General features: G+C 41.7%; 61 protein-coding genes, 2 pseudogenes, 1 CRISPR repeat array and 1 riboswitch (1 of these 65 only partly in view). Of the genes and pseudogenes, 27 read left to right on the forward strand and 36 right to left on the reverse strand.

The genetic code is table 11. The features are described from left to right. A protein-coding gene (locus H6G96_RS12460) for an NAD(P)H-quinone oxidoreductase subunit F (protein ID WP_190911742.1) crosses the window boundary here: on the reverse strand, positions 1-1,788 show its 5' portion. Its footprint begins 72 nt before the window's first position; only the first 1,788 of its 1,860 coding nucleotides appear in the window; its start codon is at positions 1,786-1,788; the stop codon falls past the left edge of the window. Positions 1,789-2,135: 347 nt separating this feature from the next. Further along, a complete protein-coding gene (locus H6G96_RS12465; RefSeq protein WP_190911743.1) occupies positions 2,136-2,321 on the reverse strand; it encodes a hypothetical protein in 186 nt (61 codons plus the stop codon). A 551-nt stretch (positions 2,322-2,872) separates the two neighbouring features. Between H6G96_RS12465 and H6G96_RS12470 the strand changes: the two genes are divergently transcribed. Continuing rightward, the gene (locus tag H6G96_RS12470) at positions 2,873-4,384 is read left to right on the forward strand and encodes a hypothetical protein (RefSeq protein WP_190911744.1); all 1,512 of its coding nucleotides are present in this window, start codon (positions 2,873-2,875) and stop codon (positions 4,382-4,384) included. A gap of 73 nt (positions 4,385-4,457) precedes the next feature. Here H6G96_RS12470 and H6G96_RS12475 read toward each other — a convergent pair whose 3' ends face one another. From H6G96_RS12475 to H6G96_RS12490, 4 genes are all read right to left on the reverse strand, one after another. Further along, complete coding sequence (locus tag H6G96_RS12475; RefSeq protein WP_190911745.1) at positions 4,458-5,558, reverse strand: ABC transporter ATP-binding protein; 1,101 nt, start codon at positions 5,556-5,558, stop codon at positions 4,458-4,460. A 4-nt stretch (positions 5,559-5,562) separates the two neighbouring features. Continuing rightward, on the reverse strand, positions 5,563-6,426 hold the full coding sequence (locus tag H6G96_RS12480) for a carbohydrate ABC transporter permease (RefSeq protein ID WP_190911746.1): 864 nt from the start codon (positions 6,424-6,426) through the stop codon (positions 5,563-5,565). A gap of 2 nt (positions 6,427-6,428) precedes the next feature. Then, positions 6,429-7,340 carry a sugar ABC transporter permease gene (locus tag H6G96_RS12485; protein WP_190911747.1) on the reverse strand — a complete coding sequence of 304 codons (912 nt, stop codon included), beginning with the start codon at positions 7,338-7,340 and terminating at the stop codon, positions 6,429-6,431. 80 nt (positions 7,341-7,420) lie between these two features. Continuing rightward, complete coding sequence (locus H6G96_RS12490; RefSeq protein WP_190911748.1) at positions 7,421-8,740, reverse strand: ABC transporter substrate-binding protein; 1,320 nt, start codon at positions 8,738-8,740, stop codon at positions 7,421-7,423. A 384-nt stretch (positions 8,741-9,124) separates the two neighbouring features. Between H6G96_RS12490 and H6G96_RS12495 the strand changes: the two genes are divergently transcribed. After that, positions 9,125-10,459 carry an NAD(P)/FAD-dependent oxidoreductase gene (locus tag H6G96_RS12495; RefSeq protein WP_190911749.1) on the forward strand — a complete coding sequence of 445 codons (1,335 nt, stop codon included), beginning with the start codon at positions 9,125-9,127 and terminating at the stop codon, positions 10,457-10,459. A 1,413-nt stretch (positions 10,460-11,872) separates the two neighbouring features. Further along, positions 11,873-12,415, forward strand: a complete 543-nt coding sequence (locus tag H6G96_RS12500) for an Hsp20/alpha crystallin family protein (RefSeq protein WP_190911750.1) — start codon at positions 11,873-11,875, stop codon at positions 12,413-12,415. Between the two features lie 344 nt (positions 12,416-12,759). Here H6G96_RS12500 and H6G96_RS12505 read toward each other — a convergent pair whose 3' ends face one another. Continuing rightward, entirely contained in the window at positions 12,760-13,119 is a 360-nt protein-coding gene (locus H6G96_RS12505; RefSeq protein ID WP_190911751.1) for a Rieske (2Fe-2S) protein, read from the reverse strand. A 265-nt stretch (positions 13,120-13,384) separates the two neighbouring features. Between H6G96_RS12505 and H6G96_RS12510 the strand changes: the two genes are divergently transcribed. Next, complete coding sequence (locus tag H6G96_RS12510; RefSeq protein ID WP_190911752.1) at positions 13,385-15,373, forward strand: S8 family serine peptidase; 1,989 nt, start codon at positions 13,385-13,387, stop codon at positions 15,371-15,373. Between the two features lie 90 nt (positions 15,374-15,463). Here H6G96_RS12510 and H6G96_RS12515 read toward each other — a convergent pair whose 3' ends face one another. The 7 genes from H6G96_RS12515 to H6G96_RS12540 form a co-directional block, all read right to left on the reverse strand. Continuing rightward, positions 15,464-17,098, reverse strand: a complete 1,635-nt coding sequence (locus tag H6G96_RS12515; protein WP_206757668.1) for a glycosyltransferase family 39 protein — start codon at positions 17,096-17,098, stop codon at positions 15,464-15,466. A gap of 244 nt (positions 17,099-17,342) precedes the next feature. Further along, the gene (gene thiC / locus H6G96_RS12520) at positions 17,343-18,716 is read right to left on the reverse strand and encodes a phosphomethylpyrimidine synthase (protein WP_190911754.1); all 1,374 of its coding nucleotides are present in this window, start codon (positions 18,714-18,716) and stop codon (positions 17,343-17,345) included. Positions 18,717-18,723: 7 nt separating this feature from the next. Continuing rightward, a riboswitch (TPP riboswitch) is annotated at positions 18,724-18,820 on the reverse strand. A 75-nt stretch (positions 18,821-18,895) separates the two neighbouring features. Continuing rightward, positions 18,896-19,111, reverse strand: a complete 216-nt coding sequence (locus tag H6G96_RS12525) for a hypothetical protein (RefSeq protein WP_190911755.1) — start codon at positions 19,109-19,111, stop codon at positions 18,896-18,898. After that, on the reverse strand, positions 19,108-19,233 hold the full coding sequence (locus H6G96_RS42345) for a hypothetical protein (RefSeq protein WP_277932912.1): 126 nt from the start codon (positions 19,231-19,233) through the stop codon (positions 19,108-19,110). Before H6G96_RS42345 ends, H6G96_RS12525 begins: the two co-directional genes overlap by 4 nt. Positions 19,234-19,430: 197 nt before the next feature. Continuing rightward, positions 19,431-19,907, reverse strand: coding sequence for a DUF2726 domain-containing protein (locus H6G96_RS12530; RefSeq protein WP_190911756.1), 477 nt, complete (start codon positions 19,905-19,907; stop codon positions 19,431-19,433). Further along, entirely contained in the window at positions 19,907-20,671 is a 765-nt protein-coding gene (locus H6G96_RS12535) for a hypothetical protein (protein ID WP_190911757.1), read from the reverse strand. Before H6G96_RS12535 ends, H6G96_RS12530 begins: the two co-directional genes overlap by 1 nt. 397 nt (positions 20,672-21,068) lie before the next feature. Then, positions 21,069-21,548 (reverse strand): sulfur transferase domain-containing protein, encoded by a 480-nt coding sequence (locus H6G96_RS12540; protein WP_190911758.1) that lies wholly within the window; start codon positions 21,546-21,548, stop codon positions 21,069-21,071. Between the two features lie 321 nt (positions 21,549-21,869). On the opposite strand from H6G96_RS12540, the gene H6G96_RS12545 reads away from it, so the two are divergent. The 3 genes from H6G96_RS12545 to H6G96_RS12555 all read left to right on the forward strand — a co-directional run bounded on the left by H6G96_RS12545 (position 21,870) and on the right by H6G96_RS12555 (position 24,076). Further along, positions 21,870-22,568 (forward strand): DJ-1/PfpI family protein, encoded by a 699-nt coding sequence (locus H6G96_RS12545; protein ID WP_190911759.1) that lies wholly within the window; start codon positions 21,870-21,872, stop codon positions 22,566-22,568. 161 nt (positions 22,569-22,729) lie between these two features. Continuing rightward, positions 22,730-23,227 carry a GNAT family N-acetyltransferase gene (locus H6G96_RS12550; RefSeq protein ID WP_190911760.1) on the forward strand — a complete coding sequence of 166 codons (498 nt, stop codon included), beginning with the start codon at positions 22,730-22,732 and terminating at the stop codon, positions 23,225-23,227. Positions 23,228-23,467: 240 nt separating this feature from the next. Continuing rightward, entirely contained in the window at positions 23,468-24,076 is a 609-nt protein-coding gene (locus tag H6G96_RS12555; RefSeq protein ID WP_190911761.1) for a TetR/AcrR family transcriptional regulator, read from the forward strand. A gap of 58 nt (positions 24,077-24,134) precedes the next feature. Here the strand turns inward: H6G96_RS12555 and H6G96_RS12560 are convergent, their stop codons facing one another. Then, positions 24,135-25,685: a phenylacetate--CoA ligase family protein gene (locus tag H6G96_RS12560; RefSeq protein ID WP_190911762.1), complete on the reverse strand. Its 1,551-nt coding sequence runs from the start codon at positions 25,683-25,685 to the stop codon at positions 24,135-24,137. Positions 25,686-25,922: 237 nt separating this feature from the next. Between H6G96_RS12560 and H6G96_RS12565 the strand changes: the two genes are divergently transcribed. The 5 genes from H6G96_RS12565 to H6G96_RS12585 all read left to right on the forward strand — a co-directional run bounded on the left by H6G96_RS12565 (position 25,923) and on the right by H6G96_RS12585 (position 34,243). Then, complete coding sequence (locus tag H6G96_RS12565; RefSeq protein WP_190911763.1) at positions 25,923-27,611, forward strand: serine/threonine-protein kinase; 1,689 nt, start codon at positions 25,923-25,925, stop codon at positions 27,609-27,611. A 204-nt stretch (positions 27,612-27,815) separates the two neighbouring features. Next, positions 27,816-29,975, forward strand: a complete 2,160-nt coding sequence (locus tag H6G96_RS12570; RefSeq protein WP_190911764.1) for a serine/threonine-protein kinase — start codon at positions 27,816-27,818, stop codon at positions 29,973-29,975. A gap of 113 nt (positions 29,976-30,088) precedes the next feature. After that, on the forward strand, positions 30,089-31,213 hold the full coding sequence (locus H6G96_RS12575; protein ID WP_190911765.1) for an exostosin family protein: 1,125 nt from the start codon (positions 30,089-30,091) through the stop codon (positions 31,211-31,213). Positions 31,214-31,864: 651 nt separating this feature from the next. Next, entirely contained in the window at positions 31,865-33,655 is a 1,791-nt protein-coding gene (locus H6G96_RS12580; RefSeq protein WP_190911766.1) for a pre-peptidase C-terminal domain-containing protein, read from the forward strand. 375 nt (positions 33,656-34,030) lie between these two features. Continuing rightward, complete coding sequence (locus tag H6G96_RS12585) at positions 34,031-34,243, forward strand: hypothetical protein (RefSeq protein WP_190911767.1); 213 nt, start codon at positions 34,031-34,033, stop codon at positions 34,241-34,243. 407 nt (positions 34,244-34,650) lie between these two features. Here H6G96_RS12585 and psaB read toward each other — a convergent pair whose 3' ends face one another. Further along, positions 34,651-36,879, reverse strand: a complete 2,229-nt coding sequence (gene psaB / locus H6G96_RS12590; RefSeq protein ID WP_190911768.1) for a photosystem I core protein PsaB — start codon at positions 36,877-36,879, stop codon at positions 34,651-34,653. 468 nt (positions 36,880-37,347) lie between these two features. Here psaB and H6G96_RS12595 point away from each other — a divergent pair, with 468 nt between their 5' ends. Next, a complete protein-coding gene (locus tag H6G96_RS12595; protein WP_190911769.1) occupies positions 37,348-38,058 on the forward strand; it encodes a response regulator transcription factor in 711 nt (236 codons plus the stop codon). 5 nt (positions 38,059-38,063) lie between these two features. After that, the gene (locus H6G96_RS12600; protein ID WP_190911770.1) at positions 38,064-39,152 is read left to right on the forward strand and encodes a HAMP domain-containing sensor histidine kinase; all 1,089 of its coding nucleotides are present in this window, start codon (positions 38,064-38,066) and stop codon (positions 39,150-39,152) included. A 283-nt stretch (positions 39,153-39,435) separates the two neighbouring features. Here H6G96_RS12600 and H6G96_RS12605 read toward each other — a convergent pair whose 3' ends face one another. The 3 genes from H6G96_RS12605 to H6G96_RS12615 all read right to left on the reverse strand — a co-directional run bounded on the left by H6G96_RS12605 (position 39,436) and on the right by H6G96_RS12615 (position 42,674). Further along, entirely contained in the window at positions 39,436-40,104 is a 669-nt protein-coding gene (locus H6G96_RS12605) for an O-methyltransferase (RefSeq protein WP_190911771.1), read from the reverse strand. A gap of 98 nt (positions 40,105-40,202) precedes the next feature. Continuing rightward, a CRISPR array of direct repeats spans positions 40,203-40,821; the repeat unit is 37 nt; unit sequence GTTTCAATCCCTAATAGGGATTTTAGGTAATTGCAAT. Between the two features lie 315 nt (positions 40,822-41,136). Then, positions 41,137-41,460, reverse strand: coding sequence for a hypothetical protein (locus H6G96_RS12610; protein ID WP_190911772.1), 324 nt, complete (start codon positions 41,458-41,460; stop codon positions 41,137-41,139). A 407-nt stretch (positions 41,461-41,867) separates the two neighbouring features. After that, a complete protein-coding gene (locus H6G96_RS12615) occupies positions 41,868-42,674 on the reverse strand; it encodes an AraC family transcriptional regulator (protein ID WP_242063261.1) in 807 nt (268 codons plus the stop codon). Here H6G96_RS12615 and H6G96_RS12620 point away from each other — a divergent pair. After that, complete coding sequence (locus H6G96_RS12620) at positions 42,673-42,927, forward strand: hypothetical protein (RefSeq protein ID WP_242063262.1); 255 nt, start codon at positions 42,673-42,675, stop codon at positions 42,925-42,927. The genes H6G96_RS12615 and H6G96_RS12620 overlap by 2 nt on opposite strands. 152 nt (positions 42,928-43,079) lie before the next feature. Here the strand turns inward: H6G96_RS12620 and H6G96_RS12625 are convergent, their stop codons facing one another. The 5 genes from H6G96_RS12625 to aroA form a co-directional block, all read right to left on the reverse strand. After that, a complete protein-coding gene (locus H6G96_RS12625; protein WP_190911773.1) occupies positions 43,080-43,259 on the reverse strand; it encodes a high light inducible protein in 180 nt (59 codons plus the stop codon). A gap of 579 nt (positions 43,260-43,838) precedes the next feature. Beyond that, on the reverse strand, positions 43,839-45,428 hold the full coding sequence (locus H6G96_RS12630) for an alkaline phosphatase (protein ID WP_190911774.1): 1,590 nt from the start codon (positions 45,426-45,428) through the stop codon (positions 43,839-43,841). Between the two features lie 216 nt (positions 45,429-45,644). Then, positions 45,645-46,205, reverse strand: a complete 561-nt coding sequence (locus tag H6G96_RS12635; RefSeq protein WP_190911775.1) for a PEP-CTERM sorting domain-containing protein — start codon at positions 46,203-46,205, stop codon at positions 45,645-45,647. Positions 46,206-46,696: 491 nt separating this feature from the next. Beyond that, positions 46,697-47,794: a fatty acid desaturase gene (locus H6G96_RS12640; protein WP_190911776.1), complete on the reverse strand. Its 1,098-nt coding sequence runs from the start codon at positions 47,792-47,794 to the stop codon at positions 46,697-46,699. A gap of 429 nt (positions 47,795-48,223) precedes the next feature. Next, a complete protein-coding gene (aroA, locus tag H6G96_RS12645) occupies positions 48,224-49,504 on the reverse strand; it encodes a 3-phosphoshikimate 1-carboxyvinyltransferase (RefSeq protein ID WP_190911777.1) in 1,281 nt (426 codons plus the stop codon). A 196-nt stretch (positions 49,505-49,700) separates the two neighbouring features. Here aroA and H6G96_RS12650 point away from each other — a divergent pair. The 6 genes and pseudogenes from H6G96_RS12650 to H6G96_RS42350 all read left to right on the forward strand — a co-directional run. Next, positions 49,701-49,985, forward strand: a pseudogene (locus H6G96_RS12650) (adenylate/guanylate cyclase domain-containing protein); the annotation flags it as partial. A 24-nt stretch (positions 49,986-50,009) separates the two neighbouring features. Further along, entirely contained in the window at positions 50,010-50,333 is a 324-nt protein-coding gene (locus H6G96_RS12655; RefSeq protein WP_190911778.1) for a hypothetical protein, read from the forward strand. Positions 50,334-50,709: 376 nt separating this feature from the next. After that, the gene (locus tag H6G96_RS12660; RefSeq protein WP_190911779.1) at positions 50,710-51,015 is read left to right on the forward strand and encodes a hypothetical protein; all 306 of its coding nucleotides are present in this window, start codon (positions 50,710-50,712) and stop codon (positions 51,013-51,015) included. A 746-nt stretch (positions 51,016-51,761) separates the two neighbouring features. Next, a complete protein-coding gene (locus H6G96_RS12665; protein ID WP_190911780.1) occupies positions 51,762-53,984 on the forward strand; it encodes an FdhF/YdeP family oxidoreductase in 2,223 nt (740 codons plus the stop codon). 307 nt (positions 53,985-54,291) lie between these two features. Beyond that, on the forward strand, positions 54,292-58,032 hold the full coding sequence (locus tag H6G96_RS12670; protein ID WP_190911781.1) for a type II toxin-antitoxin system ParD family antitoxin: 3,741 nt from the start codon (positions 54,292-54,294) through the stop codon (positions 58,030-58,032). Positions 58,033-58,782: 750 nt separating this feature from the next. Further along, positions 58,783-61,737, forward strand: coding sequence for an FG-GAP repeat protein (locus H6G96_RS42350; RefSeq protein ID WP_190911782.1), 2,955 nt, complete (start codon positions 58,783-58,785; stop codon positions 61,735-61,737). Between the two features lie 921 nt (positions 61,738-62,658). Here the strand turns inward: H6G96_RS42350 and H6G96_RS12680 are convergent. Next, a complete protein-coding gene (locus H6G96_RS12680; RefSeq protein WP_190911783.1) occupies positions 62,659-63,648 on the reverse strand; it encodes a helix-turn-helix domain-containing protein in 990 nt (329 codons plus the stop codon). Between the two features lie 350 nt (positions 63,649-63,998). On the opposite strand from H6G96_RS12680, the gene H6G96_RS12685 reads away from it, so the two are divergent. Then, positions 63,999-64,238, forward strand: a complete 240-nt coding sequence (locus H6G96_RS12685; RefSeq protein WP_190911784.1) for a hypothetical protein — start codon at positions 63,999-64,001, stop codon at positions 64,236-64,238. A gap of 175 nt (positions 64,239-64,413) precedes the next feature. Here H6G96_RS12685 and H6G96_RS12690 read toward each other — a convergent pair whose 3' ends face one another. Continuing rightward, a complete protein-coding gene (locus H6G96_RS12690) occupies positions 64,414-65,640 on the reverse strand; it encodes a sorbosone dehydrogenase family protein (protein ID WP_190911785.1) in 1,227 nt (408 codons plus the stop codon). Positions 65,641-66,400: 760 nt separating this feature from the next. On the opposite strand from H6G96_RS12690, the gene H6G96_RS12695 reads away from it, so the two are divergent. Together H6G96_RS12695 and H6G96_RS12700 are read left to right on the forward strand one after the other, a co-directional pair. After that, positions 66,401-67,084: a TIM barrel protein gene (locus H6G96_RS12695; RefSeq protein ID WP_190911786.1), complete on the forward strand. Its 684-nt coding sequence runs from the start codon at positions 66,401-66,403 to the stop codon at positions 67,082-67,084. Between the two features lie 260 nt (positions 67,085-67,344). Further along, complete coding sequence (locus H6G96_RS12700; RefSeq protein WP_190911787.1) at positions 67,345-67,926, forward strand: TIGR00730 family Rossman fold protein; 582 nt, start codon at positions 67,345-67,347, stop codon at positions 67,924-67,926. A 118-nt stretch (positions 67,927-68,044) separates the two neighbouring features. Here H6G96_RS12700 and H6G96_RS12705 read toward each other — a convergent pair whose 3' ends face one another. Then, the gene (locus H6G96_RS12705) at positions 68,045-68,200 is read right to left on the reverse strand and encodes a hypothetical protein (RefSeq protein ID WP_190911812.1); all 156 of its coding nucleotides are present in this window, start codon (positions 68,198-68,200) and stop codon (positions 68,045-68,047) included. Between the two features lie 433 nt (positions 68,201-68,633). On the opposite strand from H6G96_RS12705, the gene rsgA reads away from it, so the two are divergent. Next, positions 68,634-69,692, forward strand: a complete 1,059-nt coding sequence (gene rsgA, locus H6G96_RS12710; RefSeq protein ID WP_190911788.1) for a ribosome small subunit-dependent GTPase A — start codon at positions 68,634-68,636, stop codon at positions 69,690-69,692. A gap of 301 nt (positions 69,693-69,993) precedes the next feature. On the opposite strand, the gene H6G96_RS41300 is transcribed toward rsgA, so the two are convergent. Both H6G96_RS41300 and H6G96_RS12720 read right to left on the reverse strand, forming a co-directional pair. Next, a complete protein-coding gene (locus H6G96_RS41300; protein WP_242063263.1) occupies positions 69,994-70,137 on the reverse strand; it encodes a hypothetical protein in 144 nt (47 codons plus the stop codon). Positions 70,138-70,830: 693 nt separating this feature from the next. Beyond that, positions 70,831-71,532 carry a serine/threonine protein kinase gene (locus H6G96_RS12720; protein ID WP_190911789.1) on the reverse strand — a complete coding sequence of 234 codons (702 nt, stop codon included), beginning with the start codon at positions 71,530-71,532 and terminating at the stop codon, positions 70,831-70,833. 129 nt (positions 71,533-71,661) lie between these two features. On the opposite strand from H6G96_RS12720, the gene H6G96_RS12725 reads away from it, so the two are divergent. Continuing rightward, positions 71,662-71,853 carry a hypothetical protein gene (locus H6G96_RS12725; protein WP_190911790.1) on the forward strand — a complete coding sequence of 64 codons (192 nt, stop codon included), beginning with the start codon at positions 71,662-71,664 and terminating at the stop codon, positions 71,851-71,853. Positions 71,854-71,998: 145 nt separating this feature from the next. Here the strand turns inward: H6G96_RS12725 and H6G96_RS12730 are convergent, their stop codons facing one another. Continuing rightward, positions 71,999-72,304, reverse strand: a complete 306-nt coding sequence (locus H6G96_RS12730) for a hypothetical protein (RefSeq protein WP_242063264.1) — start codon at positions 72,302-72,304, stop codon at positions 71,999-72,001. Positions 72,305-72,779: 475 nt separating this feature from the next. Here H6G96_RS12730 and H6G96_RS12735 point away from each other — a divergent pair, with 475 nt between their 5' ends. Beyond that, positions 72,780-73,682 carry a phytanoyl-CoA dioxygenase family protein gene (locus H6G96_RS12735; protein ID WP_190911791.1) on the forward strand — a complete coding sequence of 301 codons (903 nt, stop codon included), beginning with the start codon at positions 72,780-72,782 and terminating at the stop codon, positions 73,680-73,682. Positions 73,683-73,869: 187 nt separating this feature from the next. Here H6G96_RS12735 and H6G96_RS12740 read toward each other — a convergent pair. The 6 genes and pseudogenes from H6G96_RS12740 to H6G96_RS12765 form a co-directional block, all read right to left on the reverse strand. After that, a pseudogene (locus H6G96_RS12740) lies at positions 73,870-74,166 on the reverse strand (DUF1392 family protein); the annotation flags it as partial. Between the two features lie 400 nt (positions 74,167-74,566). Next, positions 74,567-75,886 carry a calcium-binding protein gene (locus tag H6G96_RS42355; protein WP_190911792.1) on the reverse strand — a complete coding sequence of 440 codons (1,320 nt, stop codon included), beginning with the start codon at positions 75,884-75,886 and terminating at the stop codon, positions 74,567-74,569. 125 nt (positions 75,887-76,011) lie between these two features. Further along, positions 76,012-78,666, reverse strand: a complete 2,655-nt coding sequence (locus H6G96_RS12750; RefSeq protein WP_190911793.1) for a filamentous hemagglutinin N-terminal domain-containing protein — start codon at positions 78,664-78,666, stop codon at positions 76,012-76,014. Between the two features lie 229 nt (positions 78,667-78,895). Further along, positions 78,896-80,188 (reverse strand): calcium-binding protein, encoded by a 1,293-nt coding sequence (locus tag H6G96_RS12755; protein WP_190911794.1) that lies wholly within the window; start codon positions 80,186-80,188, stop codon positions 78,896-78,898. Positions 80,189-80,365: 177 nt separating this feature from the next. Then, positions 80,366-81,679, reverse strand: coding sequence for a calcium-binding protein (locus tag H6G96_RS42360; protein ID WP_190911795.1), 1,314 nt, complete (start codon positions 81,677-81,679; stop codon positions 80,366-80,368). Positions 81,680-81,816: 137 nt separating this feature from the next. Continuing rightward, a partial coding sequence (locus H6G96_RS12765) for a transposase (RefSeq protein ID WP_190911796.1) occupies positions 81,817-82,425 on the reverse strand: 609 nt, incomplete at its 5' end.

Genomic DNA, 82,425 nt, shown 5'->3' on the forward strand with positions numbered 1-82,425 from the left:
TAAAAGAACAGTTAAAGCATAAAATTGGGTTTGTCCAGAGGTGCTGTATTTAAGACCTTCGCCGCCTAATAGCGAAAATAAACCAACAAAATTAACGATACCATCAACTACAAAGCGGTCAATCATATCGGCAAGTTGGGAAATTTTGGCAACTCCAAAAATAATGGTCATTTTATAGAGTTTGGGGGTGTAAAAGTCATATGCGAAGAAATTCTGCAAACCTTGCCAAGGGAGGCGAATCGGTTTAGGAATATTGCCTAAATAAACCACAGCAGTAATGCCGCAACTGGAAATACTCGACCAAATTAAAAGTAGTGCGACATCTTTATTGAGAGTTGCCCAATCGGGTAAAATTGATAAGCTTTGCAACACTAAAGGAAGATGTAGACTGAAGCCAAGTAAAATCACCATTGGCAGAACCATTGGCCAGTGAGCTTCAGGCGATCGCTGACTCATTTGTGTAGCTTTACCGCCAAAGATTAAAGCGAATTCTCTGGTTAAACTGACTGCTGTCAAAGCATTTACCGTTATCACTACTCCCACTAACCAAGGTTGCGTTTCCCACAACCCATCTGCTAGTTTCACCAAGGCCCAAAAGCTACCCAGTGGTGGAAAAGCAATTAATCCCAAAGTCCCGACGATAAAGGCTATTGCTGAAATTGGGCGGCGTGTCCACAATCCGCCTAATTGAGTTACGTCTTGGGTAATGCTATTCCAGATAATTCCCCCAGTACTCATCACCAACAGGGCTGCGGATATGGCATGGGTAAGTACTAACAACAGCGCCGTTTCGTATTGTTGCACTCCCACAGCAATGAATACTAAACCCATGTATGCGCTGACAGAATAGGATTGGCAGCGTTTAAGATCAATTTGCGCGATCGCAATCAAAGAAGCACCCACCGACGTCACTACCCCAATGGCTACCATAGCCGAGGAAACTATGGGTGACAGACTTAACACAGGTTGCAGTTTAATCAGCACCCACGCACCACTAGCAACTACTACCGAGTTCCGCAAAATCGTACTAGGAACTGGGCCTTCCATTGCTTCATCCAACCACAGATGCAGGGGGAACTGGGCACATTTACCCATCGGCCCGGCAATTAAGGCTAAACCTACGAGTGCGATGGCTGTTGGGTTAACATTTGCAGTAGTCGCCCATTGGGCTAGTTCTGTATAATTCCAAGTTCCGGCGAGGGGCCATAGTGCCAACACGCCCATCAGCAAGAATAAGTCTCCCACCCGCTTGGTTAAGAAAGCATCTCTCGCACCTGAAACCACCAACGGCTGACTAAACCATAAGCCTACTAGCAGGTAGGTTCCCAGCGTGAGGATTTCCAAAATTACATAGCTGAAGAACAAGCTATTACACAGAACCAGGGCGCATAGTCCCGCTTCAAATAATCCTAATAAGGAATAGAAGCGTCCCCAACCCCAATCCATTTCCATGTAACCGACCGCATAAATCTGCGCCAGCAAATTCAAGCCAGTAATCACAACCAAAGCGCTGACGCTAACTGAGGATATTTCTAAAGCAATGGTGAGGTCTAAACCAGCTGTAGACAACCAAGGAATAAATACTTCTTCGGGTAGATGATTCCAAGTTGCTTGTAAGGCGATCGCACTATGCAAAAACGCCAAAAATGTCATCACTAAGTTTATATAACCCGCCGGTCTTGGCCCCGTTTTCCGAATGATCCCCGGCGACCAAGGTACGGCTAACAAGCCACCTATTAAGGCATAGCACGGAACTAGCCAAACAGTCTCAAGTAGAAACTGAGCCATCAACTTACCTCTATATTGTCATGAAAAATTTGGGGTTTTGAATCAACTTGCGTTGATCCCAGTTAGCCAAGCAATGTAGATAAGATAAATTTATTTTTATTTAATCTTATTAAAAATAGCTTACCGTTATATCTGCCCAAATGGAATTATTTGACCTAAATAAATCTGAGATATTTGCTCTAAATAAAACTTATATAATTGACTATTGAAGTTACCAATAATAACTATTGCTTTTTATCTATGGATTAACCGTTGGCTTAATCAAGAGTTATTATGAGTTTTTACTTATTGACATCAACGACAAGAGACGCAATCGATTGCGCCTCTACAAGTCAGCTAAATGTAATCTACATTTCAGTAATTTTGTCAATCTGCGAAAAAACAGAAATAATTGCAGGCGCTTGGTCAAATTGGCTGATGGGGGCGGGTTTCATGTCTCGGTAGTCCAGCAGTTGGACTAAGATGAGGTAAGCGATCGCTAAAATGATCGAAATCACGCCTGTAATAATGGCAACTAATTTTGAACGATCCATTAGTATTTCCTTTAGTGCAAGTTATTGTGCTGTGTCTATATCCACATTAATACTTGAGACACACTTACTGATATACGCGCAGTTGATCAAAGCAACTGTTTAGAGGTTCCGCGAGTGCTTGTCTTTAAGTCATCTCGGTAAATATATTTGATTTATTTATCTTTATATAGTTTAGTTTTTTCGTGCCTACCTACTTATTGAAGCAATATATGAATATGCAGTTTTGCTTAAACTGCCAATATTTGCAAACTTTAAAAAGTATGGAAAAACATAGCAAAGTTAAGATTAGAGTTAACTACTAAGAGGCTTATAGCCATTTACCATTACAGTTTCTTTACAGTTTCTAAACATTATTAGTGACCAACAAGCTACATAATTACTCTTATAGCAGTCCTAAATGATTGGTAAATTTATTTCCTTTTCCTCTTAGCAATCTTCTCTAACGAGAGGCTGCGTGTCTACGATAATTTTTATAATTCAAATAGGATTGTTATATCTGGTTAGTAGATGAACTACTGCGGAATAATCATTTAAATCCAATTAAAACTTTCATGAGTACTATTACTAAATTAAATAAAATTGACTTTCTAGTTTTGATTTTTATTATTCTAATTGGTCTTGTACATTTACCTTTCCCATTTGATGGAGATCAAGCATTTTTTAGGCTAGGTGCTTTGGAGATGCAACAAGGAAAGGTACTCTATCGTGATTTTTGGGATATTAAGCAACCGGGGATTTTCTGCTTTTATTTTTTGGCAGGAAGTTTATTTGGTTTTAATGAGATTGGTATCCATGCCTTTGAACTTATTTACATGGTATTTTTTTCGATAATATTGCTGCTAACTCTAAAAAGCTATTTTCGGCATCAGATAATCGCAAGTCTAGTACCTTTGTTAACTGTTGGCGTTTACTATGTTGTTTCAGGCGCTTGGCACCTTACTCAAGTTGAAGCGCTGGTTGGCTTTCCTTTATTCCTTTGTCTTTGGCTAACTTTTCAATCTTTTAAAAACGAAGGAAAGCAAAGATTTATCCTGCTTTTACTATCAGGCTTTATTGGTGGAATTGTCCTGCTATTTAAATTAATATTTCTACTGATATTGCTTTCGTTTTGGCTAGCTATCTTAATGTATTCTGTATTAATAAAACGGCAGAGTATTCAAAAAATATTTATTGAAATTTGTTTGCCAATTTTTATCGGAGTTATTTTTCCTCTTTTAATCGTTGCCAGCTATTTTGTTTGGTGTAATAGTTTTTCAATATTGTATCAGACATTTTTTATATATCCACCTCTGATTATTGCTAATTCTGCATTAGCTCAAAACGACTTTATTTCGGGAATAAAATGGTTTTTACAAAATTTTTATTCTTTAGTCTTAATAGCTATTATTGCAGTAAATGCTTCATTGCGTAAGTCTAAGAATACATTGACTTTGTTACTTGTCGTTTGGTGTGTTTTTGCTTTGAGTGTTATTGCTCTACAATATAAAGCATTATGGGAATACCACTTTTTACTATTGTTTGTACCCATAGGTATTTTAGCAACTAAAGGATTAGATGTGTTATGGGGCTATTTAAAAGAATTGAGTTCCCCAATTCCAACAATTTTGCTCATATTTTTATTGTTCTTACCTTTATCATCCACCCTAACAAAAAAGAGTGCCACTCTAGTTAATAATAACTTTGCTTTAACTGAAGATACACGATTAAAATATCAGACTGTCTTTAGAAAAAAATATCCATCCCTTCATTCAGAAGGTAAGTTTATCTCTCAAGCAGGAACCCTTGCTGGTGAAATTTACGTAGCTGGTGATCCATCTATTTACTACTTTTCTGGTCGGACTCAAGCAACAATACTACGTGGTTGGGCACTTGAATATTTTCTGCCTGAGCAATGGTCAAGGCTTATAGAACAGTTAGATTCATCAAAGCCTCCTTATATCTTTATTGATTATGAACCCCAAGCTATAATCAAAAAATATTTCCCCAAAATGCTCGAATTTGTTGAGCAAAGATACCAAGTTTTACGCCAAAGTAATAACGGTATTTGGTATATCATTAAATGACATTTATGGAAGTCGGCGGGAAACTTCATCTCCTTATGGGTGGACAGGGATAGCTGCCCTCCGCCTTGCGCTACTAGCCTCTGACACTTGACATTTGTCTTCTCACAAGAGTATGTCCAGATTGAACATCAAACCAGTGAATATCTTCAGGGGGCAATGTCAGTGTGATATTTTCAGTACTCCAATTTTGGTCTGTTGGCAACAAAGCACGTACTATAATGGCTCCAGTTTGTGAACCCTCAACCTTGACACTGACTAAATAGTGCATACCTAAGTTTTCTACTAGATACACTTGCCCTTGGATAGTTTGGGTATCACCTGGTTGGGCAATGCGAACGTTTTCTGGGCGGATACCTAGCACAATCTGGGGTGGTACAGTTGGGATATCTGGCAGAGGTACTTGAAAGTTCCCTAGTATTGCATAGCGTCCCTTACAAGGGAGAGTAAGCAAATTCATCTGAGGACTACCAACAAATCCAGCCACAAATAAATTAGCTGGATGGTTATAAATCAGTTCGGGTGGGTCAAGTTGCTGAACATAGCCATCGTTGAGCAAAGCTACTTTTGTGGAGAGTGTCATTGCTTCTGTTTGGTCATGGGTAACATAGACCACAGGGACTTTTTGGACTGCAAAAATTTGTTTGAGGTCGGCTCGGACTCGTTCCCGTAACAGCGCATCCAAATTACTTAACGGTTCATCTAGCAGATACACATCGGCATTACGCACCAAAGCACGACCAACCGCAACTCGCTGCCGTTGACCTCCAGACATTTGACCAGGTTTGCGGTTCATTAACTCTGCTAATCCTAAAATTTCTGCGACTTCAGCCACTCGCTGTTTAATTTCTGTAGGTGGTACTTTTTTCAGCTTGAGTCCAGAAGCGAGGTTGTCGTACACTGTCATGTGCGGATACAGGGCATAACTTTGAAATACCATTGCGATGTTGCGATCGCCTGCTGACTTATAGGTGACATCCAGCTCGTTAATCTTAATCTGACCGCGAGTAGGTTCTTCAAGACCTGCAATCATCCGTAAAACAGTGGATTTACCACAGCCAGAAGGGCCAAGTAAAGTGAGAAACTCATTGTTATCTACTGTTAAGCTAACGTCTTTGACAGGGACGACTTTGGAAGTATAAGTTTTATTCAAATTTTTGAGTTCGAGTTTAGCCATTTTTTTATCCTTTAACAGCACCAGCAGTCAGACCTTGGACAATCCGGCGCTGGAAAAACAAAACCATTAAAACCAGGGGTAACGTCCCTACAACAGTAGCAGCAGCGATCCCACCATAGGGAATTTCAAATACTGTCGCACCACCCAACTGAGCAGCAGCAACGGGAATCGTCTTCATCTCTTCACGAGTCATAAATGTTAGAGCGAAAATAAACTCATTCCAGGCAAAAATAAAGGTGAGTATTCCAGTAGTCACTAAGGCGGGAAGGGTCATAGGCAACACGATTTGCCAGAGTAGTTGAAAAGTGTTGTAACCATCGACCCTAGCAGAATCTTCTAAATCTTTAGGTAATTGTTGGAAAAAGCTTCTGAGTACTAGAATTGTCAGAGGTAAATTTATGGCAGTGTATGGTATAATCAGCGCTAAATAATTGTTGCCCAATCTGAGGGCTTGGATAATTTCTAACAGTCCCAGGAACAACAGAATTCCAGGAAATAAAGTCACCATCAGAACGCTAGCGAGGATAGCTCGTTCACCCCAAGGGCGTAACCGTGCCAGCGCATAAGCAGCAGGTGCGCCAATCGCTAAAGCTAAAGCTGTAGAAGTAATGGACACAAAGGCGCTGTTGAAGATGTAGCGCCAAAATGGACGACGAGTGAATAATTCAATGTAATGACTAAAAGTGAATCGCGTGGGGAAATAAACAGTGGGAACGGCAGCAATATCTTCGTTAACTTTAAATGAGGTCAGCAATTGCCATAAGGCTGGTGCTAGGCTGAATAACATTACGAATGTAACTGCTATTAGCAGCAAGATTTTTTTCAGAGAAAACCTGCTTTTTGCTATCGGTTGTGGAGTTGAACTCATGGTTAAATAACTCCTGATGTTTTAGCACGGGATTTATTAAGCAAGAAACTAGCGATCGCCACCGCAGCAATTAATATTAAAAATGTCACTACTACTAGCGCTGCGCCATAACCAAAATCTAAGTAGCGCATCACCGTGGAATAGATGTATAGCGACACAACTTCAGTTGCCCCACCAGGGCCACCCCCGGTCATCACAGCAATCAAGTCGAAAATCCCAAAAGCTTGAGCAAATCGAAATAAGACTGCAATTAAGATTTGTGGCAGCAGCAATGGCAGGGTAATATTGCGAAAGCTTTGCCAAGGATTTGCCCCATCGACAGAGTAGGCTTCGTAGAGGTCTGCTGATATCGATTGCAAGCCAGCCAACAGCAAAATACTGATAAAGGGTGTAGTTTTCCAAACATCAGCAAAGATTGCTGCACCCATCGCCAGAGTTGGATCTCCTAACCAGTTAATTCCAGTTGTAATTAGCCCTAACCGCCGCAGAATATCGTTTACAACCCCAAATTGGTCGTTAAAAATCCAAGCCCATGCCAGACCAATCAGAGCGGTAGGCAAAGCCCAAGGTAGAATGGCAGTTGTCCGCACTATGCCCCTTCCAATAAACACCTGATTGAGAACTAGAGCAATCAAGAGTCCTAGCAGTAGTTCTGAAAGCACGGATGCTGTTGTGAACACAGCCGTCGCCGAGAAACTCTGCCAGAAACGACCATCCCCTGCCATCCGCACATAATTTTCTAAACCAGAGAATACGGGTTGTAGTTCCGTTCCCAAATTCCTAGTAAATACACTTAACCAGAATGCTCGTAAAATCGGGTAGGCAAATACAAACAACAACAGCAATAATGCTGGTGTTAGTAAAATCCAAGCAGTCCGTTGTTCTCGGCTTCGGAGTGTATGCATATTAGTCATTAGTCATTTGTCATTTGCCATTAATCAATAATTCTTCCTCTGCTCCCCCTGCTCCCTCATCTCCCCCTGCTCTCTGCTCCCTATACCCTGCCCCCTGCCCCCAACAGTCGGCGTGTTTCATTAGCAGCAGCTTGCATTGCTCTTTCTGGATTTATCCGACCGGATAGCGCAGCACTGAGATAACGCTGTAAAATATCTGATGTTTGGGCATATTGCGCGACTGGCGAACGTAAAACTGCATTGTCCACAACCTCCAGTAATTGCGGATAGTGGGGATATTTGGCAACAATCTCTGGGTCTGTAAATAAATCCCGGCGGCTTGGCACATAGCCTGCACTCAAAATGAATCGGCGCTGTGCCTCCCGACTGGTAAAGTACTGAATTGCTTTCCAAGCTTCTTCAGGATGTTTAGAAGATTTAGAAATCCCTATACCCCAGCCTCCTAAACAAGCTGCACTAGTTTTACCAGGAGCATGAACCATCGGTTTAATTGCAATTTTGCCTCGGATTGGCGAATTCTTTTCTTGGGCTAAAGGCCATGCATAGGGCCAGCTACGTAAAAAGGCTACTTGACCACTTTGGAATAAACGCCGGGTGTCTTCTTCCTGGTAGGTTGTTACCCCAGGAGGAGAAATGCCTTGGCTGACGGTACTACGCAAAAACTCAATTGCTTGTAATGTTTCTGGTCTATCCAGCCCAACCTCCAACGTTTCGGGATTAACCCAGAAGCCACCAAAGCCATTAAGGACTTCCACAAACATTGCCACAAGTCCTTCATATTGCCGCCCTTGCCAAACATAGCCCCAATTCACCTCGTCTTTCTTCTGCAAGACTTGGGAAATTCGCATCAAATCCTCAAAGGTTTCTGGCGGTTTCAAGCCTGCTTCTTTGATTAAATCTTCCCGGTAGTAAAGCATTCCCACGTCGGAACGTACGGGAATGCGGTATAACTTGTTCTGGTAACGTCCGCCTTCTACATCCTTGGGTGAAAATGCTGCCAACTCCTGCTTAGAAATGCGATCGTCTAGGGGTAGCAACCATCCAGCAGCAGCAAACTTGGGCGTCCAGATAACGTCCATATTTACCAAGTCATAAGGGGATTCACCTAAGATAAAAGATGAGGTATAGAGGTCTTCGAGCAAATTTGTGGCATTCGGCCCCTCAACTAAGTTAATGCGAATGCCTGGGTTTTCAGCCTCAAAGTCTCTAATCAAACCCTGCTTCCAAGGTTGAGCATCAGGAGCAGTAATTAACATACTGAGGGTAACTGGTCGCTGCGAGAGTGCTACCCAATTGAACAATATGATTCCTAACAGAATTGTCAGAAAAATCCCTATATGCAAAAAACTTTGTTTTTGGATGAATTTTTGCAGCTTTTTTATTGGATTTTGATACAACATTATCAATGTAGCGATCGCTAATGGTGATAATTATATAGTTATTTATGAAGACAATTATGTTTATTGCCTGTCTGCAATGTGTAACTATACTTACTACTGATTGTTTCCGATTTCTTCCTAGTTTATACTCTCCTGGTATTAACAAAGAAAGATAAGGCAATAGTTTATGCTTCTATACTGAAAATTTTACAGATTGTAATAAATCCATTAGGATTTTTATAGGCTTTGTTGATGAAACAAAAAAGACAGATAATCACTCATTACTAACTTTGACTACTTTTATTATTTTTTCAATTGTTATAAATAAACAGCAACCCATATCATAATGCTGTTACATCTTTGTTAAGAATAGTTACAACCTCTTAACACAAGGAAATATTGATTATGGCAGTCTCACTGGAGAATAATGCACCACATCAGGTTGTTATTGTTGGTGGTGGTTTTGGTGGATTGTATGCAGCAAAGGCTTTGAATGCAGCGAATGTAAATGTTACTCTCATTGATAAACGTAACTTTCACCTATTTCAGCCGCTTTTATATCAAGTTGCCACAGGTACGCTATCACCTTCTGATATTTCTGCACCATTGCGCTCTGTATTTAAGAAAAGCAAGAATACAAAGGTGTTGTTGGGAGAAGTAAGTGGTATTGATCCAAAAGCCCAACAAGTTATTTTGGGTGATGAAGTAGTACCTTATGATACATTAATTGTCGCTACAGGTGCGAACCATTCCTATTTTGGTAAAGATAATTGGGAAAAAGTTGCTCCTGGCTTGAAAACTGTGGAAGATGCCATAGAAATGCGTCGCCGGATATTTGGTGCATTTGAAGCAGCAGAAAAAGAAACAGATCCCGAAAAACGCCGTGCTTTCTTGACTTTTGTGATTGTAGGGGGTGGCCCAACTGGTGTAGAATTAGCAGGTGCGATCGCAGAATTGGCATACAAAACTCTCAAAGAAGATTTCCGCAGCATCGACACCTCAGAAACGAAAATTTTACTATTACAAGGGGGCCCTCGCATCCTCCCACACATGGTGCCAGAGTTATCGGCATCAGCAGCAGTATCTTTGCAAAAGTTGGGTGTAGAACTCCACACTCACACCAGGGTGACAAATATTGAAGGTGGTATCGTTACTTTCAAGCAAGACAATAAATTTACAGAAATTGCCTCAAACACTATATTGTGGGCAGCAGGTGTTCAAGGTTCCCCAATGGGGAAAGTCTTAGCAGAAACTACAGGTGTAGAGCGCGATTACTCTGGGCGTGTAATTGTAGAACCTGACTTGTCTATCGAGGGTTATGACAACATTTTCGTAATTGGAGATTTAGCCAACTTCTCCCATCAAGATGCTAAACCTTTACCTGGTGTTGCACCCGTAGCTAAACAACAAGGAGAGTATGTAGGTAAACTAATTCGACGACGGCTTCAAGGTAAGACTTTGCCACAATTTCATTACAACGATGTGGGTAGTTTGGCGATGATTGGGCAAAATTTAGCTGTTGTAGATTTAAGCTTAATCAAACTCACAGGTTTCATTGCTTGGGCATTTTGGCTATTAGTTCACATCTACTTCTTAATCGAGTTTGACACTAAATTACTAGTAGTATTTCAGTGGGCGTGGAATTATATTACTCGTAATCGTCGCTCTAGATTGATTACAGGCCGAGAAACTTTTGTAGAAACAGTAGAAACAAAAGAGGTTCCAGTTACTAGTACCTAACAGAATATAAATCTAATCTAGTGCTGGTTGATTGAATGAATGCTTGAGTATCCAAATTAGAGATTGAGAGACAAGAAGGCTCTTGTAGAATTGATGGTGTAATTCGCTTAGAAGCCAGTAGAGATTTAATTAATAGTAGTGTTGTGCTTTGGTTGCTTTAACAAGACTTGAGTCAAAAAAGTAGACCTTTATAAAGAATCAAGTCCACAAATGTATAAGTTACTTGCTCTGCAAAAGACTTATCCTTATTCATGAGCTAGATTACGCGCACCAGTAGCAATGGAGCAGGAATAGTCTCAACAATTGGCTTTTTAGCTCCTCCTGTAACATTTGTTACTACGCTGTACACAATTCTTTTTGAACCTAATGTAAGGTTACGTTTCAAAGCCACTGAGATACCTCATCCTAGTAAAACCTCACCTTTTCCAATCGGACAGGGTGAGGTATTGAGGACTTTTGGGTAATCGGATAAAGCGTAGGCAAGCCGGGGAGGCAGGGTGGTTTCATACAAGCAGAGAAAAACTAAAACTGCGTTTCAAAGCCTCTCCCCCACGGGGGCTACGGTGTACACACAAGTACTTTCGTTCAGAACACAAGTGCTTTCGTTCAGAACACAAGTGCTTTCGTCCAGAACACAAGTGCTTTCGTCCAGAACACAAGTGCTTTCGTCCAGAACACAAGTGCTTTCGTTCAGAACACAAGTGCTTTCGTTCAGAACACAAGTGCTTTCGTTCAGAACACAAGTGCTTTCGTCCAGAACACAAGTGCTTTCGTCCAGAACACAAGTGCTTTCGTCCAGAACACAAGTGCTTTCGTCCAGAACACAAGTGCTTTCGTCCAGAACACAAGTGCTTTCGTTCACAACACAAGTGCTTTCGTTCACAACACAAGTCTTTTTTGAGCTTTTGAGGGAATGAAACAACTTTGCTTTTCAAGAGAAAGGGGTTGCGGGGATAAAAAGGCTGTGGGGCAACTTTTCAAGACTTGTGTGTACACCGTAGCCCACGGAGGGAGAGGTTTGGAGAGGGGTAAAAAGCTATGCCACAAAACGAGAAATCAAGACTTATGTATTTTTCTTTTTTCGTATGAAACCACCTTGGCGTAGGCAAGCCGGGGAGGGGAGACAAAGTGTAGCCTTTGCGGGGTAGGGTTCTCCAGGTTTAATGAGTGAAGCTTTTCATTGCTTTTTTGTTTAATACGGTAAATCCAACTTATGTCTGTACGGTTTACCCAACTTTTTTTAGATTTTTATTTTATTAAATTAGTTACTAGAGAGAGGAAAGAAAGCAAATAAAACTTCTCTCTAAAAAGTAGAGGTTCGATAATCGATTAAATATCTGAAACCTCTAGATACCTCTAAAACTTTGTTTGATTAATCAAAAGTGAATTATAAAGTTAAGGAGAGATTACGATATGGCACTCATTCGTTGGGAACCATTCCGTGAAATGGAAATTCTGCGTCGGCAAATGGATCAACTCTTCTCTGAGCTTACAGCAGCCGAGCGCGGCAACTCTGATATTTCTACATCACCGAGAACAGCCTGGGTTCCTGCTGTTGAATTATCTGATAATGGTTCAGAGTTCGTATTAAGAGTTGAGATTCCAGGTGTGGAAGCTAAAAACCTGGATGTTCAAGTTACTCAAGATGCAGTTTCGATTTCTGGTGAGCATCGTTACGAAAAACATTCTGAATCTAACGCTAAAGTTCATTCTGAATTCCGGTATGGCAACTTCACTAGAATAGTTCCTCTACCAAGCAAAGTTCAGAATCAACAAGTTAAGGCAGATATGAAAGATGGGATTTTAATTCTGACCTTACCTAAACTCGAACAAGAACAAACCAAGGTATTCAAAGTCAATTTAGGCAACGCTCAAAGTGCTACAGCTTCTATAGAAGCTGGTAATGGTAACGCACAACCCAACATTACATCACAACAAAGTGTTCAAACTGCTTGAGGAAATGTTCTATTTTCCCATTTAATAGTTCCTATATCTTGGGAATAGGTACATTTTGAGATAAACCCCAGCTAAACATATCGGCTGGGGTTTTGTCGCTTAACTCCTAAAAAATAGATAGACTAGTACCGCAAGGCGGAAGTCAAAAGGAGCCAGTGCGTTGGGCGGGTTTCCCGACTTGTACCCCTACGGGGAAGCAAGCTACGCTCTTAGCGTTCCCGCAGGGTAGCAACTGGCGTTCAAAAGTCGAAAGTTTTGTATATCAAGGCTTTTGCTGTTTCAGATGGTAGCTTGATTGATGCCACGCTGTACTAGTATATTGCAAGAAATTCAGGGGGATGGCGCTATTGCTCTTGCACATCAACCCAGATACTGCCTTCTTCTACACGAATCGGAAATACTGGCAATACTTTTTGTGGCGAAACCATCGAAAGTACTTTACCTACACCAGGTGGCCAGGAACACCAGCCTTTTACCTCACCAGTCTTTAGGTCAAAAGCACTACGATGGAACGTACAAACGATCGCTCCATCTTCAGTGATTTTCCCACTTTTCAACGGTAATTTTAAGTGGGGACAGTTGTTATCTACAGCATAAAGCTGATTTTCGTGATTCAAAACCAGAATTTTCCGGTTGCCTACTTTCACCACTTGTCGCGTACCTGGGGAAAGTGCTTCAACTGCAAGAACTTTAGTCCAACTCATTAGGTTCTCCTTTCCTAATTAATCTGCTTTTAGTTTCCCGCAATTTTGACCAGTACGATCGCCTTTCAATCCTGGGCAGTGCAAAAGGATAAAACTTAAACATTTTTTTAAGGGAACTCCAAAAAATAAATTATCCAATTTCTGGACTTCACTATGACTTTCCCTCCCCTTGCCTCCTGCCTCTATAGCAATGGTATATTTTTTTATTTGGAAGTCCCTAAGATAGTGTCACTTTAATATTCCAAATATCCCAGGAGATAAAATTATGGTTCAAGTTCGCTATGGTGGGCAGAACGGTCAACAATATGAACTTGCTATCAGTGACGAACATCTTGTAGTGCGTACCGAAAACCGCAGCGCGCTTATTGGTGCAAGACCCTTTGAAGTTGCACCGATATCACCTACAGTTCGCAGCATTCTTAACCAATTCGAGTTAGCAACACGGTTTCGGCAAGCGGGTGTAGAAATTTTGCGAACGAAAGTTCCGACTGAAGGTGTGGCTTTGCGCGATCGCGCTCGTGAAATTCTCAACCAAGAGCCTCAAGTCCAATTTGCCGGACGTGTTCTTGTCGATCCAGTATCCCAACAACCTGTAATTTACACCGAAAACCTCTTCCTTAAATTCCATAACGAAGAAGAGTTAACGGTTTGTCAAGAGGTCTTAAGACGTTATGATTTAACAATCAAACGCCAACTGGAATATGCTTCAAATGCTTACTTTGTCAGTGCATCTGCAAATACTGGTATAGCCATCTTTGACATCGCCGAAAGACTTTTAAATGAAGAATCAGTTGAGCTGTGCCATCCTGAACTAGTGCGTGAATCACGCCAACGTCAGATTTCTCCGCAGCAGTGGCACTTAAAGCAAACAACAATTAATGGTAAGGTAATCAATGCCCATGCCAACGTTGAGGCAGCTTGGAAGTTGAGCGATGGCACAGGAACAATTATTGCAATTATTGACGACGGCGTGGATCTGGATCATGAAGAGTTCCGTTCCTCTGGAAAAATTGTTGCCCCACGTGATGTCACACGTAAAACTGACAATCCCAGACCGGGAAACGATAATAACCACGGGACAGGTTGTGCAGGAGTAGCTTGTGCAAATGGCAACTTTGGTGCATCTGGTGTGGCACCGGGTGCAAAGCTGATGCCGATTCGTTTAGCCTCGGCACTCGGATCGCAGGATGAAGCAGATGCTTTTGTTTGGGCGGCTCAAAATGGTGCTGATATCATTTCTTGTAGCTGGGGGCCAGCAGACGGTGCTTGGTTTGAACCAAACGATCCTGTACATAACCAAAAAGTGCCTTTGCCTGACTCCACACGGCTTGCTATGGATTTTGCAATCAATAAGGGACGCAATGGCAAAGGCTGTGTAATTTTATTTGCGGCTGGCAATGGTAACGAAAGCGTGGATAATGATGGCTACGCCAGCTACCAAAAAGTGATTGCTGTGGCAGCTTGTAACGACTACGGCACGAGAAGCTCTTATAGTGATTTTGGTCAGGCCGTCTGGTGCGCTTTCCCCAGCAACAATGGCAACAGTTCTCAAACTCCAGGAGTTTGGACAACCGATCGCTGTGGTATGGTTGGTTATAATTCGGGTAATCGAAATCTGGGTGACAATGGAGGCAATTACACGAACGAATTCGGCGGAACTTCCAGTTCTTGTCCAGGTGCAGCTGGTGTAGCAGCTTTGATTATTGCCAGAAATCCAAATCTGCGTTGGGACGAAGTACGAGATATTATTAAACGCTCCTGCGATCGTATTGATCAAGCTGGAGGTAAATATGATGCTAATGGTCGTAGTCCCTTTTACGGTTACGGTCGAATCAATGCTCTCAAAGCTGTAGAATTGGCCAAACCGGCGCAAACATTGCCCATCAGCGTTTTTAAGGCAGTACAAGATATCCCAATTAACGACTTACAAACATCAACATTGTCGTTGGCGATCGCTAGTACTAGCCTGATAAAATCTATCAAAGTTAATGTAGACATCGAGCATACTTTTATTGGTGACCTTGTAGTTACTCTCTTTCCCCCAGTGCAAACAGGCGTACTTCCTGTAATTCTGCATGATCGCCAGGGCGGAGCTACAGATAATATTAAAACAACCTATAACGAGGTAAATACCCTTAAACTTGCTGCCTTTAAAGGTAAAAGTCCCCAAGGAACCTGGACTCTGGAAGTTGCAGATAAAGCTGACGCAGATACAGGAAAGATTCGCAGCTTGATCATTGAAATTGAATTTTAATGAAAGCGACGGGCATTGGTAACTTCTTCCCCATGACCCATTCCCCGTTCCCCATGCCCAAAAACTTCACCCACAAGGGGATGGAGTTTTTCATTTTTTTAATTTCCATAGAGATAGATTCTGCTTGAAAACTAAACCTATGTTCAAGCCGTGTTCCTTTTTCAAAGTATCTTGTAATTTTTCAGAAGCATTGAGGAAAAACACATCAGTAAAGGTATCAGGAATTTCTTTAATATTTGTTTCAGGAAATAATTGAAATTTTGTTTCTGGTTCTAAAAGATAACTTAGAGATAATACATTTCCCCAACCCCAATCTCTCCCACAGTTTAAACAAATAATTAAAGGGTTTGAAGATTGCTTAATAATATTTACTATAGGAATATTGTCGGAATTATAAGCTTTATTCCACCAAGTTTTTTTCGGTAAAATAATCAAACATGATACGATTTGTAAAGAAATTAACCCAACGAGTAATAATCTCCATAAATGCTTACGCATATTTGTATTTGGAGATAAGATAGCTTTCTGAGCTAATAAATAAGCCACAGCTAAATGGCATCCTAAATAAACAGGGATTGAGTATCTAATAATAATCGAACGAATCCCACCAAAAACTAGATCGGGTATGGCTTGAGCTAATGCTGTCAATAAAATTAATATTAGAATAAAAGACCAAGTTGACTTGGGCGTTTTACGACAGAGAAAGTAAACTGCATAAAATAATAAAATTACTAACAGTCTAATAATTAAAAACCATAGATTGTTTTGTAACTGATCTGAGTAACTAGATTTCGATGTTATATCAAAAAAAATACGCGCCCAATTAATTTGCCATAAATCTACTAAATCATTTAGCGGCACAATAAGCTTCGACCATTTTATTGTTTCTTGAACTTTATCTGATTGAGTAATTATTAAAAATAACCAAGGAAGAAAAGCTAATACTCCAGCTAATAATGCGCTCAGATAAGCAATCAATATTTTTCTGCTTCGGAGTCTTTTATTGACAGCTACATAAAGGCCTTGCCCAATCGCTACCAGACTAAACAGTAAATTTGTATATAATCCTATCAATAAAGTAACAGAATAAATACTCCAACTTGATTTTGTATGTAACCTGATTGCTCTGAGCAATGCAGCACTAGATAACAAGATATTTAGTGTAGAAAAACTATACATTCTTGCTTCTTGGGCATACACAAGATAAAATGGTGATACAGCTATAATGGCAATTGCTACTAAACCGACGATTTTTGATTGAAATAATTCCTGGCATAGCCAATAAAGAGCAGGAAAAACTAATAAACTTATAAAGGCAGAAAAACTTCTTGTGGCTGCGACTGTACTTCCAAAGCATTGCACCCACAAATTTGTCATCACAAAATATAGAGGTGGATGTTTTGGATCTTCTAACGCTAAACCTTTAACAGTATCAATGATACTTTTTCCAACTCCAGGGCTTTGATATTTTTCTAATAATGTTCCAGCAGTTAATATTTGGCTATTAACTACTTCTTGCATTAAATCTGATTTGGTGTAACCATAAATTCTTAAATAAGTAAATGTTTCATCTGCCCAAGTTATTTTTTCATCAAGATTGATAAATCTTATCAATATCCCCATGACTATTAAAACAACAGTTAGTTGTTTGAAACTATTAAAGAATAAATCATCATATTTTTTTTGAATTGTTTTAGATGAGTCAGGCATAAAAGCAGATATCATCAATAATAATTTTTAATTTATCAGTTTATTTGACTTTGGATACAAAAATTTAAGACTTACGCATCATATATCTGAGTTTTTACGGTATCTGGAAAACCTCTCTCCATAGACGTGGTAGACGCTTCTCCTTCCATACTCTCTCACATATGAACTAATGGGGGCACACAGCTAGCTGTGCGCCCTCTATCCTATATCTCATCCATGTGAGCCATAGGGATTCAACTGGACTCGATCTAATAATCTGTTAGCTTTGAGTCACAGTTTCTTTCGCCAAGAACTTCTCTAATTCTGTCAGCGCATCAGCATCAACCTTAGTTTGCATTGGGCAGAACTTAGGCCCACACATCGAACAAAACTCAGCAGTTTTATAGATATCTGCGGGCAGAGTTTCATCATGATATTCCTTAGCTCTTTCTGGATCGAGTGATAATTCAAACTGACGGTTCCAATCAAAGTTGTAACGCGCCTTGGAAAGTTCATCATCTCTATCTCTTGCACCAGGGCGATGTCTAGCAATATCAGCCGCATGGGCCGCTATTTTATAGGCAATCAACCCATTGCGCACATCTTCGGCATCTGGTAGACCCAAATGTTCTTTAGGTGTTACATAGCACAGCATTGCAGTACCGTACCATCCAGCCATTGCCGCTCCAATGGCTGAAGTGATGTGGTCATAACCGGGAGCAATATCTGTCACCAATGGCCCCAAAACATAGAAAGGTGCTTCAGAACACTCTTCCATTTGCTTACGGACGTTAAATTCAATTTGATCCATTGGGACGTGTCCAGGCCCTTCCACCATAACCTGTACATCATCTTCCCAGGCTTTGCGAGTTAGCTGTCCAAGGGTTTTCAATTCAGCTAATTGTGCTTCATCTGAGGCATCATGGGTACAGCCAGGACGCAGGGAATCTCCTAAACTGAAGGAGACATCATATTTTTTGAAAATCTCAATAATATCTTGGAAGTGGGTATAAAGCGGGTTTTGTTTGTGGTGATGTAGCATCCACCGCGCCAGAATACCGCCGCCGCGAGAGACAATACCAGTGATGCGGTTTCTTACCAAAGGCAAATGCTCAATCAAAATCCCTGCGTGGATAGTTTGATAGTCTACCCCCTGCTGGGCGTGCTTTTCGATGATATGGAGAAAATCATCAGCAGTCAGGTTTTCGATTGTGCCGTGGACACTTTCTAAAGCTTGATAAACTGGCACTGTACCAATGGGAACAGGTGAAGCCTTAATGATGGCGGTACGAATTTCATCCAAGTTACCGCCGCCTGTGGATAAATCCATCACGGTATCAGCACCGTACTTCACCGCCAGATTCAGCTTATCAACTTCTTCTTGAAGATTAGAAGAGTTGGGGGAAGCGCCAATATTAGCATTTACTTTACATTTGGAGGCGATGCCAATAGCCATCGGCTCTAGGTTGGTGTGATTTATATTAGCGGGGATAATCATTCGTCCCCGCGCCACTTCCTCACGAATGAGATCAGCCGGGAGGTTTTCCCGTTGGGCGACGTAGTGCATTTCTTCGGTGATAACACCTTGGCGGGCGTAGTGCATTTGAGATACATTAACCTGCCCACGTCGTTTAGCAACCCATTCTGTCCGCATATTGTAATTCCTCAATAAACAGCTTCCCTCCGCTGGTATTACCCAGACTCAGGTGTTAAGGGTGTGATCTCAGCCTCGTTATATAGGCACCCCTAGCATGGATGTAGTGTATCACCTTCGTTCTATCTGGGAGCAAGAGTGTTAACAATTTATGCTGTTTTTTCGGAGTTTGGCGATGTCTATGACGGGCTGCGCCTACGCTGTTTCTGTTGAATAATGTCTAATACTGCCTTGTGGATTTCCTCTGGAGTCATTGATCCGGGATAAGTCGCAGAGGGAGGTTTTGCCGTCAAACGATCCGCAAGTGCGTAAAAAGCCTCTTGATCATCTTGGTGTGCAATGACGTAGGCGCGTAATTCTGCCTTGCTCATAGCATCAAAGTTTAGTTTACTCATGGATATTCCCAGTTGCCATCAAGACTAATCAGAATTTCTATATCTTCTCCAGCCAAGATGAATATTTTTCCAGTGCGCTCATCTAGACGCACCATGTAAATTAGTTTGTAGGCAGTCGTCAATAATTGACATAGGTAGACACATTTAAGGGCTTGTGCTGCTGTTGGAAGGATAACCGCTCCTTTGATATAAAAGCTTATTTATATTTTATAGTAATTTAATGGAGCCGACCCTGTACCATAGTTTGTTAATTTTGCATAGTTTACAGCCGAAGATATCGCTGATATTTATGGCTATGACCGTGCAAACATCTTATAGTTTAACAAGCTGTAACTCGAACATCAGAAGAAAAAGATTGTTCGCAATACTTTCTAATTAGAGCTTGGGCATTTTCGCGTCGCTTTCCTGTAAATAAATTACATACTACTTCTTCAGATTGAGAGTAAAGATGTAGTAATCCAAAGTCTTTCACCCGTGAATAAAGTAAGGGAACCTCTGCAAGAGCGAGTAAAGTTGCTTTTTTGCGATCGCGCTCCTTTGCTTCATCGGAGTCATGATATGAAGACTGAAAATCTACGACCAAACAAGGTTTATAATCATAGTCTGTTATTAAGGCATCCACATTAGAGCTAAAGAAAAATTTTTTGAGTTCCCAATCAATGCTGTTATCTAGTTCGCAAAATTGGCATAAGCTAACCTGTGTATGAATTTTATAACTATCATCTACACAAGTTTGCAAAAACTCTAGCATCCTTTCTTCGTATGCATTAACTAGCCTTTTGATTTTGAGAGGCATTATTGTTGCTCCATGAGTATTTTTGCAAAATAAATAATAAATTCTTCTAACACTTCTTTTGAATTTATTGCAACTTGATATGCATAGTTAAAAAGCTTGTCTTTACCTATGTCGCCTTTACCAATGTTTAAGCAACAGTCACTATTATCCAAAGAATTTGAAAGTGGATGCTTATTTATATATTTGTTTTGTATTATGTCAACGAGTTGCATATCATTAATATTCTGAATTTTAGAATCAGAATAAGCATTTTTTGCTTCTTTATAAGCTATCCCATCAAAATTCAATTCAAAATCTCCTATAATTTGTCCTTTAAAAGTTTCTCTATATTCTTTGCTTAAATCAAAAAAAATGTTTTTCTTACTAGGTATTATCCAATAAAATTTTGATATTTCATGAAACATTGTTACTACGTTTTCCAATTCGGGCATTTTTGTAAAAAAATTGATTGAAAAGTTTAGCTTTAGTAAATATGGCTCTAATATCTCTTGAGGAATAGAAATGGATAAACCTTCTTTTCTTTGAGCAAAAACAAGCTGATAACGTTTAGCTCCTTTTCCAGGATTTTTCAATTTATATCCTATGTATTGAGATGTACGTTTTTCCTGAAACTTGTTATAAAAGCCAAGTTTATCCAGCAGACTGGTAGCTAAAGACATTAAATCTTCCCCGCCTTCAATCACCTGGATGTTTGTTGAAATCAAACGGGGAACGCCGTTTTCTACCTCAAAACGCTGGATAACATCGTATATAATTTTTGACATAAGTTAATTTCCAAAAACCTTAGCTTAGGTTCATGGAAACAGTGTAACGCTTATTCTGAAATAATCCAATAGTCTTAGATAAGATTTTTAGATTTGATTGTAAGTGCTAATTCTCTCCATAGCTTGATGGCTATACTAAAGGCGATCGCACCCTCACGCCCTTCACCCACCTGGCTAAAAGAAACCTCTCCCTGGTTTTACTACGCAAAACCGTCCCTCTCCGACTCGGAGAGGGACAGACTTGAACGAAATTTCAAGGCAGGGCGAGGTTTCTAAATTGTATAAACACTCTTTACGGTTGTTAACTGTTGACGTTAACAGTCATTAGTCATCAGTCATCAGCCTTCATGTAAATGTTCAAGTTAAATGCGTAACACCTTACCTAAGTACATCTGTTTCAGCAAGTAGCCGCGACTACTTTCGCATATTTGCTAACGTAGTCCACAAATAATTGCTTCAGTCGAGGACTAACGCCAGCGTGTTCAAAGAATCCAAAACCCAGATTCTTAGCTCTTGCTAAGGTTTCCTCTGGTGTTAATCCTTCCTGGATAGCAATACTTAAAAGCGCAATTCCAGTCGATCGCATCCCGGCTGCACAATGCACAACTACTGGTTTAGGAATTTGTTCTAGTGTCGTGAGGATTTTGGTAATTGCCTCTTCATTCAAATTTTTTAAATCTACCTTGAGTGGGACATTTGTGTAATGCAACCCCAATGCTTCCGCTACTTTTTGCTCATCCTGGGAAAATCCTACCTCATCAGGCGATCGCAGATTTAAAACAGACTTAAAACCTTCTTGGATAGCTTGCTCAAGCTGTTTTGGTATAACTTGTCCTGTTGTTGTCAAGTTTTCGTTAATCTGTATGGCGTTGATCACATTCACTCCTTTTAACTCTCTAATGGGTTCCAGCTTGGTAAATACTTGAATTAGCAAGCTTTAAAAAGATATTTAAATAAAAAACACAAAATTAGCTAAATATCACAATATATTGCTTGATTAATTCAAAATATGCCTTTTTAAGTAGGTTATTTTATTGCTTTATTTATAATATACGGTTTGTCGATAGATTTAAGGTAAATTATAATTTGTTATAGATTCAGATGATGTTATTGCTGTAACTTATAACTCAGAGGTTATACTATTGGGCAAGTTAAGGGAGCAATAAAATCAGGATTTTCGTTAACAAGGACATAAATAATGATTGCAACAGAGCAAGTTTCTTCTCTATCTATTGGGATAGTGTTGTTTCCAAATGTGACGCAGTTGGATTTCACGGGGCCCTATGAAGTCTTTGCAAAATTGCCAAACGTGCAATTATACCTGCTGGCGGAAACACTCGAACCGATTCGGAGCGATTGCGGACTTACCTTTCTACCTGACACAACCTTTGCTCAAGCCCCAGCCTTAGATGTGTTATTTGTGCCAGGAGGCCCAGGTATCAATGCCAAAATGGAAGATGGAAAGTTTCTCGACTTCTTAAAAACTCAAGGGAAACAAGCCCGCTACGTTACAGCTGTCTGCACTGGCTCTTTGTTACTGGCGGGGGCGGGGTTACTTCAGGGCTATCGCGCCACTACTCACTGGCTATCATTAGATTTACTTGAGATACTGGGAGTTGAGACAGTTGCACAAAGAGTTGTCGTTGATCGCAATCGAATTACAGGCGGCGGTGTGACAGCAGGCATTGATTTTGGGCTAACTTTAGCTGCTGAGTTATTCGGGGAAGCGATCGCCCAAGAAATTCAACTAAAAATCGAATACAATCCCCAACCCCCTTTTAATAGTGGTTCTCCTCATACTGCCCCTGCGGCTGTACTTGCTCATGTTACAAATGCGAGCCAAAATTTTCAAGAAATTAGACGGCAAATTGTCCAGCGAGTTGTGACACAATTGTAAACTGATAAGATCGGCAAAGCAGTTGAGAATTTGGCTAGTTGATGTGTTGCGATGTCTACAATGGGTTACACCTATGCAACTAAAACCTCTTATAACCAAAGTTGATATCTTTGTATAAGAAAGTCAAACAGGCATATAATCTGAATGCCAGTCCTGAACTTATGAGTGCTAACGAAATATTTCTTCGGCCTGCCCAGGAAACAGATGCGTGGGTACTGAGTGCAATTCATATTGCCGCTATTAAAGCTTTACCTGCAACTTTCTATACCCAAAAAGAACTTTTAGCTTGGCGTAATTACCGCAACAAACCTGATGGTTCAAATATCTTGAAGAGTATGAAAGTAGAAACTTGCAGGGTTGCCATCAAGGGAAATGTTATTATAGGTTTTGCTAGTTTTATTGTTGATGAACTAATCGGTCTATATGTTCATCCTAAATATCAAGGTCAAGGGTTCGGGCGTATCTTAGTTCAACATTTTTGCGATGAAGCGATTGATCAAGGTATAGATAAGGTAATTACAACTGCTAGCCTTTATGCCGAAGGTTTTTATTTACGACTAGGATTTACTGCTATCCAAAGAGAGCCTCATTATTTAAGAAGTGGGGTAGTTGTTCCAGTTACTAAAATGAGCAAAATATTAGCTATTGCACCGACATAAATTTGAGCATATATAAGACTCATATTTGATTTTTGAAAAAACTCCGTACAACTCAAAAAGGCTGATTTCTTATTCTATACTCCCTAATTTCTGCCTATGCAAATAAGTTTTGAAATCAAAATTGATTCCTATACAAAATTTTGAATAAGTTTAAGAATGCTGGTATCAAGATTAATTTCTCCAAGTTGCAACAACTTTTTCCGTATAACCTATGATGTAAGTAAGTACTTGCCATCATAAATGAATAAAACCATCCGTTCATCAACTCTCACCCGTACACGTTTGATAGAAGCCGCCTCGCAAGTATTTGCCAGTTTAGGTGTTCAAGGAGCAACTACCCGTGAAATAGCTCGTGTTGCTGGTGTGAATGAGGTAACTTTATTTCGCCACTTTGCTAGCAAAGAACAACTTTTGGGAGCAGTAATTGAAAATGCCTTAGCGCTTCAGACAGAAGCTCTTGCACACCCCGAAGCCTGGACACAGGATCTAAAAATTGATTTAAAACAGTATGCCATTCTTTACAATACTATGCTTGAGGCACAGGAAGACTTAATTCGTACCTTCATTGGAGAAGCCAAACGTCATCCGGAGGCAGCCAAACAAGTGATTCAAGAAGCTGCCAAGCCTTTAGAGGAAAAACTGGTAGCTTATCTGCAATCGAGTCAGAAACGAGGCATTGTTAAAGCAAACCTTGATCCATTTCCAGCAGTCGATATGTTTACAGGAATGCTGTTAGCTGGAATGCTATGCCGCAGTGCAAAATTCAATCAAGGCAACTATAGCTGTGATGACTATATTGAAACCTGTGTAGATATTTTTGTATGCGGTATCAGTGCTACTGTTCTCTAAATTGTTAATAAATAATTACCTATACTGCAAACCATTGCACATGGAAGAGAGGGAAAAACTACCTCTGACGGGTATAACGATGCTTCACTCCAATGGGAAAATATTCAGAATCACCCATTGGGGCTAATGTAACTTGTGGTGTTTGATATTCTGGGGGAACATAATTAGCAAACTCGCTATTTAGGCGTAGCAGTTGTGAAAGAATGGAAAATGCGATCGCTTGTTTTTGAGCTTCACTACCCTCTACCCCTGGTGCTAACTCTACAACCACAGATAAAAATCGGTTTTTATCAGCATCTTCTTTTACCTGCAATACAAATTTACCCGTCACCCATTCTTGAATTACTGGTTGCTCTAATCCCACCGTTACATTTTCTGGATATATATTTGCGCCAAAGTAGGAAACTGTAAAGTTAGAACGGCCGAAGACATAAACAAAAGGTAGTTGATGAATACCTCTAGGGGAGTGGGGAGTGCTGTTAGTGATAGCCGGGCGTTGAGGCAGTGCTGAGTTCTCTAACGCTGCAACAGGGTTAAATTCCCATTCTGCTAAAAATTGCAGCATGGCATCATAGCTAATTATTCCGCCAGTATCCAAGATGTCATAACGCACTAAGGGAATACCGTTATCTCCAGAAAACAACAATCCGCCATCTTGAACTTCAAAAAAGCGAGTGAAGGGATCATATTGTACTAGTGTAGGTAAGCGCGATTCCCCAAATAAAGCTCTAGCTGCATCAGGATTTTGTGCCAAAAAACGGCGAATGCAGATACTTAAGGGGGTTTCATTACCCAAAACTCCTGCATCCGCAGTACCGTAAAGTGATGCAAAATCATAGCAAGGATTTTGTGAACCAATTCTTTCGCCAACTAAACTCCGCCATTCTTCACTAAATACTTCTCCCGCCATCACTAACTTAATCTGATATTGTTGCCACTCCACGCCACGAGCGATACCAGTATCAATCACATCTTTTAAAAATGGCGGGTATCCCAATAACACTACTTGTTTAAATGCTGAACCTAGTTCTTGGACAACTCGCAAGATTTCTTCTTTGTTGTTACCAGGAGTAATTACAGTGATGGGATAACCTTTGCTAGCAAGATAACGACAGCAATTAGTGGTGAACATTCCACCTACCCAAGTGCCCAAACTGAAACAAATCACAGCTAAAGTACGTCTAGTATCTGTATGGAAACTATCGTGAAAAATCTGTTCAAAGCGTGTGGTGATTTGGAGTTCATCTGTGAAAAAACGGGGCCAAAATGTCGGTTTCCCACTAGAACCTGATGAAGCAGCTATCATGTCGCACGCTTCTAATTGTCCGTTGCGGCACAAGTCAGCTAAAGGGTAACGCAGTATATAATTTTGTTTAGCGATCGCTGGTAATTTTTGAAACTCCTCTAAGGTTTGAATAGTTGCGGGATTAATTTCCCTCTCTGCTAAAAAAGCTTTGTAGGCAGGTACATTAGCCGCCACATCGTGAAATAAAGCTAAAGCTGCCGAACTTTGAGTGTTGAGATGTCGTTGCAGTACTGTTTCTAGGGGGGTAGACAAAAAATCTTCAAATGCTTTAATTGTTTGCTGTTGTCGTGGCTTGCGGTTCATAACGCTTGTTTTTATCCTGAAGTAGAACCAACACCGTTAAAATAATTCGTAATGACGCTCTCTGCAAGACGCTAGGCATAACTTGCTTCTTTGCAGGAGTACGCAGACTCGCTACCGCTACGCTTAAAGCGTAGCTATGCCGCAGGCTTTACGTAATTCGTAATTCGTAGGATATCCGAAAATAAGGGTATGCGCGTTGTAGTTAATCAATAAAACCTTAATCTATCCTTGGGCACCATGCAGCTCTATTGCAGTAAACAACACACAAATAATGGTAATAACCGCTTTTGTACCCATTGTGGTGAGCCATTACCTCTTGCTGTGGGACAGGTGGTGGATAATCGCTATCAAATTATTCGTCATTTAGGGCAAGGCGGCTTTGGACGCACCTATTTGGCGGAGGATATAAATAAATCCCATCAAACCTGTGTGTTGAAGGAATTTGCACCCCAAGTACAAGAACATCAAGATTTACAAAAAGCTAAAGAGTTATTTGAGCGAGAAGCAAATGTTCTGAAAAAACTTCAGCATCCACAAATTCCGTGTTTTCATACCTCGCTACAAGTGAAGATAGGCGCTAAAGATTTTTTCTTTCTAGTGCAAGATTATGTGGATGGTGATAATTACTACCAACTATTAGAACAACGCGAGAGTCAAGGAAAGACTTTCAGTGAAGAGGAAGTAATCACCCTCCTGCAACAGATTTTACCTGTGTTATCTTACATCCACTCACGAGATGTAGTTCACCGTGATATCTCTCCCGACAATTTGATTTGGCGGCGTTCTGATAATTTACCAGTGCTGATTGATTTTGGTGGTGTCAAGCAATTGCCAGCTTCTCAAGGTTTTTGGCGGACTAAGCTAGCTGAAAATAATACTTTGCTGGGTAAAAAAGGCTACGCTCCAGAAGAACAGTTACGGCAGGGGAAAGCATTTTTTAGTAGTGATTTATATTCTTTAGCGGTGACATCACTGGTGTTACTTACAGGGCAAGAACCGCAAAAATTATACGATAGCTACCAGGGGATTTGGAGATGGGGAAAGGAAATTCGAGTTAGTCCCCAACTCGAAGCGGTGTTAAAAAGAATGCTGGCTTATAAACCGAGCGATCGCTACCAACGAGCCGAGCAAATCCTCAAAGATTTACCATCGCCAACTGCAACTAAATCTAAATCCACAGGTAATTATATTACTACCAAGCTCAAGACGATGGTAGTTGCTCCGGGAAAACAACGTGCCAGTGGTATTGTGAGTAGATTCCAGAGCAAAACGCAAGCGATTGCTAAACCGATATCTTGGCCTGTTTGGATTCGCCCTTTTGTGATCAGTTTAGGGGGAACGGCTTTAGTTGGATTAACTTTAGCGGCGGGAAATGCAGTCATTCGTACTGTAACTTCAATCACTATTCCAACAATTTCCTTACCGGAAATTCCCCAGTTTCCTAATCCGATTGGTAAACCAGTCAGTGACAAAGGAAAAAATAGTGATCTCCAGGAAATTGTCAGTCGTCGCCAACAGCTAGAAATTACTGAAGGATTTTTTATTCCTTTCGTAGATAATTTATTTTATACAAAAAAACCAGAACTCAAGGGACGTAGCCTCACATCTAAATCTGAAGACGCTGGTTTACGAGATGAATGGTCTGGTATTGCTGACGATTTGTTGAATAAAATAGAACAGGCTAACCTCAGTACAGCAGCTCGTCGGAAATTGGGTAAATACAGCCAAAAAGATTACGAAACATGGAGACGACAAGCACGATCGGGGCAGTTAGGGAACTATACAATTGATCAGCTGAACAAATATACAAATGAAAAATTTGATCGATTGTTTCCTGATCAGCAGCGTTGGAAACTCAATCAACAGACTTTTGGTCAAATTTGGTATGCGATCGCAGCTGATCAAGTCAGTAAAGTACAAAAATAGAGTTAGGAGTGAGGAGTTAAGAGTGAGGAGTCAGGAGTTATGAATTACGGTAATTTTCTTTATAGACTACGGTTTAAGACACAGAGTACTGTAGTTTAATAAATTGAAAAACGCTACTCTCTACTCTCTACTCCCTGTTGACTGTTGACTATTAACTCCTAACTATTAACTCCTAACTCCTAACTCGTAACTCCTCACTTTCCAATGAATAAAATATATTGTTCTCAAGGACATGAAAATTCCCCAGGTAGTCGCTTTTGTCTCCAATGTGGTGAGAAGTTGTTGGATACGCCCATGAGTTCTAGTATCCAACCGGGACTCACTTTAAGCGATCGTTATGTGATTGTGCGTCAAATTGGCCAGGGTGGCTTTGGACGCACTTATTTAGCTGAAGATGTCAACCGTTTTCGGGAACTTTGTGTTTTAAAGGAATTTTCCCCCCAAGTTCAAACCGCCTACGTTGTCCAAAAAGCTGAAGAACTGTTTGAGAGAGAAGCAAGTGTTCTTTATAAACTGCAACATCCCCAAATTCCCCGCTTCCGGGAACTGCTTCGCATGAACTTAGGGGGCAAAGAATATTTGTTTTTGGTGCAAGATTATGTAGAAGGGGAAACTTACAATTCTTTGTTAAATGCCCGGTTACAGCAGGGTTTGCGTTTTACAGAGACGGAAATACGCCAATTGTTGCAGCAAATTTTACCAGTCTTAGAGTATATCCATTCCATAGGCGTTATTCATCGAGATATATCTCCCGATAACTTAATGCTTCGCACTGTTGACAAACTGCCAATGTTAATTGATTTTGGTGGTGTCAAACAAGTAGTAGCAACCGTTGCTTCCCAATATTATCAACCCGGCGTAGTTGCATCTTCCCCATCACCAACCCTATTGGGTAAGATAGGATTTGCTCCTCCAGAACAAATGCAAACTGGGTTGGTATCTCCCCACAGCGATTTGTATGCAATGGCTGCAACAATGTTGGTTTTGCTGACAGGGAAACAGCCCCAAGAATTAATTGATACCTATAATCTTACCTGGCAGTGGCGACGGGAAGTAAGCCTGAGTCCAATTTTGGCACAGGTATTAGATAAAATGCTATCTGTCAGACCAAGCGATCGCTATCAATCAGCCCGTCAAGTACTCGAAGTTCTGAACCCGCCTCCAGCTAACTTTCCCCCAACTCAATATCCCACCCCACCACAACCCACATCCGCCACCGTCGCCGTCTCTCCACCTCCGCCATCCCCCTCATTTCCGACATCTTCCCCATCCCTTCAGCCCACAAGCTGGTGGACACCAACAAAAACCTTTCTAGTGGCGGCAATAGTAGCTGGTACTGTTGGATTAATCTGGTGGGGAGTGAATAGCAACCGAGATGTGGGGGAAGTCCAACCTAATCCTACAGGTAGCCCAGTTCCAACGAATGATCAACCAACCGATCCTTTAGCGCAATATTCACCAGCAGAAAGGCAGCGTAAAGAAAAATTAAGCGATCGCCGTCAACAATTGGGTATTGATGAGAGATTTTACATTAACTTGGTGAATCAAGTTTTTTGGGACAGAAATCCCAGTTTACGGGGACGCACTCTCAGTGATGGCCCTGAAGATGAAGGTTTGCGGGCAGAATGGGATAAAACAGCCTCAGAATTGTTAGAAAAACTAGCGCCACTAAGTGCCAATACACGCCGACAGCTTGGAACTTACACAAATGCTGAACGCGATCGCTGGAAAGTGGAAGTCAACAAAATCAACGTTGGTAGCCGTTCTTTGTATGATTTGGGAGATGCCGCCTTCTTAAGTGTATTCCCTGAACAGCGTGGTAAAGATTTTCTGGGCCAGCCCATTGGACAAGTTTGGTACGGATTTGTTAACGATAAACTCAGTGCTATCCTCGCCGGTAGCGCTTTCCAGAAACTTGTCTTTGATCCGGGCGCTACTAGCAAAACAGTCAGTGGTACTCTCCAACCTGGTGGTGGAAAAGTATTCATTGCTGGACTTGCCAAAGACCAATCTTTAGAATTGAAGCTACAAGCAAATTCCCAAGTATTGTTATCAGTCTATTCACCTTCTGGCAAAATTCGATTTTTGGAAGATTCTACCCAGCGTAGTTTGTCAACTAAATTACCCGAAAACGGATTTTACGAGTTTTCCGTGGTTTCTACAGCATCGAAACCAGTGGATTATCAACTCACCATTACAGCAGAAAATCCTACCCCAACTTCCACTCCTACACCAACTCCCATAGAAACAGTTACTCCTACACCAATCACCCCTACACCGACTCCCACAGAAACAGTCACTCCTACACCAATCACCCCTACACCAACTCCCACAGAAGCAGTCACTCCTACACCGACAGAGTAAATATAAGCCTTATAAGCTTTTTTATAATAGCTCCCACTTTTAAAACATCCTTTAAGCGCGTCTATGATACACTAACCTCTAAATGTTTGAAATAATCAAACTCATATAAAAAGATGAAATTAAATATTTATTCTGATAAGAATTATCTTTCTAATGGAATAAAATCAGTTCCAATGCTTTATCCCTTTTGGAAAGAATTTATTCCTAATCAAAAATACCCTTGGAATAGAATTCATGACAATTATATAGAGGTCGGTAATTCCCTTTTTAACATGACTTCTTTAAAGGAAGCTGACTTAGCAATTATGCCTGCAAACTGGAGGGCCATCAGAGGAGAAAGCTGGAGAGATAAAGTTAACAAACAAGCACAAGATATATCTATGCAATTTGCCGAAAAAGTAGCTAATAGCGGCAAAGAAATAGTTGTTTTTTTCGCAGGCGATTGTTGTGCCGAAAAAGTACCTATAAAGAATGCAACAATAATCCGACCTGCGGTATATCGCTCCCAAAAGAGGCAAAAGGATATTATTATTCCGGCTTTAGTGGAAGATTATGTTAAAGAATATTTGGGAGGTCTAATTTCTATCAGGCAGAAATCTGCTAAACCTGTTGTTGGATTTTGTGGTTTAGCACAGCCAGATTCTTGGGATCTTAAACTGAAAGCATTTACATATCACGGATTGATGTTAAGTAAATCATTAAAGCTTGGAGTTTCGCCTTACAAAGGAAAAATTCTGCGTAATCAGGCTATGAGAATACTTGCAGAAAGCCCATCTTTAGTGAATACAAACTTTATTATCACAGAAGGATCACAATCAGTATATCTAACTACACAAGACCCAGATAAAAGACAAAAGACTCGTGCTGAATTTGTGAAAAATATGGTTGAGAGCGACTACAATTTGTGTTGTCGCGGCTCTGCAAACTATTCCATTCGATTATATGAAACCCTCAGTTGTGGTCGGATTCCAGTTTTTATCGATACAGACTGCGTTTTACCTTACGATTCTGTTATTGACTGGAAAAAGTATTGCGTCTGGATAGATGAGAAAGAAATACCATATATTGCAGAGAAAGTAGCTGAATTTCATAGCAATATCTCAGATAAAGAATTCGTAGATTTGCAGCATGAATGCCGCAAGCTCTGGAAGAATTGGCTTTCTTCTGAGGGATTTTTTACTAATTTTCATCTTCATTTTCAGGCAAATAAGACTAGTATCGCTACGCATAATTTGTAATTCGTAATTCCTTACCTTGGTCTTTTTACTCTAGCGATCGCTGGCTGTTAAACATGGATTTCTAGCCATTTACAGGTTGTGAACTGCTTTTACTGGATAAAAATAACAAAATACTAATTCACATTAACTTGAGAGATAAAAACAAATCCATTACCAGATCAATACGGTTCGGATAAGATCCCCCCGCCTGTGGCGACCCCCTTAAAAAGGGGGTAATAAGAATGAAAAGCCCCCCCTTAAAAAGGGGGGTTGGGGGGATGTTCGACGAATAAACACGTTAACCGAACTGTATTGGGTACCAGATGCCTATCTCCGTAATGCAGAGGCATTTAATCAAAGCCTGTTGGGAAATCTGGTTTACGGTAATGTTGAAAAACTTGATAAATCTGAAATTAGCGCTTCTTTAAATAAGAAACTACTTTTTTACCAAACAATTTGATATTGAAATCTAACTTAATAAAAGTACCACCTGATCTGAAAAATATCGCAACATTTACCAAAAAGTTAATATTTTGAAAAAAATATCAAAATTCAACCATACAAACATATTACAAATTATTACAAATTGCGTTAATCTGCATTGAACTGATGAATAGTTCTTTGACTGAGGCTGAATTTAACATACTTAGTGAGAAAATCAGGATAAATAACATGGCATTTATTTTTGGCAATACAAGTGCTGACAATCTCTCTGGGACTTCGGGAAATGACACGATAGTTGGTTGGGCTGTTGGTGGTAATGCCAATAGTACCTCTGGTAACGACACCTTGAATGGTGCAGCTGGTAACGATTCCCTCGCTGGTGGGACAGCGAACGACAGTCTAATCGGTGGTGCAGGCAATGACACACTTGATGGAGGCACGGGAAACGACACTCTAATCGGTGATGCAGGCAATGACACCTTCAAAGGCAGCAGGGGTAACGACAGCATTAATGGCGGAGATGGCAATGATACCGCAGACTACAGTCAACTAGGTCAAACCATTACCTTGTCAGGTGTCGGAACCATTCAAAAAGCTGGTGGATTGGGGCAAGACCAACTGTTTAGAGTAGAAAGAGTTATTGCTGATGCTAATGTTGCCAACAACACTATAGATGCATCCCAATCTTTGCCTGGGGTAGCTATCAGTGTTAATTTAAGAACCCAAAGTTTGGCTGCCAGTAACGTTCCTGGTTTGGGATCATTGTCATTTACCGCAGTCAACTTTGACAATGTAAGAGGCACAAATGCAAATGACACCATTGTTGGTGATAACCAAAATAACCAATTGTTTGGTAATAATGGCAATGACACACTTGATGGGGGCTTGGGTACTGACACTTTGAATGGGGGAGCAGGCGACGACACTTACCTCATTGACAGTACTACCGACACTATTACAGAGGCTGCGAATTCAGGTACAGATACCGTTCGGTCTTCTGTCACCTATACACTACGCGCCAATCTAGAGAACCTGACGCTGAGGGAAGGTGGCAACATCACCGGGACAGGTAACAATCTTAACAACTTTATCTTTGGTAATACTTCTAACAACACTTTGAATGGCGGAGGAGGTAATGATACTTTAGATGGTAGTAATGGGAATGACATCCTCAATGGTGGCGACGGCAATGATAGCCTACAGGGCGGGCCAGGCAATGAGGTACTCAATGGGGGGTCTGGAAACGACATCCTCATCGGTGTTTTCCCTGGTAGTCCGCTTCCACCTGGATTAGGAGAAACTGATAACTTTACTGGCGGGGCTGGGGCAGATAGATTTATCCTGGGAGACAGTGTAAATGTTTTCTACGACGATAACAACACTACAAGTCCTGGTTTTGTGGACTTGGCTAGTATTACTGACTTTGACTCTAGCCAAGATCGAATTGAACTCAAAGGAGCTCCACAGGACTACCGCCTGCAAGTTATTGGAAACAACACACGACTATTGTTAGACAAACCGGGAGGAGAACAAGATGAGATCATAGGTATTCTGCAAGGGAAAACCAATCTCAGACTTGATAATGATGACTTCCTTTTTTATGAGCGAGAAAATGCTGGAGAAGGTACAAACAACTCACTAAACAGCGCTGAAGGATTAGGTTCCTTATCATCAGGCTCAGACATTAATCTCTCAGCCCAGTTGGCAACAGTTCAACCAGGGAATAATTCCGATTTCGACTTTTTTACATTTTCTTTAGCAAATTCAGGAACTGTCACTATCAGTACGGTGACATCTGGAGATACAGTTCTTGGTCTGTTTAACAGTGCTGGAACTTTATTAGAAAGTAACGATGATAATGCCCGTGACTTGGAGTCATTAATCACCACTTCACTAAGTGCAGGTACTTACTCTATTTCAGTGAGTAAATTTGCTTTATTGCCTGAAGATGGCGGAATTTTCTCTGGTAACAGTTCTAGACCTGATTTTTCTTATACCCTACAAGTCAGTTTGGCATAAGAACGTTGTCAATTTAAGAAAGTTTTGACATCAGAGGGCAGATTTAAAGATACTTTTCCTCCTTGTTAAGGGAACAGGGGAACCTATTAGTGTCAACTTAAGAAGATAAAGCCCAAATTTGTTTGGTGTAAGCGTCAATCAGTCGATGGCGCTTACGCCTTGTTTTGACTAATCCAAACAGCTTTTGACGTTCAACAAGATAGCATCTTACGGTTTTAAGTTGACACCAATGAGCATTCATGTGCCCTTATGAAAAATCTATATAACTCCAGACTGGATTTTGATAGTTCTGCTATAAGCCTTCTGATAGTGATTTCGCCAAAGAAAAGAGTTTAGGCTGGAGATGTTTAGTTATAAAAATGAGAGGTAATAGTTATGCCTGGTGGACATGCTAGCCATAAAAGCACTTCCAATAAACCCAATATTAATGCTAATGGAGTAATTGATGATGCTGCTGATGAATCATTAAACCCTGATGATCTCCTGTCTGAGGAGCAAACCAACACAGAAATCCATAGAGTCGAAGAAAGTGTCAAGTATCCTCCTGCTACTGAACGGCCAGGTGAAAAATCAAATACTAGTACCTAAAGTAACTATAGCGTTTCTCGTTTACATGAGGTACACCGCTAGGGGCACGGCACTGCCGTACCTTTAGACTTCGGAGTATAAGGTTGTACGGCATATGAATGGGAACTTGCTATATAGGAATTATATTTTGATTTGATTTTTGAAATCCGCGTAGTAGTGCAGCAAGGCTAAAATAATGCATTAAAAATGTCTCTCAAATCCAATTTGAGAAATATAATCTGATTTTTATATTGCAACACTTTAGTCTTGACACGTGAGTAGGGTGTGTTAGTAAAGCTAACGCACCTATATATTTAGATTTTTTTAAAATAGAATTGGATTGCTATAAATATACAAAAATCCCCCTCTTACCTGACGGTATAGAGGGGGAGATGGCTAAGTCAGAGGATTTAAAAATTTTTAAATTTTCAACCAAATTTACTAGCGGTTGAGGCTATGAGGAATGCGGCATAGGTAAGGATGTAGCCAACTGTGAAGTGGGCTAGACCTACTAACCAACCTTGGACAATAGACAGAGCAACAGGCTTATCTTTCCAGCGAACTAAGTTAGCCAACGGAGTGCGTTCGTGTGCCCAGACTAGAGTTTCAATTAACTCTTGCCAGTACCCACGCCAGCTAATCAGGAACATGAAACCGGTTGCCCAAACCAGGTGTCCAAAGAGGAACATCCAAGCCCAGACAGACAAATTATTTGTGCCGTAGGGGTTATAACCGTTAATCAACTGAGCGGAGTTAGCCCAGAGGTAATCACGGAACCAACCCATCAGGTATGTAGAATTCTCATTGAACTGAGCGACATTACCTTGCCAAACACCTAGATGCTTCCAGTGCCAGTAGAAAGTTACCCAACCAAGGAGATTCAGCATCCAGAACATAGCGAGATAAAAAGACTGTTCCCAAGAGGAAGTTTGGCAAGTACCGCCCCGACCAGGCCCATCGCAGGGGAAGGTAAAGCCGAAGTCTTTTTTATCAGGCATCAATTTGGTACCACGAGCATCCAATGCGCCCTTGACACAAATTAAGGTGGTGGTGTGCAAACCTAAAGCGATCGCATGGTGAACCAGAAAATCTCCAGGCCCAATTGTCAAGAATAAGGAGTTAGTACCAGAGTTGATTGCTTCTGTCCAGCCTGGTAACCAGACGTTACCGTAGTTGGGCCAAGCTGTATAGGCGATACTATCTGGGTTAGATAATAAAGTATCCATCCCATACACCAGTTTCCCGTGAGCAGATTGGATGAATTGAGCAAATACTGGCTCAATCAAAATTTGCTTTTCAGGAGTGCCAAAGGCAACAACAACGTCGTTGTGGACGTACAGACCGAGGGTGTGGAAACCTAAGAATAGCGACACCCAACTCAAGTGTGAAATAATCGCTTCTTTGTGCTTGAGTACACGCTCCAGAACATTACCTTTGTTCTGCTCGGGGTCATAATCCCGAACCCAGAAGATGCCGGCATGGGCAAACGCACCAATCATCAAGAAGCCAGCAATGTACTGGTGATGGGTATACAGCGCCGCCTGTGTTGTGTAGTCCTTAGCCATAAAAGCATAAGGAGGCAGCGAATACATGTGCTGCGCCACCAATGATAATGCAGTACCTAACGCTGCCAGGTGTATGGACAACTGGAAGTGCAGGGAGTTGTTGTAGGTGTCGTACAGCCCTTGGTGTGGTAAGTTAAACTGACCTTCAGTTTGGACACCAAAGAAATTTCTGGCGTTGAGCATCTCTTTGATGCTGTGACCAATACCGAAGTTAGTCCGGTACTGGTGACCAGCGACAATAAAGATAACTGCGATCGCTAAATGGTGATGAGCCATATCGGTCAGCCATAGCGATTCCGTCTGGGGATGAAAACCACCCAAAAAAGTCAGTATTGCCGTTCCTGCGCCTTGAGATGTGCCAAACAGATGCCCTGATGTATCAGCATTCTGAGCGTATACACCCCAATCGCCTCTCCAGAAAGGTGCCAAACCTGCTGGGTGTGGCAAGGTAGTCAGGAAATTATCCCAACCAACATGAACACCGCGAGATTCGGGAATGGCAACGTGAACAAGGTGTCCGGCCCAAGCCAGAGAGCTAACACCAAACAAACCTGCTAGGTGGTGATTCAGGCGAGGTTCAGCACTCTTGAACCAAGCCAAGCTAGGACGGTACTTGGGTTGCAAGTGCAGCCAACCAGCAAACAAAAATAACGCTGCTAACAGCAACAAGAACACTGAACCCTGGTAAAGGTCACTGTTTGTCCGCATCCCAATGGTGTACCACCAGTGGTAGACACCAGAGTAAGCAATGTTAACAGGATGGGTAGCGCCCCCTTGGGTAAAAGCTTCTATTGCTGGTTTACCAAAATGAGGGTCCCAAATCGCGTGGGCAATGGGACGAATATGAAGGGGATCTTTAATCCACTGTTCAAAATTACCTTGCCAGGCTACGTGGAACAATAGACTGGATGCCCACAGAAAAATGATTGCCACGTGACCAAAGTGAGTAGCGAAAATCTTTTGGTAAAGATTTTCCTCGGTCATGCCATCATGGCTTTCAAAATCATTTCCCGTAGCCATCGCGTACCAGATCCGACGTGTAGTCGGGTCTTGTGCGAGATCCTGGTTAAATTTAGGATATTTTGTGGCCATGCAATTTAATTACATCTCCTTAAACGCTAATCCAAGTTGCTAGTTCTAATGAGCCAGCAACTTTTTGCAATTGAATCAGCACCTTTTCAGCCTTAAATTGGAGGTTAATCTAATCTAAATAGCAAAAGCTGGTGAGTATTGAGGGTAAAACAGGCTTAATTCTTGGACTTACATCCTTAGGCGGTATGATGCAATTCATTTCCATACAAAGTAATAAACTAATTAATGACTACCATTTCCATCTAACTTTTGGAGGATATTTACATTAACTGAATTTGTAGGCTTAAATACAATCCATAAGCCACAAAGATTAGCAAATATTTCATGCAAATGAACTTAACATTTTGTAAAAATATTGCATAACAACAATATGAATTTTTTTTGCAATATATAACAGAATATTAAGTTTAAGTTTGCGAACAACTTAGTAAGATGTGATACCAACAGTTTGTATTTTTATTAATTGAAATGGATATTTTAATAGTTGAAGATGAACCAGAAATTGCTCATTTAATCCAACTATCTTTAGAAAAAGAAGGATTTTTTTGTCGTATTAGCCGCGATGGCGTGAATGCCTTGCGGATGTTTCAGGAGCAACTACCTGATTTAATTATTCTAGATTTAATGATTCCTGGTTTGGATGGGTTGGAAGTTTGTGCCAGAATTCGCCAGAAACCAGGTGCAAAAGATCCTTACATTTTGATGCTCACGGCTAAGGGTGAGGAAATTGATCGCGTGATTGGTTTGTCTACAGGTGCTGACGATTACATGGTCAAACCTTTTAGCCCCAGAGAATTGGTAGCTAGAGTGCGGGCACTATTGCGGCGTAGCCTCCGGCAAGGGGGACAACATCAAGTCAATCGTACCCAACACTTTATTGTCAATGTAGAGCAGCGCACTGCTAGTCGTCAGCTGAATTCTCAAGAGGTTGAAGTTTTGGACTTAACTACCTTAGAATTTAACTTGCTAACTACCTTTGTCAGCAATCCTGGTCGAGTTTGGAACCGCACTCAACTCATTGATAAACTTTGGGGAGATAACTTTTTTGGCGATGAACGAGTAGTAGATACTCATGTAGCCCGGTTGCGAAAGAAGATTGAGCCTGATTCGGCAAATCCTACTTTTATTAAAACTGTTGTTGGGGTTGGCTATAAATTTGAAGATCCTCTGGTAGCGTAAATGTTATGAAGATGGGGCTGAGAGAGCGCTTATTTTTCTCCCATTTAGTAGTAATGATTGTGGGGGTAGCTAGTCTGGTAAGCATCAGCAAAATCTCTTCCCCCCACTTGTTTATCTTGCATTTGGAACGATTAGAAAATCAGGGGTTCAACTTAATCAATATTCGTACTAAATTGGTTACAGGATTTGAATTTGCTTGGCAGCGAAGCACTATTTGGTCAGTCTTAGTTGGTAGCACCGCAGCTGGAGGATTGAGTTACTGGGTGTCCAGACGAATTATGCAACGCTTGACGGAGATGGAACAAATCACCCAAAAATTTGCTGCTGGTCAGATGGATGCACGATTACCTCTGTCTGACATTCCAGAACTTAATAGACTGGGTGCTAGTTTCAACCGGATGGCAGCCAGTTTAGAAGGAGTAGAAGCGCGGCGGCAAGAAGTGATTGGAGACATGACCCACGAACTACGGACACCATTAACAGTTGTACGCGGTTACTTGGAAGAATTGGCTGATGGGGAAATTGAAGCTTCTCCTGAAATTTATCGGCGTTTAGCTAGAGAAACTAGACGGTTAGAGCGGTTGGTAAACGATTTGCAAGAGTTATCTAAGGCAGAAGCTGGTTATTTGCCAATTAATATACAACGGGTAAATCTGCGTTTGTTGTTAGAGTCATTAGTGGAGAAATTCACTGACCAGCTGTTGGAAGATGGGCCAGTTCTGGTATTGCAATGTCCATCTGTGCTGCCTCCTGTATTGGCAGATATTGACCGCACAGAACAGGTGTTGGTTAATTTGCTAGGTAATGCAGTGCGTTACACTAACGAAGGTTCAATTACCATTCGTGTTGGAACTGAAGCATCTCGACTCTGGATTGCGGTTATAGATACAGGCATTGGTATTGCTCCAGAAAATTTGCCCCATGTATTTGAACGCTTCTGGCGAGCTGACCAATCGCGCGATCGCCATTCGGGAGGTACTGGTATTGGCTTAACTATTTCCCGGCGTTTGATTGAACTACAAGGCGGTCAGATTCAGGTAGAAAGCGAGTTGGGAGTTGGCAGTACGTTTCGGTTTTTTCTGCCTTTGGCTTAAGTTGAGTCAAAATCTGGAGATACAAGGGATTGACATAAGCTAGTCACGGTTGTGTCATACCTAATTGCTAATTTGAAAGTGTTCAAAATCTTGTTTTTGAATAGATGCCAAGATTTTGGAATTGTATTAAATATGTTGATTTGGCATTTGAGTAGAATTCTGTATGTCTCCTTTTGTTCTGGCTGCTTTTTTAGTTAGTTTACTCAGTGTTTCAGGTTATGCTGCGATCGCCTACCTGTTCCCTCAAAATCGTTCCCAAGACTGAGCAAATAACAATTTTTTGCTATTTTTGGTTTACTATTGCGATCGCAAAGCCGTCATATCCTTTGCTGCCCACAGTCTGGATCGCCGTAGCGCTGAGGCGTGGCTCAGAGGCAAGCTGTTCGTTGAAGCAACGCACCCCTTGAACATTAAGATCATTACTAGTGGCATCAACCACCGCTCCGTTACGCACAACATTATCGGCGATGATCAGGCTGCCGCGACGGGAAAGCTTGAGCGCCCATGTCAAATAATCTGGATTGTTTGGTTTATCTGCGTCAATAAAAATCAGGTCAAATATATGACCCTCTGCGGCAATATCTGGCAGCGTAGAGAGTGCCTGTCCGAGGCGCAGGTCAACAATGTCGGATAGACCAGCGTGGGCGATGTTCGCGCGGGCGACTTCGGCGTGCTTTGGGTTAGCTTCAAGCGTAATCAGACGGCCGTCGCTGGGTAACGCCCGTGCTAGCCAGATAGTACTGTAACCACCCAGCGTGCCAATCTCCAGGATGGTTCGCGCCCCTTGGATTTGCGCCAACAGCAGCAGCAGTTTACCCTGGTTTGGTGAAACGTTATGCGGTGGCAGTCCGGCTGCGGCGCTGGTCTGGAGAGCTACATCCAGCACAGGATCGGGCGGCACAAGCAAATCAGTAAAGTAATCATCGACCGCAGTCCATTGTTCCTGAGTCATCTCATGTATCAATCCGCAATAAAATAGTCGAGATTACGTGTCTGAAGTTGCTTCATTGGATAGTATTTTAACATTCATCTAGGAAATAAGATTTACGCGTTTCAATCCCTAATAGGGATTTTAGGTAATTGCAATTCAGGATTATCATCAGGATTAGGCAAAGGATAAGTGTTTCAATCCCTAATAGGGATTTTAGGTAATTGCAATTGCTGGGTATATTGCATGGCTTTTGTGGGGTGGTGTTTCAATCCCTAATAGGGATTTTAGGTAATTGCAATTTTCCTCTCTTTCTGCTTCTGCTGTCAATCCCAAACCTAAGTTTCAATCCCTAATAGGGATTTTAGGTAATTGCAATGTATATTTCGTGCTTTTTTAATTGTTTTACAACGTTTCAATCCCTAATAGGGATTTTAGGTAATTGCAATCCTGCCTATTGCCTGGGTTATCCCATAGGTGATTTGTTTCAATCCCTAATAGGGATTTTAGGTAATTGCAATTCGGGGAATTAGAACGGGCATTAGAAAAACGGCCCGGTTTCAATCCCTAATAGGGATTTTAGGTAATTGCAATGGCATTATTAGCGTCGGGGATTAATTCACTGATTTTGTTTCAATCCCTAATAGGGATTTTAGGTAATTGCAATTCCCCACTGGCGCATTCCAATAAGCAGTAGTGCAAGGGTTTCAATCCCTAATAGGGATTTTAGGTAATTGCAATGGTTGCGCGAATGCAAAAATCATAACACGAGGAGTTCTTACTTGGCTAGAGGCAAATGGCTGAAAACTAGTCCCCATAAGGTGCGCGGATGGTTTAGAAATGCGAACATTCTCAAGTTATTGCATAGAGGGCAATTCAGCCATTTTTGTAGTCACTCCTTCTTGAACACCTACCTATCCGCGCATTCAGCGAAAAAACTAATCTGACGGGAAAGCTGCTTACTTAATAGATATCCTACTTAATTAGGCTAACTAACTTCAGAGCGATGCCTGGGTTAGGCTACGCCTACGCAATACCAGTACCTCATGATCAATCTTACTTGCCAACGTCCTCAAAGTCTGTTATCGCACAAGCAAACTCCGTAAAAGCTGTTTTAATCAGAACCTCTTTCGTTCCCCTTTCTAGCGAAGAATTGCGTATGAGGTCTGTTAGTTCTATGAACAGCAGAGAAAACATAAAACGATCTTGGCGGTCAACTTGTTTCAAGCAAGACGATATAAACTGATAAAGCTCTGTTTTTCTGGGCTTAGTTTGTTCTTCCCATATTTGTAACCCAAGCCGAAAAGTTCTCAAGCGGATTTCATTAGTGTTGAAGGACGCGTCTTTGTAGCGAACTGATACGCGTTGAGGTATATCCATGAGTTTTAGCTATACATATTCGATGTAAAGTAATTATTCACTTATATTTTCGTTTAACCGGAAAAATCTGATATTTTGCACCAATTCCAACAACTGCCATAGGTTAGAAATGAATGACTTGCATGGAAAATAAATAGTAGGGACCCACCATGTGTGAGGTTAAGGTAATTGCACATTTGTCAAGAGGGTGCAGGAAAAGGGGATAAATTCAGCCTGGAGACTGGCTTTCGGAGATATTTAACCACGCCTAAGTCTTGATTTTCTGGGGCTGCGAAATACTTAATCGGGTCATTTGCTTTGGCTTTTAAACGAGTAATAAAATGGACTTTTTGGTTAATAAGTTGTTGCAAGAAGTTTCACCCTCTTTTTGCACCTAAAGGGATGCTCCCAATAAACCTGTCCAATTCTTATTGGCCTAAATTGCTACGCAGCTTGGCGATGTCACGATGCGGGGGAATACCAAATAGTTTTTTATATTCCCGGCTGAAATAAGACGCGTCATCGTAACCGACACGAAAGCTGGCGATCGCCACGTCCATGTTTTCGCCGAGCATCAGACGGCGCGCTTCCTGAAGCCGTATTTGTTTCTGGAATTGCAAGGGACTCATTGCCGTGACGGACTTAAAATGTTGGTGAAAGCCTGACACGCTCATACCGATCTCGCGGGCTGTATCTTCGATTTTCAGCGGCTGATCAATGTTCTCGCGGATTTGCTTGACCACCCTGGAGATGCGCTGCGCGTCGCCTTCGGTAGTGATAAGCTGACCCAGGCGTGCGCTCTGTTTTCCCTTTAAAAGCCGGTAGATGATCTCGCGAATGATGAGCGGCGCGAGAAACTTCATTTCGTCCGGCGTGTCAAATAGTTTCACCAATTTGACGACCGCATCGAGTAAATCGGCATCAACCGGGCTGACATCCATCGCCTTGACTCCGGTACTGCTTTTTTTAGTTTCGATGCCAGATTCAATCATCACTGCAGCAACAAGTGCCGGATCGAGGTCTATGCGAAGATTCAAATAAGGTTTTTCTTCGGACGCTTCGACGACATTACTCATAATCGGCAAATCAAGCGTCGAGATTAAGTAATGACCAGAATCATAGTGAAATAATTCATCGTTCAAAAGCACATCCTTGCTGCCCTGTGCGATGACGCAGAAAGCGGGCTTTAATACGGATATCTGGCTCTCGGTCGGTTTCGACGATTGCGATTTCATGGAAGTTCTACGCATGGAGTCTGCTCAAGAGGGGACTAACATTCGTACTGCGACAATTTATCCTGCTGCAATTAATACCCAGTTGTTAGAGCAGATTACCGACCAAGATGTGGCTGAAAAAATGACAGCGTTGTATAAGCAATATGGCATCTCACCAGATCGAGTAGCCAATGTTGTAGCGTTTGCGATTGACCAGCCAGAAGATACAAACGTGAACGAATTTACGATTGGCCCAACCACGCAGCCTTGGTAAGGATAGTGCTGGTAGTTAGGCTGAGTGTGATCGCGGAAATATCTTTTCCCCTGTTTGGCTAAAACAGAGAAGTAAAAAGCTAAACCTTATATTAATTTTCTTAACCTCTCATGGGTAGGGGCCCACAGGCGTGCGCCCTTACTATGATCAATTTAGAGGATTCCCCAGAAATGGAGTAAGCCTTGACCAGAAAAAGCTTCAATCAAAATCGCAGATAGAAAACCAATCATTGCAAAACGACCATTCCAGTTTTCACTCTGAGGAGTGAAGCCAAAACGCACAGCATTAGGATCTTCTGAAACTATAGGCGCAGGATTCTTAAAACCTGTCATCAGTAAAACTCCAAAGTTCAAGTGTTGTAGCAGTTGTAACTGTCTGTAAAGTAATGTAACAGATGTTTGAAAAAATGCAACATTGATTGAATAAAGAAAATCTGAACACAAAATTACTTGACTAATGTTTTGGCAGCAGATTATATGGGAGCTAATTTAGCTTTATGGCGATCGCAGTAATTAGTGAGTTAAACTGCGTTTGATTAAGAAAAATCGCATCATATTATACCTAAAAATTACTTAAATTTTTATGTCAGTAGCCTTGTTCTGACAACCCAAGTTTTACAACAATCTGAATGGAATCCACCAGTTATTGAGCAGCAACAAGAAGATTCTCTCCAAAGCCTTAGAGAAATATGGCGGCTGTATAGCGGTTCTCAGAGACGATACAACATTAAATCGCAAGGTGTAAACACGGCACGGAACTGCCGTGCCCTTACGGGTATACCTCACGGAAAAAAATTGGCTTGCAAAAGCCAATTTTCTAAAAATGAAAGCACAAATAGAAATAGATAAACGCTGATGATTTGCCTATTTCTACCTGTGATTATCTGGTTTCAATACCTAGGAATTAAACGATTAAGCTTGTTGTATTTCTGGACGACCATCTTCAACCACAAATGAAGCCCGTTTACTAATGGTGCCAGATGGGGTTGTGACGTTTGACATAACTAGATAATCTGTCTTCCAAGTTGTAGGAGTCAGGGCACAGCGAACATATCCCCGTTGACCGTTGAAAAACTTAATGTGTGGGTTATCTGGTAAATAAGCTTCAACGGTGGGATTAGTATCTGCTCCATCTCCACCAGAGCTAATTGAGGAACAGACGAATTCACTACCAACGGTGGCGGATTGTGGGTTATCAAAGTTAGCCTTCAGGTTCATCGCCCAGTGGGAATGCACATCGCCTGCCAAGGATACTGGATTAGAAGGGCGGCGCTGTCCGAGGAAAGCCATGAGGCGATCGCGCGAAGCCACATAACCATCCCATTTATCCATGCTGTAAGTTCCGCCAGGGCCTGGTGTCATGTCTCGTTGAGCAATAGGAACCTGCTGCGCTAAAACATTCCACTTGGAGTGTGAACTATTTAGACCATCGAATAACCAATCTTCCTGTGCCTTACCAGTAATTGTTGCATTCGGATCTAAATTTTCTGGGCAACGTTCTTTAGTGCCATCATCACAAGGCTGATCGGTGCGATATTGGCGGGTATCTAAGACATGGAAGGTGGCTAAGTTACCAAAGGAGAGCCGACGGTAAAGTTGCATATCTGGGCCAACAGGACGCGAGAAGGGGCGCAGTGGCATATGTTCGTAGTAAGCCTGATAAGCAATAGCCCGCCGTTGGAGGAAAATTGCCCGATCCTGATCTGGTTCGGTATCAACTTGGGAGATGGCGTTGGCGTAGTTGTTTTCTACTTCGTGGTCATCCCAAGTGACAATCCAGGGAAATGCTGCGTGAGCTGCTTGCAGATTGGTATCGGTTTTATAGAGGGCGTGACGGTTGCGGTAATCCTCTAAAGTAAAAATTTCTGTACCATTGTGTTGTCTGGGGCCATTGTTTGAGATTCCCCCTTCATAGATGTAATCACCAACATGCACTACTAAATCGAGGTCGTCCTGTGCTAAATATTTGTACGCGGTATAGAATCCCTGCTGATAGTTTTGGCAGGAGACTAGACCAAAATTAAATTTACTCAAATAGCTATTTGCTAGAGGCGCTGTCCGAGTACGACCAATAGGGCTAGCATCTTGGCCGACAAGAAACCGATACCAGTACCAAGTATCAGATTGCAATCCTTCTACCACAACTCGTACTGAGTGAGCTAGTTCTGGGGTTGCAAGTACCGTACCTCTGGAGACAATGCGCCTCATATCGGGATCAGTTGCTACTTCCCAACGAATTGGCACATTAAGAGGTGGCATTCCACCTCCGTTTAATGGTTCAGGAGCAAGACGAGTCCAGATCACTACGCTGGTAGGATAGGGTTCACCCGACGCTACACCCAAGGTAAAAGGATAATTGGAAAATCTGCCTCTAGCAATCGCTCTTTGAGGAGAAAATTGATTAGCGATCGCTAAACCAGACAACGCTCCTGCCCCAATAATTAAGTTGCGTCGTTTCATTCGACTGTGCAGAAACTGCTCAAAATTCCGGTAATCTACCATTCTCTACTCCTGGGTAACAGGTAACTTAAAGCACAGCAACAGCTAACACGAAGAAGGCAGGGTAATCGTAGGCAAACTTCATAATTAATTCCCTTACCAAAATCAGGTTTTAATTCCCAATTTTTCTTTTATTATCAATGTGTTAGATGTTATGTTGCTACATAAAAGCCTACTAATAAGAGATTAATCTTTGGCAAAGAAAGCGTTAATATCAACTTAACCAAGCTTAGATTTTAAGCTTTTCATTGATGTTACTTTTCTCTTCATCATCCAGCCCAGGCTACAAGCAAACAAAGTGCCAACTAAGGGTGTAGGTTCAGGTACTTTTGTATAGGAAACTTTACCTAATATGGGTTGAGCATCTGGAGAAGTTCTAGAGAAGATTGTAAAATCCTCACCGATGATTTCGTAACTAATAGAACTGGAAGAATTAGATTTATCGTTGAATAGATAATCTAATGCAAAACTTGTTTCTCCTGTTAAAGATGTGGTTGGAAAGACAAGAGGAAAATCTGGATATTTGTTATCATCTTGTTCAGTGTAAACGGTAGAATCACCGTCAAATTGGAAAGAGAGAGAATTAATGGTGGCTACGGGATTAACTTCATTACTGAAAGTTGAGTCATCAAAGCTAAAAAAACCATTTCCTTTACTTTCCATGCTCTCAACTGTGAAAGCGTAATTAATAATTGCAGCAGATACAGATTTTGAATCTACACTAATAAGGCCTAAGGTAAGACTAGCAGCAGCAAGAACTAATTGGGGAACCAATTTCATCTCAGTTTTCCTCACCATAAACTTCTGTAACCAATGCACACTTCAAAGTAGAGAAATAATTTGTTTAGAAATTACTTCTTTCTTAAATTAGTATTTATCACTGATTAGAAAATTGATCTAAATCAATGATTTTCCATTTTTTAAGAACAATAAACAAGTTTCCAATTAATTGGAATCGTCCTCATTTTAAAGTTAGGAGTTTAAGCAGACTTTAATTAAAGGTAAAATTGAAGAATAATGCAGAATTCGGAATCAATTAGAATTCAAACCCGCCACTACAAAACTTGACTACCAAATTTTCAATTTGGTGGGGGTTTTAAGTGGTACATAACAATTTCCATGTGTCCCACGTTTATATGGAAATTGCTATGTATATATTGGCTTTTAAAACATCCTCCAAAAGTATTAATTACGGAACATAATCTATTACCAACGAAGGCAGGAGGCAAAGGGCAGTTCTTACTGGAGGAAAGCTGGCCATCGTACTTTCTTTAACTCTTTGAATTGTCGCTTATAGAACACGGAACAGATTTTTCACCTGACCAATCTGTAAAAGTATTTTCATCTTTATAATGCCGAGGAGTTTGGAGCAGCAAGTTCCAAGCCTCCCCAGCATCAAATAAATTAAAATCTTCAGAATAGTGAGTTTCTAACAAATCCCTAACTATGAAATAATAGTCAGAGTTCATTCCTGGAAAAATATGATGTTCAGTGTGGTGGGAAAAATTTAAATGCAATAGATCAAATATTTTATAAACCCGGAGAGACATACTATTAACAAGTGGATCATTAACGGTAGTCATCCTACAAAGCATATGATTGGTATAAATATAAAACATTACCCCACCATAGCCAATTCCAATAGGTAAAAAGTAGCCGAGTATGAGTTTAAGAGGTTCAAACTGTAGATAGGCAAGGATACTCAGATGAATTGTTATCATCATCAATAATTCTCCTGCGATCGCTCGACGATCTTTGGCACTAACTGTAAATGCAGCAGGAACATAATTGACAGATTCACGGTTAAAAAATAGCACAGATGTGAGATTACGAAAAGTATGTACTCCCCAAGCTGATGTTAATCCGACTACGAGCCATATAGGATTGACTTCACTAGAAGGCACAAATAAATCCTGAATCCATTTTCCCCAAGTTGAAGACTGTTCATATAAGTAATTGCGATCGGGGTCGCCAAAATCATTAGTATGATTATGATGTACTCGGTTATGAACTGCTTTCCACAATGTTGGTGGCATCCACAACATTGTTAGCCCTAGAAAGCTAATAATATAGATTAACCGGGCGTTTTTAATCACGCTACCATGCATCAAATCGTGGGTGCTAAATAGTAAGACAACCACGCTATTACCCATAATGATGCTTAGAGGGAGATAAAGCCATAAAAGAGATGGCGACCAACAATCTAACCGAGCCGCTATCATCCACCCTAGTATCAAAATTGCCAGATTAATGAACAAGATAACTAACTTACTTGGATCTGGGATAAATGCTTCAGGTGGAATGAGGGAACGTAATTCTTTGGCATATATTTTCTGGTGAATCAGTGTTTGATCAGTACTAACATTCATAAATCATTGTCACTCACGTAAAGAATTGAACTAAATACAGTTTTGCGGTAAATCGTAGCGTTTTTAAACGCAGAGTCTTTCGTAATTTCATTGATTACGAACTTATGAAAGCCTATACTAATACCAATTTGAAAAAAGAATGCGATAGATGGTTAGGGACATAACAATGTTGTGCCCTTACAAATAATTGATGTGTCGCAAACATTATTTGAATTGGTATAAGACATTCCAAAAGCTAACTGCTCTCCAAGACCTTCACCAAAAAAAAGATGGAGAGATAGGAATAATGTAAAAATAAACTACAAAAGGTCGATCACAGGAGCAAGAGAAGGAATTCTTCAGTAGGAAAAGAATGGAAAACAATCTTTTATTGCCTATGAAGTTACTTCTGTTTTCCACCAATTGGGTGAATTTTGCGGTACTAGTTTCTTATTGTTCTAACATTCGGAAGAATCGAGTAAAGTAATCTGGAAAGGTTTTCGCTGTACAGCCAGGATCTTTAATTAAAATCCCTGGAACCTTCAAGCCTGTGACAGCAAAAGCCATCGCCATTCGATGATCGTGATAGGTTTCAATCGCCGCCGGGGTAATGGGGCCAGGCTCAATTTTCAGTTTATCGGGGAATTCTTCAACCTTGACTCCTAGCCGACGTAACTCTGTGACCACAGCTTTAATTCGATCGGTTTCCTTATATCGTATATGTTCCACGTTACGAATGGTAATCGGTGAACTGGCAAAGGGCGCGATCGCTCCTAATGTTTGCACCAAATCTGATATATCATTCATATCAATGTCGATGCCTTGCAATTGCTTTGGTCCTGTCACTTCGGTGTATTCATCTGAATCCTTAATTTGGCAACCCATCTGTTCTAAAACATTTAGCCACAGAATATCACCCTGGCAAGATTGTTTAGTCAAATGTTTGACGCGCACCCGTCCACCCGTGACGGCGGCGGCGGCAAAAAAGTAAGAAGCATTTGACGCATCGGGTTCTACTGTGTAATGTCGAGCTTGGTAACGTTGACCCGCTTTAATCTGAAATTGATTATCGCCGATTTGATTCACCTCAACACCAAAATCCGCCATCAGACGACAGGTCATTTTGACGTAAGATTGGGAAACTAATGTCCCCTCAACCTCAATGTTCGTATCTTGTTGAGCATAAGGCGCAATCATCAGCAATGCCGAAAGTTGCTGACTTGTTTGATTAGCTTTCAACCGAAAATTTCCGCCAGCGAATCCCTTACCATAAACGGTGTAGGGCATAAACCCAGAGTTTCCTTCAAAGTTAATGGTTGCTCCGCCTGCTTCTAGTACCGTTAACAAGTCACCCATCGGCCGTTCTCGCATTCGGGGAACGCCATCTAGACGATATTCACCGTTACCCAATGCCACCAGCGCCGAGATAAACCGTGCTGCTGTACCTGCCAAACCCACAAATAAATCTGCCTGTTTAGCTGGGATGTCGCCTCCTCTTCCGGCGACTTGAATATGTGCTTGATGAGGATTCAAAGTAATGGGGATGCCCAATTGCTCTACGCATTTGGCAAAATACTCGCTATCTTCACTAAATAAAGCATTTTCTAAAATGGAGTCACCTTGTGCTAAAGCAGCGACAAGCAGCGCCCGATTGGTAAGACTTTTAGAACCGGGAATTTCTACCGTGGCATCCACTGGCCGATCTAGAGCAGGAATTGCAATGGTATCCACGTTAAACCTCTAAGTAGGCGGTTAGCTACAACTTTATATATTGACACATTGTGGCCAAAAGGGGCAGGGGGTGGAGGGGCAGGGGAAGCATGGGTAGAAGGAATATTAATATTAACCCATGCCCAGTGACGCTCTCTTGCTAACCGCTTTGCGGTGTAGACGGGAGCATCTAACCTAACTTTTCACGGGAAATGTTGGTTCTCAAAAATGCGCTCAATATACAGTTGTTGGCAGCCATGTTAATTTGGCTGCTCAAATTGAGTCTTATAACGTGGGAGGACAGATTTTAATTTCTAAAAATACCTGTAAAGATACCAATATTGACCTCCAAATTGCTAGACAACTACAAATAGAAGCTAAAAGAATAAAACGCCCTGTGACAATTTGTGAAATTCATGGCATTGGCGGTAAATATAATTTATTCTTGCCTCAAGATGATGAAATAATAGTCAGTCTTAATCAAGAACTCCCTGTGGAATAAACTATTTTGTAGGGAAAACATACAGTGGTAACAGTATTTATAGCCATTTTCAATCTAGTGAGGTACAAGTATGCAAATAGACCTAACCCCCTAACCCCCAACTCGTCGCGGGAAGGGGGAACAATTCAAAGCCTCTTGCCTTTTAGGAGAGAGGTTTGGAGAGAGGTAAAAATTGTACTTTACTGGGTCGAGAACCGCTATATAGGAGCATTGATTAGCCTCTCGGAAAAAGGGGTGCAATTGCAATCGCCACATTTTTTAGAACTTTTGAGTAATATCAAACTCAAGTTATTGATTGAGCCAAAACTGGCTACAGAAGAAGAACACATCTATGCCAAAGTGATCTAACAATCTCATGTTGACGAGCATCTTTTTCTGCTTCGGTTTACAGCTGTTCCCGCGAAAATGATAGCAATTCTCAATGCGCTCCGTCAGTCTGGGTGAGATTAAAGCATCTTGAAATGTAACGAAGGGAGGTCTATGTAAATACGTCGAAATGTAAAAATAGGTAGTTCAGCTTTTTTAAAACAGTAGCAATTGTTGCTGATAGAACTAGGCGATCGCGGTAAGATTTTGGACTTAAGCCTGATTCATCTCCAATAACTCCTTAATAATTCGTAATTCATAATTTGTAATTTATTATGCTACGGAGCAACTCACTTGAGTTATGGAGATAAAAATATGATTTCTTCTAAAACTGAGATTCAATTACATCCAAGGACAAATGGCCAACGTAAACAGATTTCAAAAACTAGTAGAACTTGCAAATGAATATGGCATTATTTGCCAACCAACGCCAGAAGAATGTTTGATTGCATCTTTGCCTGGAGAGGAGGATTTTTTATTAGCTTTTACTTGGTCTGGTGCGATTGAAGGAGAGCCGCCAGAGCATGAGTTAATAGCGATTAGCGTACAGGATATAGTCAAAGAAGTTACGGTTGCAGCTTGGCAGATTCCTATTTATTTATTTGGAAACGTTTTAAGACAAGCTCAAATGCTTGTTGCTGCCCATAAAGATTTTGTTAGCTAAAAGACGAGCTTTAGGCAAAAACTACTATCCCTGTCTACTGTGGCAGGGATTTTTATTTGAACTACTGTGTCTAGCGTCCTTATTAAATTCCCTAAATTTATTTATGGGGATTACCTCCAGCAAGAACTGCCTTTGCCTTCCTGCCTCCTTAAAAAGGTTTTAGCAAACAGTGGAGGTTTAGTGAGTACGACAAGCCTTGGCAATATCGACGCTGCACAACTGCCGTTGCCGTATACGGTGACAATGAAGTTGCACTATGGCGATTTCACAAGTAACTATCTATCGTTAGGATCGGCTCATAAGTTGTTACTAGACTAAGTGCTGTAACTCAAAAAATTAAAGCTCTATTAACTACAACTTCTTCAGTATTAACTACAGCTTCTTCTGTAGTTAATAACGTTTCAAGTATGATAAGTAACGCTTAAGTTGTTGTTACTACGGCTTAAACAGTAATTATCAATGCTTAAGGTGTTATAACTAATGCTTAAGTCGTTGTTACTACAGTTTAAACAGTACTTATCAATGCTGAAGCTGTAGTTAATAACGTTCCAAGCTCTATAAGTAATGCTTAAGCTATAATAATAACAGCTTAAGCATTACTTATAGATGTTCAAGTTGTCGTTAAGAGACAAGAAACTTATTTTCTAAGTTTTCATTTCCTTTGTCTAGATTTTTAACTGCCTGCTACTTAAATGCTACTTAAAACGGTAGCCTTAAATAATCCAGCAACTCACACGCACTGCATCATGTTACCTAAACCCAAAAAGCACTGGACACCCTCAAACTGGGCAAGTTGGAAGCCTTTCGGGATTGGCGAACAGTACCCCAACAACTATTGGGAGGTATTTCGGGCAATTTGGCTGTCTCGTGACAAACTACCTTATGCATGGAATATTCTCGATAAAGGTGTCTGTGATGGTTGCGCTCTCGGAACAACCGGGATGAAGGATTGGACTTTAGATGGCATCCATCTCTGCAATGTTCGATTACGGCTGTTGCGAATGAATACTATGCCAGCTTTTGACCCTGTGCTATTGGAGGATGTTTCGCAGTTACAAAAACAAAAAAGTGCCCAATTACGAGACTTGGGACGGTTGCCTTATCCGATGATGCGTCAACGAGGGGAAAAAGGCTTTCGTCGTGTTAGCTGGGATGAAGCTTTAGGGGTAATTAGCGATCGCATCCGCTCCACAACACCAGACCGCCTCAGTTTTTATATTACCAGTCGCGGTACTGTCAACGAAACTTATTATGCTACCCAAAAAGCTGTGCGGGCAATGGGAAGCAATAATGTTGATAACGCTGCCCGCATCTGCCATTCTCCTAGTACAGCAGGACTGAAAGCTGCTCTTGGTGCTGGGGCTACTACCTGTTCTTATAAAGACTGGATTGGAACCGATTTATTAGTCTTCATTGGTTCCAATGTTGCTAATAATCAGCCTGTTACCGTTAAGTATCTCCATTATGCTAAAAAAGCTGGCACAAAGATTGTAGTTATTAATACTTACCGCGAACCAGGAATGGAGCGCTACTGGGTTCCTTCAATTGTGGAAAGTGCCGTTTTCGGTACAAAGTTTGCCGAAGACTTTTTCTTAATCAACATGGGCGGGGATATAGCATTTTTGAATGGCACTATTAAACATATAATTGCTAACAATTGGGTAGACCAGTCATTTATAGATTTATACACAGATGGCTTTGCCCAACTCAAAGCATCGTTAGAAAATCAATCTTGGGAAGAATTAGAGCGACTTTCTGGAACATCCCGCGAGTCAATGTATGCCTTTGCCAAAATGGTCAAAGAAGCGAATAAAGCTGTATTTGTTTGGAGTATGGGCATTACCCAGCATGAATGCGGTGAAGATAATGTGCGAAGTATTATCAATTTAGCTCTTACCAAAGGTTTTGTCGGTCGGGAAGGCTGCGGTTTAATGCCAATTCGCGGCCACTCTGGGGTGCAGGGTGGCGCAGAAATGGGATGTTACGCGACAGTTTTTCCCGGTGGTAAACCGATTACCTCAGAAAATGCTGCCCAATTGAGTCAACATTGGGGCTTTGATGTGCCAGTAAGTAAAGGTTTAATTGCTCCAGAAATGATTAACGCCGCACATCAAGGGAAATTAGATGTGTTGGTTTCTGTGGGCGGGAATTTTTTAGAAGTACTGCCAGAACCAGATTATGTGGAAGCGGCGCTGAAGAAAATACCCCTGCGGGTACATATAGATATTGTTCTCTCTAGCCAGATGTTGGTGGAACCTGCTGATACTGTGGTGCTTTTACCTGCGACAACTCGCTACGAAATACCAGGGGGAGTCACAGAAACTAATACCGAACGCCGGGTAATTTTCAGTCCAGAGATTCCGGGGCCACGTATCAAAGAAGCACGTCCTGAGTGGGAAGTGTTTCTAGAATTGGCAAGGCGGGTAAAACCAGATTTGGCAGATAAGCTGACTTTTGCTGACACAGCTGCCATCCGTCAAGAAATTGCTCAAGTTGTGCCGCAATATGCTGGTATTCAACACTTACAGCAGGCTGGAGATCAGTTTCAATATGGCGGCTCACATTTGTGCTTTGGTTGGAATTTCCCTACAGCAGATGGTAAAGCACATTTTGGTGTATTATTGCCACGCCAAAGAGAATTACCAGAGGGTTATTTTTTATTAGCAACGCGCCGAGGCAAACAATTTAATAGTATGGTGCAAGAACGCAAGGATGCAATTACTGGGGCAATGCGAGAGGCGGTGCTAATGAATGCTGCTGATGCAGCACAGTTGGGTTTAAAAGATAGCGATCGCGTCCTTCTTAAGAATGATTTAGGCGAGTTGTTGTGTCAAGTCTACATTGCGCCAATTCAGTCAGGAAACTTGCAAGTACATTGGCCAGAAGGGAATGTGCTATTAGATAAAAGTAAGCGATCGCTTGAAGGAGTTCCTGATTATAATGCGATCGTGCGGTTGAAAAAAATCTGAATAAAGTCTCATTTCAAGTGTGAGAGGACTAATTAACTACGAAAGAGATACCGTAATCAGCTGTTATATCATGTGCGCCAAATTTCCCATATATCCATAATCAAAGAACCCCTTCCCACAAGCGGGGTGGGGTTTTTCGGGTTTAATAAGCAATCAAGCGAACCTGATATTATAGTCGTAAGATTTCTCCTTAAAAAACCTAAATTGAATTGGAAAACTATCACTGGTTAATTTCTCCAGTGAGTAGTTTTACTTATTACTAAATAGCAGAAAATCCTAGATCAGTGTTTAACTTCTTAACAGACTGATGATTTATGGGATAATATCATTAAAAGATTATTATCAATTTTTGCCACAAGTAGGAGAAAGCGAGGTGGATCGCCAACGCACAACGCTTAATGTATCACTAACTCCTGATTTCAATGAATTTATTACCTCGCTTGTCAACTCCGGAAAGTATAAATCAGCAAGCGAGGTCGTTCGCCAAGCCCTGCGACTACTTCAACAGCAGGTATCAAGCTTAAACTCTAAAAAGCAAGGTAATTTACAAGAAAGTGCAACAGTCAAAAGCACTGCTAACGATAAGCCCTTAAATATGTTTTCTGGCTCTGGTGAAATGAGCGAACGTATACGTAATTTCGATTGGGCAAGTACATCTGTTGGCAGTGTAGAAAAATGGCCACAAAGCTTGAGAGCAACGATACGTACCCTGCTAGGGTCACGGTATCCAATGATTTTACTTTGGGGGCAGGATTTAGTTCAAATTTATAATGATGCATATACTAGCTTAATTGGGGCAAAACATCCTTTAGCGCTAGGTCGCTCTATCCAAGAAACGCAATCGGAATCCTGGGATGTAATTGGGCCGATGATTGTTGAAGTGATGACAACGGGTGTCCCGAACTGGGTAGAAGACCAAATGATGGTGGTAAACCGGGCAGATTATAACGAGGAAGCCCACTTCAGTCTGTCTTACAGTGCTGTTGAAGATGACGAAGGTGCAATTAAAGGTATGCTTTGCGTATGTAGCGAAGTGACGCAGCAGGTACTCGGAGAGCGGCGCTTGCGCTTGCAACGTGATTTAGCGGCACGTTCTGGTGATACACGAAGTGTAGACATTACCTGTAAGGATATTCTGTCCACAATTGCAGAATATCCTCTTGATGTACCGTTTGCTCTGATCTATCTAAGCGAGTCAGATGGCAAGTCAGTCCGATTATGTGGCAGCGTTGGAGCAAACATAAATGAATCTATTGCACCTTTGAGAGTGGTTTTAGAAGAATTTACAGGTATATGGCCGCTTACAGAGGTAATGGTAGGACATACAGCTTTGATTGAAGGTCTTGATCGCCATATAACTATTGTGGGCGGGCCTTGGAATGAAATTGTCTATGAAGCAATAGCGTTACCGATTCCGTCATCAAATGTCATAGCACCGCTTGGGGTACTCATTGCTGGGATCAGCCCCAATCGTGGCTTGGATGAAAGCTATAAATCGTTTTATGAGCTTTTAGCAGGGCAAGTTTCGGTTTCACTTCGCAATGCTCAAGCATACGAAGAAGAACGCAAAAAAGCCCAAGCATTAGCCGAACTAGACCGAACTAAAACAGCTTTTTTCAATAATGTCTCTCATGAATTTCGTACACCTCTGACTTTGATGCTTGGGCCATTAGAAGATGTGCTAAACAACCAAAACGGGAGATTAACAAGTGAAGAACGCGAACAATTACAATTAGTTCACCGAAACAGTCTGCGTTTGCTCAAGTTGGTCAACACACTATTAGACTTTTCGCGCATCGAAGCAAATCGGATTCAAGCAGTTTATGAACCTGTTGACCTTGCTGTATTTACAACTGAACTGGCCAGTGTCTTTCGTTCAGCTATCGAACGCGCCGGTTTACGTCTAATAGTAGATTGCCCACCTTTACCAGAAGCGGTGTATGTAGACCGCGATATGTGGGAAAAGATTGTTTTGAATTTGCTTAGTAATGCTTTCAAATTCACGTTTATTGGACAAATCAGTGTAATCTTGCGTTGGTACACGGAATATGTGGAACTGGAAGTCCAGGATACAGGTACAGGAATTCCAGCAGCAGAATTGCCCCATTTGTTCGAGCGTTTTTACCGTGTACAGGGGTCACAGGGACGCACTTATGAAGGCTCTGGAATTGGATTATCGCTAGTGCAGGATCTGATTCGACTTCATGGTGGTTCAATTCGTGCCACTAGTAAAGTAAATCAGGGAAGTTCTTTCATTGTTTCACTTCCTACTGGTACTGCTCATCTGCCCACTGAACGCATTGCATCTGGGCATGATTTACTGAACACTGCTTCAGTAAGGGCTGCTTTTGTTGAGGAAGCGTGGCGTTGGCTACCCCAAGCGGAGGGGGAGCAAGGGAGCAGGGGAGGAGGGAAGCAGGGGAGAACTTACAGCAGTTCCTCTCCTCTGCTTCCTAGCCCCTCTACCCCTCTGCCCAGTTCTGCTCGTATTTTGCTAGCTGATGACAACGCAGATATGCGTGATTATCTGAAGCACTTACTCCAGCCATATTACGAAGTAGAGGCAGTGACAGATGGAGTAGCTGCCTTAGCAGCAGTCCGCAGGGAAATACCGGATTTAGTCCTTAGCGACATTATGATGCCAGAAATCGACGGTTTGGAATTGTTGCGCGAATTGCGCTCTGAATCATCAACTTGTGAAGTGCCTATTATTCTGCTGTCTGCCCGTGCGGGTGAAGAATCTCGTGTTGAAGGCTTAGAGATGGGTGCAGACGATTACCTGATAAAACCTTTCTCGGCGCGAGAACTGCTGGCGCGGGTACGAACAAACTTAGAGTTGTCACGACTGCGTAAAGATGCTTTAGCTCAACAAGCCGAACGAATTCGAGAGCAGGCAGCGCGAGTTGAGGCGGAGGCAGCCAATCGGCTCAAAGATGAATTTCTGCAAGTACTTTCCCATGAGATTCGCACACCGCTCAATGGAATGCTTGGCTGGGTTAAGATGCTTAACCAAGGGAAATTAGACTCATCTGCAACTGCTCATGCGCTAGCAACTATTGAGCGCAACGCTAAAACTCAAGCAAAATTGGTAGACGATTTGCTAGATGTATCGCGTATTATCCGAGGACAACTGCATCTAGAAAAGCGTCCAGTTTCTTTAATCACAGTGATTACTGAAGCTGTGGAAACTGTAAGACCACAAGCTGAGGCTAAAGATATTATTATCAAATCTATGCTTGACCAGAGCGCTAGTTCTGTTTTTGGGGATGCTAGCCGCTTACAGCAAGTTGTATGGAATTTACTAACTAATGCAATAAAGTTTACACCTTCTAGGGGACAAGTGGAAATTTGCCTACAATCATTAGGTACTGATGCACTTCTCCAGATTAAAGATACAGGTATTGGTATCAGGGCCGACTTCTTGCCCTATCTCTTTGATCGCTTCCGTCAGGCAGACGCAAGTACAACCCGAACCTATGGGGGACTAGGGTTAGGGCTAGCAATTGTCCGGCATTTAGTAGAAATGCATGGTGGAAGCGTACAGGCGCACAGCCCAGGGGTAGGGCAAGGAGCAACTTTTTGCGTGCAGTTACCCTTGATGAGTAGCTCAAGTACCTCAGTAGGTGCAGAATCAATGGCGATAAATGAGCATAGTCAAGTTTTACTTAATGGGTTGCAAGTATTAGTGGTTGATGACGAAGTTGATGGGCGCGACCTTGTTAGTTTTATCTTGCAGCAACATGGTGCTTTGGTGAGTGAGGCAGCATCAGTAGCTCAAGCATGGTCAGCTTTAGAGCAGAGAATCCCACATATACTGATTTCGGATCTGGGAATGCCAGAGGAGGATGGCTACAGTCTCATTCGTCAAATTAGAGCATTGCCAGTAGAAAAAGGGGGAAGAATGCCTGCGATCGCTTTAAGTGCTTATGCCAAGGAAGAAGACCGAAGACGGGCGCTGCTGACAGGCTTTCAAATGTATTTATCCAAGCCATTTGATCCAGATGAGTTAGTAGTCATGGTGGCAAGTTTGTCAGGTCGCTTTCAGTAGACTTAACCCCTAATATCATTTAGAGCGCAGTTCTTGCTGGGGGCTGGGGGAAAGAGGCTTTTGCGATTTTTGCACAGATACAGTAATCATAAATGATATCATGTTCGGCAAATCACTTATAATATGTCATTGCGTTCGCCCCTGTCGTTCCTGTTGGCGCAGCCTCTCCAAGAGTTGAGAAGCGATCGCAAAGGTTTGGGATTGCCGCGCTCCGCTCGCTTTTGACTAAGTAGGGCTTGCTGAAAAAAAAGAAAAGGTTACAGTCTCTAGATTCTCAGACCAAAGAAGTATATTCAGGTGCAAGACTTGAAGGTAAAATACCCCAAAATCCTTGCATCACAGTGGTTCGCTGCAACATAGTGTATCATTATTAACTATGTACCGATAAGAAGAATCAACTCCAACTCCAGCAGAAAGTTTTGAGCTTCCTATGAAGTGAAAGTTATCATCAGATAATCGTTGGGTAATTATGGCCGATTTAATACCCTGGACAGAATTTGAGTCAGATTTAGTACATAGGTACTGTATAAATATACTATCCTTGTAGCTGAACATGAGGATGCATTTACTTAACTGAAAGTGCAACAGTTACACCAATTAGATAATCCAACAGCAAAACAGCAGGTGCAGATATCTGCCAGGTTTGGAACACCAAATTCCGATTTCAGGATAGGAAACTTCGAGTTCCAAACACCAAACTTTGAGTTCCAAACATCAAAATTTTAGTTTTCAAAACAAAAGGACGAACTCATGGCAAATTCAGTTTTCAGCTTATCTAACCTCAACGGCACGTCGGGCTTTGCGATCAACGGCATCAATCCAGATGACCGTTCAGGAAACTCTATTAGCAGTGCTGGAGACATCAACGGCGACGGTTTAGACGACCTGATTATCGGGGCAGATGGTGCCGACCCCAAGGGCGACAATTCAGGGCAAACCTACGTGGTGTTTGGTAGTAAAGAAAGTTTTGCTGCTCAATTCTACCTCTCCAGCCTCAACGGCACGTCGGGCTTTGCGATCAACGGCATCAATCCAAATGACTTCTCAGGCAACTCTATTAGCAGTGCCGGAGACATCAACGGCGACGGTTTAGACGACCTGATTATCGGGGCAAATGGTGGCTCTATCAACGGCATCACTTCAGGGCAAAGCTACGTGGTGTTTGGTAGTAAGGAAAGTTTTGCTGCCCAATTCAACCTTTCCAGCCTCAACGGCACGTCGGGTTTCACCATCAACGGCATCAATGAAGATGACTCCTTAGGCAACTCTGTTAGCAGTGCCGGAGACATCAACGGCGATGGTGTTGACGACCTGATTATCGGGGCACCCTTTGCCGACCCTAACGGCACCTCTTCAGGGCAAAGTTACGTGGTGTTTGGCAGCAAAGAAAGTTTTGGTGCCCAATTTGACCTCTCCACCCTCAACGGCACGTCGGGTTTCACCATCAACGGCATCAATGAAGATGACTCATTAGGTAACTCTGTTAGCAGTGCCGGAGACATCAACGGCGATGGTGTTGACGACCTGATTATCGGGGCACCCTTTGCCGGTCCCAACGGCGACAATTCAGGGCAAAGTTACGTGGTGTTTGGCAGCAAGGGAGGTTTCGGTGCCCAATTCGACCTTTCCAGCCTCAACGGCACTAACGGCTTCGTCATCAACGGCTTCAATCCAGATGACCAATCAGGCAACTCTGTTAGCAGTGCCGGAGACATCAACGGCGACGGTATTGACGACCTGATTATTGGGGCACCCTTTGCCGATGCCAACGGCGATAATTCAGGGCAAAGCTACGTGGTGTTTGGCAGCAAGGAAAGTTTTGGTGCCCAATTCAACCTCTCCACCCTCAACGGCACTAACGGCTTCGTCATCAACGGCTTCAATAAAGGTGACGGCTTCTTCAGCAGTTTTGTCAGCAGTGCTGGAGACATCAACGGCGACGGCATTGATGACCTGATTATCGCGGCACCCTTTGCCGACCCCAACGGCGACAATTCAGGGCAAAGCTACGTGGTGTTTGGCAGCAAAGAGGGTTTTGGTGCCCAACTCAACCTCTTCAACCTCAACGGCACAAATGGCTTTGCCATCAACGGTATCAATTCAGATGACCGTTCAGGCTACTCTCTTGGCAGTGCCGGAGATATCAATGGCGACGGTATTGACGACCTGATTATCGGGACACCCTTTGCCGACCCCAATGACATCAGCTCAGGGCAAACCTATGTGGTGTTTGGCAACCGCGCCCCCGTTATCGACCTCAACGGCAACTCACAGGGTATTGATTTTAGCACAACCTTTAGCGGCACTCCCGTCTCGATCATCGATAACAACTTCACCTTGGGCGACAACGACACTACCCTAGCTGGTGCCACCATCACCATTACCAATCTGTTGAATGGCGCAGCCGAAAGTCTCAATGCCACTACCATCGGCAACATCACCGCTACCTACAACCCCACCATAGGCACTCTCACCCTTAGTGGCACAGATACCATTGCCAATTATCGACAAGTCCTTAGCAGCGTTACCTACAACAGTACAGCTACCACTGTTAACACCACAATTGAGTTTGTCGTCGATGATGGGCAAGATTTGAATAACACCAGTGCAGTGGCAACCACCACTTTGGGTTTTGTCCAGAAATTGATCACGGGCACAAGTAGTGCAGATATCCTCATTGGCACACCCAACAACAACATCATCGAGGGCAAAGCTGGTAACGACAAGCTCACTGGTAATGGTGGTCGAGACAAATTCATCTTCTCAAGAGGCGATGGCATCGACACCATAACCGACTTTGGCGGCGTAGGGAGCGTAGATATTGATTCAAATCCATCAACGGCGGTAATTGCTGAAGTTGATACCTTGGATTTTACTAGATTAGGATTGACTGCTAAAAATCTACAATTAGATCAAAATGGCAACAATCTAGAACTTACTTTTGAAAATACAAGCAATACCCAAATCATTCTAGAAAACTTCCTGTTGGAAAACTTGAATAATTTACCAGCATCTGATACCAACCCAGCTATTGGTAATATCCTGTTTGATAACCAGAGGGGCATCGTTGACAGTTTTGATGTCTTCGATGCCAACTCCACTCAAACTGACTTATTTAACCCAAACACCGTTACATTCCTGAATGACCTTAACAATAACATTACGGGTTTTAAGGACTCCGGCGATGTGATTAATGGTCAGGGAGGTGATGACATCATCTACGGCAATAGTGGCAATGATTTGCTGCGGGGTGGAACTGGTAATGATACCCTTATCGGTGGTGCTGGCGATGATACTTTGGTTGGCGGTGCTGGCAATGACGTACTAACAGGTGGTGAGGGTGTTGACAGATTCCTTTACAACACCAGTACTGCTTTTAACAGCACTGATGTTGGTCTAGATAGTATTAATGGATTCTATGGTGTATTTTTTGCAGTCACTTCACAAAGTGACAAAATTGTACTGGATAAGTCTACCTTTAATACAATTACTTCTGATCCGGGAATAGGTTTTAGTAACGAGAGTGATTTTGAAATTACTTCTTCTGCGGGGACTAGCACGGCAAAAATTGTCTACGATCCTGTGAGTGGGCAATTGTTCTACAACGAAAATGGCAGCACGGCTGGTTTCGGCAGCGGTGATCTATTTGTGACTCTAACTGGTGCGCCAATTCTCAAGGCATCTGATTTTATTATCCAAGCGTAGTTTGCTTGGAACAACAAACTTTGAGTTTTAAACAGTAAAGTCTGACTTCGGAACATCAAACTCCAAGCTTGAAACACTAAAGTTTAATACCATTTCACGCAAACCCTGATATTCAGTAGGAAGTAGGGTGTGTTATGCCGTAGGCGAGAGCACCTTGAATGGTTGATGGTGCGTTGCGCTATGCGACAACGCACCCTACTACATTTAAATTTCTTAACTTAACCAAAATTCAATACAGTTGAGTTAAGCATTTCTTTCTTCTCTTTGCGTCTTATGCGTCCTTCTCTAACAAGACGCTGCGCGTTGGCGGAAGCCTCTCGTAGAGATGACAGCTCGTTAAAAAAAATTGACTGTTGCTGTACGGTTAACGATTTATTCATTCTAAGTAAATACCGTCACATAATACTATTAACCTCAATTTTCGTGCTTGACGCAAAAAACGAATAATCTTGAAATTGGCATTACAAATTTTAGAGGTCGGCATCAGCCAACGTATTACAGACGGCATCCGCGATTTTAAGCTTCTTCTTTTAGGTTTTGTGGTAAATAATCGATTATCTTTGTAAGTAAACTTGCTTTAATTTGTAGGTTCTAGCTTTGCAAAGCATAAGCTAGTCCTTGTTCAGGAAGCCATATATGTTTTTGGAGCAGTGCAGCCAGTAAACCCTGGGGTAAATTAGGGTCTGCCATAAAGCTATGCATTTGACTTTTGCACGAATACAGTAATTCTAGCGAACTGCAAACATAAACACTTCAAACCGCAAATGTCGCTTAATACGATATTTTTCGTCGTTAACACATTATTTGTCGGCATCAATACGTTGTATTGTACGGCATTGTAAACATTCAGAAGATACCGCTTAACGGTTAAAATTGGCGGCATCGTCCATACCAGAGCCGTTATCAAGCAAGTGCAGTTCGTTAATACAATCCTTCTGGTGGGGAAATATCAGATCCGACAGCCACACTAGTGTTAGTAGATTTAATCCCTGGTTTAACAGAAGGGGATTGTTGTTTTAACGATTGTAAAACAGAAGAAGAGTTATCTTGCTCAATTGATGTATTGGTATTTGCTTGTTGCTGGGACATGAAAGCTAATCCTCCCATTGCACCAGCAAGAAGAGCTGTATAACCTACATATAAATGCGTCGGACGAATTTCCAATCCTATTCCTTTTTTAGATTGATCCAAAAAAGGCCTCCTTACTGGTATAGCTGCTAGGAATGGCAAAGAGGCAGCTAAAGCAACACCATTAAGTCCTAAAGCATCTCCATAACGTCGGATAAATCCACGTACAAAAATATCATCTGATAATTCTTTCCAGTTGCCGTTTTCTAATGCCTCTATCAGCTCCGTTCGGATATGAGTGGAAAGCTGAATGTGATCCAAAGAAAGCCCTTTAGATTGACGGGTTTTTTGGAGTTGTTGCCCGATTTGACGTAGGCACACCATGCGTTGTTGGACTGCAAGTTCAGCTTGTTCAACAAGTTCTGCTTGAGAAATTCTCTGATGATTGAGCAATTGTAGTGGTTTTTTCCACAGTGAATTTTCTGCTGTACTTTTAGAAGGTTCTTCCCGGAAAGTGCAATGCTCCTGCTGTATCTCTGGTGAAGAATTGACTGTTTCTGTAGCTTGCTTGGTATCTGTAGCCGTTTCAACTTTTTGAGATTGTTGGGCAAATTGTCGAAATGCTAACCCGATCGCTTCTCTACCTACGGCTTTTAATAAATCTTGAGCCTGATCTGTTTTTTCCCCTATTAACTTCTGCACAATCGCTAAAGCACGTCGATAAACTCGGCTACGATGCAGTTGTACTTCTATTTCTCCTAAAAGCGATCGCAACTCATCTTGAGAAATTTCAATATTCGGATTGTCCAGAATTTGCAAAAAGTATACAGGAGTAGTAACCATTGTGAAAGCCTTTTATATGAACTCAATCAAAGGAAGTTACAATCATATCTTCACTATTTTTCCTAACTTCATCTTTGTTTTCCGGATGTTAATTGTATAATTTAACTTTTTTAATTGATTATCAACACTGAACCAAGGCAGTAATTACCGTAGTGATAATTGCTAAAATAATACTAGTGTCTGATTGAGGAAAACTTAGGATGCGTACCAAGGGTAAATTGTAGAAGTGCTTCAACGCCGTATAGTATTGCTAGTTCTTTATTTGCAATTAGCTTGGCAGGAGTGATAGTCAATTGCAACTATTTAATCCACTAGAATAGTTGTAGAAAATTAGTTTGGAGTCAATAGTAATGTTTCCTAATTTTCTACCATCACAAGTTAATCAACTAACAAACTCAAAAGTGATCGCTTTTGTCCAAAGTATTCAGAGAATTGCCCTTACAACCTCCCTGAGCCAACACCCAATCCTCACAACTTACATTCACAAAGGTAGTAAAGGCATACCAATTCTTCTGCTACAAGGCTTCGATAGTTCCATGCTAGAGTTCCGCCTTCTGTTGCCATTACTTGGTACTCAAAATGAAACATAGGCAGTAGATTTGTTAGGTTTTGGCTTTACACAAATTTTTAGGTCAGATGAGCGACGGAATTCCCTCAGTTCGCGTAGAGCGCGGCACTTTTGCACCAGCCGAAATGAGCGCGAAAAAACACAAATTAACTCACAACAGATGCGGGAATTTTTACGTCCAAGTAGGGTTACTGAAATCACTTACCAGATGGGGGTTTTTGCCCTACATAGGATATACGATAAATTACGCCATTAGTATCGTCAGTAAATAACAGAGAACCATCTAGTGCTGTAGCTAAACCGACTGGTCTACCAAACTGTGTTTTTCCGTCTGCTCTTAAGAAACCTGTAACAAAATCTTCAAACTGCACGGGTTTGCCATTCTCAAAACGCAAACGCACAACTTTATACCCAACGGGTGGATTGCGGTTCCAAGAACCACGCATGGTGATGAAAGCAGAATTACGATACTGAACGGGAAATTGGGAAGCAGTATAAAAAACTAAGTCCAAAGGGGCACTATGAGCTGTATAAGTACTTACAGGTTCTTCGGTTTTTTTGCAATATTCTTCCTTGGTTGTGCCTGTTGGGTTGGCTTGCAGGTAGACATCAGGGCGGCGAGCGCCCCAACAGAATGGCCAACCATAATTTGCACCCTGTTTAATTAAGTTTAGTTCTTCTGGTGGTGTAGTGTTACCTCGCCAGTCTGAACCGTGATCCATTCCCCAAAGTTCCTTAGTTTGGGGATGCCAAGCAAAACCGATAGTATTTCGTAATCCTTTGGCGTAGATAGTCCGCTTGCTACCATCAGGTTGAACTTGCAATAGGGTGGCGTGTTCGTCATTTGGCTCGTCACAAGCGTTACAAGTGCTACCTATAGAAAGATAAAGCAATCCATCAGGGCCAAAGCCAATAGTGCGATTCGGATGTTGTCCAGCATCAGGTAGATTTCTAATTAAGGTCTGGATGTTACCTTCCCTACCATTGGATAATAAATTGGTAGCATATAAATGTGTATCAGTAACAAAATACAGGCGATTTTGGTTGATGGTGATGTCGTTAACAAATTTTAGCCCTGATGCAACAGTACGTTTTTGGTTAGCGCGTCCATCTTTGTTTGTGTCTGTTAAAGCTATAACATCACCTTGCTCACGCCGAGTTACGTAGACTGTACCATTAGGAGCAACTGCTAAGTTGCGGGGATTACCTAAATCTTGAGCAAATATGCTAATTTCAAACCCAGGAGGTAGCTGTAACTTATTCAGTAGAGATTCATTGAATTTTAACCTTTCTGGAGTCGCTAAGTAACCTTCTACACGCTCGATTCTTAATGGCTGGGGTTGCTGAGAGCTTGCAGGAACAGCAAGTCCCAATGCTAAAGCACATCCCATCAAAAGAGATTTTGGTTTCGTGATTAATTTCATTTGTAAAGCCTGTAAGTATTGGTTTGCACTCAGGACTGCTCTTTTTAGCTGAAGAGTAAGGTACTTATACGGGTTAAACTACACTGTTACTCAGGCTATTGCATCTGACTAATGGAGTACAATCACTAACTCATTCTGGCTTCAGAAATATATCTATTAATAGAGGCATCCAACTGATGAAACTGGGAGAATTTAGGCGCAATAATCAAATACTAATATTTTTGTTGAGTGCTACGTAGCTTTTCAGCAATTAAACCTTTAAAAAGACCAGTCCGAAAATTAAATTTGCATAAAGATAAAATAGAGAATTTTAGCTTTATTAATCTTGATATCTGCCCTATCTAGCTTTTGCGGACTATACAGCATAATAAATTTTGTTGAAACACAAAATTTGAAAATACTATTTTTTGCTTTTAAACTATCATTAACTATGTCAAAGCCCTATTCCTACATTGGTTTAAGACAGATAAGCAGCGTTTAAAACCCTTGTACAGACTGGATTATAAATTTACGGACAAGTCTAAAGCGATCGCTCTTTTGCCAATTTCTATAGGTGCAGTCATCAAATACCTGATCTCCTTGGTATATAGCTTAGATTACTTAGATTATGATTAGTAGTCTGCTTTTCCTAGCAAAAGTTGGGTGACGGCTGGGAAAAGCGGAAAAGTATTTGAACAAAAAAATTTGTATATTATGCTTTATTGAGCAGTATCCAGAAAAATTCTAGAATCGACTGGTATCTGATGTTTATTAGTAGAGAATGAACCAACCCACGCTCGCTTATGTGGAAATGTCTCTACCAGATGGAACTCAGGCGGAGAAATTTGCAGCCATCCGGCGTTGGGGCATCGGTTTAGAGATTGCTAATTTGGGGGATATACAGATAGACGTGTATAAATGCGCCCAGATCCCAATTACTGCTGTGCAGGCATATCAAATGCACGATTTTCATCCGCTTCATCGGAATGCAGAACATCGTCATCAAGCCAAAATTCATGTAGAACATACCTTGGAGGTAGCCGCTCAACTGAATGCCCCTAGAATTGTGACAGTCTGCGGCTTTGGGCATGACCTAGTAGATAATCCATTAGAACGAGCGGTGGAATTCTTCTCCAACTTGGCTCAACGAGCAGCAAAATTAGGGGTTCGCATCATGATTGAACCCTTGAGTACCAAACGTGCTGGGGCATTAACACATCCTGATGAGATTGTGTCTCTCATCAGATGCTTAAATCAACCAAAAGTGTTTTCTATTTTGCTAGATACTGGACATCTGCTCGATAGTGGCTTTAATCTCAATTTGTTTTTCTCCCTTTGGCAGTATCCAGTCGAAGAACTGCAACTCAAAGGCATGAACTCAACTCCACCAACCTTGACCATACCGCTCACAAGCTGGATAAAAGCCAAGTCCCCGCCCGATGTGATTTGTATAGAGCATCGTTAGGCTATTTCCTGGAAAGAATTTGACCAGATTATCCAAAAATGTTTCCACTCCCTAGAGAAATTAAATAGAAACATTTGAGTTGCAATTACCCTTGTGAGTTTACAGGAACTGAAACAGCATTGGGAATTCTGAAGCGATCGCTTTTAGGTGAAAAGTTATATGTACATAAATACCTTGATTTAATTTAGGTTTTAATATTTAAAATCAATGTACCGTTTCTGCTAGACTGCTTGAAACAGTTGACTCAAAAGAATAAATTGATGAAAAGTATTTGTGTCTACTGCGGCTCTAATTTTGGTAATCGCAATAGCTATCTTGAGGCAGCACAAAATCTAGGTGTCCAGATGGCAGAGCGCGGACTTACCCTTATTTATGGCGGAGGAAATGTCGGACTAATGGGTGCTGTAGCTGATTCCGTGCTAGCTGCTGGTGGAAAAGTTATTGGTGTAATGCCACGAGCCTTAGTTGATAAAGAGATTGCACACACTGGTTTAAGCGACCTTCGAGTTGTAGGATCAATGCACGAGCGTAAATCGCTTATGGCTTCGCTGGCTGATGCCTTTATTGCCCTACCAGGTGGGCTAGGAACATTAGAAGAATTTTGTGAAGTTGTCACCTGGACTCAACTTGGTTTTCATCGCAAAGCTTGTGGACTGTTAAACATTGACGGGTTTTATAACAGATTGATTTCTTTCCTTAACCACGCAACAAAAGAGCAGTTTATTCGCTCCCAACACAGAAGTATTGTTTTAATAGGGGAAACTCCTGCGGAATTAATTGAAAAGTTGAGTCAATTTGAAATTCCCAACGTACATAAGTGGATTGACCGGGAGCAACAATAGTCTACTCATTATCAACACATTAACCTGTTAATCGCGCTTTTCAATACCTTAAAAACAGCGATCGCAACAGGTTTAATTTCATTTTGTGCCCAAGTTGTACACATTTTGAGCAAATTATCTACAACTCTAGCAGCTTCAATTGATCTGTAAGGATGACGACGCTCAAAGCCAAACCTGTCCTTGCAATATTCTTCAAGGTTGAATGCATCGAACGGTACAGTCTGCGATCACCTATGGCGGGGCGTAAGCCCATCGCACAATTCGGCCACTCCATAAAGATAGAGGAAAAACCAGGCTCAAGCAGCTTCCTGATGGTAATTTCCAGGCATCAATAAGTTTATTTTAATACCATATCGATAGCACTTTGTCAATACACTTAGATGCGTTTCCCCTGATATATTGCCTAACAATCTACTGAGGTACTATCAAGCCATCACAGTATTTGATGCTAGTTCTGCCGAAATGAGATAATGTAGTAATATAGATTATTGTTGTAATACGTAAGGAAGGAAGAATGATGACTCAATTATTAGCTGTCCGGGTTGCCTTCAAAAACTCAACCAACTCAAGGCGCAGAGATTTTCGTTAAATCCTCCATTTACAGGAATGATACTCGAATTTACAGACACTAAGAAATTCATCTAGAAAAGTGTCTGCCTCTGTGCGCCTTGTCCGTTAGAAAAGCAGCACACATAGAGGAAACATCAATGAATTTGGATTTTTTAGGCTGGAGTGACTTTTTTACTCGCAGTTTTGCACCTTATAGCCAACAAGGTTTTAGCGTTGCTAGGGTTGCTATTGAATACAGAAATACTTACATCGTTTATAGCCAGCAGGGGGAACTAACAGCAGAAGTTACAGGAAAACTGCGACATCAAGCGATTCTTGGGCAAGATTTTCCTGCTGTTGGGGATTGGGTTATCATTCAGGCGCGAGAACAAGGACGCGCTAGCATTCACGGAATTTTGCCCAGAAAAAGCAAGTTTTCACGAAAAATCGCTGGTAGTAAAACTGAAGAGCAAATTGTTGCAGCTAACATTGACACCGTGTTCTTGGTTTGTGGACTTGATGGCGACTTTAATCTCAGAAGAATTGAACGCTATCTGATTTTGGCAAACAATAGTGGTGCAAATCCAGTCATCGTTTTAAATAAAGCCGACCTGTGCAATTCTTTAGAAGATAATGTCTCAAAAGTTGAAGCTGTTGCCCAAGGAGTACCAATTTTAGTATTGAGTGCCACCACTGCTCAAGGGCTAGATGTCTTGAAATCATACCTCCAGCCAGGACAAACAGTTGCTTTGTTGGGGTCTTCTGGTGTGGGTAAATCTACTATCACCAACCAACTTAAAGGTGCATCAGTACAAGCTGTGCAACCAGTGCGTCGAGGTGATGACCAAGGTCGTCACACGACTACAAATCGAGAATTGATATTACTGCCGACAGGCGGCTTAATTATCGATACCCCAGGAATGCGAGAAATTCAAATTTGGGCAGATGGTGAAAGCTTGCAAGAAACTTTTGCAGACATTGAGACTTTAGCCGCAGAATGCCGTTTTCGTAATTGCCAACACAACAATGAACCTGGTTGTGCAGTGCAACAAGCATTACTTGAGGGAGAACTTGATTTTTTCAGATTCCTCAGCTACCAAAAATTGCAAAAAGAACTTAACTATCTTGTTCGCAAACAAGACCAACGGGCGCAATTAGATGAGAAAGAACGCTCCAAGAAAATCCATAAAGCTATGCGAAATTATCACAAGCGTTGATGACGTTGAGATAATTAACTGATTTTCTTATGGGACGGGGATATCACCCGTCCTTTTAATCAATCCTCACCCCTAGCTTCCAATTAATAAATCCGCATTGAAGGGTGTTCATCCATCATCCGCCAGTAATATTCAGTAGGTAGCGGCGACACCTACCACCACAACGGTACAAGAAAACTGGCTCACAGGAGTGCATGGCTTTCTTAATTACCTGCTCTAAACTGGGGTTTGGTTTATCACTGTTGTACCAAATAATATGCGACTTTCTAAAATACTTTGCATTCAGCAAACTTGCGAACAATCATTCTATGATTGACTGAATCTGCTGCTCAAGACCGCTACTGGTTTGACCATAGTTATCAATGGTCGGTTGGGCTGGTTTAGATTTAAGAAAGTTCAAGATATTCATGACGATGGGAAATGCTACTATAGCCAGGATTCCCATTTGATCGGGTACGATGAATTACATCTTGCATAAATATAGCGATTGCTCCATAGGTAAGAGAATTGAGGGTCAGACAATGCGATCGCCCTCCATAAAATCAACTGAGGAAAAAGTAGGGTGTATAACTGGTAGTATGCCTAAGATTGCTCAATGCGATCGTTGCCTTCAACGGATTCGGCACTTTTATATTTTCAGTTTAATATTTTTGCTGTTTTTAACGATAGCTACTAGTCTTTTTGCTTATCAAGTTTCACCGTTAAGAGATCCGACTTTTCTCCCTGATAGCGCAAATGGAGGTTCATTAATACCTTGGATGCAAGGCGTAACTGAAGACCATTGGTTATTGCTAGCTAATGTAGTCGCGTTTTTTCTTTCTACAAATCTCACACTTATTATTTGGCAGACGCTACGATTCTATTATCATAATAAATGGATAAGTTTCATAACTATAACGATAACATGGACGATGTTATTTGGTAGTTTTATGTTCACATCGATAACTTACTTATTAATGCAGTGGTTAATTGATTAACGCGAGAACCGCAGGAGTTACAGAAATTATTGATAAAATTTAGCTATTCCAAAAGGTACATTATGAGCTGCTTAAAATTAAAGCAATAGCAAGGGGTGCAATACCATTTACTTCCCAGTTTTTGGCACAGAAATACTTAATCTTTATAAAAATAAATTAGCCTAACGTTTTAAACATTTAAGACGAGTTAATCTTAGGAGTACTTGACAACAGGAAATTTTGAAAGAGGTTGCCAGACGATAAGATTTACGGATTATATCTAAAGCAGAGTATGGCACACGGAGTCGAAGTGGGCGCAACACGGGACGGTATAACCAATAATAAGCCTTTTTTAAGTCATTCCATTTTGAACAGGCTTCAAGATGTAAAAAATCTGAAATGTCTACAACCAAACCTCTACCCTGATGCATCATAACATTACGCCCGTGAACATCATGAGGATGGAGGGAGCAACGTCGGGCATAGTCAAGAGCTTCATCGATGTCTCTTATCACCTGCTTGGGAATCGGTAAACCTAAGTGCATACAATCGTACAAAGTTGTTCCATAAAGCCGTTTCAAAATTAAAAAGCTATCTTTGGCATACAAACACTCAGAAAATGCCGGGTGAGAACCTAGACGACGGTAGACTTCTACTTCCTCTTCAAAGCCTGATCGTCCTGGGGCATAAATTTTAACTACACACCCAGGGGAATCGGGGTGATAAACTACTGCGGCGTAATTTCCTTTACCAAGCAGCTGCCAGGGTTGTGGAAGATAGCTGACCTGAATGGGATTACGAGGATTGACACTTTCAATTTGTAATCTAGGCAGTAGTTCTTGATAAATGCTTTTGACCAGCTGTTCTGAAAGCAATTTGTCCATACCGGATAAGTTTCTGACACCAAAGAACAAGATAAACTACTTGATTTATCTCAAATATTACGGCAAGAGTTGGAGTTGAGCTTAATTTTGAAATGGCAATCCCTATATTGTGACAACAGAGCTAGCAATATGAAGCCATTGTGGATAACTGGCATAATTTTAACTGCGATCACTGGAGCTACCATCACCGCTATCTCGATTTTACAAAGAACTAACCAACTATCCATCGCGCTTACCGAAGAATGGATAGCATCACAGTTCGTCAAACCGATGGTAGCCAAATGTCAGTTGAGCTTTGTGGTATCAATGCCTCGGAAGTGAAACAAGGTGTGGAATGCCGGAATCAAATAGCTTTTGAACAGGCTAAAAAATAGCGATCGCTTCTAAAACTGGAGTGTGGAATCAAGACAAACGAAACTAGCCTTGAAGCTAAAACCAGCACTTCGGTTAAAATTTGTCGCAGATATCAAGCAGGTGTAGAACCACCAAGCGCATGGATGTAAGCCTCGGCAGTTTCCGCGCCAAAACCACCAGCTTGAGCATGACGGAGTAGCGATTGTACTATCGGCATCGCAATACTCATGCCAAATAAGGCATTGAATCCTGCAACAACCACTGGTGCTGATAATATAACTGTAAATTTTGGAAATAACGCCAATACAGCCACTAAGATCAGAAAAACAATTGGTGTAGCAATGCCTGCTGCCTTTGCGGCTTCTACAATTAAATTTTTATACTCTTCAACAGTAATATCGCCTCGATAAAGATCCAAGGAGTATGAAATCGCTGTAACTATAAATTAGGTAAGAATAGCGGTTCCTGTAGCAGTGATCCCCAACTTAACAATTGTTCCTGAATTGTAGATAATGCAATCCTATAATTTCTGCGACTTCGCGCCAGATTTGCCATCAACACCCCACTCATCACTTCAATAGCCCACATCAGAAAGACTCTCGGTAATTTTGGGATAATCGATTAGGAAAGCGATGGAGTATGGCGACAAAATCTGAAGTATTTATTAACTTTATTTACAACTTTTCGGTTAAAAACTGGAGCATCTTTTGGATGTTACTGCCTCAAACCCTTTTATTTAGAGATTTATAGCTCAATTACGCGCCCTCTACCCCAAATTATTATTAATTCTTGGGGTGATTGTGGCCAGGTAGCAAAGCTATATCGCTATAATCGCGCCCATGATGACCCTGTTATAACCTTGTTTTAAAACGCTCTCACGGATAGGATGTCTGATGAATACAGCCGCACACGAAGTTGCTCTTGACTACACGAACACCGTCCAAGCCGAGAAAACAGAAGAGATATCCCCAACTGCGCTCGATGAGCAATACGATACTGCCACTATAATGGGCGGACTCTACGGCGACGGGATCATTGGGTTGAAAGGAGCGTTTGAGCCGACGTGGGCAGATCGCCTCGGTGAGGATATTGAAGTTCTCTTCTCAGAAGCGCTCGCGCGTCCTGGTGGGGCCGTGGGGCGGGGACCTAACCGATACTACGTAGAAATTCACCCGGAGAGGCTCAGGGGGTTTCTCGACCTTGTGACACATCCTTGGGTAGTGGCAGTGTCAACCGCGATTCTTTCTAAGGATTACAAAATCGTGGAGATTGGGTTCGACGTGCCTCTGACTGGCTCCATGAATCAGCCGTGGCACCGCGACTTTCCCGCGCCTGAAGCCACTCTGACAGGACGCAGGCTCAACTCCCTTGCCTTCAACTTGACCACTGTGGACGTTGAAGAGGACATGGGACCGTTCGAGATAGCACTCGGCACCCAGTGGGATCAACCAATCGGCTTCAAACACGAAATGTTTCCGCCCAAATCTCTCTACGGCCGATACCAGGAGCGCACCGTGAGGAAGATGCCGAAGCGTGGAGATATATCTGTTCGGTCAGCACTGACCATTCATCGGGGTACAGGCAACCAATCCCAAAAATCTCGGCCAGCCCTAGTGCTTGGTGTAGATGCTCCAGATGCCCAAAACGCTTTGCGGCACGATCTCCAGTTTACTCGGTCTTACTACGAGACTATCCCTGTAGAACACCGAAAGCACTTCGCCTGCCGGATCGTTGGAGAACTAGAACCTATCGTACAAGCGCATATGATCGAAGGACTCGTTATGGGCGAGGCTTAATATGATGTGAGTTCAGTTTAAAACACATTGGTTAGCATATAAAAATTAAGGAGTTTTAACCTTTTAACCCAAGTGTATTGTTTTATAATGCCCAGATAAGTAATTAAAAGTAGCTAATAAAATCAGTAATTTAGGTTAATAACCCAAGTTGTTAGTTAACTTAGTGCTGTTTTTTAGTGACAACTGGTCATACACTAACATTGACTAAATCAACATTAGCAAGCCATATTGTTCTGCTCTGGGTAGACACTTCTTCTAAAGTTGGGGAGCGCCACTCTACCCTATAGAGCCAATTATCTTTGAGACTAAAAATTCCTTGAATAATACGGCGTGTTGGCTGTTCACCGAAATCAACCTCAACTATGTCCCCCAGATTAAAAGCTGGAGTAGAAACAGTGGACTTTTTTAGTACATTTGTTGGATGAAATTCTTGCTCAGGTAAGTAAAGAGTTTTTCTCTGGCAAATAATTACATAAATCCATTCTTGCCCTGACCAGAGAAGTTAAAGGGCATAATTCCAGTGAGTTATTTAGTTGTAGTAAAGTCTGATATCGAAGCTTAATTTTGAAACTTTCTCACACCATAAAGGAATAGAGAATTTTTAGAGTATGGATATGCAAGTTTTTGTCGCTGCACGAGGATAATTCGCTAGTCATGATCCTCAGAATTGGTAATCGGCGTATGTTCTCAGGCTTGACCGTTAGGAGCGTTAGCTCAATAACAAGTAGTGCTGTTTTCTAGCGGGGCTTAAATCATCCACAGCGTCGTTTTCCACTCCTACTTTCTAGTCTTGTGGATAATTTCTCAGCTTGCGATCGCCTACGGCGGGCGGTTACGCCATCGCTTAATTGATTTTTTAATCTTCACAAAAAATTGTAGTGTTTTTAGCTAATTGAAGAGGTTAGACCCTCAGAGACAAGCTCAATATCGAAAGTGGGTATGAAATTAGGCTTGTTCTCAAGAGTGGCGAATTGGGTTCCCTGGAAGGACAAAGCACCAGTTTTGCTATCGTAACTGAATTCGTTAGTGGAAGTAGCGCCAAACCCAATTGTGGAAGTCTGAATTTTATCGCTTTCTAAGTAGCTGAAGTCCTTGATGATGTCAATGCCTTCAGACCTGAAGTTGAAGACAAATGTATCAGCACCAGCATCGCCTGTGAGTGTGTTGTTCCCAGCACCGCCATTTAAAAAGTCGCTACCAGAACCCCCATTTAAGAAGTCATTACCAGCACCGCCAATGAGTGTGTCGTTACCAGTCCCACCAACCAAAATGTCGTAGCCCCCATAGCCAAGCAAGTGGTCATTGCCATCGCCGCCAACCAAAAAGTTTTGACCGGCATTCCCCTCAATTTGATTGTCTAGGGCGTTGCCTATGCCATCAATATCGCTGCTACCTGTGAGAATCAAGTTCTCTAGGTTGTCACCCAATTCGTAGTTGAACGAAGACTCAACCGTATCGGTTCCTTCATTCAAGTATTCTGTAATATTGAATTCTACAATCTCATAGAATTCTACAATCTTACTGGTAAACCGATTGGTGATTAAATTGTCCTCAGACCCAAATACAAAAGTAATATAAGTGTCGTTGCCAGTTCCACCAATTAGTGCATCAGACTCCTTAATATCATCAAAAATGTCATCGCCTTCCTCGCCATACAGTACATTGCCACCATTATCTTCTCCGCCATTCAAATAATCATTGCCCAAACCACCGTACAGTTCGTCACCATTTGTACCACCGTAAAGGCTGTCATTGCCCGAATGACCATACAGGATATTGTAACCATCGTTGCCATACAGTACATCGTTGCTTTCCAAACCATAAATATTCTCGTCTACCCAGGTTCCTTGGATTGTGTCAGAACCTGTAGTGCCATAAATAGATTCGGTTTTTCCTGAACGAAATACCGAGATTGCGGCAGCTGTCCTTACTCCAGTTATATCTACATGGTTACGGTCGTAATTGACAGGGTTAATACTGATAATACTACCCACATTTTTAATGATGTCAAAACCATCAGTACTATAGACGTACCATTCATTAAGAGAACTAAGAACGAGAACATCAATTACATTGTTGAAGACAAACTCATCATCACCACCACCACCATCAAGAATGTCATCACCGAAATCGCCGAAAATGGAATCAGTTTCTGGAGTCCCAGTCAGATTGTCGTTACCAAAAGTACCGTTAATAGATGCCATGTCCATCACTCCTTCTCAAGCTATGGTTCAGTGCAGAATTAAGTTAATTTAATGTGAGTTCGACGGCGTATGACCGTTAATTAACAGAATATTTTAATAGGTCAACAACCGCTTATAAACAGCATTTACTGATGAGCATGAGTTGTACTGCAAGGTACATCTTTCTGCCATGAACCACGACCCCCGGCAGGTACATTAGCTATAAGTACTATCTCTCCCTTTTTGTTTACCACCCATCCACTTGCTTCTACAATAGGTTCTGGTGTGGTAGTAACTGCCCTAGTAGTAACAGGTGGATTGCTAAGTGGGCGTAGCTCGCCAAAGCCATTGCTGCTAGGCTTGAGCGACACCCAACCTACTTCTACTGCGTCGCCAGTTAGGACATCCTTAATAGGATTGGGTGGTAAACCGCCGTGTCCGGTAATGATAAACCTGCTTTGAGCATAACTTTGACTATTGCAGGCTTGCGCTACTTTAGTTTCTACACCGATTGTGGGTAACTCAACTAAGCCACTGTTTGGGTCAACGTCAGGTGTGTTGAGTTGTACAGTACCTTGTGTACCAAATTCTGAACTAGCAGTGATGTCACTCAAAAGAGTTGGACTTTTACGAAACTCAATACCATAAATGCCATTCGCTTCGATATCCACTCTCCCACCTGCACCTGAAAAAGCATTGGCGCTGATGTCACTGTTTTCTTCAGGGATAGCAACAATAAATTTAGAGTTAATATTGATACTACCACCATCTCCACCCTGTTGTGCTGTACCTGCGGTGGTGGATATTTTACTACCACGGCGCAGGAGTAAGAGGTCTTTTACTGATAGATTAGTATTTCCTCCATTACCCGATGTCGTTTGCGAGGTAATACTTCCCTGGTCAAGACTCAGAGAGCTTACTTCTACTTTAGAATCACCTGCTCTTCCAAGCCCTGTGCTGCTACTGGTTATCTGTGCGCCATTTTTGATAGTCAACTGCCCAGTTTCAATCATTAAATTCCCAGCATCTCCCACGCCTGTGGTTTCAGTTGTCAAGAGGCTGGGCATCTGACCGTCGGCTGACGTGCCATTTAGCTCTATAGAGTTAGAAGCATTCACCATTACGGTTCCTCCTCGTCCCTCGCCCACAGTACGGGCAGACACAAATGCTCCATCCAGAACTTGTAATTTCTCAGTTTTAATTATCAATTCTCCGGCAGATCCAGTACCTGTGCTTCCAACAAGCAAGCCGCTTCTATCCTGACCATTTGCCGATGTTCCAATTAGTTGCACTAATGAAGAAGCAGTTACACTCAACGTCCCTCCCGACTGAGCCGAGCCTAAATTGGAAGCTGAGGCTCTTGCGCCATCACGGGCAATAAATAAGCGAGTTTCAATCATCAAGTCTCCAGGTTTGCCAGAACCTTCCCCCAAAGCAAACAGACCACTAGGTGTCGGATTATCAGCTGATGTTGATGTTCCAATCAGTTGCACCGAATCAGAGGCTTTTACAAACAACAGTCCTCCTTGTCCGGAACTAGTCTTAGCACTAGCAGTTGAGACTTGTGCCCCACCCTGAACAATCAATTGTCCAGTTTCAATGCTCACTGAACCGGCATTTCCGACACCATCAGTCTGAGTTATGATCCTGCTAAAATTCGCACCATCAGCCGATGTTCCACTTAGTTCCACCGAATCAGAGGCTCTTACAGTTATAGTCCCCCCCTGTCCGGAGTTAAAAGTACCAGCTGCTATCTCTGACCCATCCCGGATAATCAACTTCCCAGTCTCAATCGTCAAATCTCCACCAGTTTCGACACCATAAGTTTCAGCTAACAGGCGGCTTGCTCCAAGGACTTCCACCAACTCGGAGGCGCGGACGATAAGTGTCCCTCCGGGTTTGGCTCCTGTGTTATTAGCTACAATCTGTGAACCATCAGCGATTGTGACACGTCTACCTTGTAAGAGGATATCGCCAGTGCCTAGTTGAGAACCGACACCTCGTTCAAAACTGGTTTGGACTGTAGCTCCTTTGGTGAGGGATACGTCTGCTAGCGCTACATTATCAGGAAAACTCAAACGCAGATTTTTGTCATCTATATTCAGCACTACCGTTCCTTCTCCTGCTAATCCTCCCAATTCGACTCGACCATTGAGAACGGACAATTTACCCCCTTCTAAGTTCACATCACCACCTACCAACAACAAACTTTCATTCGCAGAAAGTTGCAAACCTGTTGTAGATTGATTGGTAATTGATTTAGCAATTTGATTGAATAGCAAAGCTGAAGGATTGACCGTTAGGAGTGTGGGAGAATTAGGAGCCGAGGCACCGAACAAGCCTTGCTCACCAAACCCGATGGCATTTGCTGTTGTTGCTAGAAACGAACCTCCTATATTAAGTTGGGCATTCGGTCCAAAGATAATTCCATTGGGATTAATCAGAAACACGTTAGCACTACCTAAGACACCAAGCCTGCCGAAAATCTCGGAGCGGTTACCCCCTGTCACCCGACTAATAATATTCTCAATGCCATTCGGATTTCTGAAAATGGCTCGTCCTCCTTCTTTAACGTTGAACTGCTCAAAACTGTGGAATAGATTGGCACCGCGAGTTGCTCCACCGTCTATCAGCTCAAAGTTAGGAGAAGATATAACAACAGAACTTTCCTGACCTAATGTGTTATCGGGTACTATCTGGGCTAGGGCAAACTCGTTGTCTCCTGCGATCGCCGCCATTAAAGTTAATAAGCTTGCCAACCTCAATTGCCACCACTGATAAAATAGACTTTGAGAGAACACTAGAAAATTCTCCTTAAAGGATATTTGTATAGTTTTTATCAAGTTACTTAATGATTATTGATGAAACTGAGGAAATTTTCGACAGCAAAGAAAAATAGTAGCCATACTCAATTAATACCCCGCAAGAGAAATTCTCTGAGTGGGGTTATTGTTTTTGGAGTGGCTGTAGTATCTAAAATTTAGGTTCGGTTAGGCACTACAAGACCAAGCTAATTGAAGAGATTAGCCCCTAAGAAACAAGCTCAATATCAAAATGGGGTATGAAACTAGGCTTGTTCTCAAGAGTAGCGAATTGGGTTCCCTGGAAGGACAAAGCACCAGTGTTGCGGTTGTAACTGAACTCGTTAGTGGAAATAGTACCAAATCCAAATGTTGAAATCTGAATTTTGTCGTTCTGCAAGTAGCTGAAGTCCTTGATGATGTCAATGCCTTCAAACCTGAAGTTGAAGACAAATGTATCAGCACCAGCATTGCCTGTGAGTGTGTTGTTACCAGCACCGCCAAAGAGTTTGTCGCTACCAGAACCCCCATTTAAGAAGTCGTTACCAGCACCGCCAACAAGTGTGTCATTACCAGCTTCACCAACCAAAATGTCGTAGTCCCCATAGCCAAACAACTGGTCATTACCATCGCCGCCAACCAAAAAGTTGTTACCGACATTCCCCTCAATTCGATTGTCCAGGGCGTTGCCTATGCCACTAATATCGGCGCTACCTGTGAGTATCAAGTTCTCTAGGTTGTCATCCAATTTGTAGCTAAATGAAGACTGAACTCTATCGCTTCCTTCATTCAAGTATTCTATAATCTCATTGGTAAACTGACCGAAGATAAACTGATTGAAGATTACCTTGTCTTCAGCAGACGCGTATACAAAAGTAATATAAGTATCATTGCCAGTTCCCCCAATTAGGGTATCAACTCCCGTACTGCTATCAAAAATGTCATCGCCTTCCTCGCCATATAGTAAATTGCCAACGTAGTCTTTTGTGCCATTCAAATAATCATTGCCTAAACCACCGTACAGTTCGTTAGCATTTGCACCACCGTCAAGGCTGTCATTGCCCGGGCCACCATACAAAATATCGTAACCATCGTTGCCATACAGTACATCGTTGCCTTCTAAACCATAAATATTCTCGTTTGCCGAGGTTCCTTGGATTGTGTCAGAATCTGTGGTGCCGTAGATGGATTCGGTTTTTCCGGATCTAAATTCATAAGATAATCCGGCAACTATTGGTGTAAATATGTTTACATTTTTACGGTTGTGATTTGCAGGATCAATACTGATAACCTCACCGGAAGAGAAGTTTTTAATGATGTCAAAACCATCATTACTATAGACATACACATCCCGTGAAAAACCAGAATCAAAAACGATAACATCAATTACATTATTGAAGACAAATTCATCATCACCATCAAGACCATTGAGAATATCATCACCTAAATCGCCGAAAATGGAATCAGTTTCTGGAGTCCCAGTTAAATTGTCGTTACCAGAGGTCCCGTTAATAAGTGTCATGTCCATCACTCCTTGTATGGTTCAGTGCAGAATTAAGTTAATTTAACGTGAGCGCAAACTCGCTAGCGCTGTGCTAAACGTAATTTGTAATTCTCAATTAATACTCCGTCTATAAATTCTCTAAGTGGGATCATTGTTTTTGGAGTGTAGTGTCTAAAATTTGGCTTTAGTTAAGCACTACAAAACCAAGCTAATTGAAGAGGTTAGACCCTCGGAGACAAGCTCAATATCGAGATTGGGTATGAAACTAGGTTTGTTCTCAAGAGTGGCGAATTGGGTTCCCTGGAAGGACAAGCCACCAGTGTTGCTGTCGTAACTGAATTCGTTAGTGGAAGTAGCACCAAACCCAATTGTGGAAATCTGAATTTTGTCGTTCTGCGAGTAGCTAAAGTCCTTGATGATGTCAATACCTTCAAACTTGAAGTTAAAGACAAATGTATCAGCATCAGCATCGCCTGTAAGTGTGTTATTACCAGCTCCACCAACGAGTGTGTCGTTACCAGAACCCCCATTTAAGAAGTCGTCACCAGCTCCACCAACGAGTGTGTCGTTACCAGTCCGACCAACCAAAATGTCGTAGTCCCCATAGCCAAGCAAGTGGTCATTACCATCGTCGCCAACCAGAAAGTTGTGACGGTCATTCCCCTCAATTCGATTGTCAAGGGCGTTGCCCATGCCATTAATATCCCTGCTACCTGTGAGAACCAAGTTCTCTAGGTTGTCACCCAATTTGTAGTCGAACGAAGACTCAACTGTATCGGTTCCTTCATTCAAGTATTCTGTAATATCGAATTTTACAATCTTATTGGTAAACTGATCGGTGATTAAACTATCCTCAGACCCGAATACAAAAGTAATATAAGTGTCGTTGCCAGTACCACCAATTAGCTTATCAGCCTCGTTAATGCCATCAAAAATGTCATCGCCTTCCTCGCCATATAGTACGCCATCGTATTCTCCGCCATTCAAATAATCATTGCCCAAACCACCGTACAGTTCATCACTACTTCCACCACCGTAAAGGCTGTCATTGCCCGGATCACCATATAAAATATCGTAACCATCGTTGCCATACAATACATCGTTGCCTTCCAAACCATAAATATTCTCGTCTGCCGAGGTGCCTTGGATTGTGTCAGAATCTGTGGTGCCGTGGATGAATTCGGTTTTTCCTGACCTTGAATCGCCCATAGAAGGGGCAACTAAACTTGTATCTATATTTACATGGTTATAAATGTTATTCACAGGGTCAATATTGATAACACTATCATTTGTATTTTCATCGAAGTTTTTAATGATGTCAAAACCATCAGTACTAAAGACGTACACACCAGAATCAAAAACGAGGACATCAATTACATTGTTGAAGACAAACTCATCATCACCACCACCACCATCAAGAATGTCATCACCTAAATCGCCGAAAATGGAATCAGTTTCTGGAGTCCCAGTCAGATTGTCGTTACCAAAAGTACCGTTAATAGATGCCATGTCGATCACTCCTTGTGAGTATCGGCTCAATAAGTCGGGGTAACGAATAAAAGTAAGAAGAGTTGCTAGCATCCGATTTCATGAGAGCTAACTATATTGTTCTAACGCAGGCATTCTATTTGAATGCAAACGCTTTACTATAAAGTTTGAGGACTGATAGAGAACTTTTCTCGAATAATAGTATCCAATTCGGGGATTTTATCAGAGAGAGAAATCCGGTCATGTATGTACTCAAAGAAGCTGATTCCCAATTTACGAGTAGTTGCAACAAGAGACATAAAAATGTCCCACGCCTTAGTACCCTCACTCGTTTGAGTTGCGTAACTAATTTTTCGTCGCTGCACCATAGTCCGAGCAGCTAATTCCGCCGGATTATTATGCAACGGTAATTCTGGATGTGACAAGACTAGCAAAAGTTCTTCTTCTTTTGCTGCTGTTAATTTTTTTCGCTCATCTAATTGTTTATATCCAGTTTCAGTACCAAATAGCTTCCAGAATTTAGACTTTAATTCCTGTTTTGTGTCCGGGTTTGGGGAATCTCTGTAAGCTACTAATTCTCGATAGTAATCCCAAAATTCCCCGAGAAATTTGTCTAACGTTTGTTGATAAAAACCAACAAATGGACTTAACTTTTTATAATGTCTTGCTTCATGCACCCAACATAAAGCCAAATTATCTGTGATTAATTTGAATTGAGGTGCATCATCGCAGACCAGAAATTCTACCACTGGTATTTCCGATTGCTG

Source organism: Nostoc sp. FACHB-892, assembly GCF_014698795.1.
Lineage (GTDB): Bacteria > Cyanobacteriota > Cyanobacteriia > Cyanobacteriales > Nostocaceae > Nostoc.

Coding starts and splice junctions, on each gene's coding strand:
- H6G96_RS12595 (WP_190911769.1), top strand. CDS start 37,348: ATGGATATTTTAATAGTTGAAGATGAACCAGAAATTGCTCATTTAATC.
- H6G96_RS42350 (WP_190911782.1), top strand. CDS start 58,783: ATGGCAAATTCAGTTTTCAGCTTATCTAACCTCAACGGCACGTCGGGC.
- H6G96_RS12530 (WP_190911756.1), bottom strand. CDS start 19,907: ATGCCTCTCAAAATCAAAAGGCTAGTTAATGCATACGAAGAAAGGATG.
- H6G96_RS12600 (WP_190911770.1), top strand. CDS start 38,064: ATGAAGATGGGGCTGAGAGAGCGCTTATTTTTCTCCCATTTAGTAGTA.
- H6G96_RS12755 (WP_190911794.1), bottom strand. CDS start 80,188: ATGACACTTATTAACGGGACCTCTGGTAACGACAATTTAACTGGGACT.
- H6G96_RS12560 (WP_190911762.1), bottom strand. CDS start 25,685: ATGAACCGCAAGCCACGACAACAGCAAACAATTAAAGCATTTGAAGAT.
- H6G96_RS12640 (WP_190911776.1), bottom strand. CDS start 47,794: ATGAATGTTAGTACTGATCAAACACTGATTCACCAGAAAATATATGCC.
- H6G96_RS12690 (WP_190911785.1), bottom strand. CDS start 65,640: ATGAAATTAATCACGAAACCAAAATCTCTTTTGATGGGATGTGCTTTA.
- H6G96_RS12620 (WP_242063262.1), top strand. CDS start 42,673: ATGGAAGTTCTACGCATGGAGTCTGCTCAAGAGGGGACTAACATTCGT.
- H6G96_RS12465 (WP_190911743.1), bottom strand. CDS start 2,321: ATGGATCGTTCAAAATTAGTTGCCATTATTACAGGCGTGATTTCGATC.
- H6G96_RS42360 (WP_190911795.1), bottom strand. CDS start 81,679: ATGGCATCTATTAACGGTACTTTTGGTAACGACAATCTGACTGGGACT.
- psaB (WP_190911768.1), bottom strand. CDS start 36,879: ATGGCCACAAAATATCCTAAATTTAACCAGGATCTCGCACAAGACCCG.
- H6G96_RS12505 (WP_190911751.1), bottom strand. CDS start 13,119: ATGAGTTGGACTAAAGTTCTTGCAGTTGAAGCACTTTCCCCAGGTACG.
- H6G96_RS12685 (WP_190911784.1), top strand. CDS start 63,999: ATGTTTCCTAATTTTCTACCATCACAAGTTAATCAACTAACAAACTCA.
- H6G96_RS12665 (WP_190911780.1), top strand. CDS start 51,762: ATGTTACCTAAACCCAAAAAGCACTGGACACCCTCAAACTGGGCAAGT.
- H6G96_RS12680 (WP_190911783.1), bottom strand. CDS start 63,648: ATGGTTACTACTCCTGTATACTTTTTGCAAATTCTGGACAATCCGAAT.
- rsgA (WP_190911788.1), top strand. CDS start 68,634: ATGAATTTGGATTTTTTAGGCTGGAGTGACTTTTTTACTCGCAGTTTT.
- H6G96_RS12610 (WP_190911772.1), bottom strand. CDS start 41,460: ATGGATATACCTCAACGCGTATCAGTTCGCTACAAAGACGCGTCCTTC.
- H6G96_RS42355 (WP_190911792.1), bottom strand. CDS start 75,886: ATGGCATCTATTAACGGTACTTTTGGTAACGACAATCTGACTGGGACT.
- H6G96_RS41300 (WP_242063263.1), bottom strand. CDS start 70,137: ATGGGAATCCTGGCTATAGTAGCATTTCCCATCGTCATGAATATCTTG.
- H6G96_RS12535 (WP_190911757.1), bottom strand. CDS start 20,671: ATGTCAAAAATTATATACGATGTTATCCAGCGTTTTGAGGTAGAAAAC.
- H6G96_RS12550 (WP_190911760.1), top strand. CDS start 22,730: ATGAGTGCTAACGAAATATTTCTTCGGCCTGCCCAGGAAACAGATGCG.
- H6G96_RS12580 (WP_190911766.1), top strand. CDS start 31,865: ATGGCATTTATTTTTGGCAATACAAGTGCTGACAATCTCTCTGGGACT.
- H6G96_RS12470 (WP_190911744.1), top strand. CDS start 2,873: ATGAGTACTATTACTAAATTAAATAAAATTGACTTTCTAGTTTTGATT.
- H6G96_RS12670 (WP_190911781.1), top strand. CDS start 54,292: ATGATTTATGGGATAATATCATTAAAAGATTATTATCAATTTTTGCCA.
- H6G96_RS12630 (WP_190911774.1), bottom strand. CDS start 45,428: ATGGTAGATTACCGGAATTTTGAGCAGTTTCTGCACAGTCGAATGAAA.
- H6G96_RS12545 (WP_190911759.1), top strand. CDS start 21,870: ATGATTGCAACAGAGCAAGTTTCTTCTCTATCTATTGGGATAGTGTTG.
- H6G96_RS12585 (WP_190911767.1), top strand. CDS start 34,031: ATGCCTGGTGGACATGCTAGCCATAAAAGCACTTCCAATAAACCCAAT.
- H6G96_RS12500 (WP_190911750.1), top strand. CDS start 11,873: ATGGCACTCATTCGTTGGGAACCATTCCGTGAAATGGAAATTCTGCGT.
- H6G96_RS12525 (WP_190911755.1), bottom strand. CDS start 19,111: ATGAGTAAACTAAACTTTGATGCTATGAGCAAGGCAGAATTACGCGCC.
- H6G96_RS12475 (WP_190911745.1), bottom strand. CDS start 5,558: ATGGCTAAACTCGAACTCAAAAATTTGAATAAAACTTATACTTCCAAA.
- H6G96_RS12695 (WP_190911786.1), top strand. CDS start 66,401: ATGAACCAACCCACGCTCGCTTATGTGGAAATGTCTCTACCAGATGGA.
- H6G96_RS12660 (WP_190911779.1), top strand. CDS start 50,710: ATGGCCAACGTAAACAGATTTCAAAAACTAGTAGAACTTGCAAATGAA.
- H6G96_RS12515 (WP_206757668.1), bottom strand. CDS start 17,098: ATGATATCTGCTTTTATGCCTGACTCATCTAAAACAATTCAAAAAAAA.
- H6G96_RS12510 (WP_190911752.1), top strand. CDS start 13,385: ATGGTTCAAGTTCGCTATGGTGGGCAGAACGGTCAACAATATGAACTT.
- H6G96_RS12700 (WP_190911787.1), top strand. CDS start 67,345: ATGAAAAGTATTTGTGTCTACTGCGGCTCTAATTTTGGTAATCGCAAT.
- H6G96_RS12720 (WP_190911789.1), bottom strand. CDS start 71,532: ATGGACAAATTGCTTTCAGAACAGCTGGTCAAAAGCATTTATCAAGAA.
- H6G96_RS12615 (WP_242063261.1), bottom strand. CDS start 42,674: ATGAAATCGCAATCGTCGAAACCGACCGAGAGCCAGATATCCGTATTA.
- H6G96_RS12575 (WP_190911765.1), top strand. CDS start 30,089: ATGAAATTAAATATTTATTCTGATAAGAATTATCTTTCTAATGGAATA.
- H6G96_RS12490 (WP_190911748.1), bottom strand. CDS start 8,740: ATGTTGTATCAAAATCCAATAAAAAAGCTGCAAAAATTCATCCAAAAA.
- H6G96_RS12555 (WP_190911761.1), top strand. CDS start 23,468: ATGAATAAAACCATCCGTTCATCAACTCTCACCCGTACACGTTTGATA.
- H6G96_RS12735 (WP_190911791.1), top strand. CDS start 72,780: ATGAATACAGCCGCACACGAAGTTGCTCTTGACTACACGAACACCGTC.
- H6G96_RS12725 (WP_190911790.1), top strand. CDS start 71,662: ATGAAGCCATTGTGGATAACTGGCATAATTTTAACTGCGATCACTGGA.
- H6G96_RS12570 (WP_190911764.1), top strand. CDS start 27,816: ATGAATAAAATATATTGTTCTCAAGGACATGAAAATTCCCCAGGTAGT.
- H6G96_RS12605 (WP_190911771.1), bottom strand. CDS start 40,104: ATGACTCAGGAACAATGGACTGCGGTCGATGATTACTTTACTGATTTG.
- H6G96_RS12625 (WP_190911773.1), bottom strand. CDS start 43,259: ATGACAGGTTTTAAGAATCCTGCGCCTATAGTTTCAGAAGATCCTAAT.
- thiC (WP_190911754.1), bottom strand. CDS start 18,716: ATGCGGACAGAATGGGTTGCTAAACGACGTGGGCAGGTTAATGTATCT.
- H6G96_RS12705 (WP_190911812.1), bottom strand. CDS start 68,200: ATGGAGTGGCCGAATTGTGCGATGGGCTTACGCCCCGCCATAGGTGAT.
- H6G96_RS12480 (WP_190911746.1), bottom strand. CDS start 6,426: ATGAGTTCAACTCCACAACCGATAGCAAAAAGCAGGTTTTCTCTGAAA.
- H6G96_RS12485 (WP_190911747.1), bottom strand. CDS start 7,340: ATGACTAATATGCATACACTCCGAAGCCGAGAACAACGGACTGCTTGG.
- H6G96_RS12635 (WP_190911775.1), bottom strand. CDS start 46,205: ATGAAATTGGTTCCCCAATTAGTTCTTGCTGCTGCTAGTCTTACCTTA.
- H6G96_RS12565 (WP_190911763.1), top strand. CDS start 25,923: ATGCAGCTCTATTGCAGTAAACAACACACAAATAATGGTAATAACCGC.
- H6G96_RS12495 (WP_190911749.1), top strand. CDS start 9,125: ATGGCAGTCTCACTGGAGAATAATGCACCACATCAGGTTGTTATTGTT.